96 protein-coding genes, 1 pseudogene and 1 riboswitch (2 of these 98 cut by a window edge) are annotated in these 115,343 nt (G+C 41.4%); of the genes and pseudogenes, 28 read left to right on the forward strand and 69 right to left on the reverse strand.

Going from position 1 to position 115,343, the window contains the following annotated elements; all coding sequences use genetic code 11:
- Positions 1–689, reverse strand: the 5' portion of a protein-coding gene (locus AAHJ11_RS09880; RefSeq protein ID WP_413579449.1) for an STM4015 family protein. It extends 385 nt beyond the left edge of the window; the window shows 689 of its 1,074 coding nt (coding positions 1–689); its start codon is at positions 687–689; the stop codon falls past the left edge of the window.
- A gap of 201 nt (positions 690–890) precedes the next feature.
- Positions 891–2,027 (reverse strand): OmpA family protein, encoded by a 1,137-nt coding sequence (locus AAHJ11_RS09885; RefSeq protein ID WP_008774604.1) that lies wholly within the window; start codon positions 2,025–2,027, stop codon positions 891–893.
- 430 nt (positions 2,028–2,457) lie between these two features.
- Positions 2,458–2,679, forward strand: a riboswitch (cobalamin riboswitch).
- Positions 2,680–2,808: 129 nt separating this feature from the next.
- On the opposite strand from AAHJ11_RS09885, the gene nrdD reads away from it, so the two are divergent.
- Both nrdD and nrdG read left to right on the forward strand, forming a co-directional pair.
- Entirely contained in the window at positions 2,809–4,902 is a 2,094-nt protein-coding gene (nrdD, locus tag AAHJ11_RS09890; RefSeq protein WP_009000010.1) for an anaerobic ribonucleoside-triphosphate reductase, read from the forward strand.
- Entirely contained in the window at positions 4,886–5,371 is a 486-nt protein-coding gene (nrdG, locus tag AAHJ11_RS09895; protein ID WP_004297064.1) for an anaerobic ribonucleoside-triphosphate reductase activating protein, read from the forward strand. Before nrdD ends, nrdG begins: the two co-directional genes overlap by 17 nt.
- A 79-nt stretch (positions 5,372–5,450) precedes the next feature.
- Here nrdG and AAHJ11_RS09900 read toward each other — a convergent pair whose 3' ends face one another.
- From AAHJ11_RS09900 to AAHJ11_RS09940, 9 genes are all read right to left on the reverse strand, one after another.
- Positions 5,451–6,611 carry a MalY/PatB family protein gene (locus tag AAHJ11_RS09900; RefSeq protein WP_413579450.1) on the reverse strand — a complete coding sequence of 387 codons (1,161 nt, stop codon included), beginning with the start codon at positions 6,609–6,611 and terminating at the stop codon, positions 5,451–5,453.
- A gap of 3 nt (positions 6,612–6,614) precedes the next feature.
- Positions 6,615–7,478 carry a DUF3737 family protein gene (locus tag AAHJ11_RS09905; RefSeq protein WP_122135985.1) on the reverse strand — a complete coding sequence of 288 codons (864 nt, stop codon included), beginning with the start codon at positions 7,476–7,478 and terminating at the stop codon, positions 6,615–6,617.
- A 66-nt stretch (positions 7,479–7,544) separates the two neighbouring features.
- Positions 7,545–8,576 (reverse strand): alpha/beta hydrolase, encoded by a 1,032-nt coding sequence (locus AAHJ11_RS09910; RefSeq protein ID WP_122135936.1) that lies wholly within the window; start codon positions 8,574–8,576, stop codon positions 7,545–7,547.
- A gap of 206 nt (positions 8,577–8,782) precedes the next feature.
- The gene (locus AAHJ11_RS09915; RefSeq protein ID WP_413579452.1) at positions 8,783–9,190 is read right to left on the reverse strand and encodes a hypothetical protein; all 408 of its coding nucleotides are present in this window, start codon (positions 9,188–9,190) and stop codon (positions 8,783–8,785) included.
- A 57-nt stretch (positions 9,191–9,247) separates the two neighbouring features.
- Positions 9,248–9,592 (reverse strand): DUF6261 family protein, encoded by a 345-nt coding sequence (locus AAHJ11_RS09920; protein WP_413579453.1) that lies wholly within the window; start codon positions 9,590–9,592, stop codon positions 9,248–9,250.
- Positions 9,593–9,881: 289 nt separating this feature from the next.
- Positions 9,882–11,246 carry a hypothetical protein gene (locus AAHJ11_RS09925; protein WP_413579455.1) on the reverse strand — a complete coding sequence of 455 codons (1,365 nt, stop codon included), beginning with the start codon at positions 11,244–11,246 and terminating at the stop codon, positions 9,882–9,884.
- Positions 11,247–11,295: 49 nt separating this feature from the next.
- Entirely contained in the window at positions 11,296–12,750 is a 1,455-nt protein-coding gene (locus tag AAHJ11_RS09930; protein ID WP_413579456.1) for a hypothetical protein, read from the reverse strand.
- A 13-nt stretch (positions 12,751–12,763) separates the two neighbouring features.
- Entirely contained in the window at positions 12,764–14,125 is a 1,362-nt protein-coding gene (locus tag AAHJ11_RS09935; protein ID WP_413579457.1) for a DUF6562 domain-containing protein, read from the reverse strand.
- A 7-nt stretch (positions 14,126–14,132) separates the two neighbouring features.
- On the reverse strand, positions 14,133–15,392 hold the full coding sequence (locus AAHJ11_RS09940; RefSeq protein ID WP_413579459.1) for an OmpA family protein: 1,260 nt from the start codon (positions 15,390–15,392) through the stop codon (positions 14,133–14,135).
- 399 nt (positions 15,393–15,791) lie between these two features.
- Between AAHJ11_RS09940 and AAHJ11_RS09945 the strand changes: the two genes are divergently transcribed.
- Together AAHJ11_RS09945 and AAHJ11_RS09950 are read left to right on the forward strand one after the other, a co-directional pair.
- Positions 15,792–16,403, forward strand: coding sequence for a recombinase family protein (locus tag AAHJ11_RS09945; protein ID WP_413579461.1), 612 nt, complete (start codon positions 15,792–15,794; stop codon positions 16,401–16,403).
- A gap of 499 nt (positions 16,404–16,902) precedes the next feature.
- The gene (locus AAHJ11_RS09950; RefSeq protein ID WP_413579463.1) at positions 16,903–17,394 is read left to right on the forward strand and encodes a hypothetical protein; all 492 of its coding nucleotides are present in this window, start codon (positions 16,903–16,905) and stop codon (positions 17,392–17,394) included.
- Positions 17,395–17,554: 160 nt separating this feature from the next.
- Here AAHJ11_RS09950 and AAHJ11_RS09955 read toward each other — a convergent pair whose 3' ends face one another.
- From AAHJ11_RS09955 to AAHJ11_RS09965, 3 genes are all read right to left on the reverse strand, one after another.
- Positions 17,555–17,899, reverse strand: a complete 345-nt coding sequence (locus AAHJ11_RS09955; protein WP_413579465.1) for a HigA family addiction module antitoxin — start codon at positions 17,897–17,899, stop codon at positions 17,555–17,557.
- A 6-nt stretch (positions 17,900–17,905) separates the two neighbouring features.
- Complete coding sequence (locus AAHJ11_RS09960; RefSeq protein WP_413579466.1) at positions 17,906–18,223, reverse strand: type II toxin-antitoxin system RelE/ParE family toxin; 318 nt, start codon at positions 18,221–18,223, stop codon at positions 17,906–17,908.
- A 98-nt stretch (positions 18,224–18,321) separates the two neighbouring features.
- Positions 18,322–18,507: a cyclophilin-like fold protein gene (locus tag AAHJ11_RS09965; RefSeq protein WP_413579467.1), complete on the reverse strand. Its 186-nt coding sequence runs from the start codon at positions 18,505–18,507 to the stop codon at positions 18,322–18,324.
- Between the two features lie 134 nt (positions 18,508–18,641).
- Here AAHJ11_RS09965 and AAHJ11_RS09970 point away from each other — a divergent pair, with 134 nt between their 5' ends.
- A complete protein-coding gene (locus AAHJ11_RS09970) occupies positions 18,642–20,399 on the forward strand; it encodes a 1-deoxy-D-xylulose-5-phosphate synthase (protein WP_413579468.1) in 1,758 nt (585 codons plus the stop codon).
- A gap of 67 nt (positions 20,400–20,466) precedes the next feature.
- Here AAHJ11_RS09970 and AAHJ11_RS09975 read toward each other — a convergent pair whose 3' ends face one another.
- Positions 20,467–21,372: a helix-turn-helix domain-containing protein gene (locus AAHJ11_RS09975; RefSeq protein ID WP_413579469.1), complete on the reverse strand. Its 906-nt coding sequence runs from the start codon at positions 21,370–21,372 to the stop codon at positions 20,467–20,469.
- 154 nt (positions 21,373–21,526) lie between these two features.
- Here AAHJ11_RS09975 and AAHJ11_RS09980 point away from each other — a divergent pair, with 154 nt between their 5' ends.
- The 4 genes from AAHJ11_RS09980 to AAHJ11_RS09995 all read left to right on the forward strand — a co-directional run bounded on the left by AAHJ11_RS09980 (position 21,527) and on the right by AAHJ11_RS09995 (position 25,799).
- Positions 21,527–22,198 (forward strand): YczE/YyaS/YitT family protein, encoded by a 672-nt coding sequence (locus AAHJ11_RS09980; RefSeq protein ID WP_009000000.1) that lies wholly within the window; start codon positions 21,527–21,529, stop codon positions 22,196–22,198.
- 75 nt (positions 22,199–22,273) lie between these two features.
- On the forward strand, positions 22,274–22,711 hold the full coding sequence (locus AAHJ11_RS09985) for a transposase (protein ID WP_413579470.1): 438 nt from the start codon (positions 22,274–22,276) through the stop codon (positions 22,709–22,711).
- Positions 22,712–22,973: 262 nt separating this feature from the next.
- Positions 22,974–24,524, forward strand: a complete 1,551-nt coding sequence (locus AAHJ11_RS09990) for an SIR2 family protein (RefSeq protein ID WP_413579471.1) — start codon at positions 22,974–22,976, stop codon at positions 24,522–24,524.
- A 234-nt stretch (positions 24,525–24,758) separates the two neighbouring features.
- Positions 24,759–25,799, forward strand: a complete 1,041-nt coding sequence (locus tag AAHJ11_RS09995) for a PDDEXK nuclease domain-containing protein (RefSeq protein ID WP_413579472.1) — start codon at positions 24,759–24,761, stop codon at positions 25,797–25,799.
- 219 nt (positions 25,800–26,018) lie between these two features.
- Here the strand turns inward: AAHJ11_RS09995 and AAHJ11_RS10000 are convergent, their stop codons facing one another.
- The 3 genes from AAHJ11_RS10000 to AAHJ11_RS10010 form a co-directional block, all read right to left on the reverse strand.
- Positions 26,019–29,270: a S41 family peptidase gene (locus tag AAHJ11_RS10000; RefSeq protein ID WP_413579474.1), complete on the reverse strand. Its 3,252-nt coding sequence runs from the start codon at positions 29,268–29,270 to the stop codon at positions 26,019–26,021.
- Positions 29,271–29,287: 17 nt separating this feature from the next.
- Positions 29,288–30,109 carry an MBL fold metallo-hydrolase gene (locus tag AAHJ11_RS10005; RefSeq protein WP_413579476.1) on the reverse strand — a complete coding sequence of 274 codons (822 nt, stop codon included), beginning with the start codon at positions 30,107–30,109 and terminating at the stop codon, positions 29,288–29,290.
- Between the two features lie 148 nt (positions 30,110–30,257).
- Positions 30,258–30,797 carry a flavodoxin family protein gene (locus AAHJ11_RS10010; protein ID WP_413579478.1) on the reverse strand — a complete coding sequence of 180 codons (540 nt, stop codon included), beginning with the start codon at positions 30,795–30,797 and terminating at the stop codon, positions 30,258–30,260.
- A gap of 248 nt (positions 30,798–31,045) precedes the next feature.
- On the opposite strand from AAHJ11_RS10010, the gene AAHJ11_RS10015 reads away from it, so the two are divergent.
- On the forward strand, positions 31,046–31,735 hold the full coding sequence (locus AAHJ11_RS10015) for a Crp/Fnr family transcriptional regulator (RefSeq protein ID WP_320974385.1): 690 nt from the start codon (positions 31,046–31,048) through the stop codon (positions 31,733–31,735).
- A gap of 151 nt (positions 31,736–31,886) precedes the next feature.
- Here the strand turns inward: AAHJ11_RS10015 and AAHJ11_RS10020 are convergent, their stop codons facing one another.
- The 15 genes from AAHJ11_RS10020 to AAHJ11_RS10090 form a co-directional block, all read right to left on the reverse strand.
- Positions 31,887–33,167 (reverse strand): alginate export family protein, encoded by a 1,281-nt coding sequence (locus AAHJ11_RS10020; RefSeq protein ID WP_195650675.1) that lies wholly within the window; start codon positions 33,165–33,167, stop codon positions 31,887–31,889.
- A gap of 29 nt (positions 33,168–33,196) precedes the next feature.
- The gene (locus tag AAHJ11_RS10025; RefSeq protein ID WP_074557958.1) at positions 33,197–33,988 is read right to left on the reverse strand and encodes a cytochrome c biogenesis protein; all 792 of its coding nucleotides are present in this window, start codon (positions 33,986–33,988) and stop codon (positions 33,197–33,199) included.
- Positions 33,985–35,220 carry a cytochrome c biogenesis protein ResB gene (locus tag AAHJ11_RS10030; RefSeq protein WP_217721058.1) on the reverse strand — a complete coding sequence of 412 codons (1,236 nt, stop codon included), beginning with the start codon at positions 35,218–35,220 and terminating at the stop codon, positions 33,985–33,987. Before AAHJ11_RS10030 ends, AAHJ11_RS10025 begins: the two co-directional genes overlap by 4 nt.
- Before the next feature lie 12 nt (positions 35,221–35,232).
- The gene (gene nrfA / locus AAHJ11_RS10035) at positions 35,233–36,714 is read right to left on the reverse strand and encodes an ammonia-forming cytochrome c nitrite reductase (protein WP_004304071.1); all 1,482 of its coding nucleotides are present in this window, start codon (positions 36,712–36,714) and stop codon (positions 35,233–35,235) included.
- Between the two features lie 39 nt (positions 36,715–36,753).
- Positions 36,754–37,353 (reverse strand): cytochrome c nitrite reductase small subunit, encoded by a 600-nt coding sequence (nrfH, locus tag AAHJ11_RS10040; RefSeq protein WP_148364925.1) that lies wholly within the window; start codon positions 37,351–37,353, stop codon positions 36,754–36,756.
- A gap of 156 nt (positions 37,354–37,509) precedes the next feature.
- Entirely contained in the window at positions 37,510–38,001 is a 492-nt protein-coding gene (locus AAHJ11_RS10045) for a DUF4625 domain-containing protein (protein WP_004309723.1), read from the reverse strand.
- A complete protein-coding gene (locus tag AAHJ11_RS10050; protein ID WP_258981210.1) occupies positions 37,998–40,157 on the reverse strand; it encodes a TonB-dependent receptor in 2,160 nt (719 codons plus the stop codon). Before AAHJ11_RS10050 ends, AAHJ11_RS10045 begins: the two co-directional genes overlap by 4 nt.
- Before the next feature lie 87 nt (positions 40,158–40,244).
- The gene (locus AAHJ11_RS10055; RefSeq protein WP_320974386.1) at positions 40,245–40,559 is read right to left on the reverse strand and encodes a hypothetical protein; all 315 of its coding nucleotides are present in this window, start codon (positions 40,557–40,559) and stop codon (positions 40,245–40,247) included.
- 111 nt (positions 40,560–40,670) lie between these two features.
- Positions 40,671–42,383 (reverse strand): ATP-binding protein, encoded by a 1,713-nt coding sequence (locus AAHJ11_RS10060; protein ID WP_320974387.1) that lies wholly within the window; start codon positions 42,381–42,383, stop codon positions 40,671–40,673.
- A gap of 78 nt (positions 42,384–42,461) precedes the next feature.
- Positions 42,462–43,082: an HU family DNA-binding protein gene (locus AAHJ11_RS10065; RefSeq protein WP_413579480.1), complete on the reverse strand. Its 621-nt coding sequence runs from the start codon at positions 43,080–43,082 to the stop codon at positions 42,462–42,464.
- Between the two features lie 269 nt (positions 43,083–43,351).
- A complete protein-coding gene (locus AAHJ11_RS10070) occupies positions 43,352–45,598 on the reverse strand; it encodes a hypothetical protein (RefSeq protein ID WP_320979077.1) in 2,247 nt (748 codons plus the stop codon).
- 534 nt (positions 45,599–46,132) lie between these two features.
- A complete protein-coding gene (rsgA, locus tag AAHJ11_RS10075) occupies positions 46,133–47,221 on the reverse strand; it encodes a ribosome small subunit-dependent GTPase A (RefSeq protein ID WP_320974390.1) in 1,089 nt (362 codons plus the stop codon).
- Positions 47,222–47,438: 217 nt separating this feature from the next.
- On the reverse strand, positions 47,439–48,140 hold the full coding sequence (locus tag AAHJ11_RS10080) for an SIMPL domain-containing protein (RefSeq protein WP_195649480.1): 702 nt from the start codon (positions 48,138–48,140) through the stop codon (positions 47,439–47,441).
- Between the two features lie 85 nt (positions 48,141–48,225).
- The gene (locus AAHJ11_RS10085; RefSeq protein ID WP_148364909.1) at positions 48,226–48,828 is read right to left on the reverse strand and encodes a DUF1062 domain-containing protein; all 603 of its coding nucleotides are present in this window, start codon (positions 48,826–48,828) and stop codon (positions 48,226–48,228) included.
- A gap of 108 nt (positions 48,829–48,936) precedes the next feature.
- On the reverse strand, positions 48,937–49,776 hold the full coding sequence (locus AAHJ11_RS10090) for an RteC domain-containing protein (RefSeq protein ID WP_258981230.1): 840 nt from the start codon (positions 49,774–49,776) through the stop codon (positions 48,937–48,939).
- A gap of 393 nt (positions 49,777–50,169) precedes the next feature.
- Between AAHJ11_RS10090 and AAHJ11_RS10095 the strand changes: the two genes are divergently transcribed.
- Positions 50,170–50,445, forward strand: a complete 276-nt coding sequence (locus AAHJ11_RS10095) for a putative quinol monooxygenase (RefSeq protein WP_004297114.1) — start codon at positions 50,170–50,172, stop codon at positions 50,443–50,445.
- Positions 50,446–50,624: 179 nt separating this feature from the next.
- On the opposite strand, the gene AAHJ11_RS10100 is transcribed toward AAHJ11_RS10095, so the two are convergent.
- Positions 50,625–51,041, reverse strand: a complete 417-nt coding sequence (locus AAHJ11_RS10100; RefSeq protein ID WP_320974391.1) for a pyridoxamine 5'-phosphate oxidase family protein — start codon at positions 51,039–51,041, stop codon at positions 50,625–50,627.
- An 80-nt stretch (positions 51,042–51,121) separates the two neighbouring features.
- Positions 51,122–51,946 carry a helix-turn-helix domain-containing protein gene (locus tag AAHJ11_RS10105; RefSeq protein WP_148364905.1) on the reverse strand — a complete coding sequence of 275 codons (825 nt, stop codon included), beginning with the start codon at positions 51,944–51,946 and terminating at the stop codon, positions 51,122–51,124.
- 75 nt (positions 51,947–52,021) lie between these two features.
- Between AAHJ11_RS10105 and AAHJ11_RS10110 the strand changes: the two genes are divergently transcribed.
- Entirely contained in the window at positions 52,022–52,618 is a 597-nt protein-coding gene (locus AAHJ11_RS10110) for a 3'-5' exonuclease (protein ID WP_148364904.1), read from the forward strand.
- Positions 52,619–52,693: 75 nt separating this feature from the next.
- On the opposite strand, the gene uxuA is transcribed toward AAHJ11_RS10110, so the two are convergent.
- From uxuA to AAHJ11_RS10135, 5 genes are all read right to left on the reverse strand, one after another.
- A complete protein-coding gene (gene uxuA, locus AAHJ11_RS10115) occupies positions 52,694–53,863 on the reverse strand; it encodes a mannonate dehydratase (protein WP_148364903.1) in 1,170 nt (389 codons plus the stop codon).
- Between the two features lie 95 nt (positions 53,864–53,958).
- Entirely contained in the window at positions 53,959–54,771 is an 813-nt protein-coding gene (locus tag AAHJ11_RS10120) for an SDR family oxidoreductase (protein ID WP_195649477.1), read from the reverse strand.
- Between the two features lie 21 nt (positions 54,772–54,792).
- Positions 54,793–55,866: a substrate-binding domain-containing protein gene (locus tag AAHJ11_RS10125; RefSeq protein ID WP_148364901.1), complete on the reverse strand. Its 1,074-nt coding sequence runs from the start codon at positions 55,864–55,866 to the stop codon at positions 54,793–54,795.
- 389 nt (positions 55,867–56,255) lie between these two features.
- Positions 56,256–56,543 (reverse strand): YtxH domain-containing protein, encoded by a 288-nt coding sequence (locus AAHJ11_RS10130; RefSeq protein ID WP_148364900.1) that lies wholly within the window; start codon positions 56,541–56,543, stop codon positions 56,256–56,258.
- 40 nt (positions 56,544–56,583) lie between these two features.
- Positions 56,584–56,829: a GlsB/YeaQ/YmgE family stress response membrane protein gene (locus tag AAHJ11_RS10135; protein ID WP_005678015.1), complete on the reverse strand. Its 246-nt coding sequence runs from the start codon at positions 56,827–56,829 to the stop codon at positions 56,584–56,586.
- A 161-nt stretch (positions 56,830–56,990) separates the two neighbouring features.
- On the opposite strand from AAHJ11_RS10135, the gene AAHJ11_RS10140 reads away from it, so the two are divergent.
- On the forward strand, positions 56,991–58,196 hold the full coding sequence (locus AAHJ11_RS10140) for an MFS transporter (RefSeq protein ID WP_148364899.1): 1,206 nt from the start codon (positions 56,991–56,993) through the stop codon (positions 58,194–58,196).
- 92 nt (positions 58,197–58,288) lie between these two features.
- On the opposite strand, the gene AAHJ11_RS10145 is transcribed toward AAHJ11_RS10140, so the two are convergent.
- The 5 genes from AAHJ11_RS10145 to AAHJ11_RS10165 form a co-directional block, all read right to left on the reverse strand.
- On the reverse strand, positions 58,289–59,086 hold the full coding sequence (locus AAHJ11_RS10145) for a hypothetical protein (protein ID WP_148364898.1): 798 nt from the start codon (positions 59,084–59,086) through the stop codon (positions 58,289–58,291).
- Between the two features lie 105 nt (positions 59,087–59,191).
- Entirely contained in the window at positions 59,192–59,518 is a 327-nt protein-coding gene (locus AAHJ11_RS10150; protein ID WP_148364897.1) for a type II toxin-antitoxin system RelE/ParE family toxin, read from the reverse strand.
- Positions 59,509–59,775, reverse strand: a complete 267-nt coding sequence (locus tag AAHJ11_RS10155) for a hypothetical protein (RefSeq protein WP_117937562.1) — start codon at positions 59,773–59,775, stop codon at positions 59,509–59,511. The genes AAHJ11_RS10150 and AAHJ11_RS10155 overlap by 10 nt, the downstream gene beginning before the upstream one ends.
- A gap of 173 nt (positions 59,776–59,948) precedes the next feature.
- The gene (locus AAHJ11_RS10160; RefSeq protein ID WP_320974392.1) at positions 59,949–61,430 is read right to left on the reverse strand and encodes a RagB/SusD family nutrient uptake outer membrane protein; all 1,482 of its coding nucleotides are present in this window, start codon (positions 61,428–61,430) and stop codon (positions 59,949–59,951) included.
- 14 nt (positions 61,431–61,444) lie between these two features.
- On the reverse strand, positions 61,445–64,573 hold the full coding sequence (locus AAHJ11_RS10165) for a TonB-dependent receptor (protein WP_320982734.1): 3,129 nt from the start codon (positions 64,571–64,573) through the stop codon (positions 61,445–61,447).
- A 157-nt stretch (positions 64,574–64,730) separates the two neighbouring features.
- Here AAHJ11_RS10165 and AAHJ11_RS10170 point away from each other — a divergent pair, with 157 nt between their 5' ends.
- The 6 genes from AAHJ11_RS10170 to bioD all read left to right on the forward strand — a co-directional run bounded on the left by AAHJ11_RS10170 (position 64,731) and on the right by bioD (position 72,008).
- Positions 64,731–65,840 (forward strand): DUF4421 domain-containing protein, encoded by a 1,110-nt coding sequence (locus tag AAHJ11_RS10170; protein ID WP_320974692.1) that lies wholly within the window; start codon positions 64,731–64,733, stop codon positions 65,838–65,840.
- Positions 65,841–65,931: 91 nt separating this feature from the next.
- Positions 65,932–68,346 (forward strand): adenosylmethionine--8-amino-7-oxononanoate transaminase, encoded by a 2,415-nt coding sequence (gene bioA, locus AAHJ11_RS10175; protein WP_320974674.1) that lies wholly within the window; start codon positions 65,932–65,934, stop codon positions 68,344–68,346.
- A 221-nt stretch (positions 68,347–68,567) separates the two neighbouring features.
- The gene (locus tag AAHJ11_RS10180) at positions 68,568–69,722 is read left to right on the forward strand and encodes an 8-amino-7-oxononanoate synthase (protein ID WP_195649475.1); all 1,155 of its coding nucleotides are present in this window, start codon (positions 68,568–68,570) and stop codon (positions 69,720–69,722) included.
- Positions 69,719–70,369 (forward strand): DUF452 family protein, encoded by a 651-nt coding sequence (locus tag AAHJ11_RS10185; RefSeq protein WP_320974675.1) that lies wholly within the window; start codon positions 69,719–69,721, stop codon positions 70,367–70,369. Before AAHJ11_RS10180 ends, AAHJ11_RS10185 begins: the two co-directional genes overlap by 4 nt.
- Positions 70,370–70,515: 146 nt before the next feature.
- Positions 70,516–71,358 carry a malonyl-ACP O-methyltransferase BioC gene (bioC, locus tag AAHJ11_RS10190; protein WP_320974676.1) on the forward strand — a complete coding sequence of 281 codons (843 nt, stop codon included), beginning with the start codon at positions 70,516–70,518 and terminating at the stop codon, positions 71,356–71,358.
- Entirely contained in the window at positions 71,355–72,008 is a 654-nt protein-coding gene (bioD, locus tag AAHJ11_RS10195) for a dethiobiotin synthase (protein WP_195649472.1), read from the forward strand. Before bioC ends, bioD begins: the two co-directional genes overlap by 4 nt.
- 108 nt (positions 72,009–72,116) lie before the next feature.
- Here bioD and AAHJ11_RS10200 read toward each other — a convergent pair whose 3' ends face one another.
- The 4 genes from AAHJ11_RS10200 to AAHJ11_RS10215 form a co-directional block, all read right to left on the reverse strand.
- Positions 72,117–74,474, reverse strand: a complete 2,358-nt coding sequence (locus AAHJ11_RS10200) for a PAS domain-containing protein (protein WP_195649471.1) — start codon at positions 74,472–74,474, stop codon at positions 72,117–72,119.
- 88 nt (positions 74,475–74,562) lie between these two features.
- Positions 74,563–75,087 (reverse strand): biotin/lipoyl-containing protein, encoded by a 525-nt coding sequence (locus AAHJ11_RS10205; RefSeq protein ID WP_004297139.1) that lies wholly within the window; start codon positions 75,085–75,087, stop codon positions 74,563–74,565.
- 44 nt (positions 75,088–75,131) lie between these two features.
- Complete coding sequence (accC, locus tag AAHJ11_RS10210) at positions 75,132–76,643, reverse strand: acetyl-CoA carboxylase biotin carboxylase subunit (protein WP_148364887.1); 1,512 nt, start codon at positions 76,641–76,643, stop codon at positions 75,132–75,134.
- Positions 76,644–76,798: 155 nt separating this feature from the next.
- Positions 76,799–78,343, reverse strand: a complete 1,545-nt coding sequence (locus AAHJ11_RS10215) for an acyl-CoA carboxylase subunit beta (protein WP_099147610.1) — start codon at positions 78,341–78,343, stop codon at positions 76,799–76,801.
- A gap of 246 nt (positions 78,344–78,589) precedes the next feature.
- On the opposite strand from AAHJ11_RS10215, the gene AAHJ11_RS10220 reads away from it, so the two are divergent.
- From AAHJ11_RS10220 to trxA, 4 genes are all read left to right on the forward strand, one after another.
- Positions 78,590–79,177, forward strand: a complete 588-nt coding sequence (locus AAHJ11_RS10220; protein WP_074637672.1) for a DUF3575 domain-containing protein — start codon at positions 78,590–78,592, stop codon at positions 79,175–79,177.
- A gap of 24 nt (positions 79,178–79,201) precedes the next feature.
- Complete coding sequence (locus AAHJ11_RS10225; protein ID WP_320974677.1) at positions 79,202–80,653, forward strand: DUF3868 domain-containing protein; 1,452 nt, start codon at positions 79,202–79,204, stop codon at positions 80,651–80,653.
- A 92-nt stretch (positions 80,654–80,745) separates the two neighbouring features.
- The gene (locus AAHJ11_RS10230; protein WP_320974678.1) at positions 80,746–82,245 is read left to right on the forward strand and encodes an L-lactate permease; all 1,500 of its coding nucleotides are present in this window, start codon (positions 80,746–80,748) and stop codon (positions 82,243–82,245) included.
- 388 nt (positions 82,246–82,633) lie between these two features.
- Complete coding sequence (trxA, locus tag AAHJ11_RS10235; RefSeq protein WP_320974679.1) at positions 82,634–83,131, forward strand: thioredoxin; 498 nt, start codon at positions 82,634–82,636, stop codon at positions 83,129–83,131.
- A gap of 82 nt (positions 83,132–83,213) precedes the next feature.
- On the opposite strand, the gene AAHJ11_RS10240 is transcribed toward trxA, so the two are convergent.
- The 14 genes from AAHJ11_RS10240 to AAHJ11_RS10305 form a co-directional block, all read right to left on the reverse strand.
- The gene (locus AAHJ11_RS10240; RefSeq protein WP_320974680.1) at positions 83,214–84,362 is read right to left on the reverse strand and encodes a metallophosphoesterase; all 1,149 of its coding nucleotides are present in this window, start codon (positions 84,360–84,362) and stop codon (positions 83,214–83,216) included.
- Positions 84,363–84,382: 20 nt separating this feature from the next.
- On the reverse strand, positions 84,383–85,549 hold the full coding sequence (locus tag AAHJ11_RS10245; RefSeq protein ID WP_234132873.1) for a metallophosphoesterase: 1,167 nt from the start codon (positions 85,547–85,549) through the stop codon (positions 84,383–84,385).
- A gap of 24 nt (positions 85,550–85,573) precedes the next feature.
- The gene (locus AAHJ11_RS10250) at positions 85,574–87,031 is read right to left on the reverse strand and encodes a RagB/SusD family nutrient uptake outer membrane protein (RefSeq protein WP_320974681.1); all 1,458 of its coding nucleotides are present in this window, start codon (positions 87,029–87,031) and stop codon (positions 85,574–85,576) included.
- A 26-nt stretch (positions 87,032–87,057) separates the two neighbouring features.
- A complete protein-coding gene (locus AAHJ11_RS10255) occupies positions 87,058–90,435 on the reverse strand; it encodes a TonB-dependent receptor (protein ID WP_217721085.1) in 3,378 nt (1,125 codons plus the stop codon).
- A 10-nt stretch (positions 90,436–90,445) separates the two neighbouring features.
- Positions 90,446–91,615, reverse strand: a complete 1,170-nt coding sequence (locus AAHJ11_RS10260; protein ID WP_148364880.1) for a FecR family protein — start codon at positions 91,613–91,615, stop codon at positions 90,446–90,448.
- An 85-nt stretch (positions 91,616–91,700) separates the two neighbouring features.
- Entirely contained in the window at positions 91,701–92,249 is a 549-nt protein-coding gene (locus tag AAHJ11_RS10265) for an RNA polymerase sigma-70 factor (protein ID WP_413579488.1), read from the reverse strand.
- A 64-nt stretch (positions 92,250–92,313) separates the two neighbouring features.
- Positions 92,314–93,030 carry a LytR/AlgR family response regulator transcription factor gene (locus AAHJ11_RS10270; protein WP_195649463.1) on the reverse strand — a complete coding sequence of 239 codons (717 nt, stop codon included), beginning with the start codon at positions 93,028–93,030 and terminating at the stop codon, positions 92,314–92,316.
- Positions 93,027–94,136: a sensor histidine kinase gene (locus AAHJ11_RS10275; protein ID WP_410551968.1), complete on the reverse strand. Its 1,110-nt coding sequence runs from the start codon at positions 94,134–94,136 to the stop codon at positions 93,027–93,029. Before AAHJ11_RS10275 ends, AAHJ11_RS10270 begins: the two co-directional genes overlap by 4 nt.
- Entirely contained in the window at positions 94,133–95,209 is a 1,077-nt protein-coding gene (locus AAHJ11_RS10280) for a sensor histidine kinase (RefSeq protein WP_234132870.1), read from the reverse strand. Before AAHJ11_RS10280 ends, AAHJ11_RS10275 begins: the two co-directional genes overlap by 4 nt.
- Before the next feature lie 39 nt (positions 95,210–95,248).
- Positions 95,249–97,726: a carboxypeptidase-like regulatory domain-containing protein gene (locus AAHJ11_RS10285; RefSeq protein ID WP_297284523.1), complete on the reverse strand. Its 2,478-nt coding sequence runs from the start codon at positions 97,724–97,726 to the stop codon at positions 95,249–95,251.
- Positions 97,727–98,233: 507 nt separating this feature from the next.
- A complete protein-coding gene (locus AAHJ11_RS10290; protein ID WP_148364876.1) occupies positions 98,234–98,776 on the reverse strand; it encodes a DUF2500 family protein in 543 nt (180 codons plus the stop codon).
- Positions 98,777–98,809: 33 nt separating this feature from the next.
- Positions 98,810–101,002 (reverse strand): glycosyltransferase, encoded by a 2,193-nt coding sequence (locus AAHJ11_RS10295; RefSeq protein WP_320974683.1) that lies wholly within the window; start codon positions 101,000–101,002, stop codon positions 98,810–98,812.
- A complete protein-coding gene (locus AAHJ11_RS10300; protein WP_148364874.1) occupies positions 100,999–102,030 on the reverse strand; it encodes a pesticidal protein Cry7Aa in 1,032 nt (343 codons plus the stop codon). Before AAHJ11_RS10300 ends, AAHJ11_RS10295 begins: the two co-directional genes overlap by 4 nt.
- Positions 102,030–102,161: a hypothetical protein gene (locus AAHJ11_RS10305; RefSeq protein WP_255299422.1), complete on the reverse strand. Its 132-nt coding sequence runs from the start codon at positions 102,159–102,161 to the stop codon at positions 102,030–102,032. The genes AAHJ11_RS10300 and AAHJ11_RS10305 overlap by 1 nt, the downstream gene beginning before the upstream one ends.
- Before the next feature lie 848 nt (positions 102,162–103,009).
- Between AAHJ11_RS10305 and AAHJ11_RS10310 the strand changes: the two are divergent.
- From AAHJ11_RS10310 to AAHJ11_RS10320, 3 genes and pseudogenes are all read left to right on the forward strand, one after another.
- Positions 103,010–103,171, forward strand: a pseudogene (locus AAHJ11_RS10310) (ATP-binding protein); the annotation flags it as partial.
- A 57-nt stretch (positions 103,172–103,228) separates the two neighbouring features.
- Positions 103,229–104,254 carry an AI-2E family transporter gene (locus AAHJ11_RS10315; RefSeq protein ID WP_004300618.1) on the forward strand — a complete coding sequence of 342 codons (1,026 nt, stop codon included), beginning with the start codon at positions 103,229–103,231 and terminating at the stop codon, positions 104,252–104,254.
- 56 nt (positions 104,255–104,310) lie between these two features.
- A complete protein-coding gene (locus tag AAHJ11_RS10320; RefSeq protein ID WP_074638739.1) occupies positions 104,311–105,483 on the forward strand; it encodes a glycosyltransferase in 1,173 nt (390 codons plus the stop codon).
- A 27-nt stretch (positions 105,484–105,510) separates the two neighbouring features.
- Here the strand turns inward: AAHJ11_RS10320 and rimI are convergent, their stop codons facing one another.
- The 4 genes from rimI to AAHJ11_RS10340 all read right to left on the reverse strand — a co-directional run bounded on the left by rimI (position 105,511) and on the right by AAHJ11_RS10340 (position 110,047).
- Positions 105,511–105,963, reverse strand: coding sequence for a ribosomal protein S18-alanine N-acetyltransferase (rimI, locus tag AAHJ11_RS10325; RefSeq protein WP_167511765.1), 453 nt, complete (start codon positions 105,961–105,963; stop codon positions 105,511–105,513).
- Positions 105,964–105,965: 2 nt separating this feature from the next.
- Entirely contained in the window at positions 105,966–107,432 is a 1,467-nt protein-coding gene (locus AAHJ11_RS10330; protein ID WP_148364873.1) for a RimK family protein, read from the reverse strand.
- Positions 107,433–107,562: 130 nt separating this feature from the next.
- Positions 107,563–108,807, reverse strand: coding sequence for an ABC transporter permease (locus AAHJ11_RS10335; protein ID WP_167511764.1), 1,245 nt, complete (start codon positions 108,805–108,807; stop codon positions 107,563–107,565).
- Between the two features lie 40 nt (positions 108,808–108,847).
- A complete protein-coding gene (locus AAHJ11_RS10340; protein ID WP_148364872.1) occupies positions 108,848–110,047 on the reverse strand; it encodes a pyridoxal phosphate-dependent aminotransferase in 1,200 nt (399 codons plus the stop codon).
- A 180-nt stretch (positions 110,048–110,227) separates the two neighbouring features.
- Here AAHJ11_RS10340 and AAHJ11_RS10345 point away from each other — a divergent pair, with 180 nt between their 5' ends.
- Both AAHJ11_RS10345 and AAHJ11_RS10350 read left to right on the forward strand, forming a co-directional pair.
- A complete protein-coding gene (locus tag AAHJ11_RS10345) occupies positions 110,228–111,463 on the forward strand; it encodes a fucose isomerase (protein ID WP_217721106.1) in 1,236 nt (411 codons plus the stop codon).
- Positions 111,464–111,656: 193 nt separating this feature from the next.
- Positions 111,657–113,717 (forward strand): M48 family metallopeptidase, encoded by a 2,061-nt coding sequence (locus AAHJ11_RS10350; protein WP_148364870.1) that lies wholly within the window; start codon positions 111,657–111,659, stop codon positions 113,715–113,717.
- Between the two features lie 99 nt (positions 113,718–113,816).
- Here AAHJ11_RS10350 and AAHJ11_RS10355 read toward each other — a convergent pair whose 3' ends face one another.
- Both AAHJ11_RS10355 and AAHJ11_RS10360 read right to left on the reverse strand, forming a co-directional pair.
- The gene (locus tag AAHJ11_RS10355; RefSeq protein WP_234132858.1) at positions 113,817–114,632 is read right to left on the reverse strand and encodes a fimbrillin family protein; all 816 of its coding nucleotides are present in this window, start codon (positions 114,630–114,632) and stop codon (positions 113,817–113,819) included.
- 12 nt (positions 114,633–114,644) lie between these two features.
- On the reverse strand, positions 114,645–115,343 hold the 3' end of the coding sequence (locus AAHJ11_RS10360; protein ID WP_167511763.1) for a fimbrillin family protein. Its footprint extends 813 nt past the window's final position; only the last 699 of its 1,512 coding nucleotides appear in the window; the start codon falls outside the window, past its right edge — the gene reads right to left on this strand; its stop codon occupies positions 114,645–114,647.

Below are 115,343 nucleotides of genomic sequence, written 5' to 3' on the forward strand. Positions count from 1 at the left end.
ACACCAACATATAGAATCAGTTTTTCCAGATTGGGAAAATCAGAACCAAGAATATCTTCTACCACTTCAGTAGGCAGGCCACCACTGATAATTTCCAGTGACCGCAACTCCGGCCGTGAAGTCTTTCCCAAACGCAGATTATTGGTTCCTTTGATTTTCAGATCCTTCAATTTAGGCATGGCATTGAGCAGCGGACTAATATCAGCTTGTTCAATCCACGAAATCTCCTGTTCTTCCTGCTCAATATCTCCCCAGAACAAGCCTTCTATTTGTGCGAACTTCTCCTTATTTTCAATCATTCCCTGTAATAAGGCAGAACAGTCGCCACCCTCATAATCCCAACAACCGATTGTTATTTGTTTGTATTCAGAGAGATGTTTATCTTTCAATATCTTATCCAGAAGATTCACATTGTTTTCATACTCATCGTAACTCAAAGTATATTTCTTAGCTTCCACTTTCATTTCACGTGCAGTTTCTTCAGCAGTTTCTACATACCCTTTTTTGGTCTTTTCCGCAATCAGTTTGCTGGCTGCTTTTTCAGCTTCTTCAGTCGTTGCGTAGTTTTTCACTTGTGTTTGTCCGTCGGTTCCCAACTTACCATAATTTACAGTAACATCTGTTCCGACTACATCTATACTCCAGAATTTCTGCGATTTAAAATCTTGAAAAACGAATACTCTCTTCATAATACAGTTTTTAATGGTTGATATTTGCACACTCAACACAGAACGCGCATGAACAATACCTGCAAAAATAACCATTTTATGTAATGTACAAAGAAATCTGTTTACTAAACTTTCAGAGTATTCAAAAATACAACCCAAGATATGCAACAAAGGCTGCCTTTTGGGGCAGCCTTCATTATTCTATTTCTGTAATATATCAGTTTAATCTTCAATAGTACATATACTTACACGGTTCCAATCCGGTTCAGTAAACATATCGCCTACACCCTGACCTTCGGCAGTGATACGAGATGCACTGATTTTATACTTGTTGACCAGGATCGTTTTTACAGCTTCTGCACGTGCTGCGGCAATTCTGGCATTCACTTCAACACTACCTTCCGGAGAAGCGTATCCCTTAATAACCACTTTAGAATCAGCATATTTCTTCAGGTAAGAAGCTACACGTTCCACATTAGGAAGTTGTGAAGCGTCAACTGACGATTTACCTTGTCTGAAAGTAATGATAGATTCGGGTACACGGGCGGTTTTCACTACAGTCTCCACCGGAACCACTTTTGTGCGGCATGCTTCAAGTTCTTCCTGCAATCCGTTGATACGTTGGTTTGCATTGCTGATCTCACCATCTTTGTTGTTTACATCTGCACGAAGTGCATTGATTGAAGAGTTCAGTCCGTCAATTTCGGCTTGATTATATACTCTCACTTTGGCAAAATGATGTGTTCCGTTACTTGTCTTAAAGTGATATGTCAATCCGGCTGTCAACTCAAAACCTGCGTTATTAGCATTGAAACGGCTCTTCGTTTCAGGATAAGTACCTTGCATATCATACACAATGGCAGGTTTGATTCCCAATGTCCATGCTTTACTTTCACCCAAGTTGAAATTGAAATTCAATCCCAAACGCGTAGACCAGGAGTTCTGATCGCCATCACCATTCACATAATAATGTAACCAACCCATTCCGGCCACAGCTTCCACTTCAAACAAACGAGGTTCGCCCGTGTAACTTGCAAATAGATTCATCAAATTGACTTTACCCAATACACTGACATCCGAAGCATCGAAAGCCGTTTTACTGGATGTGGTATTGATATATCCCATTCCTTGGAATCCCAAACCGAAGATAGGAGTTAATTGCTTTGAGACTCCCACTCCAAAAGTGGGACGCATACCTTTAAAGAAAGCACTGTGAGTAAGGGGAGTGACTCCACCGGCATTTACTCCGACAGACCAATTATCTGTAAGTTTGGTACCTTCTACAACTGATTGGGCATTTGCTACTGTAAAGCCACCCAATATAAAAGCTAATAAAATAATAGATTTTCTCATATTCATAAGTTTTAAATGTAATGTTTTATCTGCTAAATCATTAGAAATGTATTGTTTGTTCATGTCTAACTTTCTAGTTCATTTTTTAATTCGTTATTCACTTTAAACAACATATCGTATCAAATATTAGTTCGCAAGCCATAAGCCCTATTAACATCTATTATGCTTTCGAAAAATCTAAAATATGGAAACATCAATGCAAACGCCTCATTCCCTGAAGAGAAAGGGATCCCAACATCGCTAACCATTATGCATCTTGTTTCATTATTCTACACTTTCATTCATCCATCAGGCAGGAAATACATAAACCGGACTCTACTAAAATACGAAGAATAGAACATAAACGGAAAGTTATCAGGTTGTTAATGCCATATATCGTTCTGATAAAGAGCGAATATTTTTCTTCCTTTTCAATTGGAATCTTGATTTAATTTCTAACTTTGCCGCCAACATCGGTTTCCGAAATGGCATTATCACCAGACGGAATTAAAAGGGAATCCAGTGAAAATCCGGAACTATCCCCGTAGCTGTAAGTTTTATCTCTCTCATAAAAAAGAGAAATGTTATGGCATTCATTTGCCACTGATTCATGAAACGGATCGGGAAGGCGCCACAACAAAAACAAGTCAGAAGACCTGCCGATAAAATTTCCGTTATTCCAGGCTTTCGGGTGAAAGGCAATAGAACGAATCGTACAGGTCCATTTTATTACAAGTCTCCAGAAATTGTCGTGCATGAATAACTATGTAGGCACTAAATCTATTTTGTTAATTCTTAAAATATAGGTATGATTAGTTCGGAGATATTCATTATCAAAAGAGACGGGAAAAAAGAAGCTTTTTCCCTCGACAAAATCAAGAATGCCATATCCAAGGCATTTTTATCAGTAGGTAGTTTTGCTACGCAAGATGTGATAACCAATGTGTTAAGCCGTGTCAGTATCAGTGACGGAACAAACGTAGAGGAAATCCAAAACCAGGTGGAAGTCGCCTTGATGGCAGAACATTATTACAGCGTGGCCAAAGCGTATATGCTGTATCGTCAAAAACATTTGGAAGACCGTGAAGTCAGAGACAAACTTAAATTCCTCATGGATTATTGCGATGCTTCCAACCCTGCCAGCGGTAGCAAGTACGATGCCAACGCCAATGTGGAAAACAAGAATATCGCCACACTGATAGGAGAACTGCCCAAATCCAATTTCATTCGCCTCAACCGCCGCCTGCTAACAGACCGTTTGAGAGATATGTATGGTAAAGAGGCTTCCGACCGTTATTTGGAACTCCTGAATCATCACTTCATCTACAAAAATGATGAAACCAATCTGGCGAACTACTGTGCCAGTATTACCATGTATCCTTGGCTGATAGCAGGAACAACAGCAGTAGGAGGCAATTCTACCGCCCCGACCAATCTGAAATCCTTCTGCGGAGGATTTATCAACATGGTATTTATCGTATCCAGTATGCTAAGCGGCGCATGTGCCACTCCTGAATTCCTGATGTACATGAACTATTTCATCGGTTTGGAATACGGGCAGGACTATTATAAACACCCAGATAAACTGGCAGACTTATCTCTGAAACAAAGATCGATCGATAAAATCATCACAGACTGTTTCGAGCAAATCGTATATTCCATCAACCAGCCTACGGGTGCCCGCAATTTCCAGGCAGTTTTCTGGAATGTGGCTTATTATGACAAGTATTATTTCAATAGCCTTTTCGAGCACTTTGTTTTCCCCGACGGAAGCAAACCCGACTGGGATTCGCTTAGCTGGTTGCAGAAGCGTTTTATGAAATGGTTTAATAAGGAGCGTACACGCACCGTTCTGACATTCCCTGTAGAGACAATGGCACTCCTGACCAAAGACGGCGATGTACTGGATAAGGAATATGGCGACTTCACCGCTGAAATGTATGCCGAAGGACATTCATTCTTCACCTATATGAGTGATAATGCCGACTCTTTGAGTAGCTGCTGCCGTCTGCGTAATGAAATACAGGACAATGGCTTTAGCTATACATTGGGAGCCGGAGGAGTCTCTACCGGTTCGAAGAGCGTGTTGACCATCAATCTGAACCGTTGTATACAGCATGCTGTAAAATCAGGTATTCTCTACCCTTTCTTCTTAGAAGAAGTAGTAGACTTGGTTCACAAAGTACAGCTTGCCTATAATGAGAACCTGAAATTATTACAGGCAAAGGGTATGTTGCCTTTGTTTGATGCAGGCTATATCAATATGAGCCGCCAATATCTGACTATCGGTGTGAACGGACTGGTGGAAGCAGCCCAATTTATGGGAATCGACATCAACGACAATCCGAAATACGAGGCTTTTGTGCAGGAGATTCTCGGCATGATTGAGAAATACAACAAAAAGTATCGTACCAAAGAAGTTCTTTTCAACTGCGAAATGATTCCTGCCGAAAATGTGGGTGTGAAACACGCGAAATGGGACAAGGAAGCCGGATTCCAGACTTACCGCGAATGTTACAACAGCTATTTCTATATTGTAGAAGACAAATCGCTGAACATTGTCGATAAATTCCGCCTGCACGGGCATCGTTATATCGAGCATCTGACGGGTGGTTCGGCTTTGCACATGAATCTGGAAGAGCATCTTAGTAAAGAGCAATACCGGCAGTTGCTTCGTGTTGCCGCTACCGAAGGTTGCAACTACTTCACATTCAATATTCCGAATACAGTATGTAACAAATGCCATCATATCGACAAACGATATTTGCATGAATGTCCCGAATGTCACAGCGAAAATGTGGATTATCTGACCCGCGTCATCGGATATATGAAACGTATCAGCAATTTCTCCCAAGCACGGCAAAAGGAGGCCGATTTAAGATATTATGCTTCGGTACGCTGATTATGATATTGTTTTTCAGGAGATACCGGATGAGGTAACATTAGCCATCAACCTCTCCAACTGCCCCAACCATTGTAAAGGGTGCCACAGTGCATATCTGATGGAGGACGTAGGAGAACCGTTAACGGAAGAAAGTCTCTCTACCCTGCTCGGTAAATATGGAAAAGCGATCACCTGTGTCTGTTTCATGGGCGGTGATGCTTCACCCGCAGAAGTGGAACAACTAGCTGCTTTTTTACACAAGCAGACCATCACTCCGGTAAAAGTCGGATGGTACTCCGGGAAGAGCAAACTGCCGGAGCACTTTGATGTATCTCATTTCCAATATATAAAGTTGGGACCTTACATCGAGTCTCTGGGAGGATTAAAATCTGAAACGACCAATCAGCGGTTGTACCACATAGAAAATGGAATAATGGAGGATATAACTTATCGTTTTCTCCCCCATCATTCCAAAAAGATTTCTTAATAAGAGAAACGCTCAAACGGAGTATGTCATATTTACCGTTTGAGCGTTCTTTTTTCTAACTACTTCTTTTCATTCGTATTTATGATTTCAGTACCCGCTTCAATCTGTTTAATCCTTCAATCAACCGCTGTCGCGGACACGCAATATTGATACGGATAAACCCTTCACCAGTCTCTCCATACAGACTGCCTTCGTTCACCCAAAGTTTTTCTTTCTTCAACAAGTCTTTTACTATTTCTGCTGACGTTTGATTCAAGACCGAGCAATCCACCCAAACCAGATATGTACCTTCCAACATCATTACGGGAAATTCCGGAAGATATTCATCAAAATAACCTTTTAAATAGATGTAATTCGCAAACAAATAGATTTTAAGTTCTTCCAGCCATTCTTCGCCCTCATTGTAAGCAGCCATCAACGCCTCCACTCCGAAAGGATTCACATCACATACCTCATTTATATTAATCGCTTTATCTATTCTCACCCGTACATTTGCATCTGCAGAAATAATATTGGCTATCTGAAGCCCTGCCAGATTGAAAGCCTTGCTAGGCGAAACAAAGGTTACTGAATTCATAAGAAACTCTTCTGATATAGAAGCGAAAGGAGTATATTCATACCCCAGAAAAACCAATTCACAATGAATTTCATCAGCGATCACAAACACATTATTCCGAATACAAATCTCACCTATCTGCCTTAATTCTTGCTTACTCCATACTCTTCCGACAGGATTATGCGGATTACATAACAACATGAGTTTTACCTTCGGATCGGAAGCTTTTCTCTCCAAATCATCAAAGTCAATCTGATACCCTCTGTTTCTATATACTAAAGGATTGGCAATCATCTCGCACCCGTTATTACGGATAGAGGAGAAAAAGCAGTTATATACAGGCGTCTGTACCATCACTTTATCGCCGGGTACTGTCAGTGCTTTAATTGCAGCAGATATTGCCGGCACAACTCCGGTAGTATAAATAATCCATTCTTTTTCTATCCGCCAGGTATGTCGTCGTGCAAACCAATTGGTTATCGCCTCGTAGTATGCGTCAGGCACGCGTACATATCCGAAAATCCCATGTTCCACCCGCTTCTTCAGTGCCTCCACGACGGGGGGAGCCGTACGGAAATCCATATCAGCCACCCACATCGGCAAGACATCCGCATCTGCGGACGAATCCCATTTATAGGAATTCGTACCTCTGCGTGGAATAATTTCATCGAAATTATACTTCATATTTCAATCAAAACAGGTTAGGTCGTCCCAGAGTTTCAATTCACAATTTCCCGGTGCTTTCATATTTTCATCCAAGATAATAGCTCCGAAACTTTCGGCTACAATACTCCCCGTACGAGGATTTTTCACACTATGAACCGGACTTTTAATCGTTGCTTTTACGCTACTGTGCTCAAAAGCAAGGTCAGCATCCTCCGCCATCGTACAATTTTCCATCACCAGATCATGTGCGTAACAAAGAGGTTGAGTGCCCGAAATCTTACAATTTACCAAACGCAGATTTTTAGAATGCCATCCCAGATATTCTCCGTTCAGTTCCGAATCATAGACAGTTACATTTTCCGTATTCCAAAAAGCATCTTTGGAGTTAATAACTGCATTACGGATTTCTACATTCTTGCAATATTGAAACGAATAGTTTCCATTTTGAGCGTAATTTTGTATATGAATATTCTCGCTGTGTATAAAAAGATAATCTGCTTTATCAATCTGTACGTTCTTCAGTTCTATATTACGACAATACCAAAACGTTTCCAAGGCATTGGGCAACTGCACATTTTCGAGTTTTATCCCATCCATTTCACGAAACATCTTCGGTGCTTCCACCAAAGTATCCGCCATTTGCAGACTTTGAGAATACCACAGGGCGGCACGAGCTCCTTCTGTAAAAAGACAATTCTTCACTGTAAATCCGTTGGTGTGCCAAAAAGGATATTTCCCTTCAAAACGGCAGTTTATCGCTATGATATTACTACATTCTTTCAGTGCCGATTCACCGGCGTGAATCGTTACATCTTCCAACTGAATGTCATGGGTTGCAAATAGAGGGCGTTCACCTCCATATTCTTTATGTCTTATTTGTTGCATCATTTTATTTTTCAATCTGTTATTTCAAAAATTACACATAGTATATCCTATTTATGGTATTGAAATTTATTTCTTCAGATACTCCTTAAAGAAAGCTTCCAGCTTATTAAACGGGATAAGGCTCACACGGTCGTAAAGATCTACGTGTCCGGCACCGGGTACTATATACAGTTCTTTAGGTTCGGCAGCCAATCGATAGGCATCTTCACTAAATTCACGTGAATGGGCATTCTCTCCGGTGATGAAAAGCATGGGGCGGGGTGAAATAGTTTCAATATCTTCGAAAGGATAGAAATTCATAAATTTCACATTGCTTGAGAGCGTAGGGTGTGTAGTGGTCATAGGAGTTGCTCCGCCAGGAGTAAATTCTCCTCTCTGTGTACGGTAGAATTCATAAAACTCCCGCTCAATCGGACTGGACGTTTCTGTCAACTGATGTACAGTACCACTGGTATATTTTGTTTCCCCACCCAAAAATTCAGTATAACGCTGTTCCGCCGCTTCAGCCATTATTTGCTTTCTCTGTTCCAACGTTAATGAGTGATTTAATCCATTACGGTTGGCTGCTCCCATATTATACATACTGATTGTTGCAATGGCCTTGAGACGAGGATCTATTTTCGCTGCACTAATAGCAAAGCTTCCACTCCCACAAATTCCAATTACCCCAATAAGATTCCGGTCGACGAACGGACGCGTACCTAAAAAATCAACCGCAGCGCTAAAGTCCTCCGAATAAACCTCCGGCAAAACAGCATTACGCGGCTCACCTTCACTCTCACCCCAGAAAGACAAATCGATGGATAGTGTAACAAATCCTCTTTCCGCCATTTTCGTTGCATAGAGATTCGCACTCTGCTCCTTAACAGCCCCCATCGGATGTCCTACAATGATTGCAGGATATTTTTCCCCTTCTTTCATACTCTTGGGCAGAAAAAGATTACCTACTACTTTCATCTTATATTGGTTAGAAAAAGAGACTTTTTCTACATTCACCCGATCACTTTTATAAAAATTATCAGCATCTGTCTGTGCAGAAGAAAAACTGGTTCCGAGCATTATCATAAATACAGTTGTTAATAATAAAATCCGTTTCATATCTCTTGTGTTTTAATAATTAATGAATTGATTATCTACTTTCGACATTGCAAAAGTACGATGAAAGAAAGAGACCATTTGTAGACGAATTACTGACATTATAACCCCAATTACAGATTACAGAATATTAAGAAAGAATGTAATTGGATAAATATGAATATAAAAGGTGGAAATGCAATATTGAGATACACGCTTGTATCCCGTCTTTACCCTCTGGTAATATTATGTATGCCGTCAATGACACTTTTCAAAGTTTCCCTCTCTTCGGGAATAGTTGTTTTTTGATAAGCCGGAACAATCAGTCGGCACAATATTCGGTATTGCATTTCTGCTTGAATGCGATAGCAATGGTACATGTCTTTCCAATCAACAAAAGGCAATTTTGCTTGGTTATCTGATTGCATATTCTGAAACATTTTACAGAACAGCCCCACAAAACCTTTGTACTTGCAATAGAGATCCATCGGTAGAAAGAATGTCCCCTCTTTAACAGCAATAGAGACGAATTCCAGCACAGCACTGTGATATTGGCAATATTTCTCATCGCTCAAATCTTCACAGACGAGCGTTTCAATCATCTGCTTTACTTCTGTCTGTTGTTTTTCATGGTTCATGTTTTGGCTGATTAAGTTTTACGAATGTTTGCTACACTACCTTTTTCGAACTATGCACTACCGATTTGCTTTTCTTGTTCTATCCACCAACTTATTCAGTCGGGAGATAAAATCGGCAATCTCTTGCGATGGTTGAAGAATACTGAACGCATCCACCGTAGCGGTGATGTCTTCGTATAGTTCATCCATTTCTGCACGGATAGCGATGCAGTCTCTCGTCTGCAACTGCTCCGCCTTGTCAATCAATACTGCGAGGCTGTTTTTATAACGTACTACTACACTTTCCGCCACATGCAAGGCTTTGGCAGAAGGTATTATTCCAGTTACTTGCTGTGCAAAGCAGATGTACTCTGCATGGCTTAGCCGATTGAGAGCCAGTCTGTGCGTTTTTGCATTAGCCATCGTTGTCTTGAATATTGAATTCAGAATTACAATATAATTTCTAGTGAGAAAACCACCTTACAAGCATTAAACAGGTGTTGCAAGGTGGTTTAAATTTGAGTTTGCCGGGCAAGTTTACCTCTTGCCCGGCGGAGAGGAAAATCCATTACAGGGGATTAGTCGGTATCTTTATTCTTAGTACCTTCTTCAAATATATTGGCGGCAGTAGTATAGGCTGCATCCGAATATACTTCTTCATATTGTATTAAAATATAAACAAGCGGCAAGCCGCTATTAAATTGCTAAATAGTTAATAGGCAAGAATGGCACGAACGTAATGATAAGTAATTGCCTTATAGTCGTTTTCGTTGCTACCGTCATTAAAGTCTACATAATACTGATAAGAACCATTATCTTCCGTGGAAGCCCAATACTTATCAGACGCAATGTTTGTGTTCAGTTTGGCATTGAATCCTTCTTTATCTGCACTCCATACTGTATAAAGTGTTATCAACTCATCCTTGGCAGGCATATACCATCCTTCTCCTTTATTCACACACCATGCTACGGAAGGGTAAATTTCATCGGTGTAACCTCTATCATTCGTTACCTTAGCCGTATTTTCAGCTCCATCAGTATCAGAACGAATCAAGAGATTACCGTTGGCCGCGTATGTACACCAAATCAGAGTACCTGATGGCTCGTCCATCGAAACTATCTTGCCTTTGGTTGCATCGTCAGGGTTTACCCAAAATACTACACCTGTGGCGGTTGCTTTCGTTGCTCCGGCAGGATAGTAATCGCCCACTTTTAAGTTGGTGGCAGGTGGAACAATCTCAGCTTCATTATCTCCAGCCCAGTCAGCATCACAACTTAAAGTGAACGTTGCACTATACTTGTCACTATACGCCCCACTGATGGTTGTAGTATAGTCACGACGGAAAGGAGCGTTCGAGATATCTTTCTTCGCTTCGCTATCCAATGTTGCTTCGATGTTCATAAGTGCATTGTCTTCATTGGATGCAATGATATAATCGGTAGCAATCACCCCGGTGGTAACAGCGTTGCAAGTGAGATCGTGCGTTACTTCCCCGGTGATTGTAGTGGTGGTGTAGCCTTCCACATTCAGCGAATAGCTTTCGGGATATTTCACCGTCAGTTTAGATGGTTTAGCTGTCAGCGTTCCGGTTTGATTGAATTTCACCTGTGCTACGGCATGTTTCAAGGTGACGGCTGTGTACTTTGTGGCATCATCCGTTCCTACCTTGAATTGCGCTACGCCTGCAAAGGCGGCTTTAGTGACTACCTTGCCTGTGGCAATCTTCACTTCACGAAGTTTGGCGGCATCGAATACGCCGTCCGAATAGTCTGCCCAAAAAAGGATGGTGTAGTCTTGTCCGTCTTTCAACGTTACGTTAAAGGTATTTGTGGTCTGCACTACTTGAGTAGCTTGTTCTGCGCCCACAGAGGAGGTTGCTTCGTACACTTCCATGATGTAACGAGTCGGTTTATCCGTTGGCTCCGTTACACCTGTACGGGTCTTTACTCCATCATCCACCCCCAGGGTGAAACTCGTAACCTTGTCTGTCGATTGGTTACCGAGATTGTCTTCTTGGCTGCATCCTGTGAACATGGCTGCCATGCCCAACAGGGCTAATAAGATTTGATTTCTCATACTTCTTTTTCTTCTTTAAAAGTTAATAATTGAATTTATTTTGATGTTTTCATTTCTTTATGTTTGATTGGACGCAACGTATGGTACATCCAACCCACTGAAACCTGCTGGAGACTGCCTCCACTTGTTCAGAATCGAAGCCAAACGCATACCCGTTCTCTGCATCGGAAGTAGCACTCCAATACACAGCTCCCGCCTCAACACCAAACAACTTTCCGCCCACGTAGCGCATGCCTGAAGCAGGAATTTTTAGACCGGAAGTATGAGTTGCTGATTTTGAAGAGTCATCCCAACTCCAACCATTGGAATATTCCGGAATAAACGTTTCACATTCTGCTTTTGTAGGCAGTCTCCAAGTACCCTTCAGGTAATAACGACAAGGATCACCCGTACCGGCTGAAGGAGTATCTGCCGTAGGATCGCCTGCCCAGGATGCATCCCATCCGGTAGCGCTATAACCTTCAGGAGTCACCACAGCAGACAATTCAACATCATTGTTCTTGCCCCTTCCCGTACCGTCGGCATTGGCACTACCGCTCCAACCAACGAGCGAACCAAACTGGAAGTACAAGCCACCATCGGTATCTTTGCCAATCTTAGCGCCATGAGCCCCGTCCGCTACCAAGTTACCAACTGCTACCTTGATGCCATTCACTTCAATGTATTCTGACGCAGTGGGTGTATCGGCTTCTTTTGCATAATGTCCGGTAATATTCGTATTATAATTCGACTGAATCTGTACATCTGCCACTTCAAATTCGGCTTCTGATTCATATTGAAAAGTGAACGTTGTTGTTCCTGCACTTGCAGTGGGTGCAAGCACAAAAATAGCATCTGTCTCTATCTTTGCCGGATTATCCTTTGCACCTTTGGTTTCGGCTACGGTCAGGTTCTCCATCCTTTCGGTGGCTGCCCCTTTGATAGTAGCCCCACTGACATCGAAAGCCGTGTGTTGCTGAAACTTCATACTTAGTGTTCCTGCCGGAAGTGTACCTGTTTCTTTCAATACAATATTTGCCACGGCACGATGAAGCAAAGTACTGTATTCTGTTTTGCCACCTTTGATGGACAATGTGCCATAAAAAGCTTCGGTAGGTTTGACTCCTGATACAAGTGAAATGTTCTTCAAATTGGTGACGATGTAGGCTTCCGCACCGTTCGCTTTCTTATCTGCCCACATCAGGCAATAATAATCTTTATCGTTTGCCAGTGACATAGTGAAAGAACCTGTGGCATTGGTGGCACGGGAAGATGTTACGTTTTCAAATACTTTGGCGGCAGTGGAATAGTCTGCATTTTCGTATATTTCTATCACATAACGGTCTACCGTTACTGTCCCTCTTGTTTTCGGCGCGGCACTACCGTCTGCCATTCTGTAATCCGGGGCTGCATTTACCGTCACTTCTCTTGTGCCGAAGGTCTTGTTTTCTCCCAGTTCTTCGTTGCTGCATGATGCCAGCGTGATAGACAGCATTGCACTTAGTATATAAAATATTCTTTTCATCGTCATTGCTTATTTAGAAATTTACTTCGTAATCGCCACTCCATTCAGTGTCTACCTGCACGCCGCCCACGCCAGCCGTGAGGAAATTACCTGTAACGGTGGTAAGTTGTCCGGCACGATAGCCAATGCGTACACCGTTGATACCGCTGATAGCCTTGCCGTTGGCATCTTTAAAGAGGATGGTTACGGTGACAAACGACTGTTCGCCATTCACCAATACAAAATCTTTTCCTACGGTGGTGGCTTCATCGGTCTGCTCACTCAATGCCGAGGCATAGCCATAGCCACCATCGGAATCGGAAGGTTTCTGGGTACTGACGTTGTAGGCGCAAGGCAGGAAGCCTTCGTAGACGATACTGATTTTCAAGTCTTCGAGTGCAGGGTAATTACGTTCGGCACGTAGTTGATTGTACTTCGCTACATCGGTTGCCACGAGGCGGTATTTCGCCAAAGGCCTGTGCATGGTTATTCCTTCGCTTTGGTCTTTATTACCAACGGTAAGCGTGAGGGCTTTCGTGAAAGCATCCCTTGTGTCGGTGTTGGCACGGTATTCGTCTTTGCCGAGTATCTTAATGCTCTTGGTGTCGGAGGTGATGTAATGATTATCCGTCTGTGTGTTGGTGGTGTAATCTGCCCACAGGCGCACATCGTAGTTGCCCGGTGTAAGTTGCAGGGTAGAAGTATATATACCTTCGGTAGCCGTAGCGGTTACAAATTCCTCTTTGCGCAGCACACGAGTGTCAGTGCCTTTGTTATACACTTCGACGACGGCACGCAGTTTCAAATCGCCGTCTGCCGCACGGCTCTTGTTTTGTGCTGCTACAAAGTCCGGCAAGCGTGGCGACGGGAACGTGAGATTCAGCGTTACAATAGAAAAGCCTACCGCTTCGCTGCCCTTCTTCACGTCGATGATGATTTGCGAAACGCCTTCTTTTACCTCGTAGCGCACCAGTCCGGTAGCGAGGTTGGGGTACGATCCATTGTCGATGGACTTCACCCATTGGCAAAACTCCCCAAAGGTCATTTCGGGCAAATCTATTGCACGGCTGACGGTGGGCACACACGATTCTTCGGTATTGAGTACGGCAAAGATGGTGTAATAACCTGTTTCCATCAACATTCTATCCAATGCCAATGATTGCATCGTGGGATAATAAGTATGCTTTGAAAGCATTTCCGAAGAGTTGAAAAAATAAAGATGCACGTCTTTCAGTGGGGTGTCTCCGATAGCATCGGTGTTGATGCCTACGGTAACGGTGGGGCTGTTCTTCGGTGCGTCTTCAGGAATTTCGTGCGCTGTCTTGTCGCACGATGTTAGAAAGAAAGCTGCTATACAAGCCAGCCCATAAGCGACTTTTTTGAATGTCTGTATCATAATGCTTTTATTTTTCGGTGAGTATTAACTTGATTTCAGTGCGGCGGGCTTTGGCATCATCGGTAGGCTTGGTATCCACACCTTTGCCTTCAGCAGAGATACGTTCTACCGCTATACCTTTATTCATAAGGTAGCGTTTCACCGTTTCGGCACGACGGGCAGAAATGGTTTCGTTCCGTGCTTCTGTTCCCGTTTTGTCCGCCCAGCCAACAAGGGTGATTTGTGTTTCAGGATGTTCGGCAAGGGCTTGGAGCAGTTCCACGGTTGTTTTATACTCGCTTTCCTCAATATATTTGCATTGATTACGGGAGAAGTAGATGGTGGTTTCGTAAACGACCGTTTCCGTCGGCTGGCTTACGGCTTGTTTGGGCTGTACCATTTCTACTTTTGCCTCTGTTTTTGGTTGTGGAGCTTCTTCACGAACAACAGGTCGTTCGGGTTGGGCTACTTCCGTGGGCTGGGGAGCAACGGCAACTACTTCCACAGGCTTCTGTTTCTTGTTCTTGCTGCTTCTGCCCAGTGCAAAAGTGACTTTCACACCTGTGTCCCAAGTGTAATTGGTCTTGTGCTCTGTTTGGGGCATGGCATCAATGCCTTTGCCTGTGAGATAAGTCATTCCGGTATAAAGTCGCAGATTTACCCATGGGCTTATCTGATAACCTACACCCAAATCACCACCTACACCGAAGTGCATTTGTCCATCGCCTTTCAACACTTCGTTCTCGCCTTCGGTAGTCTTAACGGTAGCTTTCGAGGCTACACCATACACGGCAGGTGATAGCAAGAATGACCAACGGCTTTCGGGACAGAACATCTTCACAAAGTCGATGCTCAGATGCAAGCCGAGTTCATAGAGATTGACGGACGAAAAAAGATCGCCATAGCGGTAGCTCTTTGCTCCGGCAAGTGGTGCATAGTAGCGGTTACCATCAGCCAAATAGAGGTCTTTGCAGCAATCGTAAGCACCAAACCCCAGACGGGAGTACCGTAACTCAGCTTCTGTGGATAGGAAGCTATTGATATGATAGCCACCTAATAGACCAAAACCATAACCTATACAGGTTTTGTCTGCTCCGAAGGAACAGAATGCGCCACGACCGAAGGAGACTCCGGCATCGGAACCGATGTACCATTTGGAGATTTTAAATAACTGATTAGTACTTTTTTGAGCCAATATTGACATTGGTAGTACCATACAAAAGAGTGAAAGAAGGAACGCAAATCCGAATTGGATTTGTTTGCCTAATTGAACTGTTCTTTTTATCATTATATATAAATATTAGTTTGTTGATTGTGTGTTATTTATCAAGAAAGAATTCGCTAATTAAGGGATGCCTTAATATGTGATATTTTTGCCATCAAAAACGAAAAAATCCCCCCTGTTTCGTTAATAAGTCAAAGTAATCTATTATATTTGCAAATCAAGAGAATAGAACGTTTTTGTTAATTTTGAAGGGAAATTTTCTTAACAGGTGTAAAATCACATATTAAGGCATCCCTTAATTAGCGACAAGCGTAATCCCCTCAAAATCCTAGTTTTATCTTCTCTTTTCTCTCTTCTTCACATTAAGTAAATTCTTAAACATTTAACTGCAAACAGATGAGCTTTTTAATTCACTTTCGGTTTTAATTAATCAACTATTTATCAATTAAAACCAGTAAAATTATGATTATTGCTTATTTGAGGGTTAGTACAGGTCGCCAGCACCTCGAAAATCAGGAAAGAGAGATCAAAAGTTACGCAAAGTCTAAAAACATCGTTATTGACGAATGGGTAACGGAAACAGTTAGCGGCAAAACAGAACGTAAAAATCGGCTGTTAGGTCCCATAGTTCGTGAACTTGTGAAAGGTGACATACTTATTGTTACTGAACTCTCTCGTCTTTCACGCTCATTACACGAGATTATGGAAATTATGAAATTGTGTATTGATTCAAGCGTCACAGTACATAGCACGAAAGATGGCTATGTTTTTGATGACAGCATTAACAGTAAGGTATTGAGCTTTGCGTTTGGACTTGCCGCCGAGATTGAGCATAAGCTAAACTCGCAACGTACCCGTGAAGCAATGGCACTTCGGAAAGCTCAAGGCAAGCACATGGGGCGTAAAGAAGGCAGCAGTCCGAAAATGGAATATCTAAAAGCCCATAAACTGGAGATTTCAGAAAAATTAAAAGCAGGGGTAAGTATCAAACATATCTATAAAGAATATGGAATTGCCCATGAGACATTCAGGCAATTCAGAAAGAAATATTTGTCAGATACTGATGAAGCATAAAACAACAAACTCACACAATAAAACAAGCATCACCATGGACTTATCAGGCTATTTAAACAACTTCATTAATAAATATAGTTAAATATTTTCCACTAATATCCACCCAATATTTATTACACGCTATTTATATCTATACGCGCAAAACTAGAATGTAAGCAAAAAGTTATTTTTGATTACATATACATATCATGAGCTAAATATATCACTTTGAAATTTTCGAATATTAAGCATAGCTTTGCCACGTGGATTTTAAGGAGCTACCCGTTCCTTTAAAAGGAAGAGGGTGTTCCTCGGTGTCGAACGGGTCGTCCCTTTTAAAGGAACGGCCCGTTGGTTTTAAACCAAAATCAACGGATGTAACCAATTGAATTTCAACTTCTTACAAAATCGTATTTCCGTCCCCGCAAGCCATGGGATTTTATTCAACAAGCGAGACGGAAAATGCTGTTAAAGGCAGCATTCGGTATATCATAAATTTAAACATTAAAAAGACATTCCCATGGTTACAGTTACGTTTGCCATCAAGCCTTATTTGGCTAGGTACATGTATGTTCAGTACGGACAAAGTTTAGAAATTCAATCTCAAAGTAATTCATCTTCAAAACTCCCTATCCCGATTCATCTCACCCACTTCACAATCATCTACCACTTCTTACAACAGTTATCAACCCCTCATCCGCAAGGTGTCTCTTGGAGGGAAAGTGGAAATATCTGCTTCGTTCTCCCCCAACCCAGAAACGGAAAGAACCCGGAAGTATATAACTACTTTGGGCAGGACAGCATCTATATTATAGAAAAGGAGATCGAAGTGGAAATGAGAGTGGCGCTCTATTCGTTTTTGCTGGAAAATAAATTCAAGAATGGGATTATGTATAAAAGATCGATGGAGTTATTCGTTATACATTATAATATGGTGGAGTTGGTAGAAGAGGAAAGCTTGATGAGAGCATTTCAGAGATGGAGGAAAATTACGAAAGAGAATACTAAGTAAGATTTCTCGTTTTTCTCAATAAGAAAAGTCAATGCTTAAAATTCTGATGGCGCCTCAAAACTGATGCACCATCAGATTCTATTTATTCCATTAATAATTTCCTGCTATGCGTTTGACCAAGTTTTAGTATATAATTCCCAATTATTTTCCTAAAAACCTATCACAATATCGCTGCTATTTTTCGTACTTTGTTAAGCTTTTCCATAAACTTGTTATCCCGCTTTGCCATCTGCAAATTATAGCATGTTTGCATCCGAAGCAATGGTTCAGCATCTAAATCTAATACGGCCTCTATGAGCATAGCATACTCTGTACTTAACGGACGCTTTGCATTCAATATCTCATTTAATACTGTATAAGATACTCCCATTTCTTTAGCCAGTTTCTTTTGAGAGATTCCTCTAAATTCTATTTCATCCTTTAGTATTTCTCCTGGATGCGTTGGCTCAAAAGGGCTTAAGTTATTAGCTATCATTTTAGGGTCTATGCCATCTATTTTAATCATAACTTATTATTTATAATGGTTAGACAATTCAATTATATTACAAATGGTAGTTACAATATCACCTTGCATTTCTGCTACTGTAAACTCAATACGATATTGGCTGTTTACTCTAATAGAACAAAGTTCTTTCTTATCACCAGACAACTTCTCAAAGTTTAGACCATTGTATTTGCAAAGAGAGACAATATCCGAAACATTTATCATTATATCTATGCAACGTTTGTATCTACGTACAATATCAGGTTGAAAACGGTGCTTTTTGTCATTCACTTTTCCAAGCTCATATAATTCTTTCAAATACTCTTTACCAAATGTTACTACCATTTCATTTGTTTCTTTAGTTGCAAAGATAATAAATTCACCTCAATATTCGCATATTTGCGAATATTTTCTTTGCAATAAAAAAATAGCATAGCTTTTCTCTATTCCCTTTCAAACTTCACCGTCAGATCTCCCGGCACACTCAAAGCCTTGATACCATCTCCATCAATGCTACCAATCAGAATCAAGTCACTGCTTTGCGACCATTTTTTATAAAAAATGGCCACATTTCCCCAAGGCGCATAAATCGTAATATCCCCGGGAGCAGGCGCACATCCCCGTTTCACTCCCTTATTGAAGGGGAACTGTAATATGGGTAAATTAATCCGTAATTCATATACAAACAGATTTCAAATCCTGCAGTATCTTTGCAGTGTCATAAAGAAATAAGTAAAAACATTATTTAGAAAAACTGTTTGATATGTATTTAGAAAATATTTATTCTCCTGCAGATGTTAAGAAACTGTCGGAAAAAGAACTAAACGAGTTAAGTGGAGAAATCCGTGCAGCACTCCTGCAAAAATTAAGTGAACATGGCGGGCATTTCGGACCTAATTTCGGAATGGTGGAAGCAACGATTGCTTTACATTATGTATTCAATTCGCCCAAAGACAAAATTGTATTTGACGTATCGCACCAGAGTTATGTACACAAGATGCTGACCGGTCGTAAAGATGCGTTCCTTCATCCGGAAAAATACGACAACGTATCAGGTTATACCGAACCGCAAGAAAGTGAACATGACTTCTTCATCATCGGACATACTTCCACTTCTGTCAGTCTGGCCAGCGGATTGGCAAAGGGACGTGACCTTACAGGCGGCAATGAAAATATCATAGCCGTCATAGGGGATGGTTCTTTAAGCGGAGGTGAAGCCTTCGAAGGATTGGATTATGTAGCAGAGCTTGGCACTAACATGATTATTATCGTTAATGACAACCAGATGTCTATTGCCGAGAACCACGGAGGATTGTACAAGAATCTGAAAGAACTACGTGACAGTAACGGTCAGTGCGAATGCAACTTCTTTAAGGCAATGGGACTGGATTATATGTATGTAAATGATGGTAATAACGTACAGGCATTGATTGAAGCTTTCTCTAAAGTGAAAGATATTCAGCATCCGATAGTAGTACACATCAATACATTAAAAGGTAAGGGTTATGCACGTGCCGAGCAAGATAAAGAGACTTACCACTGGCGTACTCCATTCAATGTAGAAACCGGAGAAGCAAAAGTGAGTGATGAAGAAGAAGATTACAGCGAGGTAACCGCCCAATACCTGCTGAAAAAGATGAAGGAGGACCCGCGTGTGGTAACAATCACTTCTGGTACTCCCACCGTTCTGGGATTTACTCCGGACCGCCGTCAGGAAGCAGGCAAGCAATTCGTAGATGTAGGCATTGCCGAGGAACACGCAGTAGCTCTTGCTTCGGGCATCGCAGCCAATGGTGGGAAACCCGTTTACGGAGTATATAGTACATTCATCCAACGCTCCTACGATCAACTTTCACAAGACCTTTGTATCAATAACAATCCGGCTGTTTTGTTGGTCTTCTGGGGTACGTTATCCGGGATGAATGATGTGACTCATCTCTGTTTCTTCGATATTCCGCTTATCAGCAATATTCCTAATATGGTTTATCTGGCTCCAACTTGTAAGGAAGAATATATTGCCATGCTGGAATGGAGTATCCGCCAGAATGAACACCCGGTTGCTATCCGTGTGCCGGCAACAGATGTAATCAGTAGCGGAGAACCGGTAGATTCCGATTACAGCATTCTCAATCGTTACAAAGTTACTCATCGCGGTTCGAAAGTGGCCATTGTGGCTTTGGGTTCATTCTATGGATTAGGACAGTCGGTTGCATCACTTCTGAAAGAAAAAGCCAATGTCGACGCAACACTCATCAATCCGCGTTACATCACCGGTGTAGACAACGAACTGATGGATGAACTGAAAGCAGATCACGAGTTAGTGATAACATTGGAAGACGGTGTATTGGATGGCGGTTTCGGTGAAAAAATTGCCCGCTACTATGGTGCTACAGACATGAAAGTCCTGAATTATGGAGCTAAAAAGGAATTTGTAGATCGTTTTGATTTACAGAAGTTTCTCCGTGCCAATCACTTGACAGATGAGCAGATTGTAGAAGATATCACAGCACTTATCGGTTAAAATCAAACCCATTCACTATATATTCAACAGGTTGATGTATATTGTCGGTTAAGACAATTACATCAACCTATTTCATTTCGATATGAAGTAACAATCCTTTCCGATAATTCAATGGAGTTTGTCCTGCATTCCTTTTGAAAAACTTACAAAAAGCTGCCGCATCACTAAACCCTAACTTGGAAGCAATCTCACCAACCGTAGATTTTGTAGAACTCAACAAGGTACGCGCTTCCATAACCAACAGTTCGTTTATAATACTATTGATGGTCTTGCCTGTTCCAGCACGTACAATACGGGCCAGGTACTGCTCACTGATAGCCAGTTTATCCGCATAAAAGCTCACAAAATGTTCTTCCCTGAAATTCTGGGTAACCAGTGCATGAAACTCCTGTAAAACGTGGTCTTTACGGCTGACCTCTTTTTTAATAATTGTCTTTCGGGAAAGAAAATCAGCTATATCAAGAAATAAAGCATTGCACGCTGCCTGTATGCGCCGGAAAAGAAAATGATGTTCAATATTCAGCAGGCGCATCAACACTTCCAGTTCCTTATGGATGATTTGGGCTTCGTACTCTGTCAACTGTATCGTATATTGTTTATTCTGCCTCATTGTCGCCAATAAGATAGCCGTTATTTGTGTCAAATAAGAATCGTCTGTCCGCATGGATTCGGAAAGGGCAAGAGTAATAAACTGAATATCACGGCTTGAGTAAAGATGCTCCGTGAGATAATTTGCTCCATGAATAAGCAGCATATTCGGCTCTATCGCAATAAACTCTCCATTCAGCAGAATCTCCGAACGACCTTCAAGAACGAATATCATATAAAGTTCCCGATTGAAATAACATTCATTTGCCGGATAACTTCTGTCTTTATATTCACTCCTAAAACAGACTACCTCCTCTTTATAATGAGGAAGTTCCGGATGCTCCTTCAACAGCTGCGTATTATCAAATATACGAGATTTTACCATTTACATCTTCTTTTTATGATGTAAAAATACGATTTGTTTCGGATATGACAAAAAGTGTACGGAATTAGATAATCTATTTCAGAGTAAAAAACGGGACCTTTGCATATCCTTTTCAATGCATGAAAGGAAAATAAATAAAGGAGGTCAAAAAGGTATGGAAATGAAAGATGTTTTCAAGAGGTATTTAGTATTTGTTATCGGACTCTATTTTTTAGCGGCAGGCATTGTATTGATTATACGCTCGGCACTAGGAACTACTCCCATATCGAGCATCAATTATGTATTAAGTTTGAATAGTCCTTTGTCATTGGGTACTTGCACCTTCATCATCAATATGGTTCTTATCCTGGGACAATTCTGGTTAATCCGAAAGAACAGAACCCGGCAGGATATTATTGAAATTCTTCTTCAAATGCCGTTCTCTTTTATCTTTTCGGCATTCATTGATTTTAATATGATGCTGACAAGTGAACTGCATCCCGCCAATTATGGCATGTCAATCGCTTTATTACTTACAGGATGCATGGTGCAATCTATCGGAGTAGTTCTCGAACTTAAACCGAGAGTAGCCATGATGAGTGCAGAAGCATTCGTGAAATATGCATCCCGCCATTATAACAAGGAGTTCGGAAAGTTCAAAGTCTATTTTGATATTACTTTGGTTACCTTGGCCGTAATTCTCTCTCTCTTACTGACGCAAGGTATTCAAGGAGTACGTGAAGGGTCGCTCATTGCAGCCTGCATAACCGGATATATCGTGAGTTTCCTGAATCAAAAGATAATGACGAGAAAGACCCTCCATAAATTATTACCAGTCTGGAAGTAAATCCTGCATATCCACCAAATTTATCGTTTTCTTGACAAGCTTTGTATTTTAGAGAAAGATAAAGATAGGAACAAGATGAAATCAACCAGTGATATCCAATCACAGGTTGAAAAAATATCTTTCAAACACACCCGAAAAGTTATTGGCGGGAGTATTGAGGTAGTGTTTTATGATACGACTACTCTATACTTTGAGGCTACTGATGAGGATGATTTGAGAATCCCCAGTTTCTCCAAAGATGGAAAACACAGTTGCCCTCAGATCTTCCTCAGGCTTTTAGTTGCCGCACGAGGAAAACCAATCGGTTATGAAATCTATGAAGGAAATATATTTGAAGGTAACACCCTGATTCCTGTCATAGAGAACCTTGCTAAGAAACATGGCTTCACTCATCCGATAGTGGTGGTAGATGCAGGACTTCTATCAAAGAACAATATAAAATCACTTGAAGAGCAAGGTTATGAATATATCCTTGGCGCACGTATTTTCTGGATAAGATGCAGGAGAGGCTGAATAAGCGGATGCAGGGGGATGATGAGAGGGAACGAAGAAAGTAATAATGAGAACGAGAGTTTTGCGCTTCTCATTTTTTGTGTTGTATTCTGACCATAAAGGAATTGTGAGTTAGTAATTTCACAGAGATTGATTATTATCCGAAAATATTTCCTACTTTTGGAAACTGATAAATATATTGGTAGAATTCAATATATATGAATCGGATAAGATGTGTTTTACAGATGGAAGTAAAGCAGTCGATTAAATAATAATATGCGATATGAATGTTAATGAATTTATAGCTCAATATAGAAATCACCCCGTATTATTTATAGGGTCTGGTCTTTCATTTAGATATCTTGATAATACATACACTTGGGATGCTCTTTTGAGTAAGGTATGTGAAGATATTTGGGGTAATGACGAGCATTACCTTGATATAAAATCATCTTGCAATGATGCCGGAGTATATCACTTTGATGAAATAGCGAGCAAAATAGAACATGAATTCAATGATATTTTAGCGCAAGATAGAGATGGAAAGTTCAAAGCTGTAAATGATACCTTCTATGAGCACATGCGTAATGGAGTTAATTTGAGTCGTTTCAAGATACACATATCGAATATAATAAGAGCATCCAAACCAAAGAATGGAATAGAACGAGAAATTGCAGAGTTGAAGAAGGTTCGTAAAAATATCGGATCTGTAATCACGACAAATTACGATAGGTTTATTGAAGAAATTTTCGAATTCAATGCTCTTGTTGGTAATGACATCTTATTAAGTAATCCGTATGGGTCTATATATAAAATACATGGATGCATCGATGATGTAGCTAAAATTATAATCACGAAAGAGGATTATGACGAGTTTGACAAAAGGTACGAACTTATTAGAGCTCAACTTTTATCTCTTTTTATTCATAATCCAATAATCTTTTTGGGATATAGTATTAATGATGACAATATAAAGAAAGTATTAAAGACCATATTTTCCTACGTTCAACCTAATACATCTCAAGCAGAATTAATTCGCAGAAATTTCTTGTTAGTAGAATATGAAAAGGATTCTACTAATATTGAAATAGTTGAACATGATATCGACATGAATGGTTCTACAATAAGAATTAACAAGATAAAAACGGATAATTTTATAGCTATTTATACAGCTCTGTCTAATATAACCCTGCCAATTTCAGCAATGGATGTCAGGAAAGTACAAAATGTGGTGAAAGAAATAAATTCAGGTGGTACAATAAAGGTTTTTATCACAGAAGATATTGAGGATATGAGGAATAGTGATAGAATATTGGCGATAGGGTCGCATAAGACAATTCAATATCAATATATGACTATTCCTGAGATAATTCAAAACTATTTTAAGATTATCGATGAATCCAACTCTTCTATTTTGTCACTAATTGATAAACATACAATATCTGATTCTACTTACTTTCCTATATTTGGTTTCTCAACAATTAATAGCAAAATTGAAAGTATAGACAGATTAAAAGCAAATCAAAAGCGCAATCTGACTAAGTACATACAGAGTAAATGTTTGCTCTATAAAAATAATCGTAATTGTACTTGCGATTCTGTTATTAAAGATTCCAGTATTGCTATGTCATATAAGCATAATGCCATTATGTATGCTGTATATGACGATAAAATTCAATTATCAGATTTGGAGAAATATCTAAAGTCTATTAAGACTGAAGAGAAAAAGCAATCAAATTATAGACGTCTTTTATGCCTTTATGACATAAAAAAATATGATAGTTTACCAAAAGTAGAAAAGATAGTCAAAAAGGCTACATCAAAACGAAAATGATGTATTTACAAATAAGGGATAGGATTGAATAAGTAAGCACTTATTGATACAAAATGAACCATTATTATGGAGGAAGACTATTCATGGAGTCAAGAACTTTAGGATTGGGAAAAGCGACAAGAAGATTATGAACGATTAGAGTTGAATACTGATGCCGAGATTAATGATGAATGGAGTGATGGCATTCCTCCTGAGATACAAGAATTAATTGATTGGTATAAAAATGATTGAGTCATGGCAAAAGATATAATGATAATAAACGATAGTGAGTACGCTCAAATATTGCAGCAGGCAGTTTCTGAAATTCAGACCGCTCGAATCACTGTTGCCCGTCAAGTAAACAGTGCGGTTAATTCTGCATATTGGAATATTGGCAAATTACTTTTCGAAAAGAATTTGGAGAGTGGATATGGTAGTGGTGTGGTTAAGCGGCTGTCAGTAGACTTAAAAGAACAATTTCCTGATATGGGACTGTCTCCTCGTAATCTTTGGGACATGAAACGGTTTTATGAAAGATATAATGCTTGCGATTCAAAACTGCGACAAGCTGTCGCAGTTTTACCATGGGGGCATAATCTGCTGCTTTTAAGTAAAGTGGAGAACAGTGATGCTGTTGAGTTCTATGCCCAAGAATGTTTGCAAAAAGGCTGGTCAAGAGATATGTTACTCAATGCAATAAAGATGAGTACCTATGCAACTCGTCAGTCGCAAATCAAGACGAATAATTTTGACGCAGTCTTGCCTATGGCGCAAGCCAATTATGCTAATGAGGTTTTTAGAAGTTCCTATAATCTCGGCTTTCTTGGAATAACAGAGCCTATTAGAGAATTGGAATTAGAGAAGCGGCTGGTTTCTAAAATCAAGTCGTTCATTTTGGAATTAGGCCGGGGATTTTCTTTTATTGGCAATCAATATCGTCTGGAATACAACAATAAAGAATATTTCGTAGATATGCTTTTCTTCCATCGGAGACTTAGGTCGCTTGTTGCGATTGAATTAAAAATCGGTGCATTTCAGGCAGAGTATGTTGGTAAAATGAATCTTTATCTCTCTTTACTCGACCGTTTTGAAAAAGGCGAAAATGAAAACTCATCCATAGGTATCATCCTTTGTGCTGACAAAGACCACTTAGATGTAGAGATTGCGTTGCAAGATGTAAATAAACCTATTGGAGTTGCCGAGTATCAGCTACTGCTACCCAAAGATGAACTTCAGGCATTACTCATTCAAGAGATTAATTCTATAGAAGACGATATTAATTCAGAAAAGGAGTAGCAACATTATATTCAATAGGTTGATGTATATTGTCGGTTAAGACAATAACATCAACCTATTTCATTTCGATATGAAGTATTAAGCTTGAATTTATGTTTTATCTTCGCGGCCCAAATTGTCAGACAGTGTCTAACAAATTTAATTGGTCTTATATATGCGAATTGATTAAGATTCTTTCAAAGAAGCGACTTTTTATTTCATCTATAATTATACTTGTATTTACTTCTTCTGCTTATCTATTTCTTTCAGAAGTTCATCGACAGCCACCTTTAATTGGGTATCCTCTCCCTTAACGACCGTCTCCGGATCATTAGTAACCTTCACATCCGGTTCCAACTGGGTGTTTTCCAAATAACTGCCATCAGGCAAACGATAGCCGACGATAGGAATACCAAAGACGAGTGAAGGATCTTGTAAAGTTTCCCAAGACACGCTCGTCATTGTACCCGGAACAGGCATACCGACAAGTTTTCCTATATTTTGATGTTTATATACCCATGGAGTTCCATGTGCATTCGAATAGTTAGCTTCACATTGCAGCATAATAGACGGCTTGTTCCAACGACGGCTTGGCATGTCACACGCTTCGCGTCCACGGACTACTTGAGTGAAGTATTTCTGACCACTGAACAGTATTTCAATATCTTCATGCAAACGACCACCACCGTTGAACCGGGTATCAATCACAATTCCATCACAGTTGTTATATTTTCCCAGAATATCCGAGTAAACGGTACGGAAACTGTCATCTCCCATGGATTGAATATGAACATATCCCAAACGTCCTTTCGACCATTTCTCAACATCTGCCGCCCGCTGTTTCACCCAACGTTTGTATAACAACCCATTCAGCTGGCCGCTCGTAACCGGCATCACAACTTCTTCCCAACGTTCTTTATTTTGCGGATTGTAGATTGAAATCAAGGTCTTCTTCCCTGCTTTATTATTCAACAGACAAGTGATGTCATGATCGGGAGTTATTTCCTCACCGTTAATCTTTTCAATGATACATCCCGCTTTTACTTTGGTACGCGAATGGTCGAACGGACCTTTCTCGATAATTTCGGCAATCTGCATCCCTTTTCCCTGATAATCCCAGTCGAACAGAAGTCCCAGATTGGAAGTAACATCACCTTTACCTTTGGGAGAATAGCGTCCTCCGGTATGTGAAACATTCAACTCGCCCAACCATTCACTCAACAGTTCTGCAAAGTCATAATTGTTATCAATGTGAGGCAGGAATTTGCGATAAGCATTAGTCATGGCATCCCAGTTTACCCCGTGCATATTGACATTATAAAAACGTTTCTGATGTTGTTTGTACACATGATCAAACATCGCTTCACGTTCAGCTGCCAAATCCATTTTCATTTCAGCCTGATAACTGATTGATTTCAAAGCATCCGACTTGGCATCCATCTTTTGCATATTGCGGCTTCCCAATAAGAAGATATCTCCTTTTTTATCCAGCATCAGCGATGCCCACCCGGTATTGAGTTTATGCAGACGTTTTGTCTCTTTCTCACGGAGATTCATTTTCCAAAGGTCATATCCATCTTCGAAAGCAGAGAAATAGTAGAGATCCTCTCCATCTTTGGATAGTATGGCACTGCCTAAGTCAGAAGAGTTGGGAGTCAGACGTACGATACGGTCTTCAATGCCGTTAAGCTCGACTACTATATCTTTCTGGTCTGCTTTTTCCTCATCCGCCTTCTCCTTATCACCGTCTTTCTTCTTGTTATCATCTTTCTCCTTTGCTTTCTTTTGTTCCTTTTCAAGTTCCTTGAGCAATTCGAAATCTTCCTTGCTCAAACGGTAACGATCATAAGCATCCTGATTGAGGAATACCAACATAACATCCTGTTGCGATCCCCAAGAAGCATGTGCACGCATACCATAACGTTCGGTCTGGAAAAGAATGGCATTTCCATCGAGTACCCAATGCGGAGAACCGCTGATATATCCACTATTAGTCAGATTGGTTATCGCTCCTCCCTGTGCACTGACAATACCTATATCCGAATAAGGATCATGACGATTGCCGATAAATTCAAGAGTAAACCATTTACCATCCGGTGACCATTCGTAGTCAAATCCACCTCCGGTGTTATACCATGTAGAACCGTCCGTCACCTGACGCACTTTCTTCGTTTTCAAATCGAGTACCATCAAACGATTGCGGTCTTCGATAAAAGCCAGCTCTTTACCATCCGGCGAATATTGCGGATAAGCACGTTCTACCGTTTTGGACGGTAATAAAACTTCCTCCTCAATAAGAGTGGCATTAGGGAAATTAGGGTCTTCCTTACGGCTTATTTTTGCTGTGTAAAGTTGCCAATTACCGGTGCGTTCACTGGCATAAACCAGCGTTCGGTTGTCCGGAGCAAAAGAGACAGAAGCTTCTTTCGCGGGAGTATTTGTAATTTGCTTGGTTGTAGCATAGTCAGTTGAAGTTACAAAAACGTCACCACGCACAATAAAAGCAACCTGTTTGCCATCCGGAGATACGGAAGCGGAAGTGGCTCCCTGTGAGAATTTAAGTGCAGCAACCTGCTCTTCATCGTCACGGACAAGTTCTACTTTTACTTTTTCCGGACGGGCACCGGGTTTCTGGGTATAAAGCTCACCGTCATAGGCGTAACACAAAGTTCCTTTATCGCTGACAGACAAGAAACGTACCGGATGAGTCTTAAAAGTAGTGACAGCCTTTACTTCTTGTGGAGTATTCAATGAGAAAGTATACACATTAAAAGAACCTCCATTACGTTCACTCAAAAAATAGACTGTATTACCATCAGGTGCATATACAGGATTACGGTCCTCCCCTCCCCGGTTTGTCAGGTTCGTATGTTTTCCGGTTTGGGTATTGTATAACCAAATATCTCTCGTAATGGATGAAGTGTGATGTTTTCTCCATTCATCCTCAAAACCTTTGCGGTCCTGATAAAGAAAGTTCTTTCCTGCTTTATCAAAACAAACGAGTTCGGCGGGAGTTGCCAGCACTTGTTCAGTACGCCCTCCGTCTACAGAAACTTTGTATAATTCTGTCATTGCTCCCGTAGGAAACAAAGCACTGTTTGCAGGATCTTGTATGGAAGCGGAGAAAAGGACATACTTTCCATCCGGTGTAAAAGCCGAGGGAATTTCCGATGCGGAATGGTAAGTCAGTCTCCGGGCGACACCTCCGTCGGCAGGCATGATGAACAGGTCGAAATTTCCATTCCGGTCACTGGCAAATGCGATTTGTTTTCCGTCGGGAGACCAGACGGGATTGGCTTCATAAGAGGCTTGTGTGGTAAGTTGAACGGCAGTTCCTCCTTGTGCGGGAACTTTATAAATATCTCCTTTATAACAGAAGACAATCTCGGTCCCATCCGGTGAAATACGTGCATCACGCATCCACAAAGGAGTAATTGCATAGCTGGATAATGCTGATAATACCAGTGCTAACGAAGTTATTAGTTTCTTCATATCAATTTATTATATATTTATTCTGAAAAATCAGTTTGAATTAGTTTTCCCGTGTAATTATAGAATGCTCTGTCACCAAAATCTTTGAAAAAGAAAGCGTATTTATCCACTCCCGTACAATGACAAACGCCAATTTGCCGGGGAAGGTATTCCTGCAAATAATCTGCAATGATCTGATATTTTTGTTTTTCCGCATTATGAATGTGAAAACCTCCGAGAAGTAACTTGCAGGAAGATTCAGGAAATGCGGTCCGAACGGTACGCAAGATATTGGTGATCCCCCGGTGAGAACAGGCGCTCAACACAGAAACTCCTTCCGGTTCCACTAACACCATTGCCAATTCATCCTGAAAGGTATCCGGTATTTTGCAACCATCTTCTTTCTGAACCCAGAAGCGTTCAAAATGGGTATCCTCCTGATTGATAATATCAATAGATGGAAAAAGAAAGACTCCGGGAAGCAGTTCGGTCTGCTCTGTGATAAAGCGGAAACGGGAAAGATCAAGATTTTGCGTATGCTTCATTCCATTCTCGCGTTCATCCTTGAATTTAGGAGAAAAGATTTCACGTTTACAGACAACGGTTGCCTGTGTATTCAATTCCAGAAAATAACGCAGTCCCCCCGTATGGTCACTGTGACCGTGGGATAATATTAAATAATCAACTTTTTGTAAATCAATGTGCAACAGACGGGCATTACGGATAAACAAGTCAGATGCTCCCGTATCGAAAAGAATTCTATTCCCTTGGATCTCAATATAGAGAGAAAGACCATGCTCGGCCTGCAATTTACGTCCATAGACACAATTCTCCACAAGAGTCGTTATTTTATAGCTCATGACATTTAGTTATCAAACAAATAATGTAAAATAAAAAGTTCTGCCACAAAATTATAATAATTCTGTGGCAGAACAAGCAATCTAATCAATTAAAATTCTTGACTTTTCAATCTTTCTGATTGAATCCTTATTTTTATCCTTCAAAAGGTTATACCATTTTTCCCATCTTGTAAGCTTCCTGCATATAGGGAGTATCTTTAATTTCCCCTACCTTCCATGCACCAATTCCATAAACCGTTCCCTTTTCCTGCGGTCCTTCCAGGCAATCGAGGAAACCACGGAAACCATCAATGGTACGTTCCATCATTGCTTTATCGTTTTCCGCAGCCGCAATAATGAAATAAAATTCCTTGTTGGTTATTTCCGTATAGCGTGCACAGCAGCGGTCGATCATAATCTTCATCTGTCCGCACATGGTATAAAAATAGACCGGAGTTGCCATCACAATCACATCTGCAGCAATCATCTTCTCTACAATTTGCGTTGCATCATCCTTCTGCGGACAAGGTTTACCGTACATACTGCAAACACTGCATCCCGTACAAGGATGAACTGTTTTGTCTTTCAGGAAAATCTTCTCCACTTCATTACCTGCTTCGAGAGCACCTTTCATAAATTCATCACATAATAAATCAGAATTACCACCTTTACGTGGACTGGATGAAATTATCAAAACCTTTTTAGCCATAACTTTACTTTATTACTTTTTATTTTCAGAATTCTTTCTGTCAACGATTCACTTTGCAAAAGTAGAGAAATAAAAGCAGATCGAATGTAGATAAATTACAGAGAAAGATACCTAAATTACAGTTTTCATATTTTACTGGTACTTTTTCTCTGTCTCTTGTATATATTTATTCAATAAATAGATCTGAAAGTTTTTTTCACTAATATATAATTCATATCTTTGTTCAGGATACGAACAATATAATACTAATGAAGAAAATACTACTGACCGACTCACATAAAGAAAAGCTGTTTCAAATCCCTCTCTTCCGGGACTTACCTCTGAATATCAAACTTTCTTTGCTTGAAAAGCTGGAATTTGTAGTCTATGCAGCAGAAAAAAAAGAGATCGTTGTAACACAAGGTACTCCATGCAATAAACTATATGTATTATTGGAAGGTAAACTACGCACAGACATTATAGACGGACTTGGAAACGAAGTGATGATTGAATATATTATTGCTCCGCGCACCTTTGCCACTCCGCACCTCTTCACTTCAAACAATACATTGCCCGCCACTTTTACCGCTCTCGAAAACAGTGTGGTGTTGATGGCAACCAAGGAATCGACTTTTAAGGTTATCAGTCAGGATCCACAGGTTCTTCATAATTTTCTTTGCATAGCAGGAAATTGCAATATCTGTACCGTATCCCGCCTGAAACCTCTTTCACGCAAAACCGTGCGGGAAAGATTTATTGTTTATCTATATGAACATAAGAAAAAAGATTCATTGGTGGTAGATATCATGCATACTCAATCCCAACTCGCCGAATACTTAAATGTATCACGTCCCGCCCTATCTAAAGAAATCAATAAGATGATTAAAGAAGGGCTTGTCACTATGGAAGGAAAACGAATAGTGATTTTAGATCAAATAACTTTAGAGAAATATCTGTAATAATCTATTCCATAACAATAAAGATAATTATCAGGGAAGTCTCTAAAACAAAAAATCATCCTTACTACAATATGTATAGTAAGGATGATTTTATAAACTCAAAACTTTTCAAAAATTCTCTCTCTATTTAATTCTTATTATTTCCTTGGATTTACCATTTTACAAACAATATTTTCGGATTGATATTCAATGATACCCAACCCCAGTCCTGCCAGCTTTTATGATTACCTGTTTTCACAATATCCATTGTCTTCGTGCCACGCATAAAAGAATATCCGGCAGAGAGTTTCACATCTTTCATGATTGACCAGTTTATCTGATAATCAACTTCCGAACCTAATGATTTCTTTAAGTCCTGAACTTTAACTGCTGTACTAAAGTAATGGTAATTGAGTTCCATATCCACCTTGTCAGATAGACGGAAACGACCTCCGATACGAGCATCCATCAATCCCGGTGCATAACCGTTCGCAAATGTAGAAGCATAAAAATAATCCATTGCTCCATAGAATTTATGATGGGTTCCATAAAGAGGATCAAAAGCCTTATACTTACCGCCATTTCCTTTATCACCGCTTAAATAATCAAAACTAGCCACGGCTCCCCATGTCTGATTAAAGGTATAGGCGGCTTGTATGCTTCCCATCAAAGCTGAAACTTTCTCCGCAGCTTTATTCTTACCCATCTGATAGTAGAAAGCACCATCCAGATTCCAGTTACTATTCTTATAAGTGAGGTAAGTACCCATTGTTTGTAAATAGCGGGTATGAGAATCATCCGTGGCTTTATCACCCGTTTCCAATCCCAGATTCATAAACAATAAAGAAGCTCCGAACGGAACATTATCCGCTTTATAATGATACCAGACGGTTTGCATATTCTTATAAGGCTGTCCGGTAGAAGAATCATAGTAAGTACCTCCACTTGTTCTATTGTCATTATTCTGGTTAAAAGCAAGAATCAGATGCACTTCATTATTTTTGTTAGCATATCCCAGCTTCAATGCATCGTGGTAACGACCCGCTACATTCCAATCCAGTCCTCCCAAAATACGTTCATCATCATAAATCAATGACTGACGTCCCAGTTGAGCAAAGAACCCTTCACCAAAGTTCAGTTTCGCCCAAGCCTCATTCAACATAAAACGCCCATTCTTCTCAATCTGCGGGTCTTGTCCCCAAACACCGACATGCTGTGCCGACATCTTTAGTTCCAGATCCGAACGTTTATAATCCATCGAGAGGCGTGCACGGTTATTGATGAAAGATGTAGGAGCTACCCCTTCATCCCGTGGAGTCAATGCACCATTCCGATACTCCGCACGAGGTCTGATTTGCATAGACATCGTAAATTCATTCTCTTTCTCCGTGTTTTGTGTATATGCCATGCTTGGCAACAGCATAAGCAAGAATGACCAATAAAATGTTTTCATTGATATTGAAGTTTTAGTGATTCGATATTTCAATTTAAATTATAAGTATGCACACTGACTCCCTGTGCGGCCGGAAGGTAATTGATTCCATACCAGCACATTTGCAACAGGACAAATGATACTAACAGAATAATCAACGCAGGACGTGCCTTCAATGGCTTGCCTAATCTGAAATGGATATACACCAGATAAGCGAACCAGGTAGCTGCCGCCCAAGTTTCTTTCGGGTCCCAAGCCCAGTAATGCCCCCAGGCTTCTTTTGCCCAGATAGCTCCGGTAAGCATACCTAATGTCATAAATGCCAGACCTACATAGGTGAGGTTGTCACACAAATCCATTTCTTTCCGTTCAATCTCCTTCTTTTTGAACCAAAGCAGATAGACGGCCATCACCGTCGCCGCTCCCAACATAGCATAAGCAAACATATACACAATGACATGAGGGGCAAACCACGGGCTTTGCAAAGCAGGCATCAACGTCTTATTGTGAATCTCCGGTTTGAAGATATTGATACAGATAAAGACCAATGAAAGGATGCAACTGAAACTTAAAATCCATTTATACTTCCAGCGTGCATAGGTTATCAATCCCGCCAACGGAAGGAAGAAAGAATACCACAGCCGTGTCTCTCCCATTGTCCGCATCGGAGGACGTTCTAATGAAATCCACATTCCGATAATGAAGCTGAAGAAAATAGCCAGACCTAAGAAAGTAAATCCATAAGCCCATCCCGGTTTTGTACCTTTCCAGGCAGCAAAAGCTCCCAAAGCCCAACAAACCAGTGCGGCTATTGCAAATAGTATAAAGTATTCCCAACTCATGCTTTGTCCTCCTCTTTCCTCTTTTGTGCGCTGACAAACAGACAGATGGCTCCTGCCATCATCATTATAATTCCTGTGTAAACAACCGGCAACCACGGATCGCGAACCAACTCAAAAACACTGACATCGCTCCATCTTCCCTTTGTTTCATCGTAACTAAGTTGATAAATTTTCCAACCTTCTATCTCCATCGGACGGTTCACTTCAATGGTTCCTTCCGTGATCGTTCCTTCTTGTGTGTAAATCTTCACTTCCGATGCAAATCGCTGCGGTTCCCGTTCCGGCATTACAATACTGGTTAAAGAATCCAGCCGGATTGCCTTATAGGGAAAAAGAAAACTACCACAGCTTACCCATCCCTCTTTGGTTGTTTGATTCTTCTGATTGACTGCTTTCAGATAGACAGCATAAGTCGCTCCCATCGAATAGAATTTTGTAAACTTCAAGGTATCTTCGGTAGCCACAGAAGCAGCCATCGGAATAGATTGCTCAATAGTTAGCTGCCAATCCTGCAAGCTGCCATTTGTCACTCCCTCTTCCAACAATACATGTACAGGAGATTTGTCGGGAAGCGTACGGCCGGTTTCATTATCAATCAACATCAGTTTCGGAGGATATTCGTCGATAGTGAAATCCTTCAGTTCGATAGCCAGCGGAAGTTCAATCAGTTGACCTTTATCATCCGTAGCCCGCCATTCGGCACTTCCCATCCGGGTTGTCATTTTCAACCTTTGCATATCGGCATTTCCCAAAGTGGCTGTTATCAGTGCAATAAACAATCCGATATGATTCAGTAGGAAAGAAATCCTGCTGATCTTCAAAGAGAAACCGGTGCGAAGGATTGTCAGCCCCAAGGCGGTGACCATCCAAAAGTAGAGCAAGACAAAAGGCCAGGAAGAAATCATCTGCGAAAATCCCAGCAGATCAGCCGGAGCATGACCGGAAGGAGCCTGCCGGATCAGTCCCATCACTACCGTCATGCCGACCACCCACAATAGAGACGAGACAGCAGCGGAATAATGACTCAACCATCCGAATAAATAGACACGTTTGCGAAGAAGGTGCATGGCTACCAAAGCAATGATATAAACCACTAACACAATCACATTGACCGGACAGGCAAACAGGTCCCAATGTATGGCTCCCACTGTCATTTGCAGCAATAGCCCTATCACCAGTAATCCTGCGCCAATCACCAGCCCTTCTTTATAACTCCATGGTTTGCTCCACATATATAAATTCTCTTATTTCTGTGCCAGACGACCGTTTTCTTTCGCTTTCTCCAACCATGCCGGAACAGTTGTTTTCAGGAATTTCTCCTTAGCCGCTCTTTCAGCATCCATATCCAAGCCGATATATTCCTGTGCTTTTGCCTTTGTTGAAATGTCCGGCATCGGAACATCTCCCGTATATCCGTTCTTTGCCAATACTTTAGACACAGCCAGACGGGCTTGCATGGCACGATCCAATCCATGAGAAAGAATTCTCTGAATTTCCTGCGGTGCATGGAAAGAACCTCCGTGTGAAGCTACTCCGAAATCCCAACGCCATTGTGCCTGACGAATCAGTGCGAGCACATCTTTCATCTGTGTTTCTGTGGCACCCTTGTCCCAGGCAAATTTAGCTTCGATATGTGCTTTTGCCAATTCCTGTTCCAGACGGTTACGGATTTCATTCGCTTTACGCTGGCGTTCGTACACATTATTACGCAAAGTCTCTTCACTTTCACGGTGACAAACCTGACAGGTGCGGTCAATCATAGCCAACGGGCTTTGGATATGGTGATCGCTGAATTTCACACCACCTTCACTCTTATACGGCATGTGGCAATCGGCACAAGAGACACCTCTCTGTCCGTGGATACCCATCTGACAAATCTCATAGTCAGGATGCTGCGCTTTCAGAATCGGAGTACGGCTCAATTTATGAATATAATCATAGAAACCGGCCTCATCATAATAAGCCTCCATATCTTCTACCGTAAAACCTTTGTCCCAAGGGAAAGTCAGGTATTTGCCATCCCCTTTGAAATAATATTCCACATGACATTGTGCACATACCAATGAACGCATCTCCTGCGGAGTAGCTTTAGTGATGTCTTTACCCTGACGTTGGAAAGCCTCTATCAAAGCGGGACGACTGATATGAAGATTCATTGTTTCGGGATCATGGCAATCGGAGCATCCGATAGGATTCACAATTTCAGCGCCCATAGCCCCCCATTTATTGTTATAGAAAGAATCGACACCCAATGCCTCCATCATACGGGGAACATCCGGACTCTTACAAGTCCAACAGGTAGACGGTTGAGGACCTTCGGTCGGGCTCATGGGCGAACCGGTACGCAAAGATGCCGTAATATCCTCAATGGCATGCATGTGTCCCCGTGGAGTGGAATAATCTTTTGAGAAAGCATATCCCGCCCATAGAATCACCATTTCAGGACGTTTTTCCAAAGCATCTACAGCAATATTCCCATTAAATTCACTCTCAAAGTCAGTCTTTGCAGTCTCCGTCCAAGTCTGGTATTCACGGGGAAAGTCATCCTTAAACAGTTCATTCCGTGCTTCAATCCCTTTGATAACGTTTTTACGGTTATTGAAAATGCTGGCAACTTCCGCCCTCCGTTCCATCAACGCAGAAACGCATAATCCCAAAACAAATACAACGACCATTGAACCTCCGAACAACAGCCATCCTTGCCATGATTTTAATTTCTTTTCCATTGTATATCGGTTTTATTATTTTATTACGTATTTCATTTCTTATTTATCTTTCTGATTCACCATCTTCCGGAGCCATTCGGGAACAGGCGATTCCGGAAGAGGAACAATCGCTCCCGGAGTAGCGGACAGAGAATTCTTTCCACCATGAGGAACATCACGATGGCAATCCCAGCAAGCCTTCCCCTCTCCTACTTGTGACATCATATAATCGATCTTCCCCGTCTTCACAAATTCCGTATTGAGTTGTGTATGACAACGGATACAATTATCCATAATCACTTCGGAACTGGCTTCATGAGCCTGAATGACCTGCGGCTCACTTTTGGTAAGAAATGCAGCCACGTGTTTCATACCGTCCATACCTTTAAAGGTCCATTTCTTCACAGCATTTTCATGCGGCACATGACAATCATTGCAGGTGGCATTCCGGGCATGCGAACTATGAAACCAAGTTGCATAGTAAGGAGTCATAATGTGGCAATTCACGCACGCAGCCGGGTCATCCCCAAGATAGGTATGCGCCCGGAGCATATACATAAACAGTGCTCCTCCACCCACAATAACACCGCCAATGATGACAGCCGCTACCTTCCATTTATAAGAAGGAAAGAGTCGATTTATTATTGGAAACTTCATCATATGAAAAAGTATTTTTCACAAAAGTAAAGGATTGGAAACAAAAAAGGTGTAATAGATATTACACCTTTCAAAAGAAAAAATACTCATTACAAAAAAACAGTCTATCTATCGTCCTATGGATAGTAGACATTCCTTCCTTATGTATTGCAATCTATCTTATTCATCATGGTGATGGTCTTCGTCTTCCACCTCATTACTCAATTTAATATTGCGCGCGATATAAGATTCGTTACCTGCGGCATCCGTGCAATAAACCATCAAATGATAATCTCCTGCAGTAGCATTGGCCGGTATTACAATATCGTGATGATGAATATGGGCGGTTTTCTGTCCGGACACATCGTAGGATCTGTTGAAACTAAAATCTACTGTTTCCTGTGCAGCCCTGCTATTACCTCCGTGTGAATGGTGGTCGAAATTACTATGAATTTCAATCTTATAGGATTTCAGCATGACATCATCCGACAAATCCATTTCAAAATGAACCCCATGTTCGTTTCCGATCTCCAAAGCCTGACCTTCTTCCGGTTCGTGAAGTTCAATCAGAGGTTTGGTCGTATCGCTGGAGTCATCATTATCACAAGAGGAAAACATGAAAGTAACTGTTGCCAAAAGGCTAATCATTGGGAGATAGAATTTATTTTTCATTTCAGTAATTTTTTAAATGGAACTTTGATTAATATCTGGAAGTTACGTCCCGGTTCGGGGATCTCAACTTTCCTGTAAAAACTAAGATGATTGTAATATCGGGTATTGAATATATTCCGGGCGGTCAGGGTGATTTCAATCTCGTTGTTTCCACCTATCGGAATATTCAATGAACCACCCAGATGAAAGAGGTTTGCTCCGGCTGTACGGTCTTCGTTACGGTCCACTCTATTTTGCCGGGCAATGCTCTGCCATTCTGCATACAACATATACCGATTCTTTTGCCAGGTTAATGTATTGCGCATGACAGGAGGTGGCGAGAAACTCAATGGAATATGTTCATCACAATTATAGGTGTAAACGTATTCAGCGGAAATCCGATAATTGAAGTTGCGCAGAAAATCAACATCTACGGTAGCTTCAGTTCCTGCAAATAGCGCTTCCGCTCCGGTATAGCGATAGATTTGTCCGGCATGAGGCAATACAGACCACTCTCCGGTAGGACGCAGAAAGATGTAATTGCTGAACCAACTGACAAATGGAGAGACGGAGAAAGAAATTCCCCGGTACTTCAGATGATAAGAAGCATCCAGTTGCCAGCCTTGTTCGGACTTTAGGTTTGCATCTCCCTGTTCATGGCGGAAAGTGCCGTGATGTACACCGTTGGCAGCCAACTCATTCGCACCGGGCAGGCGGAAACTACGCCCGATATTCACCTTTACCAGATGCTTGTCGGAGGGAGTCCATACCAGTCCCAGAGAAAGAGAATAATCACCGTAGTGCTTATTCACAGAGTGACTGTTCCACTTGTAGAAGTCTATCTGTTCCGGATCATAGCCCTGTTTCCGAAGATAATCGGCAAGGTAAGCATCTTCATGCGAAGAGATATTCATATATCCGTAGTCATATCGCACTCCTCCGCTGACTGAAAACACATTGTTAGGTCTGTATGTCGTAAGCCAAAGCATTCCGGTAGTGGAACGGCGATATTCAGGCAGTAAAAACGAATAGCCGGAAATGTCGTTCCGTTGATGTTGTCCATCCCACCCCAATGTATGTTCCCACGAAGAAGAACCAATAAAACGAGCTTTCACCGAAGCACTGAAAGTGTTCAGATTAAAAGCAAGTTCCTTGTCGGGGTCTTTCTCCGGTGCGGGTTGCGAACCATAGTGAGTATGGAAAGCACTCCACTCTTCACGGTGATTGTTCTGGAAACCTAAATCGCCTGACAAGATCAGTTTCTCCCATGCATATTGCTGGTGGGTAGTCACTTTCAGGTGATTCACTTTACTGAATGGCAATTCAATATTACGGCTGTCTCCATCATCTTCCACACGTGACGCATCGGGTATGCCGTGTGCTCCCGGAAAGAATCCCGTCTTTTGATATACATTACTCACAGCATAATTCGCTTTATAGGCTCTTCGTTGATATTGGGTAAAAAGCCCGATATTGCGTTCAATACCTGCTGTATTCTTGAGTTTACGCCCATATATGGGAATTCTTTGTGTCAGGTAGACAATAGAATCCGTCGGAATACGATAGTCGCCGAAATGTTGTTCCGAATAACGAATATGGGAGTACCAGGCATTCTTCCTGATTCCCAGCATCAGTGACCCTCCGATGGTTCCATTGACTGATTTACCCAGCAGTGTGACATCTCCGAACACACGATTATCAGCAGGAACAGCCGGTGGAACAACATCAATCACTCCTCCCATTGCATCACTGCCATAGAGCAGTGAGGAGGGCCCTTTCAATACATTGACTGCTCCGATATTGAAAGCATCCAGTTCTAGTCCGTGATCGGCTCCCCATTGTTGTCCTTCCTGTTTGATTCCGTTTTCCAATACAGCAATCCGGTTGAATCCCATTCCGCGAATCATCGGTTTGGAGAAGCCCGAACCAATATCCATTGCCTGTACTCCGGGAATGTTCTCCATCGCCTGCATGAAGTTTCCTGTAAAATGTTTGCGCAAAAAATCCTGATCGGCTACATCAACCGTAAGGGCAGACTTTTTTACTTGACGTTGCTGGTACGTTTCGGTTACCACAACATCAGGCAAAAGCATGCTCTTGATTGAATCGGATTTCTGTGCATGGACGGATAAGGTTACAAATAACCCTATTACGCCCGAAATAATTCCGATACGCATCAATTACAATCTTTTATTTAATGTGTAAAATGAATGTGAGGATAGATTGAAAGCCAATCTATCTCCATTGAAAATATGAGTATGTAATCATGCGAACGGAGGTCCGCGTAAATGATGCGAATAAGTTGGTTTGCAAACAACCTTATCCTGGTAAATAATCGGCTCGTAGGGCACGAGCGTCAGTATAGTATGATATTCTATTAATTGAGGTTCCGTGAAAAGAGAAAGAGAGTATTTACATATCGCACAATCATCGGAAGAATTATGGGAATGCTTTGCATGGGAACACGACTTTTCATCCTCACTTCCATGATAGTGAAAGGTCTTCACTACAAAGAAAGGAATGAATGTCATGAATAACATCCATGCTATATATACCCTTATATTTTTCTTTTGATACATTCTCTCTCTATTGTTATATAGAATAGCGGGACAAATATACCGATATGAAAAAGAACCAGCAAATAATCGCTCTTAATATGTGTTATCAGTAATATTGCAGATTTTATTGTCTCATACTTCCCAACATTTCCATCCCTTATTAGCACAAATGTACACCACATATGTCCGCACATTATAATTGGGAAACTTTTTCTTAGTGTCTTCACCGTATCTTTTCACCTGTTCCACGTGCTCGGGAAGAGGCTCGGAAAGTGCAAGCATCTTTTCAGCTTCCCTCATACGATAGTATTTAAATTCGACCACACGATCATCCATATAGTAATCCGTACCGGGAATACCGGTCATTTCAAAGTCTGATCGGCCTGCTGAATTATTCTGTTCGATGGCAAAGGTATAACAACTACTTAAATAACGCGATACCAGTTCGTAGAAAGAACACCGGATAAAGTTTTCATTGATCTTATCAAAAACTTGTGCTGGAAATTGTCCCAAATATTGTTCGAAATAATTCTGAACGAGTGGTTCCAGGCTTCGATTGGAATCATAGTGCCGATACACAGGGACATAACGTTGTGCATTACCTTCTATTTTGTTCAGTTGATTATAGTAGTCCATGTATACACTACGCATCGTCATATTGGGCAATGTTGTCACAAATTTATCCCTCAACGTTGTCATTCCCAAATAAAACAAACTAATGGGATAAAACTCTTTATCAAAAAACTTTTTCTTATTAAACTTACTGGCAAGATCAGCCACATTATAAGGCAGTTCATCGTCAATTACCAATGCATCCAACATCGCTTTCGCATTATCCAGCGAAAGAGTCAACCGACGAATCCAATGAATGTCAGTACGTAGATTTTCATCTACCAACTCGTCCGGAATACTACCGGCATTGGCTGCAAATTTCTTGAAGAAGTAAGTAAGGATAGTGGCATTGAATAGCCGATCTCCATTGGGACGGAAACGGTAGCCATCGTAGTTGCTTACAATTAGTTGCCAGATTTCGTCAAAACGATCCTGTCCCGTAGAGTATTTATCCAGTACATAACGTAGATATGTTTCTGTTTCTTCGTATGTAAACCCAAGCATATTCAGGAAATTAGGCTCAAGAGTCAATATCTCTGCAATATTATATCCACTGGTCAAATCATCCATAGTGACGGGCAGCACACCTGTACAAAAACAAGTACGGATACTCCCCTCACCAATACCTTTTTTAATTACTTTAAAAAAAGTACGCAGAAAGCTGTCATTAGTAGTAACTTCTTCATAGAGTGGGTCATTATAGGCAGTAAGTAATTGATTGGTGAAATTATCATATTCATCAATCAAAATATAAACTTTAGGCAGTTCGTGAGAGCGGGCGTAGGTAAGCACTTCTTCCAGCATTTTAGATGCATCGCCACGATTGCTAAATTCAAAATCACCAAACAAATCACGATTATGTGCTACCATTACTTCTACCGGACCGCAATTCAGGTCATTAAAATTCTGTGCCAGCCCTTGAATATGGTCTGACATTACCATTGCGGAGAAGTCATAACGGATTATCATATAACGGTTATGTTCTTTTGTCGGATGGTTACCAATCCACGTGTCACCAAACAGTTCTTCAAACCGATGCGCTTTCGTACGGTCATAATAGCAAGCTAGAGTAGAGACTAACAAACTCTTCCCAAAGCGACGGGGACGCAGAAATACAGGAGCCTTATAATCTTCAAGCTTAGTTATATATTGGGTCTTATCTACGTAATAGAAACCACGTTCACGCATTTCTATGAAATCTGCTACTGCATAAGGAATTGTTATTCTTGCCATAATCCTACTGTTTTTTCTATAGACAAACAAAGGTACAAAATTGTTAGCAATAACAAGAAGAAATCTTTGAATTGATTATTATTGCTCTTGTTGCCAGACATAAAACACGGTTCTTCCAGCTCCACGTTTACGAAGAATCCCTTTCTCAATGAAAGTATTCAAATCATCTATTGCTTTCAGCCGGGAAAGTCCGGTCAGGCTACTATATTCCAATCGGGTAATACCACCATTTTTCTTTAGAAATTCCTGTAAAAGCTGCTGGCATTGCTCCATAGAAAATTCCACTTTTTGAGAAGAGTGTCTGGATTTATCCACACGTTCCAACTCTATCTCACGTTTAATCTTCCTTTTGAACTCTTTGGAAGTGCGCAAATGCACGTTATCAAAACAGATTGATTCGGCACGAATCTCCCGTTTAGTCATTACTTTATGCGTACATTTCAAAGAGATGCTGAAATGCCCGAGTTCGCCAAGTTCTACGATATATCCCTCTGCTAACGTTTCGGCTAGTTCATCCAATACAACTCCTACTACCGCATCTATCACGTTATAGTTAAAAGTCTGGGAAGAACGAGATACACGTTCCATGAATTCTTTTTTCGAGTAAGTTCCATTTGGAACGATACGGGCATGCAAAGGCTTTTGTTCTCCGGTACAATCAGGATCCGGTGTTTCATACAAATCATATTGAGCACTCATAAGTATATCTTTTTATTAGTTCATACATTTATTACTTTCACTACGTATATTTAATCGCCTGTTCATTGAACTTTAATCTTCAGTTCATATAAAAATAATCGTCTGACAGCTGTATCTTTTTCGTCTGACAGTTGTCAGACGGAAAGATAACAGTTGTCAGACGAAAGTTCAACAGCTGTCAGACGATTAATCTATCGCATGCAAAGGTATAACTTTATGCGATACGACCTTTAAATCTTAGGAGGAAAAAGACAATTCCTCCCAAGAATTTAATCACCTAACAGTAATTTAGTCACAGCGGCAGTATTCAATGCCCATTCACGAGTATATATCTCGTCCGCTTCCGGAATATCAACTAACTTCAATCCCTGTGCCTGCGCTTTGACAGTCAACAGTTCACCGACAGTTGTTTTCGCTTCCAGTTTATCCAGATACTTTTCGATGGTCTGTGTATCCAAAGAAAGAATCGTCTGTCCACCAAAAGGTATTTCCAGCCAAACGATTTCCCGTTCTTTCACTTTCAGAACTCCGAAAACAAGTCCTTTCTGCAAACTTTGGGAAATACGTACCTGATGTTGCACGCAAGAAGGATCGTAAGCTACTCCTGTTCTTTCCGATATCTTCATTGGATAGGCAGAGTTCATCCAACCTACCACCAAATTAGGAGAGATAGTCCCGTTGCTATATGCATTGCAAGTGAAAGCAACATATTCCGCACCTACACGGTTCAGTTCGTTCAAATCCAGCTCGATATATTCGGCAGTACCTTTCTTATTAGGAATACTTCGGATATCCCCGCTATGTTTAGCACCAATAGCCTGCAAGTTGAAGTAAGAACAAACTTCTGTTGTGGAAGGCAAAGCAATATGACAACTCAAGTCCATATCAAGATGCTGTGCCGGAAGCCCTTTTCCCCACTGCATAAACAACCGCACTTTATCCCCCTCTACCGGAAAACGTGTTCCCTGCAAAGCACAGGAAGTATCCTGAATTGTTTCGCTACGATCGCCGATAGACAACGGGATATGGAACAACATAGGGTCAATATACATACTTTTGTTTTCACTTCCGGCAGCTACACCGGCGAAACGGGCAGCTACGACTTCCTTACACAAATCCTGTACATCCTTCACCATCGCTTTTAGCTGATCCTCCATATACAGCCCCACCAAATAGTGTGGTTCTATCAAAAGAGCATTCCCCCCTAAAGGTTTCACCATTCTCTTACGTCCCGGTTCAAAGTAGCTCTCCGCATACATACCCAAAGTAACGACCAAACGTGCCGGCAACAAATGAACCACTTCTTTAAATGCAGCCAACGTCTCTTCCGCTCCGAACCAAAGCATATTCGCAAATAAAGAACGTGCAAACATACCCGGTCGCTGCTTTAACAAAGCAAATGTCTGTTCCGCATCCGCTTTCAAACGGTTGCGCTCCACTTCTCCCTGCCAAACGGTATATGCCTCACGGTAGAATATATCCATCAATTCCTTCAAATTTCCGAATTCCAGCTTACGGGCATATTCCGCCAGACGCAACGCACGTATCATACGTACCCACATCTCTCTTTTCGGATGCATGATTTCGCAAGCCTTCTCCGGAGCCATTGTCAGGTTGTTCAACCAAAGAGCTACCATTTTACATTCACGACGCGTATATTTCAACTTCAACTCCTCACGCTTCGCTTGGGCTGCCGAACGACTTTTATCCAAAACTCCACATATATGTGTGTTGTTTCTACCTGTTTTACGGATAATAGTCTTAGGTTCTATGATTTGCAGGAATCCGGTTTTCTTATACCACAGATAACGCAATATATCATTCGGAGTAGAGAAATAGATTTGCGCTTCCTGCGCTCTATCCTGCTCCACCAATGTATCTATCACCAACATCAATGTCTCCTTCATTTTGATTCCGACTGCCGGCAACGGAAGTTCGCCAAGCATCATTTTCAAGCTATCCGCTTGTGTGGCATCAAGAGCTGTACGCGATTCAAGCAAGTCACAGAAAAAAGCATTCAGCTCCTTGTCCTGCCAAAGTTCCAGCACTTTCAGTTTACTTCCCTGTCCGAAGTATTCCGTAGTAGCCGTTTGGAATGGAGTTCCGCAGAACGGACAACCATTGTATCGTTCCATAGGGAATGTATTATCAGGGATCACGTGTCCGCAAGGTAGTTTAACGCCTTTGGGGGTATTAAACAGGTTAGCGATCCATGTAACCAGATGATCCAAACGCGTTTCTCCGGTAGGTACATCCCACCCTTTCACCAATGGAGCCCAGTTTAGCGTCACACCCAATACCTCTTTCATCACCTGAAGAATCATCATCTGTTGAGCCGGATATAACTGATTAACGGCATGCAGCAGTTCTTCGGACAAGCTATATCCTACTTTACGGAGTTGGGCTACCAATGCAATGGTAGTCGAAGTCAACTCTTCCTGCTTTTTCTCTCCTTCTATCAAAGGCAAATAGATTGCATTCTGCCTGATAGACACTTTCAACAAATCTTTATTCATAACTTTGTTTTTTTAAGTAAGGTAATCGGAAGACTGTGAATCAATGGAGCATTCCTGCGGTTTTGAAGTAAGTCTTCCTTGACCTTAGTTGATAAAAAGAGGTAGAACAGGCCGGATTCGAACCAGCGTTATCCACCGTTAAGAAGTAAGCCCCGGTTGACCTCATTTCAGATAATCCCGAAGCTGCTGTCCTACCTCTATATATTTTTTTGTGGAGCAGGTCGGAGTCGAACCGACGACGGTCACGGGATAGGAGTAAATCTTAATTGACCTTTTTCATCAGGATAATCTCAAGATTAAAGATGATGCTCTACCCACTGAGCTACTGCCCCTTTGCGAAACAGGAAAACGGATAATCGTATGAGTGATTTCCATACCTTAAATGAGTTGTTGAAGTAACCCGTACTTGACCTGTTTTCTTGTTTCTTCGACAAAGATAGATGCAGTGGTGCGCAGCCTTTTTGCGCAGCTAAAACTTTTTTGCTCTTTTGAAGAAAAAAATAAATTCCAATACCTGCATCGTTTAAATAGAAATCAGCGATTTGCCTTACGATTCTTTACTTCTTCTACAAGTTTTGTAAAGGACTTCTCCTTTTTACGTTTCTCATGTTCGGAAGCAGAAAAGTGCCACGCTTCCCGGCGAAGTTTCAGATAGCTTGCATAAACTTTATAGTCTAACACACCGCTATTGACTGCTTCTAAAACAGCACAACCCGGTTCGTTGATATGCTTACAATCTTTGAAACGGCACGATTCTGCATAGTCAGAGATTTCAAGTACTTCGGCCAGTGAATCCGGATTGTCGATAACCAAGCCAAATTCACGCACACCCGGAGTATCGATTAAAACACCCGAATCATTCATCAATACCATTTCCCGACGGGTTGATGTATGCCGGCCTTTTCCTGTGGACAGGCTTATATCGGAGGTAAGTAACACAGATTTTTCACAGAGTGCATTTACCAGAGAACTTTTCCCGACACCCGAAGAACCGACAAACACAACAGTTTCTCCTTCTGATATGGATTCCCGCAGCCGGAGAATCGTTTGGGGTTGATGAATACTCGTAAAAAATACGGGTATCTGATTGGAGATATGCTTTATTTGTTCTTCAACACTCTGCCTGTCAAAATCTAAATCGGATTTATTAAGTACCAATACAGGCTTGATATTTTCTTCCAATACCTGAACCATAATACGTTCTACTCTGCGGACATTGAAATTATCGTCAAGGCTCTGCACAATAAATGCTTTATCGACGTAAGAAGCAATGGCCTGCTTATCGGCAACTGTACCGCTTTTCTTGCGATACAATGTCCGCTCACGAGGCAGCATATCGACAATAATCCCTTTATTCTCATCAAATGGTTGAAAAAGCACCCAATCACCCGTACAGGGTAATTCAGCATCAGATTTCCCATACATCATGTTTCCCGTGAGTTCACACTGAAACAATCCGTTTTCGGAAACGACCTCGTAGCAGGTACGGTGTACTATGGATATACGTCCATGAAGAAGAGTGCTGTAGAGTGATTCTTGTTTTAGTCGGCTTAGTTTATCATTCCAGCCATACCAGTTTAAATTAACGTCGAATTTGTGAATTGTTTGATTTTCGTTATTCATGATCTTAATGTATACAGCGCACACGTTACAAAGCACCACGATGCTTTTAGCACCCTTGTACGCAAGTTAAAAATTGAAATTATAAAGACATAAAGAATACTCCCGAAAGGAATCATCCGAGAGCAAACGAAAGGACAATCTGTATCAGCAACACAGATTGTTTACTAAACCAAATCCGATTTATTATTTCTTGTCATGCGACAAAGATAGACTATTTTTATTTAATGGCAAAACGAGCCGTCATTTCATACCGTAGCTTGATAACCCGGTACTGCTCGGTAGCTGCCGCCCCCATGCTTACATTGCTCTGCGCCTCGAAAGGAAGATAACGGCTTATGTTATTATCGGCAGGCTCGATGATACGAATCACTTCACCCAACTGCTGCCCCATCGCTTCCACCAGATAAGATGCTTTCTCACGGGCAGCCTTCAGTGCTTCAATCTTACCCTGTTTCCGATACATTGGCAAATCCTTATGTTTGAGTTCTCCGATGCGCATGGACTCAATTCCCCACGTATTGACCGAACGAATAATAGAGTTAATCTGCTCAAAATCCGTAAGCCGGATATCCAATTGCTTACCTATCAGAAATTCCTTTCCTCTCTGGCGCCAATAATCTCCTATTTCCTGTGTGCGGATAGCATCATCCGTTATTCCTATTTTGCGCAAACTTTTACGCAAATCTTTCTCTATCATTGCCAATGGCACTTTCGTCCGGAAATCTTCTTCTTTTTTTGATTTACCGGTGTATTCTTCTTGCCAATACTCCTTAATCTGAATCAGAAAATGAATCTCATCCGGAACGACTTCTATTTCAGAAGAACCGGTCACTTCAACGTATCGTCCATCACTTTCCTGTGCATTCACAACGATACTCCAAGCAAACAAAATAAAAGCGAATAAACATACCTTTTTCATATCTTCAATCTTAATAGTACAACCTCTTTTACAGAATGCGAATGATCATTTCACAAAGCTATTAAAAAAAACTGTAAAACCGATTTTATCCCAAGAAATCAATCAGGCTTTTTCGATCTATCAAAATAGTATCGCCATTCTTTACCTTACACTTGGAAGATGTTTTGCCGGAAAGTAAAGAAATATACCCTTTTTCAAACAGCAGCTTCAAGCGGGTACTGGAAAGAGGAAGACATCTTTTTATCAACGAAGATAATTTAAGGTTCAAGTCGAAATCACATTTGACTCGGATACTTATGATCTCACTACTCATATTCAGGATATCTTCTAAAGAGACGGTATTTATCACTTCATATTCAACACTGTCATAATCTAATTGAAGATTATTCCTGCTTGCCACTCCGGCAGAAAAAGCATATTGCCAGGCAACTTCCCTGTCATTCATAGAAAAGCTGTGAAAGAGCTTCTTATCAATCAAGTCGGTTTTTGTTCGTGATAACAGAGTCATATTACAAGTGTTATCACATTTCACACATCTATAAATCAGCCAGACATCAATGTTTTTCTTCTGTGCATTCATCCTGAACTTATCACTGCAATAAAAGCGGTCACTATCACAGTGACTGCATTTCTTAATTAATAAGGGGCAATTCTTCACCCTTATTTCCCATGTAAATGTTGTTTCCATAACTATACAAAAGCGATTATCTTTCTTTGTGAATCAATTATATTTCTCCGCAAAGTTGGAGATTAGCCATTTGTATAATTCACAAGATGTCACAAGACGCCCTGAAATTTATCTGTCAAGCTCATCCATCATCTTTATAATCTGTTCTTTCAACTTATCCAGAAATTGAGTCCTGCTTTTCTTTCTATTCCTGATTTCCAAGAATATACGATAAAAGTCACCTATCTCGATATTAAACAGTGTTTCGCAACAAAAAGCAATGTCTTTCAAACTCGTATTTCCATTATTAAAGCATTTACCTGCATACAAAGCGTAGATAAACTCAACCAAAGCCACTTTACTGTCCGTCCATTGCAACAGCTTACTGTCTACAATGAAAGTAAATTTAAGATGAAGTTTCTCTGTCAGCTGCTCTATTTCCTCCGATACATATTCTATCAAACGATTATTCGCCAGAATTTCTGCAACACTCGAATCATGCAAGGTGGTAAAAGAAATATCTCTATCCAGTAGATGGCAATGTATATCAGAAAGAATATCATAATTCTCCCGAATAAAATAGTGGTTATCAAACTCTGTCCGACCGGCACGATAATATTCATAAAAGCTATTATTCGAAAATGTTTTTTGCAGGTTCTCCAATTCAATCTTCAGATATCTGCATTGGGAGGACAGAGATTTGCCGATACGATTCTTTTCAATCTGATACAAACGGACATAAAACATCAACAGACCGGAAATCTGCGGTTTCGATACTTTAAAGAAAAGAATCTCTTCTTCAGCATTTCGAAACTGATATCCGGCAACTGCTGTTTTCAGCGAAGTCAGTGAAACCTGTAGGACACCAATGATCTGCCTGATTCTATCCAAAGGATCAACCGACTGTAGCTCGATCCTTTTTATTTCTTCTTCTATGTTCAGCTTACTATTTCTTACGAAATTTTCCATTCATTCTCAACGCATCCACCACTCCCGTCTGATTACTATGAACCGGACTGAAAGCTTGAATAGCTAAATTGCATCAGTCTTGAAAAACGATGCAGTGAATAATAAAAATGATAAAATGAAAAACCTGTTCAAGTATAGAACTACTCAAACGAAAGAAATTAGCCTGTGGTTTATGAGGCTAATAGTAAGCTATAACAAATTTAAGAATTGTGCCCAAAATCATTGCTTTTAGAATTCAGATGCAAATATAATAGTTTTTTCAGGATGGCATGAAGTTTATATGAAATTTTGAAATAAGCTCACCAGAAGTATAGAAAAATAGTATCTTTGCCTTCGGCTTTTCACAGATACTGTGAGAAAGTGATTCTTTTAATCATATAAATAAAAAAGACTATGATCAGATTAAATGTTTTTGTTCGTGTAAACGAATCCAACCGCGAAGAAGCGATAAAAGCGGCAAAAGAACTGACTGCCTGTTCTTTAAAAGAAGAAGGATGCATTGCTTATGATACTTTCGAAAGCAGCACGCGTCCTGACGTTTTCATGATTTGCGAAACTTGGCAGAATGCCGAAGTATTGGCAGCACACGAAAAATCTCCTCATTTCGCTCAATATGTAGGTATCATTCAGAAATTGGCTGAAATGAAATTAGAGAAATTCGAATTCTAAATGAATTACGAAGGTGTGTCATAATGAATAATAAAACGCAGATTAACGCAAATTATCGCAGAAATAATTTTATAAGTCGTCGATTAATACATCAATACAATTGAAATAATCTGCGATAATCTGCGTTTTGACACACTCTCATTAAATCAATCCGGTATTCCTTATCTTTCCGAGTAAAATTAGTCGAGTTTCTTATGGATAAATGTTCCTTCAATCCAATAAGTTGCGTGATTCGATTCAAATTTCAACAAGACATAGCCGGGATCAACGGGGCCACCGGGAAAATGATCGATAAACCAGTCCTGCCAAAGTTCCTGCTTCATCTTTTCGTCGGTTACAACTTCCACTTTCCCCGTTAACGCCACGCTGTCTCCTTTATCCTGAAAGCATAATCCTGCTTTCGGATTCGATAAGAAGTCTATTGTTTTTAGTGAATCTGCCCCGGTAGACATCCAGATAGTGGCAATTCCTTCTGCCAGGATTTTACTCATCGGTACAGGACGGGGATAACCTTCTTTATTCACAGAAGCAAGGGTAACTACTTCACATCTTTGCAACAATTCTGCTGCTTTCTCTTTCATTGTTTTTGTGGTCATAAACTGATTGGTTTTTATTAACCTTGCAAAGGTAACGGCATATCTTCCCATTCTATTGTAAAAAAGCGACTTTTACCAATCTATCTCTGTGGCTCGATATAAGTAAGTGTGGTTTCTTGCGGAACTGTAAGGGAAAGAAAAGACGCAGGAGTATTGCCGGACATCGACTTAATCTCTTTTGAAAAATGCGCTAAATCATAATATCCTGCATCAACCGCCGTAGTCAACAGGTTGGCTGATGTCGTGGTTCTCAATAATTCCACAGCATTCTTAAATTTGACAATACGGCTGTATTCTTTAGGAGTAAATCCGGTATAATGCTTGAACTTCCTCTCAAAATGACGCTGACACAAACAGACGTCATCCATCAAGCTGCGAACTGAACGTTTTCCTCCGGAATGATTAATCATGTTCACTGCCATAGCGACGTGCGAATCAGCAGGCTGATAATGGCGCGCCAAATATGCCAGCAAATATTCCTCCACTACTCGTATTCGATCTGCCACATGCTTCTGCTCACCTAATTTTTCAATAAAAGTGTCATCAAAAACAGCCTTCATCTCATTAACACTGATTCTGCTATTCACAAACTCGTGCAAAGGCAGGTTTGTAAAGCAAGACAGACCACAAGGTAAAAAACGAACGCCAAACATATGAACGGATTCAGCATAAGTGACAAGTTCGGAGTACTTCGTCATGGGTCCTACGAAATAGGAACGATAAGGTTGCATAATCAGACTTCCTTCTTCAACAGCATTAGCCACCTCTCCCAGCGTAAATATAAAATCGGTACAACCATCCGGCAGAATATGGATGCGCATACCATATTCCGGATTGCCCTTAAATTCCCAATAGTTATCAATGTAGGGAACAAGTAAATGAGAAGGCTGATATTCTGTATACATGGATATATTTTACAGACAAATATAAAGAGAATAAATTCTAATTCATACATTTGTATTCCAAAACAATAAAATAAAATGAGGAATTTTGCAGCTATAGACTTTGAAACAGCCAACGGCAAACGTACCAGTGTATGCAGTGTGGGAGTTGTCATTGTAAGGGAAGGGAAAATAACGAATAAAATCTATCGCCTGATCCGTCCCCGCCCTAATTATTATACTCAATGGACAACAGCTGTCCATGGCTTAACTTATGACGACACGATGGAAGCTGATGAATTTCCGGAAGTATGGGCGGAAATCAAACCGTTGATAGACGGTCTGCCACTTGTAGCGCACAACAGTCCTTTTGACGAAGGTTGCCTTCGGGCAGTTCACGAACTGTGGGAGATGACTTACCCTAATTACAAGTTTCACTGCACATGCCGCGCTTCGAGAAAGGTATTCGGAAAAGAATTACCCAATCATCAATTACATACGGTAGCTGCCCGGTGCGGATATGACTTAACGAACCATCATCACGCATTAGCAGACGCCGAAGCTTGTGCACAAATAGCTTTACTTATTATTCCCGAACCCCAAAAAGCAAAAAAAGCGAAGAAAACCGACAAAGATACACATGTGAGAGATTTATTTGCTTCACTCATTCCTCAACCGATGAAAAAAAACAAATAAAAAACACTACAACTACTATTTCAATCAATAATAGCCGTAGTGTTTTATGATAAAATACTAATTATATATTTCTACTTATAGAATAGATTTTGCAATACCCATTTCCAATCCACGAAGTTCTGCCAATCCGCGAAGACGGCCCAGACAAGAATATCCCGGATTGGTTTTCTTCTTCAAGTCATCAATCATCTGATGACCGTGGTCAGGACGCATAGCGATAGAGCATTTGCGACGTTGTTGCAAAAGAATAAGAGCTTTCATTACACTGTACATATCTACATTCCCTTCCAGATGATTGGCTTCGTAAAAGTTTCCTTCTTCGTCACGCTGCGTACTACGCAAATGTACGAAGTTGACACGGTCGCCGAAACGTTCCATCATACCGGCAAGGTCATTGTCAGCACGTACACCGAAAGAGCCTGTACACAAGCAAAGGCCGTTAGATTCATTAGGTACGGCTTCAATCAATTTTCTGAAATCTTCTTCCGTACTCAAAATGCGTGGCAAGCCCAAGATAGTATAAGGAGGATCGTCCGGATGAATCACTAGTTTTACTCCTACTTCATCGGCAACAGGAGCTATTTCTTTCAAGAAGAAAATCAAGTTGGAACGAAGCTTCTCGGCATCGATATCATTATAACGGTCCAATGCCTCCTGGAATTGTTCTACAGTAAAGCTTTCTTCCGATCCCGGAAGTCCGGCAATCATGTTACGAACCAACAATTTCTTGTCGTCTTCGCTCATTTGCTCGAAACGGGCTTTCGCTTTGGCAATTTCTTCCGGAGTGTAATCTTTTTCAGCATTCGGACGTTTCAAGATGAAAAGGTCGAAAGCTACAAAAGCTGCCTTTTCAAAACGGAGTGCTTTAGAGCCATCCGGCATTGTATAGGCAAGGTCTGTACGGGTCCAGTCCAATACAGGCATGAAGTTATAAGTAACTACCATTACGCCACACTTCGCCAGATTACGGATGCTTTCCTTATAGTTTTCAATATATTTCATGAAGTCACCCGTCTGCGTCTTGATATGTTCGTGTACAGGTACACTTTCTACCACAGACCATGTCAGACCCACTTCCTCAATCATTTGCTTACGCTTCATGATCTCTTCTACTGTCCACACTTCACCATTTGGAATGTGATGAAGAGCATTTACTATACCTGTAGCGCCTGCCTGCTTAATATCCCACAAGCTAACCGGGTCGTTAGGACCATACCAGCGCCAAGTTTGTTCACATAAATACATATTATTAAATTAAAAATTAAAAGTTAAAAATTAAAAGCTGAAAGCCAAGAGTTGATAGCCAGTATGCAGACACTGCACAGCTAATTTTCAATTTATTAAATTGAGAATGCATCAAATCCACCGTCGATAACAGCTACTGTACCTGTTACGAAGTTAGAAGCATCGCTAATCAAATAATGGATTGTTCCATAAAGGTCTTCCGGTTCACCGAAACGGTTGAATGGAGTATGAGCGAGAATGGTCTTTGAACGGTCAGTCAGAGAACCATCCGGATTAGTCAATAGCGTACGGTTCTGATCGGTCAGGAAGAATCCCGGAGCGATGGCATTTACACGCAGACCGTTACCGAATTTCAAAGCCAGTTCACCGGCCATATATTTAGTAAAGTTGGCAATGGCTGCTTTTGCCGCACCATAACCTACCACACGGGTCAATGGACGAAGAGCCGATTCTGAACAGAAGTTTACAATAGAACCTTTCTTCTGTTCCACCATAATTTCTGCAAATACCATTGTAGGCAATACTGTACCGAAAAGGTTCAGATCCACCACTTTCTTGAATGCATCAATCTGCAAATCGAAGAAAGTCTTATCCGGAGCGATAGTTGCACCTGCCATGTTACCTCCGGCAGCGTTCAATAATACATCAATACGGCCATAAGCCTTCATGATTTCTATCTTGTTACCTTCCAGCACTTCCTTATCCATCACATCCGTGTAAAGGAACATGGCTTCATTTCCTTCGGCTTTGATACTGTCTACCAATGCTTTTCCTGCCTCTTCACTCCTGTCGAGCACAACCACTTTTGCACCTTCCTTTGCGAGATACGCAGCAATACCCTTACCTAAAATACCAGCTCCACCGGTAATAACAACTACTTTGCCTTTTACGTTAAATAATTCATTCATGGTTCTTACAAATTTATATGTTTATAATTTATTGTTCAGATAATATTTCAGATTCTCTTTAAGGAGAATATCGATAGGCATCAAATTCACCTTTTCACTGTTCTGTTTGAATAACAGATGATTGCACAATGATTTAACACCCTCATATCCCTGACGCTCCGGACGCTGTGCAATCAATGCGGTTATCACACCTTCGGAAAGTAACTGTGTATTTCTCCCGATAAGGTCATAACCAACCAGTTTGACAGACTGCATTCCTCTCGCTTTCAGATAATTCCCTAAGATATAGCAAGTTGAATTAAAAATAACAGCCCCATTTATGTTTGGATTAGCTTCAAAGATTTCATCCAGCTTCATGAAGTTATACACTGAATCATTTATTTTCAGTTCCACTTCGTGCAGATTTCCATTGAATCCTGTTTGCGTGAGATAATGGCAAAAACCTTCCCGCCTGTTCTTTCCCTGATTTGAGTCATTCTTCCCACTATGAATAATTCGCGCCATCAATATATCGGAAGACGAAGAAAGCCGGTCCATCAATAATCTGGCAGCAATCACTCCGGCATCATAAGACTCCGTTCCGAAATAAGCCAGTTGATGTTGCCCTCCAATGTTGGAGTCAACATATACATAAGGTATTTCATTCCTGTCAAGTTCCTGCGAAAGCCGGATAACAGAATCCGTAAACAGAGTCGCAATCAGTACCCCATCCACTTTCTCATGCAGCAGATTGCGGATGATATCATCAAAAGTCTTGTTATTATATTGATCGAAAAAGAGTTTGGTAATGGTGATGTTATACGATTCCATTTCCGACGCCGCTTTATCTATGCCTTCGGAAATAGCTTCCCAATACTCTCCCTGAACAAAAGAAGGAGTAACTGCAAGGAGATGATATTGCTTTTTGGAGGCTGCCAATGAACGTGCCATTAGATTGGGCTGGTAATGTACCATTTCCAGAATCGCTTGTACCTTTTTCCTGTTTTCTTCAGATACCCTTCCACGATTATGGATGACACGATCTACCGTGCCAACAGAGACACCTGCCATCTTGGCAATGTCTACAATCCGAATATTTGAAAACTCTTTATCCATCTATTGATAAGTATCTTGTTTTTCATCGGCAAAAGTAAAATGAATTATTGAATTAAGCAATAGTGTGTGCGCACACACATAATGCACAATAAAGAATATATTATTAATAATCAACAATTTAACTACAACATCCAGGAAGTATACATGTTGTTAAACATAAGAAAAAGTAAAGATAGTATAGAGAAAAAAGCACTTATCAGATGAGAAATCAGAAAAAAGTAGCTTTTTATTCTTGAAGGAAGTGAAAATAATGGGGAATATACACCAATATGTGTTCGAGCACACATTATTCAGATAATGACTGATGAGGCTAGAAATAAAAGATTATACATATATAAAACAAAACAGGTAACCGATTCTATTTAAAACGATTACCCGTTTTGGAGGGCTTATTTCCCCCACTTATCTTTTGCTTTTCCGGCCACTTTATCGGCTTCTTCCGCTACTTTATCAGCAATTTCCGCACCGGTTTCTACTGCTTTAAGTCCAAGATCCACTGCTTTTCTTTCAGCATGAGCAGCAGCTATTTCAGCATCACGACCTATGCGATGGATAGCATTATAAATTTCACTTTCTAATTGTTTTGCTTTTGCTGTACGTGAAAGACGATAAGCTACTGCGCCGAGGATTGACCCAATTCCAAGTCCAATCCAGAAATTCCCATGTCTACATTCCATAATTAAGTTCTGTTTTTAGGATTAAAAATAAATTATATATCTATTTAGATTTCGAGAATAAGGAAGCAATCCACAATACAAGGATAGCTCCTACGGTGGAAGTTATCAAACTTCCGATCAGCCCTGAAGCTGCCAGTCCGAAAAGGGCAAATACCCAACCGCCCAGTACACCTCCAAGAATACCAAGTAATAAGTTTATAACAAGACCAAAACCTCCGCCGCGCATTATTTTACCTGCGAGGAATCCAGCCACAATACCAATAATGATATACCAAATAAAGCTCATATAATCCTCCTTTTTTATTTAACAACAGTGGGTATGAAGAATAGTTCAATAACACAAAACCGAATTAACGACTATTTACAATCCTTAGTCTTAGAGAAACGGGAAGTTTACGTACCTTTGCAGCCAATTTTTCAGGAACACTTCAAAAGTAAATAGGTATTATGGTACAGAATCAGGAACAACCCGTAGGAAAAATTACATTTTCCATTTTAATCGCATTGAGTCTTTCGCATTGCCTCAACGATCTCTTACAGTCGGTGCTATCAGCATCTTATCCTTTATTCAAAGATGATTTAGGACTTAGTTTCGCGCAAATCGGACTTATCACACTAGTTTATCAACTTTCCGCTTCAGTTTTTCAACCGATTACCGGAATTTTCTTTGATAAGCATCCCGTCGCATGGTCATTGCCTATCGGAATGAGCTTTACACTGATTGGTTTGATAAACTTAGCATTCTCTGATAATCTATACTGGATATTAGCCTCCGTATTCTTAATCGGAATTGGCTCTTCCGTACTGCATCCGGAAGCCTCCCGTATCACGTTCCTTGCTTCCGGCGGAAAACGTGGACTGGCACAATCACTCTTTCAGGTAGGTGGTAACTTCGGAGGTTCATTAGGTCCTTTGTTGGTTGCCCTGTTGGTGGCTCCTTATGGCAGGCAACATCTCATCGTTTTTGCATTTGTGGCCTTAGCTGCTATCGGAGTGATGTACCCCATTTGCAAATGGTATAAATCATATCTAAACCGGATGAAAGCACAGACTGTCAGTATCAGAAAACCTGTTCATCTTCCTTTGCCTATGGATAAAACGGCCCTTTCAATCGCGATATTGCTGATCCTGATTTTCTCCAAATATATCTATATGGCGAGTCTCACGAGTTATTATACTTTCTACTTGATTCATAAATTCAATGTAAGCGTACAAGATTCGCAGCTATATTTATTTATCTTCCTGGTAGCTACTGCTATCGGAACATTAATCGGCGGACCGGTAGGTGACCGAATTGGACGTAAATACGTGATTTGGGCTTCTATTTTAGGAGCTGCCCCATTCAGTTTACTAATGCCACATGCCAATCTGCTGTGGACTATTATCCTTAGCTTCTGTGTGGGATTGATGCTTTCTTCCGCTTTTCCTGCCATATTGCTTTATGCACAGGAGTTGCTTCCTACCAAACTTGGATTGATATCCGGTTTGTTCTTTGGATTTGCTTTCGGAGTGGCCGGTGTAGCATCTGCCGTACTTGGCAATTTAGCGGATAAAACGAGCATTGAATATGTATATAACATCTGTGCTTATATGCCGCTACTGGGATTAGTCACGTTCTTTTTGCCTAATTTGAAGAAGAAAAAGATTGGATAGAAATCTATATAAATAAAATCGCCCTGCTATAATGATTATAGTGGGGCGATTTATATTATTTATAATCTGAACTCGTCTTCACATTTTTAGCTTCAATATCTACTTGATTGCCCTTCATAGATACGTTTCACAGAAGTGACATTGGGATATGTTTTATTATATATTTTCGTTACATCTTCTACTAACCAACAATACAGTGGGCCAAGAGCGCGAGTAGCATCATCTTCTGATGGAGTTTTTTCCGGAGAGGTGAAATAAAGCACATGGTCTATATCATTATAATTCACATAAATAAAAGAAGTAAATGTCTTTTCATCCGTTTGCCTTATCTCTCTGGTAAAAGAAGCAGTAATAATGTTAGATATATCATCCTTTGAAGGAATTACAGTAAGCGTACCACTATCTTTTGTATCATAAATAAATTTAATTCCGCCAGTTACATGCATATCCGAGCTTGCAATAACTTGATTTTCTAAATCTACTTTCTCATCACCCTCAAGTCCTTCGACTTTTACACTTACTTTCTTTGTAGTAAACGATTTCGTACCTTTGATTATCTTTACATCAATTTTAGCAGTCAGTCCATTCGCATCTTTCACTACAAGAAATGTTGTTCCCAATTGAACGGGAGCTATCATCACATAACCATATTCTTCCTGAATCTTAGCTTTTGCTATCTCTTCATCACCAGTTTCTACAGTATAAGGAGCTACCCCACCTGTCATTCCTACAGCAGCACCATCAGTTATCTCCATTACTATATCACTAATAGGTTGATCTGGGAAATAAATATCATCTATTTCATAAAGAAAGAAACGTTCATCATCATTATCACAGGATACTAATCCTAAGCCAATGAACAACAATAAAAATAAAAGTCTAGTTTTCATACTTTAATTTGTTAATTTGTGAGTGTGAGTAATAATTATCCTACAAAAATACTAATATTCACCATACGGTATTCCAATAAGTCACTATATTATTTATTCTAATTATTAACGAAGTCTTCCTTTAGCCTCATGTTCTAAAGTTTTGGGATTACGACGAGTATCCCAAAGGGCGATAATAAAAACACGATCACTCATAACTGCATACACAAGTTTGCATAGTCTATCAACAGGAATAGAGCGTAATTCCATCTCTTCAAAATCCTCCAGCAAAGGCTCTACTTTTCCAAGAAATGGAAACTCACATAAATTCCGAATAACATGTACAACTTGTTGTCTGAAAAGGCGAGCCTCTTTCATCGAAAACTGGGTTTCAATATAACAAAGGATGACCTCTAAGTCATCCAATGCCTCGTAATCCCATACTATTTCCATCGTTCCGTACGCTTCAACATCTCATCCTGCGAAGCATATTCTCCTTGTTTATAGCGTACTAAAGCACTTTCTGCACGTTTCTTTATACATTCTATTTCATCTTTGCAGGGAGATTCCGCTTCCTGCTCTTTACGCGCAACACGCGATTTGCGACGCAAAGCTTTTAAGGCTTTTAAAGCTTCAGCCGTCAGATCATCATCAGCAATAATAGCAGCCACCTCTTTAAGAAGTGAAGCCCTAAGTTCCATTGTAGACATATTAATTATCTCCTTTCTTTATTATACAAAGTTACAATAAAACAGTTACATAACCTACGAAACTCTATTCTATTAACATACTTAACAGAAGAAAGAAAACGACCGGTATGCATCGTCACGACGTATACCGGTCTACAAGTTAAGGTCAAAGTCAAAAAATTAAGAGAGCTATTTTATATATTAGGGTTAGCGTTTATTTCTTTCTGGGGGATAGCATACAAATAATAGGTGCTATTTACTGTAAACGGTTTACCGTTCGGGAAGTTAAGGAACCAATGTCCCAAAGGATTTCGTTTTTCAAAGCTACCCCCCTCCTGCCAGCAGTCGACTTCCGTCTTCTGCATTTCATCAGATAAAGCAGTACGTACTACAGAACCCTGTGTACGAAGTATATCTGTAATGCCGAATCCCTCTCCCCAAAGTTCGCGGCGACGTTCCATCAGAATCTCATCAAGAACTTCTTCCTGTGATTTCCCTGTCACATCATAATCTCCCACTCCACGGGCATTACGCAACGTATTCAATGGAATGACAGCCTGACTCAAAGCTACTCCATCACGAACTTTCGCCTCCGCTTCTATCAAATACATTTCAGAAGCACGCATCAAGACCAGATCAGCTGTGTCGTCTGCACGCATGTGGAATTTCTTATATCCCAGATACCCTTCACGCATCCACTGAAACAAAGGCAGACGAATGTCACCTTCGGTAAAGGTATCTTTTAGATGAGGATCGGCCATAAAACTACTATAAGCTCCGACGTATGTTGCATCCAGATAATAAAAGTTGTAGCTGGCATCCGACTGGGAAGGTATTTGAGGGAATCCCCATATCCATTCTTTATTGGAAATATTATTAAAGCCTTCATACTCGGCCGTAGTTGTCATCAACGCATATCCTGTACGTGCAGCTTCAGCTGCTTTCGCTGCTTCTTCCCACTGCCCTGTCAACAGATAAGCACGAGCCAAGAGGCCATCCACTACGGCAACATTCGGTTTGAATTTCTGATTATCACCACTCCGGACATAGTTCTTCAAATAATCCTGTGCCAGATTCAGATCATCAAAAATACGCTGATAGACCTGTGCCACCGTTGATTTTCCTTTCGGAACTGTCGAACTATTACTCGGTTCGGTATATATAGGAACGCACGGAGCATCTTTATCTTTCAAGTAAGTAAATTGATAATGCTGTACCAAGTGTAAATAACAGAAAGCACGTAATGCCAATGCCTGTCCCTGCGCTTGCCGTAGTTCCTCCGAATCTCCCTGGATGGAAATGGCAGTATTACAGTTATCGATCGTTTTATATATCAGATACCAAGCAAACTCTGTTCTATTGTTTGAAGGCAACGCTATATCGTTAAACTGATACGAAGAGTTGAAACCGTATTTCGGACGGGAAACAACATCACTTGCCATCATGTCGTCCAGACACTGAAGTGCCCGATAACCGATATTGGCATAGGTACTTGAATAATCAAACAGATTATACCAGGCACCATTCACAAGTGCCTCCACATTTTCGGGCACAGGTACTTTTTCTGAACTTACCGCATCCGTTGGGTCCGTATCCAAAAAACTGCTGCTACAACTCGTTGCCAGGAAAAGTCCGGCAACTGCGGCAAGAATGGATTTAATTTTTATTTTTCTCATAATTTAGTCTGAATTTAGAAAGAAACGTTGATACCTCCGGAGATCGTTCGCATAGCCGGATAGCGGTAATAAGTGATACCGGTAATTCCCTGTTCAGGGTCTAGTCCCTGATTCCGGTGAATGGTAAACAGATTATCTCCTTGTACATATACCTGCACACTGCTCAATGCCAACTTACTAATCCATTGTTTGGGTAAGTTATAGGAAAGAGTCAGGTTTTTCAATCGCATATACGAATTATTCTGCAAGAAACGGGTAGAAGCCGAGTTCCAGTTATTAGTGGTAGTACTCAAAGCAGGAACATCTGTATTACGATTGTCGGGAGTCCATCTTTTTAGAATCTCCGTCGACCAGTCGCGTCCTTCCAGACTTCCATTATGCAAAATCATTGTAATATCACGATTGTAGATATATCCACCGATACTATAAGCAAAGATGGCAGAAAGATCAAATCCTTTCCAGGAAAGAGAGGTATTGAATCCACCATACACCTTCGGAAGAGACGATTTATTGACGTAATAATAGTCAGCCGAACCGTAATCATTTGTTGTGACACGTTTTCCGGTCGGATTGTGATTTTCATCTTCTTCATCCATATACCACAACGGATCTCCGTTCTCCGGATCTACTCCCGCCCACTCTATCATATAGAAATCATAAACAGAACGGCCTACCTGCAACTTGTTCACACCACTTTGCGGCATATCTTTCAAAGGAAGATCCGTCACCTTATTCTTATAATGTGTCAGATTCATCCCCAGTTTCCATACCCAACCATTCTGATTGATAATCGTTCCGTTCAACACCATTTCTATACCTGTATTCTTCAAGGCTCCTACATTCTCGTCAATAGAACCATATCCCAGGGAAGGAGCTATCGGACGTGAGTAAAGCAAATCTTTCGAACGACGGGTAAAGAAGTCAAACGAACCGGAAAAACGGTTATTGAACAGGGAGAAGTCGATACCTACATTAAAGTTGAGGTTCGTTTCCCATTTCAGGTTCGGGGTCGCCATACGATCGGACACTAACGCATTTTCTCCCAGATTGGAAACAATGGTATAAAGTCCTTTACTCGCATAATACGTACCCAGGTTATCGTTTCCTTGTGCACCATAGCTCATTTTCAAAGTTAAGGCAGACAACCAGTCGGAAGTGCTTGCCATAAACTCTTCCCGGTCGATACGCCAGGAAGTACCCAGCGACCAGAAATTTCCCCAGCGGGTTTCAGGCGCAAAACGTGAAGAACCGTCGCGACGATAAGATGCCGAGAAGAAATATTTATTCTGATAATCATATAACGCTTGAGTCAGATAACCCACCAATGCATAGTCGATACGATATCCCGAACCTCCGGTCAGCTGTGAGCCGACTACCAATTCCGGCATATCAGGTTGCGCCATCTTAGAACGCGATGCTGTCAGTTCATCGTAACGGTAAGAATAGGCTTCCACACCGGCAAGGACATTAAAATGATGTTCACCGATTGTCTTGTCATACGTAGCGATATTATTCCACGTCCAGGAGAAAGTACGGGTATTCATCCGGCTGACGCCGCCTCCGTTTTCTTTAGCCGGACCTAACTTCGGGTTCGTATAATCCAACGTATTATAATTGATCAAGTCGAAGTTGAAACTTGTCTTGAATTTCAGTCCTTCAATAATCGTAGCTTCCAGAAAAGTACGGCCGGAAACTTCATCTTTCATTCGTTCCGATTTATCCAAAGGCAAAGTAGCCGGAAGGTTCCAGTTTGCCATCGAACCGGAAGGACGATAGGAACCGAAGTCATAAATACGGTCTCCACTCTCATCCAATTTGTAGCTACCATCCGTATTCATTTCATAAATGGGATAAAATCCCGGCATGGTACGTCCTGCGGTAATCACATTACTGGTTTTGGAGTCGGAAGAAACCGGATAATTCTGCATGGAATGTGCGAAACTCAAGTTGACGCCTCCCTTCAACCAGGAAGTCATCTCGCTGGTGATATTGGAACGAAGATTAAAACGCTGGTAACCGGATTCGAGTGCAATGCCTTTATCATTCAGGTATCCGGCAGAAAAGAAATACTGATTCGCTTTTCCACCTCCGGAAACACTTAGATTTAACTCTGTGCGAAGTGCCTGTTGCTCCATGGCGTCACTCCAGTCAGAATTCCATAACGGACGGGCGCCTGCCACCAGCTTTCCATCTGTACCGACCGGTTGCGCATATTGAGGGCCATAGGGGTTCGGACCACCTCCCATCAATTTCGTTACCAAATCTTTGGATGCTTGTGTCGCGGCAGTTGCCGGAGTATAATCCGCACTCTTGGCGTACTGATTGCGAAGTGCTTCCCAATATAATTCGAAGTATTGGTCGGTACTGACACGATCATAATCGCGTACGGCACGGTTGGAACCTCCTAACGAAGCTTTTACCTTTACTGTTGCTTTGGTATTCTGATCTCCCTGTTTGGTGGTGATAATAATCACACCGTTTGCACCACGGGAACCATACAAAGCAGCAGAGGCCGCATCTTTCAATACTGTCATCGAAGATATGTCATCCGGATTGATAGAGTTCACACTACCATCGAACGGGACACCGTCCACTACATAAAGCGGAGCGCTGGAAGCGTTGATAGATCCGATACCACGAATACGGATTTCCGCATCCGTACCCGGCTGGCCGCTTGCCGCACTCGCCTGTACTCCGGATACCGTACCCTCCAATACACGTGATATGCTGGAAGTCTGTAACTTTTCAATCTCACCTGCTTTCATCGTCGAAGCTGCTCCGGTAAAACTATACTTTTTAGCGGTAGCATAAGCTACTACCATTACTTCTTCCAGTTCCTTACTTTCCGATTCCAACATAACATTAATCACACTCCGGTTATTCACCGGTTGTTCCACCGTTCTCATTCCTACAAAACGGAACACTAAAGTGCCGGTAGCAGGAGCTTCAATCGAATACTTTCCATCCATATCGGTAATGGTGCCGGAAGAGGCTCCTTTCAATTGCACGGAAACACCAGGCAAAGGTTCTCCTTCAGAAGTCACCGTACCCGTCACACGTTTCTCCTGCTGTGCTTCCGCATATACTATATTTCCTGCAAAAAGCAGAAGAGACACGACTAATAAACGTAAATAGATTCTCATAATTTTGTGGCTTAAGATTTATTTGCTTGTTGTAACTAACAGTACATTGAACTTTTTTGTTTAGGAAACGAAACATTTTTTAGAGGATTGCTAGTATAAATCAACGAAAGGTAGTACATTCGTGAAACAAAAAATATCTATACCAACAAAGAACCACATGGGGAAACGGGTTATTCTATATCTTTTTCTGTTATTTTCACTGTCCTTACAGGCACAGACTGAAGAGAAAGTCTCTTTGGGCAACGATAGTACAGAAGTAGATTCCACATCAACCGCCAAGCCAAGTGCTTTTAAAAGAGCGATCAAGAAGTTTATGAACTTCAGTGATTTCGATACGCTCTATATCAGTCCTAACCGTTATAACTATGCGCTGATGGTTACTCATTTCAGTAACTTTGAGTATTATTCTATCACCAGTGAATTGCCGCAGCCACAGAAACTTAGTTTTTCTCCCAACCCGCACAACAAGATAGGATTGTATTTCGGCTGGCGATGGATTTTCCTGGGATGGTCTGTAGATGTGAACGATATTTTCAAAAAAGGCACCCGAAAGAACAAGGGAACAGAGTTCGATCTTAGCTTATACAGTTCCAAATTAGGCGTGGACATCTTCTATCGCCGCACCGGTAATAATTACAAGATACACAAAATCAGAGGATTTTCAGACGATATACCCTCCAACTATTCCGAAGATTTCAGCGGAATAAAGGTAGATATCAAAGGACTGAACCTATATTATATCTTCAATAACCGTAAATTCTCCTACCCTGCCGCATTCAGTCAGTCCACCAATCAACGACGCAATGCAGGTACATTTATTGCAGGTTTTTCCATTTCAAAGCATCATCTCGACTTCGATTATACAGCACTTCCGGGATTTATCCAGGAGGCGATGAATCCTGCCATGAAAGTCAAAGATATTAAATACACCAATGCCAACATCAGTTTCGGCTATGCCTACAATTGGGTCTTTGCCCGCAACTGCCTGGCGTGTCTGTCTCTCACTCCTGCCATTGCCTACAAAGCTTCCGATGTGGACGCAGAAACGAATGAGGCAAAAGCGTGGTACGGTAAATTCAATCTGGATTTTCTGCTTCGCGCAGGGATTGTCTACAACACCGGGAAATATTACATAGGTACTTCCTTTGTTGGAAAAAACTACAATTATCATCGTAACAATTTCTCTGTAGACAATGGATTCGGTACTCTCCAAATATATGCCGGATTCAACTTCAACACCCGCAAAGAATACAGGAAAAAGAAATAATACCACAGAAACTAGAAATCATCAACTTGTTTGCTAATCCAAAGAATCTTTGTACATTTGCCACGTTCTAACGAGCAAAAGTAAAAAATCAATGAAGCAACAACGCCACATACAGACCACACGCACTCTTCTTTCCCGCTTTCGCTACTGGGGAAGAAAGAACTATGCTGCCTTTGCAAGTATGGGACGCGAATTCCAGATCGGTCATCTGCATACCAATGTAGTGGACGTTGCTCTTCGTAAGCAGAATGCTGCACAAACTATCCCTTACCATACATTTATGACACTTCAAGAAATCAAAGACCAAGTGTTGGCGGGTATCGACATATCACCCGACCAAGCTGCTTGGCTAGCCAATATGGCTAACAGCGAGGCGCTTTATGCCGCCGCACATGAGATTACCGTCGCACGTGCTTCGCACGAGTTCGACATGTGTTCCATCATCAACGCCAAGTCCGGCCGATGTCCGGAAAACTGTAAATGGTGTGCACAATCCTCCCACTACCAAACCAAAGCCGAGATTTACGATCTCCTTCCCGCTGAAGAATGTCTTCGACAGGCCCAATACAACGAAGCCCAGGACGTCAACCGATTTTCCCTCGTTACCAGCGGACGAAAACCATCTCCCAAACAGATTACCCAACTTTGCGATACAGTCCACTATATGCGTCGACATTCGTCGATTCAACTTTGTGCTTCTCTGGGACTGCTCAATGAAGAAGAATTGCGTTCCCTGCATGAAGCGGGAATCACCCGTTATCATTGTAATCTGGAAACTGCCCCGTCTTATTTTTCCAAACTCTGCTCTACGCATACGCAAGAACAGAAACTGGCTACTCTCGATGCAGCCCGTCGTGTAGGCATGGATATCTGTTGCGGAGGTATCATCGGCATGGGAGAAACGATGGAACAACGGATTGAATTTGCTTTCACATTGGCAGAACTGAATGTTCAATCCATACCTATCAACCTGCTTAGCCCGATTCTAGGCACTCCACTGGAAAACGAGCAGCCTTTAAGCGAAGAAGAAATACTTAAAACCATCGCACTCTTTCGTTTCATCAATCCGACCGCTTTTCTGCGTTTTGCCGGAGGACGTTCACAACTTTCTTCCGAAGCGATGCACAAGGCATTATATATCGGAATTAACTCGGCTATCGTAGGCGACCTATTGACAACACTCGGCTCCAAAGTATCGGAAGATAAAAAGATGATTCAGGAAGAAGGCTATCATTTTGCCGGTTCCCAATTTGATCGCGAGCACATCTGGCATCCGTACACATCGACTACCGATCCGCTTCCTGTCTACAAAGTGAAACGGGCAGACGGTGTTACCATTACCCTCGAAGACGGACGAACGCTCATTGACGGAATGTCTTCCTGGTGGTGTGCAGTGCATGGATATAATCATCCGGCATTGAATCAGGCGGCAAAAGAACAATTAGATCAAATGTCCCATGTCATGTTCGGGGGATTGACGCACGATCCGGCCATTGAACTAGGGAAACTATTATTGCCTTTGGTTCCTTCCTCCATGCAGAAAATATTTTATGCAGACTCCGGTTCGGTAGCCGTAGAAGTGGCACTGAAAATGGCTGTACAATATTGGTATGCAGCAGGAAAACCGGAAAAGAACAATTTCGTGACCATCCGTTCCGGCTATCACGGTGATACGTGGAATGCCATGTCTGTATGTGATCCGGTGACGGGTATGCACAGTCTTTTCGGTTCAGCATTGCCTGTACGTTATTTTGTTCCGTCCCCCACTTCCCGGTTTGACGGAGAATGGAATCCGGAAGATATACGACCTCTACAAGAGATGATTGAAAAACATTCAAAAGAGTTGGCGGCACTTATCCTGGAACCCGTGGTACAGGGAGCAGGCGGGATGTGGTTTTATCATCCGCAGTACCTGCGTGAAGCTGAAAAGCTTTGCCGGAAACACGATATTCTTCTTATCTTCGATGAAATAGCAACGGGATTCGGACGTACCGGCAAACTTTTTGCGTGGGAACACGCCGGAGTAGAACCGGATATCATGTGCATCGGCAAAGCACTGACCGGAGGATATATGACACTTTCTGCTGTATTGACCAGTAACCGGATAGCAGATACCATCTCCAACCACGCGCCGGGAGCTTTTATGCACGGACCTACATTTATGGGTAATCCACTCGCGTGTGCAGTGGCTTGCGCCTCCGTCCGCCTATTACTCGAATCCGGTTGGCAAGAGAATGTGAAGCGAATCGAAACCCAACTGAAAGAAGAACTGGCACCTGCACGGGAATTTCCGGAAGTGGCTGATGTACGAATACTCGGAGCTATCGGAGTCATTGAGATGAAGCGTCCGGTAAATATGGGCTATATGCAACGACGATTTGTGGAAGAAAAAATCTGGGTACGTCCCTTTGGCAAACTGGTATATCTGATGCCACCTTTCATCATCACTTCGGAACAATTAAGTAAACTGACTTCCGGGTTACTTAAAGTTATCCAAAAAAGATGACAGACAAGAAGAATATTACCGGATTTTCACCCAAGAATCTGTTCCTCGGTGAGCAAAAGGGTGTTCCTCGGTGAGGAACGGGCCTTTCCTCACCGAGGAAGGATGCCTTGGTCGGTGAGAAACTTTCAGCATAGTTCTTCTGATGATAAACATCTTATAGGCAACTAATTACACTTTCAATCATTCATATATCGAATACTGATTACTTAAAATAATAATTCATGACATTAGAGTATATAAACCAGGAACTACAGACCTTGAAAGAGAAAAAGAACTACCGTTCTCTCCCACCGCTAATCCACGAAGGTCGAGATGTTCTGCTGAACGGACAACGAATGTTGAACCTATCTTCTAATGATTATCTCGGACTGGCCAATGACATCTCATTGAGGGAGGAATTCTTAAAGACACTCACTCCCGAAACATTCCTGCCTACCTCCTCTTCTTCCCGGTTATTGACCGGTAATTTTAGTGACTATCAGAAGCTGGAACAACAGCTAGCCACCATGTTCGGAACGGAAAGTGCACTCATATTCAACAGTGGTTATCATGCCAATACAGGAATACTTCCTGCCATTTGCAATACTCATACACTGATTCTTGCTGACAAGCTAGTACATGCAAGCCTGATAGACGGAATTAAATTATCATCAGCTAAATGTATCCGGTATCGTCACAATGATATTTCCCAGTTGCAACGACTGATTGCTGAAAATCATAACGCTTATGAGCAGATTATTATTGTTACCGAAAGTATCTTCAGCATGGATGGCGATGAAGCTGATCTTCGCGCTCTCATTCTGCTCAAAAAGAGTTATTCCAATGTTCTTCTTTATGTAGATGAGGCTCATGCTTTTGGTGTACGAGGGGAAAAGGGATTAGGATGTGCTGAAGAACAGGACTGTATCAACGATATAGACTTTTTGGTAGGAACATTTGGAAAAGCCATTGCTTCGGCAGGAGCTTATATCGTCTGCCGGGAACTCATTCGGGAATATCTTATCAATAAAATGCGTACGTTTATATTCACCACTGCACTTCCTCCTATTAATATTCAATGGACTTCATGGGTGTTAGAACACCTTTCAGCTTTACAACATAAGAGGGCTCACCTGCTACAAATCAGCGAAAAGCTAAAGGTAACCCTTACAGCCAAAGGATATAATTGCCCATCGGTGAGCCATATTGTACCTATGATTATAGGAGCCAGTGAAGATACCATAATGAAAGCAGAAGAACTCCAACGCAAAGGATTCTATGCATTGCCCGTCCGTCCGCCTACCGTACCCGACGGAACCTCACGGATCCGCTTCTCACTGACAGCGGACATCACAGAACATGAAATTGACCAACTCATCAAACTGATAAACGAATGAAACAGCATTTTATCATAAAGAATAATCAGAAGCATCTATTGCTTTTCTTCGCCGGTTGGGGGATGGACGAAACTCCTTTCCTGACCATTCATCCTGTTGACAAGGACTGGATGATTTGCTATGACTACCGTTCATTAACATTTGATGTCGGTTTATTGGAAACCTATTCCCAGATTACACTCATCGCCTGGTCGATGGGAGTCTGGGCAGCTTCTCAACTCATAAAGCAGTATCCACATTTGCCTGTTTCCCAAAGTATCGCCATCAACGGTACCCTCTATCCCATACACGAAACCAAAGGTATTGCTCCCTCTATTTTCGATGGTACACTCCAAGGATTGAACGAACAAACCTTGCAGAAATTTCAAAGAAGAATGTGTGGTTCAATAGCTGACTATAAAGCTTTTCAAACCGTATCCCCCCAGCGTCCGGTTGAAGAACTCAAAGAAGAGCTTGCCACCATACAACAACAGTATTTATCATTGTCTCCCTCTGATTTTAAATGGCAAAAAGCTATCATAGGAAAAGGCGACCGCATTTTCCTCCCGGATAACCAATATTTGGCATGGGAAAACCAAGTGGACTCTCTTGAACAAGTGGAAGCGGCACATTACCAACAGGAGCTTTTTAATACAATACTCATGTAGCCGGATACTGATGTGTTCATTATTGGTTCATATAATAATTTAGGGCAACCGTGAAATCCGTGTAATCCGTGCCTAAAAGATGCTAGCAATTAATTAGTGACGTACAATTACCATCAGGAAATCAGCCTATTAAATAAATATTGATTATGAATAAACAACTAATCGCAGAACGTTTTTCAAAAGCTATCACTACCTATCCGAGGGAAGCAAACGTGCAACGGCAAATAGCAGATAAAATGATCCATTTGCTTACAGAACATATATCTTCTCCCTGCTCGAAGGTGATTGAATTTGGCTGCGGAACCGGTATTTACTCCCGTATGCTGCTCCAAACCCTCCGTCCGGAAGAGTTATTACTCAATGACCTTTGCCCCGATATGAAATATTGCTGCGAAGACTTATTAAAGAAAAAGCAAGTTTCTTTTCTTCCGGGAGATGCCGAGACAATCTCTTTCCCCGCCGAAAGCACACTGATAACTTCCTGTTCGGCCCTGCAATGGTTCGAGTCACCGGAAAACTTCTTCGAAAGGTGTAATACCTTGCTCAATAATCAGGGTTATTTCGCTTTTAGCACTTTCGGAAAAGAAAACATGAAAGAAATACGCGAACTTACCGGCAACGGACTTCCTTATCGTTCACGGGAAGAGCTTGAAGCAGCTTTATCACCCCATTTTGACATACTGTATTCAGAAGAAGAGCTTATCCCGCTTTCGTTCAAAGACCCGATAAAAGTACTATATCACTTGAAGCAAACCGGAGTCAATGGTTTATCAACGCAATCCTCTCCTGCCGGAAAACAAGAGAACGATTTGTGTTCATCAGACGACAATTCAAAAAATAAATCTAAGAACAATCTTCCCCAACAGCAGTGGACTCGTCGTGACTTGCAACTCTTCTGTGAACGTTACACGCAGGAATTTACTCAGGGCACTTCCGTGTCCTTAACATATCACCCTATATATATCATCGCAAAAAAGAAAAAAGTATGAAACAGAATGTATATTTCGTAAGCGGTATCGATACAGATGCCGGAAAGAGTTATGCCACCGGCTTTCTAGCTCGTGAATGGAACAAGAACGGCCATCGCACCATCACCCAGAAATTTATTCAAACGGGAAATGTAGGTCATTCCGAAGATATTGACCTACACCGGCAAATCATGGGAATCCCTTTCACCAAAGAAGACCAAGAGGGACTAACCATGCCGGAAATTTTCTCTTATCCCGCCTCTCCGCATCTTGCTTCCCAACTGGATAACCGTCCTATTGACTTTGATAAAATAAAACGTGCAACTGAAGAATTGAGTGAACGGTATGACTCTGTTTTACTCGAAGGAGCAGGCGGCCTCATGGTTCCTCTCACTACCGAACTTTTGACCATTGATTACATCGCTCAAGAGAAATATCCGCTAATCTTTGTCACTTCGGGCAAACTAGGAAGCATCAATCACACCCTGCTTAGTCTCGAAGCAATACAAAAACGCGGCATTGTACTAGATACCGTATTATATAATTTATATCCTACCGTAGAAGACAAAACGATTCAGAATGATACAATGGAATTTATCCGGACCTGGCTGAAAAAGTATTTTCCAGAAACGAAATTTATACTGGTTCCGGAAATAAAAAAGAATCTATAGAAAAGCAATCACCGACTACTTTCACTCGACAACAATCGTACTCTTTTGTGGATTATGGCTATCATAAGTAACTTTCACCGGATACATATAGCCATAATCCTTTATTTTTTAAACAGTAGTCGAATATTTATCCAAAGCCTTTCTCAATGATCTTTCCGAAATTGGTTTAGTCACATAATCGTTACACCCCATCTCTAAGGCCTGTTCCTTATCAGTCCCGAAAGCATAAGCCGTCAAGGCAATGATAGGAATCTCTTTAGAATAAGAGCGGATAATGTGGGTTGCTTCCAGTCCATCCATACGCGGCATTTTCACATCCATCAGGATTAAGTCCGGTTGGTACTGCTTATACATTTCGACAGCTTCCACTCCGTCTTTAGCCCAAAGCAATGTATATTCCCTGCCAATCAGATTCTTCAATAGGATGAAATTACTCTCCACATCTTCTGCCACCAGAATCTTCTTAATTTGTTGTACACGATTGACAGTATTCCCTTTAGATTCCACCTTTGTCTCTTTGAAGAAATTACCGAGTTCTCCGGTTTCTTCATAAGGAATTGTGAAGTAGAAGGTAGAGCCTTTACCCAATTCGGAAGTCACCCCGATTTCTCCACCGATCTTTTCGATAATCATCTGACAGATAGAGAGTCCTAATCCCGTCCCTTGCGCAAAAGAGTTCAGTTTGACAAAACGCTCGAAGATATGATCCACCTTTTCCGGCTCTATCCCTATTCCTGTATCTTTCACGTACACACGGATATCTTTATCCATTCGCTCAAAACCAAAACGGATCTCTCCTTCATAGGTAAACTTACTTGCATTAGTCAGGAAATTCGTTATCACTTGCATAATGCGGTTCTGGTCTCCCTCAATGAGCAAATCCTCCTCTTCATTGTCCAAAACGAGAGTTACCCCTTCTTTCACACGTTCTTTATGAACTGTATAAATTGTCCGGCAGACCTCTCCCAGATTCATTGGACGCTTGATATATTCGAGTGTTCCGGCCTCTATCTTCGATAAATCCAGAATATCATTAATCAATTGCAACAAAATATCCGAGTTCTGATTGATAATACCCGAATAAAGCTTTTTCTCTTCAGCAGTTTCGGCAGAAGGCAATAATTGGGAGAATCCTACAATAGCATTCAGCGGAGTCCGGATCTCATGGCTCATGTTAGCGAGGAAAGCACTTTTCAATCTGTCGGATTGCTCCGCTTTAATCCTTGCCTTGATCAGTTCCTGCTCAATATTCTGAAGATTAGTAATATCCCACGAAATGCCAATCAGCAACGGTTTACGTCCCTCCATCGGTACAAGCGCTTTCAAAGTCTGCACAATACGCGCTTCTCCATTAGCCGACAGATAAGTTTCCTGCATATCAATACGCTTATGAGTCTGGAGTAATTCCAAATCATCCTTACGGAATTTCTCCGCATCTCCGTGCACCGGAAATATCTCATAATCCGTATGCCCGATAGCTTTAGACGCCGGAATGCCTGAATGATCGGCAAATGCCTTATTCCAATATAAATATCTAAGATCATCTTCCGGGTCCTTCACAAACAGATAGACCGGAATATTATTCAAAATACCATCCAACAACAGATTCAGTTCGCGGAGTTCATCCCGTTTCTTGATAACATCAGTGATATCCTGCGTAAAGAACCAGGTGAGTTCCTGATTATTCTCACGAATCAGGAAAGTTGATACCTGATGTACTCTCTCCTTAGTTTCTCCCTGACGTACATAAGCAGCACGATAAGCAAAGCTACCATCATTATCACGAATATCCTGCAGCTTTTGTTCCCATGCTTCCTTTGTTGTCATAGAGACACGCAAATCATATATTTTTTGTGTACCCAACTCCTGCGTTACACCGTATTCTTCTATAAATTGCTTATTCGCATAAACCAGCGTTCCATCTTCCGCCACAGCAAGAATACTGTCACTCACCTTATCAAGCACACTTTTAAAAACTTCCAGTTGCCTTTGGGTAGCTACCCGTTCCGTTATATCACGACACATAATCAGCACGTATTCCTCATCCAGCGGAAAAATACGGTTCTCGTAATAATGGCGTTCACCATTAAAATCCAGTTCGTGATGTGCAGTTGAAACAGTTCCGGTAGTAACAGCCTGCTGCATATTGGAGTGAACATTCTGATACGCTTTCGGTGGAACCATATCCTGCATGCGCATCCCTTTAAAATCCTTGTTTGATATTCCTACATGGTTGGTTTCTTCATTAGAAACAACTTCAATGCCTACCTCACTCTGATTGAAGACAGTCAGCATATCGGGAAGAGAATCTAGTATCCTAACAGCGTATTTCTCTTTAAAACTAACAGGATGATTGCTACGCTTCTCATCCCTAAGAACAGAAAGCTCTTTTCTAAGCTGCTCATTTTCTTTTTTAAGTGCTTCTAACTGTTCTACTAATGCTTCTTTGCTTTGTTCGATGCTCATGATGTAACGGGGTAAATACGTACTTATCTGCCAAAAGTAAATATTTTTTTGAATAAAAGCACGTATTTACCCTGTTTTTTTCAAAGAATTACTCAATAACCATAATCCGGTCGTTCAATCCCACCTTCATGCCATCTTCCACGAATACTTCTTTCACAACTCCATCCGTCACCGAACGTATCTCATTCTCCATTTTCATCGCCACCAATACACAAAGCGGATCACCCCGCTTCACGAGATCTCCCTTCTTTACATACGTCTTCAAGATAACTCCCGGCATCGGTGCCTGTACCACCTGACGCCCTACGGATTCAGCAGCAGTGCGGGCATTATGTATCTTCTCCATTTCTCCCTGCAATTCAATCTGATAAAGCTCCCCTTTATTCATAATCGTATATGAATTATTGGAAGAAGGAGAAATCTGCACTCCATGCGAGTGATGATCGATGATGATCGAATGAATGGAGTCACCACCCATATTATAATCGACCTCATATATCTTACCATTGACCGCAATCTTCTTGATTGGCCCGTCCTCCAGAATTTCTACCTTATATTCACTGTCCGGCATATCCTGAAGCTTGGCGTAATATGTAGCTAATGTTGTACCCATAACCAATTCCGTTATTTTTTAATTTTCAATTCTCAATTTTTAATTTAATAATTATTAGCAGTCATCTGCAATTTACCGTAATACTTCCAGAGCGATTCGCCCACTACGGGAAGTGTAGTGGCACGGGAAGCCGCTTCTTTCTCCCTCTCGTAGTGTCTCACTGCGGCTGCAATGACAGCCACAGTCGGATCAGTATTCTGACGACGTTTCAGATCTTCCTTATCAAAACGCGTATCGATAAATGTCGTATCGTATTCACCTTTCAGGAAAGCCGCATTCTTCAATACACGTTGATGGAAAGGAATTGTCGTTTTAATTCCCAGAATCTTATACTCTCGTAAAGCACGTGCCATATTGGAAATGGCCGAAGCACGGGTACGTCCCCAACAACAAAGCTTTGCAATCATCGGGTCATAATGCAAAGAGACCTCAAATCCCGCATAAGCGGCACTGTCAAGACGCAGGTTACGGCCTTCGGGAGCTTCACGGACAGTAATCACACCGGGAGAAGGCATGAAGTTATTCTCCGGATCTTCGGCGTAAATACGACATTCGATCGCTGCTCCGCTAAACTGTATATCATCCTGTTTATAAGGCAACGGATTTCCGGCAGCAACAGTAATCATATCCCGTACCAGGTCAACGCCTGTGCACTCCTCCGTCACAGGATGCTCCACCTGCAAACGGGTATTCATCTCAAGGAAGTAGAAATTCTGATCTTTATCCATCATAAACTCCAATGTCCCGGCACTGTAATAACCTATTTTCTTACAGGCTTCCACAGCTACCTTCAACATCTTCTTTCTCGTCTCTTCTTTCACAAAAGGAGAAGGACTTTCTTCTATCACCTTTTGGTTACGACGCTGGATGGAACATTCACGTTCATACAGATGAACGACATTTCCATACTTGTCTCCCATGATCTGAACTTCGATATGATGCGGATTCTCAATATATTTTTCAATATAAACCGCATCATTGCCAAAGGAGGTCCCTGCTTCGGATTGTGACAAACGGAGAGCTGTTTCCACCTCTTCTTCCGTACGTACCAGACGCATCCCCTTGCCTCCACCTCCCGCAAGTGCTTTCAACATAATGGGGTAGCCGACTTCATTAGCGACCTTCTTCACCTCATCAATGCCCTGTACGGGCGTTTCGGTTCCGGGCACAATGGGTAATCCTGCTTCACGCATAATCTTACGGGCTTCCGTCTTGATTCCCATTTTGGAAATAATATCCGCACTCGGTCCGATAAAAATCACTCCCTCTTCTTCACAACGACGGGCAAAATCCGCATTCTCTGACAGGAAACCGTATCCCGGATGAATAGCGGCTCCGGTCTTTTTGGCAATGGACAATATCAATTCCGGCTTCAAGTAAGAGGTATCTTCCGGCGAATTGGAAATGCAATAGGCTTCTTCTGCATAACGGACGTGCAAAGCCCCGCGATCTACATGGGTATAAACAGCCACTGTCGAGATATTCATCACCCGGCAAGTGCGGAAGATACGCATCGCTATCTCACCCCGGTTGGCTACTAATATTTTCTTTATCATAATCTTTTTCTTTTGAGAAATAAAAACTTAAAAGAGCAATCAAATAATATTAGGCACGGATTACGCGGATTACACTGCTTGCAGAATAAAGGTTACCACATAAAGCAACCGTGAAATCCGCGTAATCCGTGCCTAAATTCAATCCATAAACAAGCCTAAAGCGGTAGGTTGGAATGTTTCTTAGGAGGATTCGATTGCCGTTTGTTGGCAAGCATCTCGAAACTTCGAATCAATCTCAAACGGGTTACCGCCGGATCGATCACTTCATCCACATATCCCAGTTCCGCCGCCCGGTAAGGATTGGCAAACTTTCCGCGATAATCATCCTGAAGTTCTTTCCGTTTCTCTTCGGGTTTCTCGGCTTTATCTATTTCCTTACGGAAAAGGATATTCACAGCTCCATCCGGTCCCATCACTGCGATTTCGGCAGTAGGGAAAGCAAGATTTACATCTCCACGGATATGCTTGGAACTCATCACATCGTAAGCACCACCGTATGCTTTGCGGGTAATAACCGTCACTTTCGGAACCGTAGCCTCGCAATAAGCATAAAGCAGTTTTGCCCCGTTACGGATAATTCCACCATATTCCTGATCGACTCCCGGAAGAAATCCCGGCACATCTACCAATGTCAGTAAAGGAATATTAAAAGCATCACAGAAGCGGACAAAACGGGCGGCTTTGACAGACGCATTGATATCCAGTGTACCAGCAAGCACCAATGGCTGATTAGCCACCACTCCCACCGTTTTTCCATTCAGGCGGATATAACCCGTCACAATATTCGCAGCATATTCTGCCTGAAGTTCGAAGAAACTATTATCATCAGCCACCGCTTCTATCATCTCTTTTATATTATATGGCTGATTCGGATTGGCCGGAATCAAATCTGCCAGTTCCGGAGTCAGGCGAGTCGGCGAATCGCTGGTCGCTACAAACGGAGGCTCTTCCATATTATTCCCCGGCAGATAGGAGATCAATTCGCGAATATAATTGATGCACTCAATATCATTCTCCGCAGAAAGATGGGCTACACCGGACTTTGTCATGTGCACGCCTACTCCGCCGAGTTCTTCTTTAGTCACTTCTTCCTGTGTCACGCTTCTCACCACATCCGGTCCTGTAATAAACATATAACCGGAGTTTTTCACCATCAGAATAAAATCGGTCAATGCAGGAGAATAAACCGCACCACCGGCACAAGGTCCCATGATCGCGCTAATCTGTGGAATCACTCCGGATGCCATAGAATTGCGCAGGAATATCTCGGCATATCCGGCCAAAGAACGTACCCCTTCCTGAATTCGCGCGCCTCCCGAATCATTCAATCCGATGATAGGCGCTCCCATCTGCATAGCCATGTCCATCACTTTGCAGATCTTCTTAGCGTGCGTTTCTGAAAGAGCTCCTCCAAATACGGTGAAATCCTGTGCGAATACATAAACCAAGCGCTTGCCAATCATACCATATCCCGTCACCACCCCGTCTCCGGCAAATTTCTGCTTTTCCATACCGAAATCGGTACACCGATGGGTTACCAACTTATCCAGTTCGATAAACGAACCTTTCTCCAATAATAAATCGATGCGTTCACGGGCGGTCAGTTTGCCCACAGAATGTTGTTTTTCAATGCGAGCGTCTCCGCCGCCTTTTTCTGCTTTCCTGTTCAGTTCTTCCAGATTGTTAATAAGCTCTTTCATAGGCTGTAGTTATTAAAATTGTATGTGTGTAAAAATAAATAGTAATAAATGAAATCATTGTCATATTGATTACACAAAGATACTTTTATATAATGAACGCATCGTGTACGGAATTTGTTAGCATTTATGCCTTAAAACATCTTTTTCTATTTATTCAGGAAGCTTTTTTTGCAGGTTGCGACAACAAATGTCCATGCTTTTCTGTTTATCGCTTATCATTTTTAATAAAACCTATACCCTAACAAAATGAGAACAATTAAAATCTTATTAGCAGCCGGTTTCCTGCTCGTGTTCGGTACAAGTATTCATGCACAGGTACAACGGAATGAAACCTATCTACCCAAATTTGCCATCAAGACCAATGCTCTCTATTGGGCCACTACTACACCCAACTTAGGAATCGAAGTGGGACTGGCAAAGAAACTGACTCTCGACATATCCGGTAATTACAATCCGTGGAAGTTTGGTGACGACCGTCAAATCAAGCATTGGCTCGTTCAGCCGGAATTACGCTATTGGCTCTGCGAACGTTTCAACGGAAGTTTCTTCGGTTTGCACGGACATTACGGAGAAATGAATGTCAGCAATCTGAATATATTCGGAATGGGACATGACCGTTACGACGGCAATCTGTACGGAGCCGGCATTTCCTATGGATACCAATGGCTCATAAGCAAGCGCTGGAGTATGGAAGCAACCATCGGCGTGGGATATGCCCGTCTGGAATATGATAAATATGCCCGTGATTGTAAATGTGAAAAGCTGGGACACAACACCCGTAATTATTTCGGCCCGACCAAAGTCGGTCTTAGCTTCATTTATGTCATCAAATAATCGAACTTTCTAAAACTTACAATGATGAAAAGAAAACTTATTTATCTATTTATAGCTCTTGCAGCCACTATTCTGCCGGCTCATGCACAAAAATTCCTGAACGATGCGCTCACTCTCTCAAACGTATCTTTATGGCAACAAGGTAACTCTCTTTATGTCGGCATGACTTTCGACATGAAGAATCTGACAATAGGTTCCGCCCGAAGTTTAAGCCTTATCCCCCTGCTGACAGACGGACAGCATAATGTACCTTTGCAAGAAATCATCGTCAATGGTAAAAGACGCGAAAAAGCATATATCCGCGGTCTGGCAATAACCAAGCAAGAACCAACCGCCATTATCGTTCCTTATAATAAAAGGGAAACTTTTAATTATACGCAGGTGATTCCTTACAAACCCTGGATGGCTAATGCCAGTTTGCAACTTGTAGAGAATTTATGCGGATGCGGCAATTATCAGGAAATGAATGCACAGGAACTGATTACCAATGATGTATCTACCGAAGCCAAACGTTTAAGTGCCATGTCTCCTATCATTGCCTATATCCAGCCAACCGTAGAAGTGGTCAAGAACCGTAGCGAACAATATGAGGCACATCTGGATTTTCCGGTCAACAAATCGGTAATTCAGACCGACTTCATGAACAATCATGCTGAATTGGTGAATATCCATGCCATGTTTGACAAAATACAGAATGACCGGAACCTGACTGTGAAAGGTATCAGAATCGAAGGTTTCGCCTCGCCGGAAGGACCTCTTGCCTTCAATGAACAGCTTTCCAAAAAACGTGCGGAAGCTTTGAAGGATTATCTGGTTAAGAACGAAAAAGTGTCTTCCAAACTATATAAAGTGACTTTCGGTGGAGAAAACTGGGATGGATTAGTAAAAGCACTCCAATCTTCTTCGATGAAGGAGAAGGAAACATTCCTGAACATCATCAAAAATACAACTGACGATGCCAAACGTAAACAGGAAATCATGCGTGTAGGCGGCGGAGCTCCTTACCGTAGTATGCTGAAAGAGATTTATCCGGGATTGCGTAAAGTGAACTGCAAGATTGACTATACCGTTGTCAATTTCGATGTTGAACAAGGGCGTATCATTATCCGGGAAAATCCGAAATATCTTAGTCTGAACGAAATGTATCAGGTGGCCAACAGTTATCCGAAAGGCAGCAAGGATTTTGTGAATGTATTCGATATTGCCGTACGCATGTATCCTACTGACGCTGTAGCCAACCTGAACGCAGGAGCCGTCGCATTATCACAAAAGGATTTGAATGCAGCAGTGAAGTTTATGGAGAAAGCCGATCATAATACTGCCGAGTTTATAAACAATACCGGAGTCTACAATTTCCTTAACGGAGACATCAACCGTGCCATGGCTGCATTTGAGCAAGCAGCAAAGCTAGGTAACGAAGCTGCCCTTGCCAACTTAAAACAATTACAACAAATTTTAAGTGTGAAGATGAAATAAACAGAAAAATCTATTTATTCAACCGACCAAAGTGGGGCGTTCGTTTGTTATATCAATAATAAACGACGTTCCACTTTTTAAATCTGATAATTATGACCTTGATCCTTGCCATTATTCCTGTGTTACTGTTGATTATACTGATGGCATTTTTTAAAATGTCGGGTGACAAAAGTAGTATCATTTCTCTGATCGTGACGATGCTGATTGCTCTTTTCGGCTTCGCTTTCTCGGTAGACAATCTGTTTTACTCCTTTTTATATGGAGCATTAAAAGCGGTCTCTCCTATCTTAATCATTATTCTGATGGCTATTTTCAGTTATAATGTATTGTTGAAAACTGAAAAGATGGAGATTATTAAACAGCAATTCGCTTCTATTTCTACCGATAAAAGTATTCAGGTGTTATTACTGACTTGGGGATTCGGAGGTCTATTGGAAGCTATGGCCGGTTTCGGAACAGCAGTAGCTATTCCGGCGGCAATTCTTATCAGTCTGGGATTCAAGCCTATCTTTTCGGCAACGGTGAGTCTGATTGCCAATAGTGTAGCCACTGCTTTCGGAGCAATCGGAACTCCGGTATTGGTATTGGCCAAAGAAACGAATTTGGACGTATTGCATCTTAGTACGAATGTCGTATTGCAATTATCCGTTTTAATGTTCCTGATTCCGCTGGTTCTACTTTTCCTTACTGACTCCAAACTTAAATCGCTCCCGAAAAATATATTCCTGGCTTTATTGGTAGGCGGAGTTTCTTTAGTCAGTCAATATCTGGCTGCTAAATATATGGGTGCTGAATCTCCGGCCATAATCGGCAGTATTCTTTCTATTATCGTAATCGTTGTTTATGGAAAACTGACTGCATCCAAAGAAGAGAAAGCACGAAAAAGTCATCTGAAAACGAAAGATATATTAAATGCATGGAGCATTTATTTACTGATTCTGTTTCTGATTATCCTGACCAGTCCACTCTTTCCGGGATTGCGTCATACTTTAGAGAACAATTGGATTACGAGAATCAGTCTGCCTATCAATGCGTCCACCGTCAATTATACTATTTCCTGGCTGACTCATGCCGGAGTATTGCTTTTCATCGGTACTTTTATCGGTGGATTGATTCAGGGGGCTAAAGTAAAAGATCTGTTCATCGTTTTTTGGAATACCGTGAAGCAGTTGAAGAAAACATTCATTACGGTTATCTGCCTCGTGGGGTTATCTACTATTATGGATAGTTCCGGAATGATCGCTGTGATTGCCACAGCACTGGCTACGGCTACCGGAAGTTTGTATCCGTTATTTGCTCCGGTTATCGGTTGTCTGGGAACATTTATCACCGGAAGCGATACGTCTTCCAACATCCTCTTCGGAAAGTTGCAAGCAAGTGTGGCAGGACAGATTCATGTTAGTCCGGATTGGCTGTCTGCGGCAAATACAGTAGGCGCTACAGGTGGTAAGATTATCTCCCCGCAAAGTATTGCTATTGCTACTTCTGCCGGAAACCAACAGGGAAAAGAAGGTGAAATACTGAAAGCGGCTATTCCGTATGCATTAGTATATGTAGCGATTACCGGAATTATTGTTTATATTTTCAGTTAATTCCCCCAAAAATAGAAGAAGATAATAGTACCGTTAACAAAGCGAGATAATGCGTGACAATATTTCCGTTTAGCCATTAGATGGCAAAGCATTTAGCTCATTTTGGTACGGTTATGAGTGAAATTATAAATAAGGAATTAGGCACGGATTACACGGATTTCACGGTTTTTAGTGTTATCATTACTGCAAAGTGACCGCGTTAATCCGTGTAATCCGTGCCTAAATATATTCTTTTCTAATCTGGTTTTTAAAGGGTGAATAGACAAATTTTAGCGTTCAGTAACTATCCGAGGGAAGTTTTGCCAAGAGTTTCTGTCAAATTGCTATTTTTTACTCCCTTTATATCCCCTATCTTTGCAACAGAGAAAACAAAAAGAAAGAATAGTATATGAAACTAATGAAAGGTTTATTGAGTGCTTTTGCCGTTGTATTGGCAACCACAGCTTGCGCAGGCAACAGCGGAGAAAATAAAAAGAGTAATGAATCAACTAAGGAGGACAATAAAATGGAAGTAGTAGCATTAAATAAAGCAGATTTTTTAAAGAAAGTATATAATTATGAAGCCAATCCGAACGATTGGGAATTTGAGGGCAGCCGTCCTGCGATCGTAGATTTCTATGCTACCTGGTGTGGTCCATGTAAGGTGATGCACCCGATTCTGGAAGAACTGAGTAAAGAATATAGCGGTAAAGTAGATATCTACCAGATTGATGTGGACAAAGAACAAGATCTGGCAGCGGCATTCGGTATCCGCAGCATCCCTACCCTATTGATGATTCCGATGAAAGAGGAACCTAGAATCATGCAGGGAGCTATGCCCAAAGACCAGCTTAAAAAAGCAATTGATGAATTTCTTCTGAAACAGAATAACGAAGCAAAGCAATAGACTTCGACTTTTTTCTCGCCATGGTGACTACCCTCTATTCGTCTTTTGAAGATGGATAGAGGGCTAGTTCTAATTAGGCTCATTATAGTTTTCTCTGAACACCGTCGTCACCAACAACGTAATAAACCCCATTGTCTATCAATACAGCCCGTCCACGCTTTTTCTTCCGATTCTCCTTATTGTCAACATTGACAGCGATGACTTTACCATTATAAAAGGTTGAAATATCCTTGAAGATAGTGTGCCCCACAAGGATGTGTTTTACCATATAACGATCCAACATCATTTGTAAAGAGTCCTGTACCAACGGTTTATACTTGGAATCTTCTCTCACCAGGCCGCGATACCAGATCGGACCGTCATTGCCATACAGAAAATCAGTCAGTGGAGAAAGCGCTTTACGCTCTTTTTTGCTCATGAAAAGTGCCCGGCTCATTTCCTCATTCACAGTGGGGATATTCAAGTCCTTATCATAGAATAATTTTCCTAATCCGGCATGTACATATAAATCGGTTCCAATGATTTGCATTGTATTACGTGTTGCAAGCCAACGCCCCAATTCGGTATTTGTGCCGAATAATGAAGGATATTCCACTCCCAGTTTTTCTGCCAGCAATTTATATTTATCTTTTGTATAGCGAAGATCGTTGGACAACACCAGAGCCTCATGGTTTCCCAAAAGGAAAGAGACATGACCTCCTGCTTTAGCCGCTTCGTCTTCCAATTTATAGAACAGCCAAAAGATCTGCAGTACATCCTTGCCACGGTCGAAAATATCCCCGATAATCACCAAATGATTGCTACCGAAATTCCATTGATAGTTATCATTAATCACTCCGTTTCCTTGCAACAGACTAATCACACAATCCAGCCGCCCATGAGGATCGGACATCACAAAAACTTTTTCCGGACGGGTATATTGCCACTCCGGTCTTTTTAATGGATGGAGTTTTACATCAAACGGATACCGTCCCTCATGATCCGTCACACGGAAACTGAAATCTTTAGGTAATGTCGCATAAGTCTTATCTGTAATCCGTCCTTTCTTATTAACATTAATAACCCGTGTACTACCGTCTGCCTGATAGAGTATATAGGGTCCGTCACCAGACAATTTCTCTTTTTTCTCTTTCTTCTTATCTCCTGAATGATAAGTTCCGGCCTGAATGCCGGAACTTATTAAAACGAGAACAAGAGTGGAAAGAAATAATCTCAAAAAACGAGTGCTCATATTCTTTTCTTTCTTGAAGTTTATTTTTTAATCGTTACTAATTCTCCTTCGTCATTGATGGCTTTAATATCATCCCCTTCAATAACTACGGCACGAGTTTCTTTTTCAAAAGCCTTGGGATGATTGACACAAATATCATATACTTTTTTATTATAGGTATACTTCACACGACTATTTTCCGTATGACCGATAATAATACGTTTGACATCATATTGAGCCAGAAGTTTATCTACATCCGCTTCCTTTATCGGACTGTACTCACTGCCAGTCTTAACCATTCCGCGATACCACAACGGACCGTTATAACTATCACTATAAAGGAAATCGGCAATCTCCGGATATTGTTTTTTCCGTTCCTCTTTTGAAAGGTAAATGCTCTTGCTCACCAGTTCATTGATTTCGGGAATCGTCTCTTCGCGTTCCATAAACGCCTTACTCAATCCTGCATGAACATAAAGGTTTTCACCTACAATCTGAATGGTGTTTTTAGAACGCAGCCAGTTACCCATCACATTCGTCAGTCCCCACATCTTTCCATAGGTCATGTTCATCGCTCTTTGCGAAAGAGTGTTGTACTTGGCATACGTATATTTCAGATTATCACGCATTATCATTTCTTCGTGATCCCCCAAGATGGTTGTCACTCTGCCACCAACGGCTTTCGCCTCAAATTCCAATTTGTATATGAGCCATAAAATAGGAAGCACGTCTGCCCCACGATCGAAAATATCACCATCAATCACCAAATGGTTACTGCCATATATCCATTCATATTTATCATTAATCACTTCCCCTGTTTTCAGAATAGCGGCAAACAAGTCGAAACGCCCGTGAAGGTCGGATACGGCAAATGTTTTAGCATACTCTGTACGGTCTTCCCATGCCGGACGTTCAAAATTCTCAATCTTATTAATGGGTACCTGAAAAAGGAGTTGATTATCATCCGAATACACATCCAGTTTCAATCCGGCCGGTAATCCGGACTCTTCACGAATGTTCAATGCATTATCTTTAGTCACTTCCAGAATTTTAAGTTTACCGTTTTCATAGAAAAGGTAAGGACCATCATTACGGAAATGAGTGATTTCAGCTATATCCGGTCCCACGGGAGTCAGATCTTCCCCGCACGAATAAAAGGCCGTGATGAACAAACCCAAAAGGAAATAGATGCTATATATCTTTTTCATAATTTCTATACGTTAATGCGTTAATTAATGCAATTCATATTCCGGATTCTGAACCATGTTTTCATTGTACTCCATTTCGTGATTAGGAACAGGAAGAACGATTTTATAATAACTCCAATCAAACTCAACTGCTTCATTGGGAACTTCGCTCAAATAGTCTTCACGTATCACTTTCTTGTTGTTTCTAAGCAGATCAAAGAAACGTTGTCCCTCGCCCCAGAATTCAATGCGACGCTGTTCAAGCACCAGATCCAAATTTATGTCTTCGTCCGCCACAGCATCCAGGTCCTTGCCCGTACGTGCATAAATCGGTTTCAGATACTTGCGCGTATTAGGTATATCATTCTTCTTAACCGCAGCTTCAGCCGCATTCAGATAGAGTTCCGACAAACGGAAAACCGGGATATTGGCATCTTCATACGATTTAGAACCTTGTGCCGGATATTTCAAACAATAAGGTTTACTGCTACTTGCCGTAGAAACCATCTGACTACGGACGTCATCGGAATTATCTTTCATGTAGTCTTTCCAATACTTTTCGGTAGCTATCAGATTATATTTCGTGCTAAGATAACCGATGGATGATTTTCCCGGACTATCAGTTGTCAGATTCACAATTTCGAACAACAGTTCACTATTGAACGGAGTAGCCCATATCTCGGCATATTCATCATTGGTCCACAACTTATAGCCTTGTTTTTCGGCACCTTTGACAGCTTCAGCAGCCACATTATACGCCTCACCGTCATTACCCATGTAGAGGTAAACCCGGCTCAATAATGTCATTGCCGCCCATTTATTGATTTTACCCTCTTTCTTTACCGGACGAAGCAGCTTCACCGCATCTGTCAGGTCGTCTGTGATGGCCTTATAACATTGGGCAGTCGTATTGCGGGAAGGTTTGATATTCTTATCTTCTACCACTTTATCAATAATGGGCACAGCCAATGATGCCCCGTTATCTTTCAGATAAGGATACCCGTAAATACGTGTCATATCGAACAGCAACAAAGCACGTATTGCCAAAGCCTCTCCTTTCAAATCATTATAATACTCCTGCTCTGTCAGTTTCTCCAGTTTCGGAGTTGTAATTTCCCGATCGGGAACAAGCCTTATCTTTTCAATATCCCTGAATAAAATGTTCAGGTTCTTACCAATACCGTAGTACATTCCCCAGAAGCCACTAGGTCCATTCGTCTTATTATACTTGAATGTATAGAAACTGACATTGGTGCTGGAAGACTTATAAGATTTCATGTCATCTCCCCTCAAATCACCATAGCAGAACATATCCGCTCCATAATAACTGGATGACTGCATACTGCTGTATGCACCGTTCAGCACAAATTCAAAATCCCTTAATTCGGTCAATGAACCGTCGGTTTCTATAGCTGTGGAAGATTGCAAATCTAACCAGTCATTTCCGCAACTACTCAATAAGGTTGCAAAGACACCTAAAGCTATATATTTTATCTTTTTCATACTTATTCATTTATAGATTAATGCACTTAGAATTTCACTTCCAAACCGAATGTATAGGTTCTCATCGGAGGAGTATCCCAACTAGGTGATGAACCCGATTCGGGGTCAATATAATCGTATGCCGCCCAAGTTAGCAGGTTATTGCCCGATGCATACAGACGTATATTGTCTATACCCACTTTCCGGGTCCATGTCTTCGGCAGTGTAAAGCCGAAAGTCAGATTCTTCAGACGAACATAATCTCCACTATATAAACGGCGTGTCGTAGCATAGTCTGTCATTGATATAGATCTACCGATCACAAAACGTTCAATGTTAGTTTCATCGCCCTCCTTCTGCCAGCGTTTCCGGTAATAAATAGGAATGTTCAGTGTTCCGTTGCCACCATGTTCCAGTTTGCTTGCCGAGCCGTCATAGTTCCATGCTCCAAAAGAGAAATTCACGTTAAAATTCAGATCAAACCACTTATAAGAGATGCTGTTACCCAGTCCACCGGTGATAGTAGGATCGGCACATTGCAGTATCACTTTTTCCGCACTACGAGGATCTTTAGTAGTTTCTTTGTTCAGGTTTCCATTTTCATCCGTCGTATTCTTATAAAACATCGGTTCGCCGTCTGCCGGGTCGATGCCTGCAAATTCAATCATGTAATAGGTAGAATAGGGCAAACCGACCTTATGAATAGATGTCCCGCTGGTTACTTGTTTCAAATCTCCGTCCAACTTCAGGATTTTATTGGCATTATGTCCCAGATTCAAACTGGTGCTCCAACGAAAATCTTTTGTCTCGATATTAGTTGAACGAATTTCCAATTCATATCCCTTGTTTTGTAATTTACCAATATTGGCAAGATAACTGGAGAAACCTGTTGCAAGAGATAATGGACGGCTGTAAAGCAGGTTTTTCGTTGTACGGACATAATATTCAAATGTAACATTCAGCCTGTTGTCGAAGAATCCCAGGTCGATACCGAAGTTGAAGTTGTAGTTGGTTTCCCAAGTCAGTTCCTTGTTTTCCAGTTGCGACTGCGTGATACCCGGATTGTCATTATAATTACTGGTCAGACTGCTCAATCCCATATATCCATAATAAGAAGACGGCAATGTTCCGTTCACACCGTAAGAAACTCTAAGTTTCAGGTCACTTAACCAGTTCTGAAGAGGTTTCATAAAACTCTCGCTACTCACTCTCCATGCACCGGACAATGACCAGAAATTTCCCCAACGATTCTCTCTTGCCAATCGCGAACTTCCGTCTGTTCTCCAACTCGCTCCCAGATAGTATTTGTTGTCATAGTCATAGTTGGCACGTGTGATATAAGAAACAATACGCGTCGTACTGTTAGAACCTCCCATACTCTGATACACTACACCATTGTTCACTTCCGGTTTATCCCAGCGTGCAAAATTAGAGATAGTAGTTCCCAGCCCATCCGACTCCTTACTGTTGATTTCATAACCAGCCAAAAGGTCCAGATTATGTTTTTTCTTGATCTTTGTCTGATAAGTCAGGATATTAGACCATGTCATATTGGTAATATCATTGTAATCCTTGCTGAAACGTCCGTTATCATCGTCACCGTCACTGGTGCGCGGATCTTTCCATGCACGAGACTTATTCATCACAAAATCATAGCTGAATGTAGACGCAAACTTGATTCCTTTCCAAATATCGAATGATGCATATACAGTATTGAAAGAACGAGTCGCATATTCTCTCTTAAAATTATAAGAATTTGATAACATCGGGTTACGGTCATCCAATTTGATTAATGCACGGTTCCAAGTGCCGTCTTCATTCCATATAGGGTCAGACGGTGTGGCTCCATTACGTGTACCGTAAATTGGAGAAGTATACGATGTACCCTCCGAATAAGTATCCTGATTCACTTTGGAGAACTGTATCTTTGCACCGATATTCATCCATTTAGCCATCTGATAGTCTACATTCAAACGTGCAGAAATACGTTCCAAACCGGAGTTTATCGTAACACCATCCTGCTTCATATAACCAATGGACGTATAGTATTTAATCTTTTCCTGTCCGCCGGAAGCTGAAAACTCGTAATTCTGATGGCTACCATTACGGAACAAATAATCATCCCAGTTCACAAAACCACACCAAGGAATCGGTGCATACTGGTCAATATTCGAATCGGCATAAGCCCATGCTTCATTCTCGGTCATTCCCTGATGAAGTCCTACCTCATCATCGGTCTTACCGCTATAAGTTAAAGCATAATTCCGAAGCCCCTCGTGAATCAGGTTACGACGTTCCTGTCCGCCCATCAATTCGCGGAAAGGCATGGCAAAATTAGAGAAGCCCCAATCCGATTTCAATTTAAAGACCGGTTTACCTGCTTTTCCTTGTTTCGTGGTAATAATGACAACACCATTCGCTGCACGCGAACCATAAAGTGAAGCAGCAGCGGCATCCTTGATAACAGTGATGCTCTCAATATCCGATGTATTCAAGGTAGACATTACATCCAAACCGGAATCACTACCGGATGCACCAATATTACCTGACAATACGGGAATACCATCCACCACATACAGCGGAGAATTGGAGGCATTGAACGACCCCATACCACGGATACGGATGGACGTTGACGAACCCGGTATACCCGAACCGGTATTCACGCTAACACCGGGAGCCGCACCCTCCAACATCTGTTGGAAAGATACATTAGGCACATCTTTCACAGCATCTGTCTTTACGATACTGGCAGAACCTGCATAAGCCGATTTCTTGAAAGTACCATATCCCGTTACAATCACTTCGTCCAACAGGTTATTATCCACTTTCAGGATTATACTCATCGGCTTGCCGGGAGTTGCAACGACTTCCTGTGACGTATAACCGATATAAGAAACCATCAGAGTCACTTTCTTGTCTGTAACTTCCAGATGAAAATTACCGTCCATATCAGTCATCATACCGTTAGTTGTACCTTTCACGATGACATTAGCTCCGATTATCGGCTCTCCACTATCTTCAATTACTTTCCCTGTAATCGTATATTTCTCACGTGCAACAGTTTCCGTCCTAACGGGTTCAGCCTTACGGATGGCAATTACTCCATCATGAACCGTATAAGTCAGTCCGCTATTTCGCAGGCACTTGTTTAGCACTTCAGAAATCAGCTCATTCTTCACATCCAGATTTTCCACTCTGACTTTCTTCGCATCATTTGTGCTGTAGATAAAGGTAAAGTCCGTTTGTTTCTGAATTTCCCAAAGAACCTCATTCAGTGTTACATTTCTGAATTTGGCTGTAACCGTGGTCTGTGCGAATACAGATGCGCGCATCAGCCCTGAAGTCGTAATACAGAGAAAAAGGAACATCATACAAAGACGTTTTCCATATTTCCCAAATCTGGCAACATTACGTAGTTTTTCCATAAAACAGGGATTAATGATTAGTGAATATTTTGATAGTTTTTCCTTCTACTGTGACAGTTACTCTACCCGTTTGCTCCAACAATTTCACCAATGGGGTAATCTCATTATAGCGGTTAACATAGCAACCGAAGCGTAACTCCTTGGTCACCTCATTCTCATAGACTACATCCATATCATACCATCTGGCAAGAGTTTTCATGATGTCATCCAACCGCTGATCTTTGAAATTGATCTTTCCATGTATCCATGAAGTATAAAATGCAGTATCTACATTGCGTACATTGATCTGGTTGCTGCCCGGAGTAATACAAGCCTGTTCCGATGGTTTCAAAATCCGGTTACTTCCATTTTCAGTCTGTACTTTTACAGAACCGCTGACAAGTGTAGTCTGATATTCTTCGTTTGGGTAAGCTGATATATTAAAAGTAGTTCCTAATACTTCTATTTTCATCCCTTTGGTTTGCACGATAAAAGGCTGTCCGGTTTTGCTTACTTCAAAATAGGCCTCTCCTTCCAGTTCTACCAAACGGCAATCCTGTGCAAACTGAACAGGGAACCGGATGGAACTCATGGAATTCAACTGTACTTTACTTCCATCGCTCAACGTCAGCTGATATTCACCACCACGAGGAACATTTACCTTATTATATGCAAGTTTCTCGGATGTCCGGGCGGGAGCCTGCTGATAATTCAATGCTGTAGAATCCACCTGAATGACTGTACCGTCTTTTTCTTTCAATTCCACACCGGAGGTGGACTTCAAATCAATTGCTTCTCCATTATCCAGAATAAGAACGGCTTTCTTACCACCCGGAACAATTTGCTCCGTTGCTTGAGATAACGGCTGGGGTTCATTACCGCTCTTATATATTGCAACAGTAGCAATAGCCACCGGAAAGATGAAAATGGCAGCATATTTACATATATTCAATATCCGGTTTCTGAACCGATGGCGTTGGATTTTTCTTTGCACTCCCTCCCATCCATCCTCTGCATGGAAAGTTTGCCGCTTCTGCATATTCTGCTTTATGTTCTCTTCTTTGCAGATTTCCTGAAAAAGGCGTTCGTTTTCGGGTGATTCATTTCTCCACCGGGTCAATACCGCCTGTTCCTCTTCCCCGATTTCATCAGATAAGTATCTGGCAATGAGTCTTGCAATATAGAAATGTTGGTTTATCATAATTCACATGTTTTAATCGTTGTTTATACTAAAACAGGTGAATTGAAAATCAGGGTGTATTAAAAATGTTTTTTTTAAAAAGAAACTATAAAAAGTAAAAAACCAAGTAATAATAGTCTTTCAAATATACACGTAATTTACGGTAGGCAATCTTTTTCTGGGAGTGTACCGTTTCGCCGGAAATATTCAGTGTTTCAGCAATTTCCGGATTGCTTTTTCCTTCAAGCGCCAGTTGCATAATGCTTTTCATTTGTGGTGGCAGTTTTTCAATGGCCTCCACCAATATCCGGTAACTTTCTTCTGCTATGACCTTGTCTTGAAAAAAAGAATCTTTACTCATTTCCAAAACTTTCTGTGCATACTCGTTCATTACCTTGGTATGCTCCAATTCATTCAAAGATTTATTGCGTACCGACGTATAGAGGAATGATTTAATCTGATGCACAGACATGAAATCATCGCGCAACTGCCACAATTTCACAAAGCACTCCTGAACAATATCAGCCGCTAATGCATCATTTTCGACATACTGATTAGCAAACATACATAGAGATATGTAATATTTGTCGAATATAGAACGAAACTGCGTCTCATCAGTTAACTTAATACTAATATAGTCTGTTGTGCCAATCACGTATTCTTTATTTTGGTTACAAATATACCATTTGAAAATTATGTAACCAAACAAAAATGAAAAATCACAATCTTTGTTTCATTACAAAACCCTCAAAAAAGTCGTCCCGGTAACTATTACCAATAGCAATTTCATACGATTTTATAAATATATCATTATTGTCAAATGATTCGATGTGATCGGTATTGACTATATAGGATTTATTCACCCGCAAAAAAACAGATTTGGGTAATAAATCGAATATAGCTTTCAGACTCATGCGAGTAATGATACGCTGGTCGTTCAGTTGAAGAATGACGTAATCTTTCAATCCCTCAATAAAAAGAATATCGGAGAAATTCACTTTGAAATACCGGCGTTCTGCCTTTACGAAGAAATATTCAGCGGCAACAATCGTTTCGATAGCTTCTTTCTCTTCTTTCAATAATAGAGAATGGTAGGATAACGCTTTATCCACTGCCTTTTGAAAACGTTCCGCTTCGACAGGCTTGATCAGATAGTCGATTGCATCTACTTCATAGCTATCCAACGCATATTCTGTATAAGCTGTGGTGAAAATAACCAGTGTCTTTTTGGAAATCGTACGGGCAAACTCTATTCCTGTAATCCCGGGCATCTGAATATCCAGAAAAACCAGATCGACTGCCTGTTGCTCCATAAAGTCGGAAGCAGTTGCAGCACTGTTAAAACTGCCTATCAACTGGAGGCTATCGAGTTCGTCTATCAATAACTTCATGGCCTCACGTGCCAAGGGTTCATCATCTACAATGATACAATTCATAATGTTATACTTAAAATTACAGAATAGAGATTTTCATCTTCTTTTTGTTCCAACTTATAATGTTCAGGATACAGTAATCCTAACCTACGCTGAATATTGGCAAGTCCGATTCCACCGACTTTACCCTGCCGGACTGCAACAACCGGTTTAGAATTCTCACACCGGAATTCCAGCCGGTGAGCATCCACCTTAAAAAATACATGGACATACGAAGAATGCTCACTATCAAAACTATGTTTCACCGCATTTTCCACAAAAGGAATGAATAATAAAGGCTGAATCCAAATGGAATCCACTTCTCCCTCCTGCCTCAACGTAAACTGGAAATTGTCACGGCGTATCTTTTCCAAATTCAGGTAGTCATTCAGGAAACAGATATCCGAAGCCAACGAAACTCTTTCACGCGAACTGTCATTAATCTGATACCGTAGCAAATCTTCCAGTTTGAAAAGTACTTTGGAAGCTTCTTCCGGACTTTTCTTTATCAGGACATTGGCATTATTCAGCATATTGAAAAGGAAATGCGGATTGATTTGATTCTTGAGAAATGTCAGTTCGGATTGCAAAGTAGTGGACTCGAGTTCGTCAATGCGCAGATTGTAGCGAAGCCAATGGGTAAACAGAGATATTGTCGTGGAACCTGCCGTGAGAAATCCGATAGTGAGCAACCCGGAAATCACATTGATAGCAGTTGTATACGGATCAGGATTACCCGGCAGAATCACCTCGAAAAGCAATCCTTGAGTAACCGAAAGAAAGATAATCACTGCTATATTTGTAGCTAAAGCCGCCAGCACATACCTCCCCCAACGATTCTTCAGCAAAAGACAGGGAACCAATAAATATAAATTGACATATATCACTATGTTCATTGATGCAAAATACACAAAGCATCCTCCCAAACGACGCCAGAGGGAAACACCCTGCAAAGGCTCATACCCAAAAACATTGATGGCAATCAACAAGAGCACCGCCTGTAACAGCAAATGCCTGTATATCCTGTAATGAGGACTCAACAGAAAAGAGGGGACTGTCAACTCTTTTATGCTTTTATCATTCCGGTTTCTGCCCGTCCTGCCTTTATCATCTTCTTTCCATCCCATCATTCGCCTCCTTTCAGTTCCAGTTGTATACTACATTCCGTCAATAATAGCCCGTAACGATTGCCATACAGCAAGTTCAATCTCTGTCTGATTCGTTCTAGCCCTTTATCCGCCGACAGATTGACTTCCGGACAAAGGCAAGTAAACCATATCGTGCCCTGTTCCGCTTTCAGATGGATATTCAAAGAAACAGGAGCCGATACCTGCTGTTCACTTATCTGCTCCACTATATGTTTCACAAAAGGAACGAAAAGCAAGGGCGGAACCAACATCCGGTTCACGTCTCCTTCCGAAGTAAACAAGTAGCTGAACCGGGGCTGAAAATTCTGTTCCAATGTCAGGTAGTTGGTAAGGAAAGTAATTTCACTGCCAAGCAAAACTTTGGCCCTACTGCAATCATAAAGTTGATAACGGAGCAACTGGCTTAATTTCATCAATATCTTCGAGGCTGTTTCCGGATCGTCCTGCGTGAGTTGTCCCGCACGATGCAGTGTCTTGAAAAGGAGTTCGGGACTCACCTGTTCCTTCAACTGCTCCACTTCCGACAGCACATGGGCTTTTTCCATTTGCGAGACACGCTGATGATCTACCATCCACTCTTTCAAAAGCAACGTCACCGCCCCTCCTATCATGCAGAGCGTGGTCAGCAAAAAGGAAGAAATATAATCCATTATCATAGGTAGCGAGAAGTAATATTTCCGCACCTGAAGCTCCGGCCAATTTGAGAAAACAGTATATTCCGTTACCATCTGCATTACGAGTGCGGCTATCATGGCCGCAGAGAGCAGTGACAGATAAGCCAGATAACGTCTTTTCAGCAAATATTGCGGAAATAAGTGAAAAAGATTCAGATAGATCACGGCAAGATAGGCGAGCAGGTACAAAAAGGTAAACACATAAACCCATCCCCCCAATACCTCCCGGTAGTCTATAAAAATAATAAAGACCTGATTTAAGGAAATCACACTTAATATGGCAATAAGCAGCAGATAACGCCCCCATCGAAGCTCCGGGCTTGTGAGAAATCGGTACAATAAGGTGGATTCTTTACTTGCCGTAGCAGTTTCAGTTATCATTCATTTTATATTTAAAAGACGAAGATAGAACTTTTCCAGTTAGAATTCAAGTTTATAACTCACATTTGTCAATACCGTAGAACCATCAGTCGCATCTATTTTCCCGGTTTTCACATTATATTCATGCCCGTAGTGTTCTTTTGCTCCGGTAAAGTTTAGTCCCTTCACGGCAAATTCATGAGATACTTTCCGTTTGTTAATGCGATAACTGACTGTATAATTACCGATAAACATGGGCGAATACTGTTTGGAGAATGCTTTCGTTTCATCATACTGCACTTCCTTGTCCGGATGATTCATCGTTGCTTCCCTATCGAAAGGAGAATAGCGGTCGCCTCCTTGCAGAGTCAGTTTCAGGTTGACACTAAGGATATTCTGCTTGTTGCGTCCCAGCATCCATTCCTTGCCAATCAGTCCGTTGATGACATAATTACGGTTGAACTTCGTGTTATACCATACACCGTCTCCACCGCGGTAACGGGAGTCGAACCAAGAGCCCGAAATCATGTAATAAAGTCCTTTCTCCAAAAAACGTTCAAGGGTGATGTCAATTCCCACATTACGCCCTCTTCCTTTATTGACCAATGCATCTTCTACGTAGAAGTCGGAGCGGTTGAGTACGGAGTACGAACTGTCTGCCATTACAGGTACGTCGTGAAGGAACTGGATATAAGGTTCTATTTTCAGATTCATGCGGTCGGAAATCTTGTAACCGAAGGACAACATGAGGTGCTGTGCCTTAGTAAAATCCAGGTCTTTGTTGACGGACTTATTTTCCGTCCCTTTCATTTTCACGAAATAGACATCCATTTTCTCCATGCGGCTGTACATACCGTAAGCAAGCGCAAAGGTAGCTTTCGGAGCAGTCTGCCATTTCAGTCCCACACGGGGTTCGACAGACCATTTGTTGTTCAACGTCAGCAACTGCCCGTAGATACCGGCATTCAGTGTCCACCGTTCGCCCAATCCTACGGAAGAGCTGTTGTAGGCGGAAATCAGGCTGGTGTTGCCGTTGCCTTGAGATACGGTTTCCAGTGATTGGGCTTCATAAGGAGCAATGGACAGATTCATATCATAAAACATAGCGGTGTAGGTAAATCCTGTCTTATTGGTAAACCGGTTGCTGAATTTACGGTTGAAAGTGGTCGTCAGTATCAGGTTCGTATGTTTCGACTCGAGATCCATATAGGGAGTGGACTCCAAAGCATGATTGAACAAAGATGCCCCTCCGTCCAGTTGCGAATAGGTGGCGGCAACGGTCGTTCTCAATGATGCATCATTATTGAAGAAATAACGGTGGCTGATACCTCCGGCTGCCATATACTGTTTGTCTTTCGATTCGCTACGGTCACCCAGATACTCCCATTTCTCTGTGTCACGTTCCATGTCGCTTTTGAACTTATCTATCAGGCTGGTTCCCCAGACGGAGAATGTTCCGGCTTTCCTTGTCGGGAAGTTCAGCTTGAAGTTCAAGTCCTGATAATCCATTGTCCCTCCGTCAAGATTCAGCAGTCCGGTGGTAGAGTAACGGTAATTGAAAATATAAGATGCCTTATGCTTCTTGCTCAACGGGCCTTCGGAAGCAACATCAATCCCCATGATTCCCACCTGAATCGTGTTTTCATTCTTTTGATTGTTACCGTTGCGCAGCTTCATATCGAACACGCCGGATACGGCATTTCCATATTCAGCCGGAAAAGCTCCGGTGAAGAAATCGGAATTTCCGAGCACTTGCGAACTAAGGGAAGAAAGGATTCCTCCGCCCAACGTAGCGATATCGGCAAAATGATTCGGATTGGGGATTTCAACATCTTCCAGTCTCCATTGCAGCAGATGGGGCGCATTGCCATGAATGGAAATGCCATTGGATGAAACACTGGGTGCCACTCCGGCAAAAGCGGAAACCAGACGTGCAGGGTCGTCAAACCCGCCTGCGTAACGGCTCGCTTCTTCCACGCTCAACATACGCGCCCCGGTGGTAGCCATTTTATTCATCGCTTCCTCTTTGTTTGTCCGTGCCCGGATCACTACTTCATTCAGTTCGTTCACGCTCTCTTTCAGAGGGATTTCCAGATAGACTTCTTTAGCGGAAGTCACCAATATTTCTCTGAAAATGCCGGGTTCATACCCCATGAACGCTGCTTCTACCGTATGTCTTCCGACAGGGACCTGCGGAAGGGTGAAACGTCCGAGACTGTCCGTTGTCGTCCCTACCCCTTCCTTATCTGACAATTTCACAGTCGCATACGGTATAGGATATTTCGAATCTCCGTCTACTACAATCCCGCGAATCGTCTGCACCGGACGTCCTTTACGCTCTGCCGTCTGCCCGAAAGCAGCTACGGACACAAATAAAGCAATTAATAACAATATCCATCCTCCATAACGATACATTTTCCGCGTGAGCTCCTCACTTAAAACTCTTTCTAAGGTTTTAAGTACTACTCCGCATTCATCTACTGATACTCCCAAACGGAGTGCTACTTCTTCCAGCAACATAGTTTTATTCATCTTCATGACTTATTCTGTTTTCTATTTCGACACGAAGATAAAGGATAGGACATCACTTATTTTTCCAATGAGACGAACACAGCTTGTTTGTAGACAAAATACGGGATTAGCAAGACTTTATTGACATGAAGAATAAAAATCAACCAGAAAAGTCATACACCTTTTTCAATCTGAATGTTCTATTTTTAATATGATATAAAAAACTATTGGTTGGAAAAGAATGAGCTACCCAATACAACCGTATCCTAAACGGTTCATTTCCGTATGGATGAGCTAAATATTACATAGTAAAAAAAGATCTATCATACCACCATTCATTTTAATATTATTCTAATTATCAAAGGAATAAGTATGATAGATCTCTTTTTAAAATATATCTATAAATGAAAAGATTTATAGTATATATTATATTATTGTCTAGCCTTTCCGATCCGGTTTCCACACTGGAATCCCTTTTCCCCTTCACAGACTGCAAGAGAGAACAGTTCCGGAAGTCCTTGCAGCAATTATATTTTAAAGTCCTTTCGTTATCACTGGAAGCCCGAAGAATCCTTTCTGCAAAGTCAGTGTCTTTGTTTTGCCTTGCCGGGTCTTATTATAGGTAGAGAGTGATACGTGCAACGTTTCCACAGTTCCATTCTCAAAGGCCACCTGTAGATAGTATTCCTTACGCACACCATCCGACACATAACGCCGCTTACCTACCCGGCGTGTCTTCTTATACGTCTTCTGAAGTTTCTTCTGCACGATAACTTTTTCATCCTGCGTGGAAGCAGGATCCGCCAGACAATAGTTTCCCACCAGAAACAATGCATAGCTGACAGCTCCCACACAAACCACATGGCAAAGCAGATTGAGGGTTTTATCACTTCCTGCCGTCAACCATGTCCACTTTTTATAAAGAGGAAGTGTAAGAATAGCAATCACTAAAGCCACTCCGACAGGTATCCACCAACTGGCCAACGTATCTTCATAAACAACGTAACCGACAGCACACGAAATAATAACTATAAAAAGCATCAGTACACGAAGCACCTTAATAAATACCGATTTCATAACATTGCAGTTTATGCCTGCAAATATACAGAATTAGTCAGATAAAAGAGACAGTCGTGCCATCAAATAGCAAACGGTAGATTCCGCTCCCTGATTCAAATTGATGTTATTTTCTTCCAGTCCGTCATAGCAACCACCGGTAGCAGGATTGTAAACAATCTGATGTAAATGGTTATTGCCCAGAAACCAGTTGAAAGCATCTTTTTGCATACGAAGATATTTTTCGTCCTTAAATACTTGATAAAAGGTCTTCAGAGCAATCACCATGCCCGCCACGTCTACGGGCTGTTCTCCAAATCCATGACTGCTCTTCCCTTTGTGCATCCATCCCTGATTGGAAACCACCTGAATACGATTGCCTACAAATACTTTTTTCAATAAGAATTCGAAAGATTCATGGGCTATTTCTTTATACTCCTCTCTGCCAATAGCCAGATGGGCCAACAACATTGCTTCCGGCAAAATGGCATTATCATAAGTGAGATATGCCTCAAACCATCGCCAATGCACTTCTGCCGTTCGACGATATATCTGCGCCAGTTTATTGGCCAACAGCCAGATGCACGCATCGGTCTGCGCCGAAGGACATTCACGGCTATAATAGTAGAATCCCTTGAGCATAAAAGCAATGCTACGGGGAGACTCTATCCGGTCGAACCGTTGGAAGGTACGCTTGAGAATAGCTTCCGCCTCCTCTTTCCACGGAGCGGGAAAATGCCCGGCACAAGAAATAAAATATCCCAAAGCGCAAACAGCCCGTCCATTACTATCGTCCAGTCCCACTTCCTCATTTTGCAAAGTGAATATTCCATCTTTATCCACGTAATTCAAAAAAGAGCCGTCCGGCTGCTGACAGTAACGGATAAAATTCAAGTAGGTCTTGACATACCGCTCTTTCACTTTTCCCTGTCCCGTAGCAACCACCTGACACATCGCCATTAACGCACGTGCCGTATCATCCAATGTATAGCCGGTGGAACTGTCCGGACGATTTCCTTTCGAAAACTGGATAATTCCCCACTGGCGGCTCATGCGCCGGATATGGTAAGTGTCTATGGGAGGCAGAGAATAAATCAGTTCCTCTTCCCCCCTGCCCGTTTTCTGGAAAAGAGACGCATAGGCAATAGCCACATTTTCCCAAGCTGTAGCCGCTGTCTTCTGCAGACCGACCAGTTTCATCTGAGTCCGCAACTTTTCATCAGCAAGCAGATGATTGGCAGCTTCGGACAACTGCTCCGAATTCTTAAAGTCGAAGATGATACCGGAATCATCACTCAACAATTCCAATGCATGGGGAATAGGGGTAGCTATAATCGGGCATCCGCAGCTTAACGCATAAACAAATGTCCCGCTCACTGCCTGATTCGGGTCACTTGAAGTAAAAAGATACACATCTGTCAACTGCAAATATTCCAATAAGACGGGAAGTTCAAGATATTGATTGATAAAGAGCACATGTTCTTCCAGATGCAACTCCTTTATTTTCGCTTCCAACAGATTACGATATTTCTCTCCTTCTACTTTCAGTACCCCCGGATGCGTTTTGCCGATAATAAGGAATATCACAGAAGGATTCGTCTTCACAATGGCCGGTAAGGCATCCAATGTGGTTTCGATACTTTTGCCGGGACTGAGCAGCCCGAAGGTAGAAAGCACACGCCTGCCCGAAAGCTGATAAAAATCTTTTAATTTGCTCTTATCTCTGAACGATACTAAATGGGTACCGTGAGGAATCACCGTAATTTTATCTCCATCTGCCTGATAATCCCGCAGGAGAATCTCCCGGGAGTTTTGTGTCATGACTACCAGATTCGCACAGGTAGCCATCATTCTTCCCACACTCCGGTAAAGGGCGGGTGAAGGTTGCGCAAGTACTGTATGAAAGACAAGAATCACGGGTTTGAGAAGTTGTTGCAACATTTGCAGAAAAGCTTCTTCCTGCGCTGCATATAATCCGAATTCATGCTGCACCAGCACCATTTTAACTTCAGAATTTTCATTCAACTGTCTGGTTAAAGTAGCATATGCAGAAATATCCGACGTATCAAGAACATACTCGACGTCTTCCGTACAAGTCTGTTTTTCCGTATCGGACTCCACTGCACATATCTTTATGGAGTAAGATTCTCCAAACTTTGAAAGGATAGCCCGGATCAAGTCCTGGGCAAAAGTGGCTATGCCACATTCACGAGGAGGATAAGTAGTAATACATATTATTTTTCTCATTTGATTTGTTTTATTAATTCATCTAACAACTCTGTCAGTTGCACTGACACGCAAGCCACATATTTGTCGGCTGCTCCATAATAGATATAGAGAGTGTCGCCAAACAGGGCTGTGCCCGTTGGAAAACAAACTCTATTGACTACACCGGACAGTTCATATTCTGCCTCGGGAGTGAACAACGGATAAGGCAAACGGGCTATTTCAATAGCCGGATTGTCTATATCCAACAAAGCCGCACAGGCGGAATAAACATAGCCGGAAGGAGTATCATATACACTATGATAAATCAACAGCCAACCGGCCTTTGTCTCTATCGGGGGACATCCGGCTCCGATGTAACTTGATTCATGATCGTGATAAGGCGCCAGCAGGATGCGTTTGGCGAAATTCTGATAGTATCTTTTCCAGAACTCTTTCGTCAGCATATCAAAACGCTCTACCGCCACATACTGGATGTCAGGACGAATACGATGCATAAAATAAAACTTCCCGTTGATTTTCCGGGGAAAGAATACTACGTTCTTATCCATCATATAAAGCGGATGCCCTTTCTCGTTAGTTGCCTCACGTTTATTGCCGGAGCGGAAATATTTACTGATAATGGCCTGCTGGGTACGAAGCTGTTCCCGGAATTGCGGATAGGTTATCTGGGAAGTAATGATGCCTTTCTTCTCAAAATGTCTCAAATCCGAAGAAACGGCGAGAGCACCGACAGCACTGTATCCGTCATAGGCTGTATAAGTGAGATAATAGAGATCCTCTATCTTTACGATCCGGGGATCTTCCACTCCTTGGCACTCATACTCAAACTCGGAAAACAGCAATGGAGCCACATCCCTCTCTACCACCGTCAAAGGACCTTCAAGCCGGCAATAACCGATGGATGAATAGTTTCCTTTTTTGACTGCACGATAAAACATATGCACCGTATTTCCTTCGGCAATCACTGCCGGATTCATCACACCTTCGTTCTCAAACTCAAGCGAAGTTCTTTCCAATATAACACCTTCCCTTTTTACATGTACCATTATGTCCTTGGTATTATACTCATTCCTTTGTCACTCTTACTCTGCTTCTCTCTCTGATAATCAGTCAGTACTTTAATCTTCTTGTCCGACTTTTCTTTCTTTGCTTCTCTTTTTTTCTCTTGACCTTTCATAATTCATTTCTTTTTTAGGATAGTTTATATTCGGGGATAAAATAGACGGGATTTCCTTTTCTGCAAGTTACGGTATTAATTTCCGGTAATACGATAAACTTCTGATTATTATTCTTTTATAACAGTAAAGTACATTTAAGGTAGCAAATGAGTAGCCAACGAATACTTATAAGTACAAAAACATAGCATATAAGATCCAAACAATAAATGCCGTTAAATATCAACACTTTACCAAATTACCATTCCAACCAATAAGCATATTGGAATTTTATTGACAACTCACGATAGGATGAGAATGATAGAATAATAGAAAAGACAGAAAAAACTCATTTTAAACATGGTGACGGTATCCACTTATGATAGTGACGGTATATTCATGGGATAGGGTAACCATCCCGACCGGATAGTGACGCTATCTTTCTGCTTGGAAAAGAGCATAAAAAAAGGCTATCTATCCCAGACAGCCAATCTTTTGTTAACCTTAAATCTAATACTATGAAAAACACATTGCAAAGATACGGACTTTCTGCATATCTCCAAATTTTCAGGCTCAAGTAGCGTATCTTATAACATGGTTTAATAGAAGTAACAGTTTCGTTAACATTTAACATAAATCCATCGGATATTAACGAATATCCGATGGAGTAGATTCAGAGATTACTCATATCGTAATGAACGAGCAGGTTTGCTCATTATTATTTTCATTGTCTGGAAAGCCACTGTCACAAATGAGATAAACAGCATCAGCAATACAGGTACTATAAAGAACCATGCTTTGAGATCGCAGTGCCGCACTGACCCTGTTTGGATGCCAGCAATTAGCCCAATACGACCAGCTGAAACCTATCCTGCAGGAAAAAGTATTCATTCCGTTCTTCACCACCAAATCTGAAGGAACCGGTATCGGGTTAAGTCTCTGCCGACAAATCATCCGTAACCACAACGGTCATCTGTCTATTTTGGAAAGCCGTCCCGGTAAAACAGTTTTTCATATCGACATTTCACTGTAAAACAAACCTTTCACGGTCTTCGAGTGTTTATTATCATATAAACGAATTTTACACGATATGAGTACCAAAGAACAATACTGGAAATATTCCCTCATTGTCATCATCCTGTTTATGGGAGTCATCATCTTCCGCCAAATCACTCCTTTTCTGGGGGGATTGCTGGGAGCACTCACCATCTACATTCTTGTACGCGGACAGATGAATCATCTGGTAGAAAAACGAAAGCTGAAACGAAGCATCAGCGCACTGTTGATTACCGCAGAAACGATTTTCGTCTTTCTTATCCCTTTGGGGTTGACTGTCTGGATGGTGGCAAACAAGTTACAGGATATCAATCTGGATCCACAGACCTATATTGCACCTATTCAACAGGTAGCAGAATTCATCAAAGAGAAAACAGGATACGATGTATTGGGAAAAGATACGCTGTCATTCATCATGTCCATACTTCCCCGTATCGGACAAATTATAATGGAAAGCATCAGCAGCCTTGCCATCAACCTGTTCGTCATGATCTTTGTGCTTTATTTCATGCTGATTGGAGGAAAAAAGATGGAAGCTTATGTCAATGACATTCTGCCATTTAATGAAACCAATACGCAGGAAGTCATTCACGAAATCAATATGATTGTCCGTTCCAATGCTATCGGTATTCCCTTACTGGCTATCATCCAAGGAGGCGTGGCTATGATAGGCTATCTGCTTTTCGGAGCACCCAACATACTGATGCTGGGATTCCTGACCTGCTTTGCAACCATCATTCCGATGGTAGGTACGGCATTGGTATGGTTTCCTGTAGCCGCTTATCTTGCCATCAGCGGAGACTGGTTCAACGCCATCGGGCTTTTTGGCTATGGGGCTATCGTCGTATCGCAATCGGACAACCTTATCCGGTTCATCCTCCAAAAGAAGATGGCGGATACGCATCCGCTTATCACTATTTTCGGAGTAGTCATCGGCCTGCCGATATTCGGGTTTATGGGAGTCATCTTCGGTCCGTTGCTTCTTTCATTATTCTTTCTTTTTGTGGATATGTTCAAGAAAGAATATCTCGACTTGCGAAATAACCTCCCATCGAGATGACGGAACTACCGAAAAATTGTGTACTTTTGCGGCTGTAAAAACGACACTAAAATTTGATGGAAACATTTACATTCAATACTGTCGAACTGATTCTTTTATCGGCGGCAGGTATTCTTTTTATCATTCAGCTCATTTATTATTTCGGCCTGTACAATCGAATACATGTCCATAATAAGGCTGTGGACAAAGAAGAGGCGCATTTCACACGAGAACAGCCTCCACTTTCCGTGATTCTCTGCGCACGCAATGAGGCTGAAAATCTTCGTAAAATTCTACCTGCCATTCTGGAACAGGACTATCCACAATTTGAAGTGATTGTCATCAATGATGCTTCCACAGATGATACCGAGGATATATTGGGAGTGATGGAAGAAAAATATCCTCATCTTTACCATAGTTTTACACCCGAAAGTGCACGCTATATCAGTCATAAGAAACTGGCTCTGACGTTAGGCATCAAAGCCAGCAAACATGACTGGCTGGTATTTACGGAAACAAACTGTATGCCCGCCAGCAACCAATGGCTAAAACTGATGGCACGTAATTTCACTCCACAGACTCAAATTGTGTTGGGATATAGCGGATATGACCGCACAAAAGGATGGTTGCACAAACGTACTGCATTCGACGCTTTATTCCAGTCCTTGCGCTATCTGGGATTCGCGCTAGCCGGAAAACCTTATATCGGTATCGGACGCAACCTGGCTTACCGAAAAGAACTATTCTTTCAACAGAAAGGTTTCTCCAAATACCTGAATCTGCAACGTGGAGAAGATGATTTATTCATTAATGAGCTAGCTACCTCCTCCAACACCCGTGTTGAAACAGACTTCAACGCTACCACACGAATACAGCCCGTATATCGCTACAAAGATTGGAAAGAAGAAAAGGTTAGTTATATGGCTACTGCCAGATTCTACCATGGAATACAGCGTTACCTTCTGGGATTTGAGACACTCTCCCGTTTGTTATTCTATATTACCTGTATAGCAGGTATCGTATTCGGGATTCTTAATTTCCACTGGCTGGTAGCAGGCATCGCATTCCTGATCTGGTTACTGCGCTTTACAATACAAGCTGTCGTTATCAACCGCACGGCCAAAGAAATGGGTGGAGGACGGAAATACTATTTCTCGTTACTTGTTTTCGACCTTATCCAACCTGTACAGTCATTGAAGTTCAAACTCTGCCGTTTCTTCCGGGGAAAAGGGGATTTCATGAGAAGATAAACCGGATTTCGTGAGAAGGCAGACTTATTATTGAATCAATCGCTGCATATAAATAGCATCCGAACCATCGTGATAATAGCATGGCTTTATTCCTGCAGGAATAAAGCCATTTTTCATATATAGTCCGATAGCGGAAGTATTGGTCACTTTCACTTCAAGCGTAATCTTTGCAGCCTTACATTCGCCGGCCGTCTGAATCGTCTGATCCATCAATACCTGCCCCAGTCCTCTTCCTCTATAATCCGGATGAACAGCTATCGAATAGATTCTTAAATAGCGAGTTCCCCCATGAAATAACAGGGAAACATAAGCAATCACCCTATCTCCCTCCATCATCACATAGAAAGTTCCTTTCGAACGACTTATCAGATAGGCAAACTGCTCCTTTGAGAAACTGTCTTCCCGAAAACACTCCCACTCTATTTCCAAAATAGCGGGAATGTCTGCCTGCTGTGCTTTACGGACGACTATCGGCTCCATAATCAATAATGTTTCGTTTCTAACGCTTGTTCAAAGTGATTCAACAAACGGTAATACATTTCATCACCGATAATGGCATCTTCCAGTCCATGATCAATGCTCGGATTATCATTGATTTCAATTACATAAGCCTTATCATCCACCATTTTCAGATCGACTCCATACAACCCTTTTCCTATCAGATTGGCAGCCTTAACAGCTGTATCCAATACCACACGAGGCACCTGATAAATAGGAATCGTATCTACCAATCCACAACGGCTTCTGCCCGAATCATAATGACAGTAAATCTGCCAGTGTCCTTTTGCCATATAATATTTGCAAGCATAGAGCGGTACACCGTTCAATAAACCGACACGCCAGTCAAACTCCGTTGGAGTAAATGCCTGTGCCAGCAAGATAGCCGATTTTTCAAACAGTATCTTCAGACTGGCTTGCAACTCTTCTTCGTTCGACACTTTTTTCATACCAATGGAATAAGAGCCATCCGGTATCTTCAGGATAAAAGGAGCGCCTACCTGTTCGCTTATCTGTTCGAACGAATGATGGTTGGATTGAAAAATCAATGTAGACTTGGGAGCAGGTATCTTTTCTTTCTCAAAAAGTTCTTTCAGATACACTTTATTCGTGCACCGGATGATAGACAGCGGATCGTCAATGACAGCCATTCCGTTTTGTGCAGCCAACTGTGACAAATGGAATGTATAGTGATTGAGCGACGTTGTAGTACGAATAAACAAGGCATCAAATTCGAGCAAACGAATAGCGTCATCTTCGGTAATCATCTCCACATGGATATTCATTTTCCTAGCTACCTCCGTCAATTTGTGCAGAGCGCCTTTATTGCTGGGAGGAAATTTCTCCTGTGGATCGACCAATACAGCCAGACTATAGCGGGAAGCCTTTGCCGACTTCGGTGCACGCCATATTTTCTTGTTAAAGTTATCCAGCGTATTGGCAAAAAAATCCTGCTCTTCATCATTGAGCTGATTCAGGGAAAGAAAATGAATACCCTCAATCTGATTTTTGGGATGAGTATTCAAAGCCACTCTCAACAATGGACAAGGGTAATTCTCGAAAATAAAACGTGCAATCCGTTCCAGACCTTTTTCCCGGCATTTGCCAAAGTAGATATTCAGATACCAGATATCATCCTTGATGTCATTCTTCTGTATCCATTGATAGCAAAGGGCTTGCAGACTACGATCCATCCGCACCCCCGTTCCGGCCTCCATTTTGTTGATGATATCAACATCCGGAATGACTTTCTGTCCTCTCGTTTGGGCTAGCAGCGAACAGTAATACCCTTCAGAGTTATAACTGTAATCATTGCTAAGATTAATAACTAACTTCCGGTCTTTCTCCACCGGCTTGTTTTTCAGATAGTCGGAAACAGTCAGGACACTACTTGTCTCATAATACGGTTTCCAGTCATCCAGATTATCCAACAGAATTAACACATTATTCATAATGGTTAAAAATTAAACCTACAAGAGGATATTAAGTAAATTGGGCGCAAATATAGACATATTATTCACTCCACATCACGCAATGGACCAAATTATTTTTGCAGTAAAAATCAGATAGGAAAAAAGAGGATTATTCGTATCTCATGGAGCTTGCCGGATTGATCTTAGTGATCAGAAATGAAGGACCAATCAGCATCAATACAGATGCAAACAAAGTGCCGAGATTAATCAAAACGAAAAGTAATACATTAAAGGAAACCGGAACAGTATCCACATAGTAAGTCTCCGGATCAAGTTTAAACAGTCCGAACTGTGACTGAAGAATACAGAAAGCCAAACCAATGGCATTGCCCCAAAGCATGCCTTTACCAATCAAAAAGACTGCAAACCAAAGAAAGGTTCTACGAATCGTGAAATTGTTGGCTCCCAATGCTTTTAAAATACCAATCATATTAGTACGTTCGATGATGATTATCAACAGGCCGGAAATCATAGTAAAACCGGCCACCCCTATCATCAGAAACAGGATGACCCATACATTCAAATCCAATAAGTCGAGCCAAGCAAATATCTGCGGATTCAACTGTTCGATATTACGCACATAATACACACCGCCCAGTTTATCCATCCGGTTATCTATATCGGTTGCGATTTCATACGTTATGTCCTCCAGTTTATCGTAATCTTTCACCTGTAACTCTACACCGGTCACCTGCTCCGGTTGCCAGCCGTTCAACCGATTCACCAGATTAAGATCCGTCAATAAAAAGAGATTGTCGTATTCGGAAAAGTTCGTTTGATAAATTCCGGCAATTGTCAGACGCCGGGCACGGATATCGTCCTGTATATAATAGGTGTATATCTTGTCTCCCAGTTTCAACTTCATCTTAGTGGCCAACGCCTTGGAAATAAGCACCTGATTGGAAGAAACAGAATCACTGAAAACAGGTATCTCGCCTTCCACCAAATATTCCTTTATAAAATGAGGGTCAAATTCCGGACCTACGCCTTTTAATACCATTCCCTGAAAAGCATCATCCGTCTTAATCATTCCCGGTTTAGTAGAAAAACGCTGTACATGACTTATTTCCGGATAATCAGCAAGAGCAGTCATCATACTGTCTCCTACCACAATCGGATGAGTTTCGTAAGAACTGACCGCATCCAGATTGGTAATCTGGATATGCGATCCGAACCCTATAACTTTATTTCTCACTTCACTTTTAAACCCGATGACTACCGCCACTGCAATAATCATTACAGCCAAACCAATAGCAATACCCGCCATAGCAATGAGGACCGCAGGACGTGACACCTGCTTTCCGCCATCGCTTTCACGATAGATACGCCGGGCTATGAAAAGTGATAGAGACAATTTGTATAAATACTTAATACCTGATACTTAATACTTAAATTTATTCCGTTCTTCCCGGATACACTTCCAAAGCCTTCTGCAAGACAAAAAGTGCACGGGTTAAATCTTCTTTCTTCAATACGTAAGCAATACGAACCTGATTGATTCCGGAACCCGGGGTGGTATAAAAACCGGAAGCCGGAGCCATGAATACAGTCTGACCTTCATACTCAAAATCAGAAAGACACCACGCACAGAACTTATCGGAGTCATCTACCGGAAGTTTGGCCACTGTATAGAAAGCTCCCATCGGAATGGGTGAATAAACACCGGGAATACGGTTTAAACCGTCAATCAGGCATTTACGACGCTCAACGTATTCATCATACGTCTCACGATAATATTCTTCCGGAGCGTCTAAAGAAGCCTCTGCGGCAATCTGTCCAATCAATGGAGGACTTAGGCGTGCCTGGCAGAACTTCATGACAGCATCACGTATTTCTTTGTTTTTGGTAATCAACGCACCGATGCGGATACCACATTCTGAATAACGTTTGGATACGGAGTCAATCAGTACGACATTATTCTCAATTCCTTCCAGATGGCAGGCAGAGATATAAGGAGATCCTGTATATATAAACTCACGATATACTTCATCGGAGAAAAGAAACAAATCATACTTCTTCACCAAGTCACGAATCTGATTCATTTCACGACGAGTATACAAATAACCGGTCGGATTATTCGGATTACAAATCAGGATTGCTTTGGTACGTTCATTAATCAGTTCTTCAAACTTCTCTACTTTCGGAAGGGAAAAGCCTTCTTCAATGGTCGTAGCAATAGTGCGAATCTTTGCTCCGGCAGAGATGGCAAATGCCATATAGTTAGCGTATGCAGGTTCCGGAACGATAATTTCATCTCCCGGATTCAGACAAGAAAGAAAGGAAAAAAGTACGGCTTCCGAACCTCCCGATGTAATGATTATATCGTCTGCAGTCAGATTGATATTAAACTTTGCATAATATCCCACTAATTTCTCGCGATAACTACGATAACCGGCACTGGGACTATATTCCAGTACTTTACGATCAATATTGCGTATCGCGTCAATCGCGGCCTGAGGAGTGGGCAGATCAGGCTGTCCGATGTTCAGGTGAAACACATGGACTCCGCGTTGCTTGGCAGCATCTGCCAAAGGAGCCAGCTTTCTGATAGGAGATGCAGGCATCTCGTTTCCGCGAATGGATATGGTTGGCATAATTTTATTGACTATTTTACAATTTACTATTTACTATTTAACTTGGAGCTGCAAATGTACGCAATAATTTGAATACAGAGACATAAAAACTTTAAAAACCTTAGCAAGGTTAAAATCGTTATGGTAATTTGAAAAGAAAGCTATACATTTGTCATACAGAAAACTTAAAACAATATCATAATGACCATACACCTTATCTCATTCGCCTCAATCCTTCACAAACAATCCTCGCTAAGAGGCTCGCACGAAGCTATTTTAAGCGAGATTGAAAAATATTATACTGTAAAGCTGGTCGACTATCAAGATATGGACAAGCTTAATAGTGATGATTTCAGAATCATTTTCATCGCTACCGGCGGGGTGGAAAGACTGGTCATACAGCATTTCGAAAACCTTCCCCGCCCTGCCATTTTACTGGCGGACGGCATGCAGAACTCCCTTGCAGCTGCATTGGAAATCTCTACCTGGCTGCGGGGACGCGGAATGAAAAGTGAGATTCTACACGGTGAACTACCAGCCATTATCCTGCGTATCCATACACTTTATAATAATTTCCGGGCACAACGTTCCTTATTCGGCAAACGTATCGGAGTCATCGGAAGTCCTTCTTCCTGGTTAGTGGCCAGTAACGTGGACTACTTGCTGGCTAAGCGCCGTTGGGGAATTGAATATGTAGATATTCCATTGGAACGGATTTATGATCATTTTCAACAAATCACAGATGACCAGGTAGGAGCGTCATGCGCGGCTGTAGCATCTCAAGCTCTTGCCTGTCGCGAAGGGACTCCCGAAGATTTAATCAAATCAATGCGACTATACCGGGCGATAAAAAAGGTATGTCAGGAAGAAAATCTGGAAGCACTGACATTAAGCTGTTTTAAACTGATTGAACAAATCGACACTACCGGATGCGTGGCATTATCTTTATTGAATGATGACGGGATAATAGCAGGTTGTGAAGGAGATCTCCAGTCTGTATTTACGCTATTAGCAGTTAAAGCACTTACGGGTAAAGACGGATTTATGGCAAATCCTTCCATGATCAATACCCGTACTAATGAACTGATATTGGCACATTGCACCGTAGGTCTCAAACAAACGGAGAGATATATTATCCGAAATCATTTTGAAACAGAAAAAGGAATTGCCATACAAGGGTTACTTCCGACGGGGGATGTAACGATCATAAAATGCGGCGGTGAATGTCTGGATGAATATTACTTATCTACAGGAACATTAACTGAAAATACCAATTATATTAATATGTGCCGTACACAAATACGCATCCGCATGAATACTCCAACAGAGTATTTCCTGAGAAATCCGTTGGGAAATCATCATATTATGGTTCATGGAAATTATGAAGATACGTTGAATGAGTTTTTCCAGGCGAATGCTTGTAAGCGGACAGAATAGCACTCTCTATTAATTTCTCAAAGAAGGCACTTTACTGATAAGCAAAACAATTCATCCGCTTATTAAGAAAGTGCTTTTTATACAGGTATATCCATACAAAATAAAATTTACCAAATAAAACCACCATTTATAATAGAAGATATGAAAACTAAATGATACTTTTGTATATCAAAACAATCTCATATCTAATATCATGGAATCTGAAGACGTCATCCGCAAACATTCTATTAGTGTTCTTTTCAGAATAGCTTTATTTATCTTAGTATACATCGGACTCATTGCATTGGGAGTGTTCCTGTTATGGATAGCATACCGGTTTGCCGTCTGGGGATTTCTGCATTTTACAGCCATCTCCAGTTTCAGGCTGATTTTGATATTGATAGGAGCAATGATAGGCGGAATCGGTTTTTCTGTCATGTTCGGTATTTATCTGGTTAAGTTCATATTCTCCAAAACCCAGAATATCAATGCAAATAGAAGACTCGTTACCGAAGCAGAGTGCCCTGCATTGTTCAATGCTATTCGTGAGGTGGCTTCTGCAACCCAATGTCCGATGCCTAAAAAGGTATATTTATCACCGGACGTCAATGCATGTGTCTTTTATGACACAAGTTTCTGGAGTATCTTTTTCCCTGTAAAAAAGAATCTGGAAATTGGCTTGGGATTATTCACTTCCACCAATACTTCGGAACTGAAAGGCATTCTGGCTCATGAATTCGGACATTTCTCACAGAAAAGTATGAAAATAGGTTCCAGCGTTTATATTACGAATACTGTTTTATACAATCTTGCTTTTCAAGAAGACAAGTGGGATCAATGGGTAGATAAATGGTGTATGCTACCGGTTCAGCTTCTTGCCGTTTTCGGAATGTTAACCAGACGGTTCACTAATCTGGTGAGAAAGATTCTACAGAATATGTACAAAGTGGTCAACCGTTCCTATTTCCGTTTGTCCCGGCAGATGGAATATGACGCAGATGCCATCGCATGCAGCTATGTAGGCAACCAGGTTTTTGCATCCGCATTACGAAAAATCGAGGTTTTGGGAACTACTTTTGAAATCACCCGAAACGGACTGACTGACCTTTCCGAAGAGAAAAAGAAAGTCAGCAACATTTTTGAATCGCACCAGATTATCACAGATTTCATTACTTATAAAAATCAAATACCCCTCCGCTCTCAAAGCTTAATGAACAAAGATATTCCATCACAATATCCGGAATCGAGGATTGTTGTTGAAAATGTATGGGATACCCACCCATCATTAAGCAGCAGAATATCACATTTACCGATACAGAGCGGAGAAATATCCGAAAATGACTTATCATCTTCCTGGACTTTATTACCTGACAAGTATAAAGAAGAAATATCCCAAATCATAGAAGCACAAATTGCAGAAAACACACAAACCCCGGAAGATGAAATGAAAATTATCTCCAACGAAGACTTTACGCAATGGTATAAGGAGTATTATCGCAAAAACACAATCCCCGAAGAATATCAGACCTTTCTGCAAAGGGATATAGCTACATTTGACAGAAGTCTGGTTACCATCGAAGAAACAGAAAATCCATTTTCTCTATCCAATAGTGAGATAATAAAAGAATACTCAATAGCCACAGACGATTGGAATACACTATGCAGTGTCTACAACAAAGAATTGGAAATAGAGAGTATTTCTTATCTCGGAGAAAAATGCTCCATTGACAAACTTCCCATGGATAAGCACCGGACATATATACTTTCCTTATTCGAGAAAATAAAACAAATAGACCATGATATTTATAAGTATATATTATACCGCGTAATGGACGATGTTTCATTAAAAGAAAAAGTCAATTCATTGTATAATGCTATTTTCTTTGTGAAAGAATTTAAAGACCAATACGACATTCCTTTAACCGATCAAATCAATGCACTCATTGCAGAATTTAATCGACCTATAAACCGCGATGAAGAAAATATCAAGCAACTCAAAAAGACAGTTAATGCTCTCGAAAAAGATATAAAACAAACGATGAGTATGTGTGATTGGAAAATACTGTCAGAAGTTACTGTACCGGAAACTATCAATCAGTTGAAATCATTCGTTGAAAGTCCCAATGATGAGTCAGAGCTCTCCGAGATTAATATTGAATATGTCAACACAATGATCCAATCTAAAGTTTTCTATTCTTATTTATTAGATAAAGTAGATAAGGATGCGAAAATAAAGCTTGGGAATATCATTGATAATATCGTTCAACAAAAATAAATGTATCATCCTGCTGACATACTGATAAAAATGAATCCTAAAAGCTGGACAATCAGCTTTTAGGATTCATTCCGTATTATCTTTTATCTACTCCGAAAACTAATATTGCAAGTTAATTTCAAATAGAGTTATCTTATTTGCAGTCAGAGCAGTAGCATTCTCCAATGTATAATCAAACATCACCTTTTGTCCGGCCTCATTTATTCCCACAAATTCAAAGATTCTACCAGCCAAAGTCTGTTTAGGAAGAACTCCCCTATATACATCTCCCGCTTTCATTAATGTGATAGTAGATAATGAAGCGGATGCGTCGGTTTTAGTTGTTGCAGTCTGGTTGATTAAATCTACAGATGAACCAGTTAGCACATTAAGCAGAGCAACCGAAGTCAACGTAACACCATCCGGCAAAGCCGGTTTTACTTCAATCCGCGCCATCATATGCCCAAACTGTAAACTGACAGCTCCCTCTCCCGGAAGAGCCTTTTCATTCTTAGCTACTAACAAATCACTCTGTGCGTAACCATTATCCTTTGACTGATCAGACAAAACTGTAAAATCAAAATTTGTGGTCGGATGATCCCCATAAGGATAATAAGCATAAAAATTGATAGGCGAATTATCCAATGGATAAGTGATTGATTTATCCGCGAGCCATTTTCCGTTGCCAGTGTAAGCATACATCACATTCTGGTTCAACACCTCTGATGCTCCGCGTTTTACACCAAAAACTCCTATCTGGTCATCCTCAACGAAAGAAGTGACTTTTCCCTCTGTAACGGTTCGCGTCTTTGATATATTCACATCGAAGTTGACTACCTTAGCAGATGGAACCAATTCATTCTCTGCATCCTGACTACAAGAAGTAAAACTCCCTATAAATGCAGACATTACCAATAGTATATTAAATCTTTTCATATTATTCACTGTTTAATTCTCTTTTACCTTTGTCAAAGATACATGATCCAAATAGAAATTCGAATTGGTAGCCGTTGGATAGAAACCAATGTAGAAATCATCATAATCGGCAACAGAAGCATCCGTGGCGTCAGCATCCGCATAAGAAGCTCTTCCGCTTACTCCCATTCTCGCAAAATTATAAGTGACGGAATATTCCACGTACTCTGATGTTGCAGTTACTTCCTTGTAAGTCGGATATTTACCGCCTACAAGTACAGTCAATAATGGACATTTGCTTGTTGACGTTCTCACAAAGCAATTAATTTTTCCGGTTCCCTTTACTCTGAACTTCAGAATATATTCGCCTAGCTCTGCCTTACTCATTCGATACCCAACAAAAGACTGATACCATCCGGCTGTACCTCCGGTGTGAGACAGATATAACACATTATGATTCAATTGCTCATCTAATTGTATCGTCGAATTCCACCATACAGATGTAGCATTTACCGTTTTGAACCAACTATCCATAGGAATGCCACTATTAGCAGCAAACGGATTATTCCCAGCAGAGGCTTTCAAATCACCCAATAACAGACTGGAGATAGGTCTCACCAAAAAACTAGAGCCATTTCCTTGAATCACATTATCATCTTCTTCCCAGTCCTTAATAGGCTCTTCATCCATACTGATAAATTCAATCTTATCCAAGCTGACTTTAACCACTCC

The sequence above is a fragment of the Bacteroides sp. 90-K9/2 genome (assembly GCF_047310725.1).
Taxonomy (GTDB): Bacteria; Bacteroidota; Bacteroidia; order Bacteroidales; family Bacteroidaceae; genus Bacteroides; species Bacteroides vicugnae.

Bases quoted from the DNA above. Each gene is read 5' to 3' on its own strand.
- AAHJ11_RS09885 (WP_008774604.1), bottom strand. From the start codon at position 2,027: ATGAATATGAGAAAATCTATTATTTTATTAGCTTTTATATTGGGTGGC.
- nrdD (WP_009000010.1), top strand. From the start codon at position 2,809: ATGATTAGTTCGGAGATATTCATTATCAAAAGAGACGGGAAAAAAGAA.
- nrdG (WP_004297064.1), top strand. From the start codon at position 4,886: ATGCTTCGGTACGCTGATTATGATATTGTTTTTCAGGAGATACCGGAT.
- AAHJ11_RS09900 (WP_413579450.1), bottom strand. From the start codon at position 6,611: ATGAAGTATAATTTCGATGAAATTATTCCACGCAGAGGTACGAATTCC.
- AAHJ11_RS09905 (WP_122135985.1), bottom strand. From the start codon at position 7,478: ATGCAACAAATAAGACATAAAGAATATGGAGGTGAACGCCCTCTATTT.
- AAHJ11_RS09910 (WP_122135936.1), bottom strand. From the start codon at position 8,576: ATGAAACGGATTTTATTATTAACAACTGTATTTATGATAATGCTCGGA.
- AAHJ11_RS09915 (WP_413579452.1), bottom strand. From the start codon at position 9,190: ATGAACCATGAAAAACAACAGACAGAAGTAAAGCAGATGATTGAAACG.
- AAHJ11_RS09920 (WP_413579453.1), bottom strand. From the start codon at position 9,592: ATGGCTAATGCAAAAACGCACAGACTGGCTCTCAATCGGCTAAGCCAT.
- AAHJ11_RS09925 (WP_413579455.1), bottom strand. From the start codon at position 11,246: ATGAGAAATCAAATCTTATTAGCCCTGTTGGGCATGGCAGCCATGTTC.
- AAHJ11_RS09930 (WP_413579456.1), bottom strand. From the start codon at position 12,750: ATGAAAAGAATATTTTATATACTAAGTGCAATGCTGTCTATCACGCTG.
- AAHJ11_RS09935 (WP_413579457.1), bottom strand. From the start codon at position 14,125: ATGATACAGACATTCAAAAAAGTCGCTTATGGGCTGGCTTGTATAGCA.
- AAHJ11_RS09940 (WP_413579459.1), bottom strand. From the start codon at position 15,392: ATGATAAAAAGAACAGTTCAATTAGGCAAACAAATCCAATTCGGATTT.
- AAHJ11_RS09945 (WP_413579461.1), top strand. From the start codon at position 15,792: ATGATTATTGCTTATTTGAGGGTTAGTACAGGTCGCCAGCACCTCGAA.
- AAHJ11_RS09950 (WP_413579463.1), top strand. From the start codon at position 16,903: ATGGTTACAGTTACGTTTGCCATCAAGCCTTATTTGGCTAGGTACATG.
- AAHJ11_RS09955 (WP_413579465.1), bottom strand. From the start codon at position 17,899: ATGATTAAAATAGATGGCATAGACCCTAAAATGATAGCTAATAACTTA.
- AAHJ11_RS09960 (WP_413579466.1), bottom strand. From the start codon at position 18,223: ATGGTAGTAACATTTGGTAAAGAGTATTTGAAAGAATTATATGAGCTT.
- AAHJ11_RS09970 (WP_413579468.1), top strand. From the start codon at position 18,642: ATGTATTTAGAAAATATTTATTCTCCTGCAGATGTTAAGAAACTGTCG.
- AAHJ11_RS09975 (WP_413579469.1), bottom strand. From the start codon at position 21,372: ATGGTAAAATCTCGTATATTTGATAATACGCAGCTGTTGAAGGAGCAT.
- AAHJ11_RS09980 (WP_009000000.1), top strand. From the start codon at position 21,527: ATGGAAATGAAAGATGTTTTCAAGAGGTATTTAGTATTTGTTATCGGA.
- AAHJ11_RS09985 (WP_413579470.1), top strand. From the start codon at position 22,274: ATGAAATCAACCAGTGATATCCAATCACAGGTTGAAAAAATATCTTTC.
- AAHJ11_RS09990 (WP_413579471.1), top strand. From the start codon at position 22,974: ATGAATGTTAATGAATTTATAGCTCAATATAGAAATCACCCCGTATTA.
- AAHJ11_RS09995 (WP_413579472.1), top strand. From the start codon at position 24,759: ATGGCAAAAGATATAATGATAATAAACGATAGTGAGTACGCTCAAATA.
- AAHJ11_RS10000 (WP_413579474.1), bottom strand. From the start codon at position 29,270: ATGAAGAAACTAATAACTTCGTTAGCACTGGTATTATCAGCATTATCC.
- AAHJ11_RS10005 (WP_413579476.1), bottom strand. From the start codon at position 30,109: ATGAGCTATAAAATAACGACTCTTGTGGAGAATTGTGTCTATGGACGT.
- AAHJ11_RS10010 (WP_413579478.1), bottom strand. From the start codon at position 30,797: ATGGCTAAAAAGGTTTTGATAATTTCATCCAGTCCACGTAAAGGTGGT.
- AAHJ11_RS10015 (WP_320974385.1), top strand. From the start codon at position 31,046: ATGAAGAAAATACTACTGACCGACTCACATAAAGAAAAGCTGTTTCAA.
- AAHJ11_RS10020 (WP_195650675.1), bottom strand. From the start codon at position 33,167: ATGAAAACATTTTATTGGTCATTCTTGCTTATGCTGTTGCCAAGCATG.
- AAHJ11_RS10025 (WP_074557958.1), bottom strand. From the start codon at position 33,988: ATGAGTTGGGAATACTTTATACTATTTGCAATAGCCGCACTGGTTTGT.
- AAHJ11_RS10030 (WP_217721058.1), bottom strand. From the start codon at position 35,220: ATGTGGAGCAAACCATGGAGTTATAAAGAAGGGCTGGTGATTGGCGCA.
- nrfA (WP_004304071.1), bottom strand. From the start codon at position 36,714: ATGGAAAAGAAATTAAAATCATGGCAAGGATGGCTGTTGTTCGGAGGT.
- nrfH (WP_148364925.1), bottom strand. From the start codon at position 37,353: ATGATGAAGTTTCCAATAATAAATCGACTCTTTCCTTCTTATAAATGG.
- AAHJ11_RS10045 (WP_004309723.1), bottom strand. From the start codon at position 38,001: ATGAAAAATAAATTCTATCTCCCAATGATTAGCCTTTTGGCAACAGTT.
- AAHJ11_RS10050 (WP_258981210.1), bottom strand. From the start codon at position 40,157: ATGCGTATCGGAATTATTTCGGGCGTAATAGGGTTATTTGTAACCTTA.
- AAHJ11_RS10055 (WP_320974386.1), bottom strand. From the start codon at position 40,559: ATGTATCAAAAGAAAAATATAAGGGTATATATAGCATGGATGTTATTC.
- AAHJ11_RS10060 (WP_320974387.1), bottom strand. From the start codon at position 42,383: ATGGCAAGAATAACAATTCCTTATGCAGTAGCAGATTTCATAGAAATG.
- AAHJ11_RS10065 (WP_413579480.1), bottom strand. From the start codon at position 43,082: ATGAGTGCTCAATATGATTTGTATGAAACACCGGATCCTGATTGTACC.
- AAHJ11_RS10070 (WP_320979077.1), bottom strand. From the start codon at position 45,598: ATGAATAAAGATTTGTTGAAAGTGTCTATCAGGCAGAATGCAATCTAT.
- rsgA (WP_320974390.1), bottom strand. From the start codon at position 47,221: ATGAATAACGAAAATCAAACAATTCACAAATTCGACGTTAATTTAAAC.
- AAHJ11_RS10080 (WP_195649480.1), bottom strand. From the start codon at position 48,140: ATGAAAAAGGTATGTTTATTCGCTTTTATTTTGTTTGCTTGGAGTATC.
- AAHJ11_RS10085 (WP_148364909.1), bottom strand. From the start codon at position 48,828: ATGGAAACAACATTTACATGGGAAATAAGGGTGAAGAATTGCCCCTTA.
- AAHJ11_RS10090 (WP_258981230.1), bottom strand. From the start codon at position 49,776: ATGGAAAATTTCGTAAGAAATAGTAAGCTGAACATAGAAGAAGAAATA.
- AAHJ11_RS10095 (WP_004297114.1), top strand. From the start codon at position 50,170: ATGATCAGATTAAATGTTTTTGTTCGTGTAAACGAATCCAACCGCGAA.
- AAHJ11_RS10100 (WP_320974391.1), bottom strand. From the start codon at position 51,041: ATGACCACAAAAACAATGAAAGAGAAAGCAGCAGAATTGTTGCAAAGA.
- AAHJ11_RS10105 (WP_148364905.1), bottom strand. From the start codon at position 51,946: ATGTATACAGAATATCAGCCTTCTCATTTACTTGTTCCCTACATTGAT.
- AAHJ11_RS10110 (WP_148364904.1), top strand. From the start codon at position 52,022: ATGAGGAATTTTGCAGCTATAGACTTTGAAACAGCCAACGGCAAACGT.
- uxuA (WP_148364903.1), bottom strand. From the start codon at position 53,863: ATGTATTTATGTGAACAAACTTGGCGCTGGTATGGTCCTAACGACCCG.
- AAHJ11_RS10120 (WP_195649477.1), bottom strand. From the start codon at position 54,771: ATGAATGAATTATTTAACGTAAAAGGCAAAGTAGTTGTTATTACCGGT.
- AAHJ11_RS10125 (WP_148364901.1), bottom strand. From the start codon at position 55,866: ATGGATAAAGAGTTTTCAAATATTCGGATTGTAGACATTGCCAAGATG.
- AAHJ11_RS10130 (WP_148364900.1), bottom strand. From the start codon at position 56,543: ATGGAATGTAGACATGGGAATTTCTGGATTGGACTTGGAATTGGGTCA.
- AAHJ11_RS10135 (WP_005678015.1), bottom strand. From the start codon at position 56,829: ATGAGCTTTATTTGGTATATCATTATTGGTATTGTGGCTGGATTCCTC.
- AAHJ11_RS10140 (WP_148364899.1), top strand. From the start codon at position 56,991: ATGGTACAGAATCAGGAACAACCCGTAGGAAAAATTACATTTTCCATT.
- AAHJ11_RS10145 (WP_148364898.1), bottom strand. From the start codon at position 59,086: ATGAAAACTAGACTTTTATTTTTATTGTTGTTCATTGGCTTAGGATTA.
- AAHJ11_RS10150 (WP_148364897.1), bottom strand. From the start codon at position 59,518: ATGGAAATAGTATGGGATTACGAGGCATTGGATGACTTAGAGGTCATC.
- AAHJ11_RS10155 (WP_117937562.1), bottom strand. From the start codon at position 59,775: ATGTCTACAATGGAACTTAGGGCTTCACTTCTTAAAGAGGTGGCTGCT.
- AAHJ11_RS10160 (WP_320974392.1), bottom strand. From the start codon at position 61,430: ATGAGAAAAATAAAAATTAAATCCATTCTTGCCGCAGTTGCCGGACTT.
- AAHJ11_RS10165 (WP_320982734.1), bottom strand. From the start codon at position 64,573: ATGAGAATCTATTTACGTTTATTAGTCGTGTCTCTTCTGCTTTTTGCA.
- AAHJ11_RS10170 (WP_320974692.1), top strand. From the start codon at position 64,731: ATGGGGAAACGGGTTATTCTATATCTTTTTCTGTTATTTTCACTGTCC.
- bioA (WP_320974674.1), top strand. From the start codon at position 65,932: ATGAAGCAACAACGCCACATACAGACCACACGCACTCTTCTTTCCCGC.
- AAHJ11_RS10180 (WP_195649475.1), top strand. From the start codon at position 68,568: ATGACATTAGAGTATATAAACCAGGAACTACAGACCTTGAAAGAGAAA.
- AAHJ11_RS10185 (WP_320974675.1), top strand. From the start codon at position 69,719: ATGAAACAGCATTTTATCATAAAGAATAATCAGAAGCATCTATTGCTT.
- bioC (WP_320974676.1), top strand. From the start codon at position 70,516: ATGAATAAACAACTAATCGCAGAACGTTTTTCAAAAGCTATCACTACC.
- bioD (WP_195649472.1), top strand. From the start codon at position 71,355: ATGAAACAGAATGTATATTTCGTAAGCGGTATCGATACAGATGCCGGA.
- AAHJ11_RS10200 (WP_195649471.1), bottom strand. From the start codon at position 74,474: ATGAGCATCGAACAAAGCAAAGAAGCATTAGTAGAACAGTTAGAAGCA.
- AAHJ11_RS10205 (WP_004297139.1), bottom strand. From the start codon at position 75,087: ATGGGTACAACATTAGCTACATATTACGCCAAGCTTCAGGATATGCCG.
- accC (WP_148364887.1), bottom strand. From the start codon at position 76,643: ATGATAAAGAAAATATTAGTAGCCAACCGGGGTGAGATAGCGATGCGT.
- AAHJ11_RS10215 (WP_099147610.1), bottom strand. From the start codon at position 78,343: ATGAAAGAGCTTATTAACAATCTGGAAGAACTGAACAGGAAAGCAGAA.
- AAHJ11_RS10220 (WP_074637672.1), top strand. From the start codon at position 78,590: ATGAGAACAATTAAAATCTTATTAGCAGCCGGTTTCCTGCTCGTGTTC.
- AAHJ11_RS10225 (WP_320974677.1), top strand. From the start codon at position 79,202: ATGAAAAGAAAACTTATTTATCTATTTATAGCTCTTGCAGCCACTATT.
- AAHJ11_RS10230 (WP_320974678.1), top strand. From the start codon at position 80,746: ATGACCTTGATCCTTGCCATTATTCCTGTGTTACTGTTGATTATACTG.
- trxA (WP_320974679.1), top strand. From the start codon at position 82,634: ATGAAACTAATGAAAGGTTTATTGAGTGCTTTTGCCGTTGTATTGGCA.
- AAHJ11_RS10240 (WP_320974680.1), bottom strand. From the start codon at position 84,362: ATGAGCACTCGTTTTTTGAGATTATTTCTTTCCACTCTTGTTCTCGTT.
- AAHJ11_RS10245 (WP_234132873.1), bottom strand. From the start codon at position 85,549: ATGAAAAAGATATATAGCATCTATTTCCTTTTGGGTTTGTTCATCACG.
- AAHJ11_RS10250 (WP_320974681.1), bottom strand. From the start codon at position 87,031: ATGAAAAAGATAAAATATATAGCTTTAGGTGTCTTTGCAACCTTATTG.
- AAHJ11_RS10255 (WP_217721085.1), bottom strand. From the start codon at position 90,435: ATGGAAAAACTACGTAATGTTGCCAGATTTGGGAAATATGGAAAACGT.
- AAHJ11_RS10260 (WP_148364880.1), bottom strand. From the start codon at position 91,615: ATGATAAACCAACATTTCTATATTGCAAGACTCATTGCCAGATACTTA.
- AAHJ11_RS10270 (WP_195649463.1), bottom strand. From the start codon at position 93,030: ATGAATTGTATCATTGTAGATGATGAACCCTTGGCACGTGAGGCCATG.
- AAHJ11_RS10275 (WP_410551968.1), bottom strand. From the start codon at position 94,136: ATGATGGGATGGAAAGAAGATGATAAAGGCAGGACGGGCAGAAACCGG.
- AAHJ11_RS10280 (WP_234132870.1), bottom strand. From the start codon at position 95,209: ATGATAACTGAAACTGCTACGGCAAGTAAAGAATCCACCTTATTGTAC.
- AAHJ11_RS10285 (WP_297284523.1), bottom strand. From the start codon at position 97,726: ATGAAGATGAATAAAACTATGTTGCTGGAAGAAGTAGCACTCCGTTTG.
- AAHJ11_RS10290 (WP_148364876.1), bottom strand. From the start codon at position 98,776: ATGAAATCGGTATTTATTAAGGTGCTTCGTGTACTGATGCTTTTTATA.
- AAHJ11_RS10295 (WP_320974683.1), bottom strand. From the start codon at position 101,002: ATGAGAAAAATAATATGTATTACTACTTATCCTCCTCGTGAATGTGGC.
- AAHJ11_RS10300 (WP_148364874.1), bottom strand. From the start codon at position 102,030: ATGGTACATGTAAAAAGGGAAGGTGTTATATTGGAAAGAACTTCGCTT.
- AAHJ11_RS10305 (WP_255299422.1), bottom strand. From the start codon at position 102,161: ATGAAAGGTCAAGAGAAAAAAAGAGAAGCAAAGAAAGAAAAGTCGGAC.
- AAHJ11_RS10315 (WP_004300618.1), top strand. From the start codon at position 103,229: ATGAGTACCAAAGAACAATACTGGAAATATTCCCTCATTGTCATCATC.
- AAHJ11_RS10320 (WP_074638739.1), top strand. From the start codon at position 104,311: ATGGAAACATTTACATTCAATACTGTCGAACTGATTCTTTTATCGGCG.
- rimI (WP_167511765.1), bottom strand. From the start codon at position 105,963: ATGGAGCCGATAGTCGTCCGTAAAGCACAGCAGGCAGACATTCCCGCT.
- AAHJ11_RS10330 (WP_148364873.1), bottom strand. From the start codon at position 107,432: ATGAATAATGTGTTAATTCTGTTGGATAATCTGGATGACTGGAAACCG.
- AAHJ11_RS10340 (WP_148364872.1), bottom strand. From the start codon at position 110,047: ATGCCAACCATATCCATTCGCGGAAACGAGATGCCTGCATCTCCTATC.
- AAHJ11_RS10345 (WP_217721106.1), top strand. From the start codon at position 110,228: ATGACCATACACCTTATCTCATTCGCCTCAATCCTTCACAAACAATCC.
- AAHJ11_RS10350 (WP_148364870.1), top strand. From the start codon at position 111,657: ATGGAATCTGAAGACGTCATCCGCAAACATTCTATTAGTGTTCTTTTC.
- AAHJ11_RS10355 (WP_234132858.1), bottom strand. From the start codon at position 114,632: ATGAAAAGATTTAATATACTATTGGTAATGTCTGCATTTATAGGGAGT.